Annotated in this window: 83 protein-coding genes and 1 pseudogene (1 of these 84 running past the window's edge); 39 read left to right on the top strand and 45 right to left on the bottom strand. The window is 69.3% G+C overall.

Annotation, left to right across the window (positions count from 1 at the left end):
- The 8 genes from ACFRKB_RS21280 to ACFRKB_RS21245 all read right to left on the bottom strand — a co-directional run.
- Nucleotides 1-714 carry the 5' portion of a glycoside hydrolase 5 family protein gene (locus tag ACFRKB_RS21280; RefSeq protein WP_383107767.1) on the bottom strand. 507 nt of this gene lie to the left of the window's left edge, so the window shows 714 of its 1,221 coding nt (coding positions 1-714); it begins with the start codon at nucleotides 712-714; its stop codon lies beyond the left edge, outside the window.
- A 43-nt stretch (nucleotides 715-757) separates the two neighbouring features.
- Nucleotides 758-2,383, bottom strand: a complete 1,626-nt coding sequence (locus ACFRKB_RS21275) for an FAD-dependent oxidoreductase (protein WP_383107765.1) — start codon at nucleotides 2,381-2,383, stop codon at nucleotides 758-760.
- Complete coding sequence (locus ACFRKB_RS21270) at nucleotides 2,380-4,215, bottom strand: right-handed parallel beta-helix repeat-containing protein (protein WP_383107764.1); 1,836 nt, start codon at nucleotides 4,213-4,215, stop codon at nucleotides 2,380-2,382. Before ACFRKB_RS21270 ends, ACFRKB_RS21275 begins: the two co-directional genes overlap by 4 nt.
- An 85-nt stretch (nucleotides 4,216-4,300) precedes the next feature.
- The gene (locus ACFRKB_RS21265) at nucleotides 4,301-5,194 is read right to left on the bottom strand and encodes an NAD-dependent epimerase/dehydratase family protein (protein ID WP_383107902.1); all 894 of its coding nucleotides are present in this window, start codon (nucleotides 5,192-5,194) and stop codon (nucleotides 4,301-4,303) included.
- 8 nt (nucleotides 5,195-5,202) lie between these two features.
- Entirely contained in the window at nucleotides 5,203-6,498 is a 1,296-nt protein-coding gene (locus ACFRKB_RS21260) for an enolase C-terminal domain-like protein (RefSeq protein ID WP_383107762.1), read from the bottom strand.
- A gap of 135 nt (nucleotides 6,499-6,633) precedes the next feature.
- A complete protein-coding gene (locus ACFRKB_RS21255) occupies nucleotides 6,634-7,581 on the bottom strand; it encodes a carbohydrate ABC transporter permease (protein ID WP_383107760.1) in 948 nt (315 codons plus the stop codon).
- Nucleotides 7,578-8,537 carry a carbohydrate ABC transporter permease gene (locus ACFRKB_RS21250; protein WP_383107759.1) on the bottom strand — a complete coding sequence of 320 codons (960 nt, stop codon included), beginning with the start codon at nucleotides 8,535-8,537 and terminating at the stop codon, nucleotides 7,578-7,580. The genes ACFRKB_RS21255 and ACFRKB_RS21250 overlap by 4 nt, the downstream gene beginning before the upstream one ends.
- Nucleotides 8,534-9,910 (bottom strand): ABC transporter substrate-binding protein, encoded by a 1,377-nt coding sequence (locus ACFRKB_RS21245; protein WP_383107757.1) that lies wholly within the window; start codon nucleotides 9,908-9,910, stop codon nucleotides 8,534-8,536. Before ACFRKB_RS21245 ends, ACFRKB_RS21250 begins: the two co-directional genes overlap by 4 nt.
- A 144-nt stretch (nucleotides 9,911-10,054) precedes the next feature.
- Here ACFRKB_RS21245 and ACFRKB_RS21240 point away from each other — a divergent pair, with 144 nt between their 5' ends.
- Complete coding sequence (locus ACFRKB_RS21240) at nucleotides 10,055-11,071, top strand: LacI family DNA-binding transcriptional regulator (RefSeq protein WP_383107756.1); 1,017 nt, start codon at nucleotides 10,055-10,057, stop codon at nucleotides 11,069-11,071.
- 193 nt (nucleotides 11,072-11,264) lie between these two features.
- On the top strand, nucleotides 11,265-11,771 hold the full coding sequence (locus tag ACFRKB_RS21235) for a hypothetical protein (RefSeq protein WP_383107754.1): 507 nt from the start codon (nucleotides 11,265-11,267) through the stop codon (nucleotides 11,769-11,771).
- Nucleotides 11,772-11,822: 51 nt separating this feature from the next.
- On the opposite strand, the gene ACFRKB_RS21230 is transcribed toward ACFRKB_RS21235, so the two are convergent.
- Nucleotides 11,823-13,151, bottom strand: coding sequence for an aspartate aminotransferase family protein (locus tag ACFRKB_RS21230; protein WP_383107752.1), 1,329 nt, complete (start codon nucleotides 13,149-13,151; stop codon nucleotides 11,823-11,825).
- Nucleotides 13,152-13,238: 87 nt separating this feature from the next.
- Here ACFRKB_RS21230 and ACFRKB_RS21225 point away from each other — a divergent pair, with 87 nt between their 5' ends.
- Complete coding sequence (locus tag ACFRKB_RS21225) at nucleotides 13,239-14,147, top strand: LysR family transcriptional regulator (RefSeq protein ID WP_383107751.1); 909 nt, start codon at nucleotides 13,239-13,241, stop codon at nucleotides 14,145-14,147.
- A 70-nt stretch (nucleotides 14,148-14,217) separates the two neighbouring features.
- Here ACFRKB_RS21225 and ACFRKB_RS21220 read toward each other — a convergent pair whose 3' ends face one another.
- Both ACFRKB_RS21220 and ACFRKB_RS21215 read right to left on the bottom strand, forming a co-directional pair.
- Nucleotides 14,218-14,760: an SMI1/KNR4 family protein gene (locus tag ACFRKB_RS21220; RefSeq protein WP_383107749.1), complete on the bottom strand. Its 543-nt coding sequence runs from the start codon at nucleotides 14,758-14,760 to the stop codon at nucleotides 14,218-14,220.
- Between the two features lie 42 nt (nucleotides 14,761-14,802).
- Nucleotides 14,803-23,475, bottom strand: coding sequence for a golvesin C-terminal-like domain-containing protein (locus ACFRKB_RS21215; protein WP_383107748.1), 8,673 nt, complete (start codon nucleotides 23,473-23,475; stop codon nucleotides 14,803-14,805).
- A gap of 354 nt (nucleotides 23,476-23,829) precedes the next feature.
- Here ACFRKB_RS21215 and ACFRKB_RS21210 point away from each other — a divergent pair, with 354 nt between their 5' ends.
- Both ACFRKB_RS21210 and ACFRKB_RS21205 read left to right on the top strand, forming a co-directional pair.
- Nucleotides 23,830-24,039 carry a hypothetical protein gene (locus ACFRKB_RS21210; RefSeq protein WP_365970774.1) on the top strand — a complete coding sequence of 70 codons (210 nt, stop codon included), beginning with the start codon at nucleotides 23,830-23,832 and terminating at the stop codon, nucleotides 24,037-24,039.
- Entirely contained in the window at nucleotides 24,026-25,414 is a 1,389-nt protein-coding gene (locus tag ACFRKB_RS21205) for an amidase (protein WP_383107746.1), read from the top strand. The genes ACFRKB_RS21210 and ACFRKB_RS21205 overlap by 14 nt, the downstream gene beginning before the upstream one ends.
- Before the next feature lie 114 nt (nucleotides 25,415-25,528).
- On the opposite strand, the gene ACFRKB_RS21200 is transcribed toward ACFRKB_RS21205, so the two are convergent.
- The 6 genes from ACFRKB_RS21200 to lanL form a co-directional block, all read right to left on the bottom strand.
- Nucleotides 25,529-27,313, bottom strand: a complete 1,785-nt coding sequence (locus ACFRKB_RS21200) for an ABC transporter ATP-binding protein (protein WP_383107744.1) — start codon at nucleotides 27,311-27,313, stop codon at nucleotides 25,529-25,531.
- Entirely contained in the window at nucleotides 27,310-29,040 is a 1,731-nt protein-coding gene (locus ACFRKB_RS21195) for an ABC transporter ATP-binding protein (protein WP_383107743.1), read from the bottom strand. Before ACFRKB_RS21195 ends, ACFRKB_RS21200 begins: the two co-directional genes overlap by 4 nt.
- Nucleotides 29,041-29,348: 308 nt before the next feature.
- The gene (locus ACFRKB_RS21190) at nucleotides 29,349-29,504 is read right to left on the bottom strand and encodes a hypothetical protein (protein WP_383107741.1); all 156 of its coding nucleotides are present in this window, start codon (nucleotides 29,502-29,504) and stop codon (nucleotides 29,349-29,351) included.
- A gap of 50 nt (nucleotides 29,505-29,554) precedes the next feature.
- Nucleotides 29,555-29,713: an ALQxL family class IV lanthipeptide gene (locus tag ACFRKB_RS21185; RefSeq protein ID WP_365970779.1), complete on the bottom strand. Its 159-nt coding sequence runs from the start codon at nucleotides 29,711-29,713 to the stop codon at nucleotides 29,555-29,557.
- A gap of 49 nt (nucleotides 29,714-29,762) precedes the next feature.
- On the bottom strand, nucleotides 29,763-31,619 hold the full coding sequence (locus ACFRKB_RS21180; protein WP_383107739.1) for an alpha/beta hydrolase family protein: 1,857 nt from the start codon (nucleotides 31,617-31,619) through the stop codon (nucleotides 29,763-29,765).
- A complete protein-coding gene (lanL, locus tag ACFRKB_RS21175) occupies nucleotides 31,616-34,399 on the bottom strand; it encodes a class IV lanthionine synthetase LanL (RefSeq protein ID WP_383107737.1) in 2,784 nt (927 codons plus the stop codon). Before lanL ends, ACFRKB_RS21180 begins: the two co-directional genes overlap by 4 nt.
- Before the next feature lie 412 nt (nucleotides 34,400-34,811).
- Here lanL and ACFRKB_RS21170 point away from each other — a divergent pair, with 412 nt between their 5' ends.
- Complete coding sequence (locus ACFRKB_RS21170) at nucleotides 34,812-35,765, top strand: hypothetical protein (protein WP_383107736.1); 954 nt, start codon at nucleotides 34,812-34,814, stop codon at nucleotides 35,763-35,765.
- A 286-nt stretch (nucleotides 35,766-36,051) separates the two neighbouring features.
- Nucleotides 36,052-36,600, top strand: coding sequence for a carbonic anhydrase (locus ACFRKB_RS21165; RefSeq protein ID WP_383107734.1), 549 nt, complete (start codon nucleotides 36,052-36,054; stop codon nucleotides 36,598-36,600).
- A 112-nt stretch (nucleotides 36,601-36,712) separates the two neighbouring features.
- Here the strand turns inward: ACFRKB_RS21165 and ACFRKB_RS21160 are convergent, their stop codons facing one another.
- Nucleotides 36,713-39,664, bottom strand: a complete 2,952-nt coding sequence (locus ACFRKB_RS21160; protein ID WP_383107732.1) for an NACHT domain-containing protein — start codon at nucleotides 39,662-39,664, stop codon at nucleotides 36,713-36,715.
- Nucleotides 39,661-40,065: a hypothetical protein gene (locus ACFRKB_RS21155; protein ID WP_383107730.1), complete on the bottom strand. Its 405-nt coding sequence runs from the start codon at nucleotides 40,063-40,065 to the stop codon at nucleotides 39,661-39,663. The genes ACFRKB_RS21160 and ACFRKB_RS21155 overlap by 4 nt, the downstream gene beginning before the upstream one ends.
- Nucleotides 40,066-40,252: 187 nt before the next feature.
- On the opposite strand from ACFRKB_RS21155, the gene ACFRKB_RS21150 reads away from it, so the two are divergent.
- Both ACFRKB_RS21150 and ACFRKB_RS21145 read left to right on the top strand, forming a co-directional pair.
- Nucleotides 40,253-41,233, top strand: a complete 981-nt coding sequence (locus ACFRKB_RS21150; RefSeq protein WP_383107728.1) for a threonine ammonia-lyase — start codon at nucleotides 40,253-40,255, stop codon at nucleotides 41,231-41,233.
- 65 nt (nucleotides 41,234-41,298) lie between these two features.
- A complete protein-coding gene (locus ACFRKB_RS21145) occupies nucleotides 41,299-41,751 on the top strand; it encodes a TIGR03618 family F420-dependent PPOX class oxidoreductase (RefSeq protein WP_383107727.1) in 453 nt (150 codons plus the stop codon).
- A 122-nt stretch (nucleotides 41,752-41,873) separates the two neighbouring features.
- Here the strand turns inward: ACFRKB_RS21145 and ACFRKB_RS21140 are convergent.
- Nucleotides 41,874-43,926: pseudogene (locus tag ACFRKB_RS21140) on the bottom strand (alpha/beta hydrolase).
- A 395-nt stretch (nucleotides 43,927-44,321) separates the two neighbouring features.
- On the opposite strand from ACFRKB_RS21140, the gene ACFRKB_RS21135 reads away from it, so the two are divergent.
- Nucleotides 44,322-45,110 carry a hypothetical protein gene (locus ACFRKB_RS21135; protein ID WP_383107725.1) on the top strand — a complete coding sequence of 263 codons (789 nt, stop codon included), beginning with the start codon at nucleotides 44,322-44,324 and terminating at the stop codon, nucleotides 45,108-45,110.
- A gap of 278 nt (nucleotides 45,111-45,388) precedes the next feature.
- Entirely contained in the window at nucleotides 45,389-45,937 is a 549-nt protein-coding gene (locus tag ACFRKB_RS21130) for a YciI family protein (protein ID WP_383107723.1), read from the top strand.
- A 142-nt stretch (nucleotides 45,938-46,079) separates the two neighbouring features.
- Here ACFRKB_RS21130 and ACFRKB_RS21125 read toward each other — a convergent pair whose 3' ends face one another.
- From ACFRKB_RS21125 to ACFRKB_RS21095, 7 genes are all read right to left on the bottom strand, one after another.
- On the bottom strand, nucleotides 46,080-47,471 hold the full coding sequence (locus ACFRKB_RS21125; protein ID WP_383107722.1) for a Mucin-2: 1,392 nt from the start codon (nucleotides 47,469-47,471) through the stop codon (nucleotides 46,080-46,082).
- Between the two features lie 183 nt (nucleotides 47,472-47,654).
- Nucleotides 47,655-48,230 (bottom strand): hypothetical protein, encoded by a 576-nt coding sequence (locus ACFRKB_RS21120; protein WP_383107721.1) that lies wholly within the window; start codon nucleotides 48,228-48,230, stop codon nucleotides 47,655-47,657.
- Nucleotides 48,227-48,487: a hypothetical protein gene (locus ACFRKB_RS21115; RefSeq protein ID WP_383107720.1), complete on the bottom strand. Its 261-nt coding sequence runs from the start codon at nucleotides 48,485-48,487 to the stop codon at nucleotides 48,227-48,229. The genes ACFRKB_RS21120 and ACFRKB_RS21115 overlap by 4 nt, the downstream gene beginning before the upstream one ends.
- Nucleotides 48,488-48,648: 161 nt before the next feature.
- Nucleotides 48,649-49,332, bottom strand: coding sequence for a hypothetical protein (locus ACFRKB_RS21110; protein ID WP_383107719.1), 684 nt, complete (start codon nucleotides 49,330-49,332; stop codon nucleotides 48,649-48,651).
- Nucleotides 49,333-49,546: 214 nt separating this feature from the next.
- Nucleotides 49,547-50,395: a S1 family peptidase gene (locus tag ACFRKB_RS21105; protein ID WP_383107901.1), complete on the bottom strand. Its 849-nt coding sequence runs from the start codon at nucleotides 50,393-50,395 to the stop codon at nucleotides 49,547-49,549.
- A gap of 35 nt (nucleotides 50,396-50,430) precedes the next feature.
- Nucleotides 50,431-51,270, bottom strand: coding sequence for an endo alpha-1,4 polygalactosaminidase (locus ACFRKB_RS21100; protein WP_383107717.1), 840 nt, complete (start codon nucleotides 51,268-51,270; stop codon nucleotides 50,431-50,433).
- A gap of 331 nt (nucleotides 51,271-51,601) precedes the next feature.
- The gene (locus ACFRKB_RS21095) at nucleotides 51,602-52,279 is read right to left on the bottom strand and encodes an HAD family hydrolase (protein ID WP_383107900.1); all 678 of its coding nucleotides are present in this window, start codon (nucleotides 52,277-52,279) and stop codon (nucleotides 51,602-51,604) included.
- Nucleotides 52,280-52,865: 586 nt separating this feature from the next.
- Between ACFRKB_RS21095 and ACFRKB_RS21090 the strand changes: the two genes are divergently transcribed.
- The 6 genes from ACFRKB_RS21090 (at nucleotide 52,866) to ACFRKB_RS21065 (ending at nucleotide 63,942) form a co-directional block, all read left to right on the top strand.
- Nucleotides 52,866-56,168, top strand: a complete 3,303-nt coding sequence (locus ACFRKB_RS21090; RefSeq protein ID WP_383107716.1) for a family 78 glycoside hydrolase catalytic domain — start codon at nucleotides 52,866-52,868, stop codon at nucleotides 56,166-56,168.
- A 511-nt stretch (nucleotides 56,169-56,679) separates the two neighbouring features.
- The gene (locus tag ACFRKB_RS21085; protein WP_365970794.1) at nucleotides 56,680-56,886 is read left to right on the top strand and encodes a type A2 lantipeptide; all 207 of its coding nucleotides are present in this window, start codon (nucleotides 56,680-56,682) and stop codon (nucleotides 56,884-56,886) included.
- Between the two features lie 262 nt (nucleotides 56,887-57,148).
- Nucleotides 57,149-57,955, top strand: a complete 807-nt coding sequence (locus tag ACFRKB_RS21080) for an HlyD family efflux transporter periplasmic adaptor subunit (RefSeq protein WP_383107715.1) — start codon at nucleotides 57,149-57,151, stop codon at nucleotides 57,953-57,955.
- Between the two features lie 275 nt (nucleotides 57,956-58,230).
- Nucleotides 58,231-60,354, top strand: coding sequence for an NHLP family bacteriocin export ABC transporter peptidase/permease/ATPase subunit (locus tag ACFRKB_RS21075; RefSeq protein ID WP_383107898.1), 2,124 nt, complete (start codon nucleotides 58,231-58,233; stop codon nucleotides 60,352-60,354).
- 1 nt (nucleotide 60,355) lies between these two features.
- Nucleotides 60,356-63,172: an NHLP bacteriocin export ABC transporter permease/ATPase subunit gene (locus ACFRKB_RS21070; protein ID WP_383107713.1), complete on the top strand. Its 2,817-nt coding sequence runs from the start codon at nucleotides 60,356-60,358 to the stop codon at nucleotides 63,170-63,172.
- 317 nt (nucleotides 63,173-63,489) lie between these two features.
- A complete protein-coding gene (locus tag ACFRKB_RS21065; RefSeq protein ID WP_383107712.1) occupies nucleotides 63,490-63,942 on the top strand; it encodes a hypothetical protein in 453 nt (150 codons plus the stop codon).
- 17 nt (nucleotides 63,943-63,959) lie between these two features.
- Here ACFRKB_RS21065 and ACFRKB_RS21060 read toward each other — a convergent pair whose 3' ends face one another.
- Nucleotides 63,960-65,189 carry a saccharopine dehydrogenase family protein gene (locus tag ACFRKB_RS21060; protein ID WP_383107710.1) on the bottom strand — a complete coding sequence of 410 codons (1,230 nt, stop codon included), beginning with the start codon at nucleotides 65,187-65,189 and terminating at the stop codon, nucleotides 63,960-63,962.
- A 177-nt stretch (nucleotides 65,190-65,366) separates the two neighbouring features.
- Between ACFRKB_RS21060 and ACFRKB_RS21055 the strand changes: the two genes are divergently transcribed.
- On the top strand, nucleotides 65,367-66,077 hold the full coding sequence (locus tag ACFRKB_RS21055; RefSeq protein WP_383107708.1) for a TetR/AcrR family transcriptional regulator: 711 nt from the start codon (nucleotides 65,367-65,369) through the stop codon (nucleotides 66,075-66,077).
- Between the two features lie 52 nt (nucleotides 66,078-66,129).
- On the opposite strand, the gene ACFRKB_RS21050 is transcribed toward ACFRKB_RS21055, so the two are convergent.
- From ACFRKB_RS21050 to ACFRKB_RS21040, 3 genes are all read right to left on the bottom strand, one after another.
- Nucleotides 66,130-68,256 (bottom strand): transglycosylase domain-containing protein, encoded by a 2,127-nt coding sequence (locus ACFRKB_RS21050; RefSeq protein WP_383107707.1) that lies wholly within the window; start codon nucleotides 68,254-68,256, stop codon nucleotides 66,130-66,132.
- 280 nt (nucleotides 68,257-68,536) lie between these two features.
- The gene (locus ACFRKB_RS21045; protein ID WP_383107705.1) at nucleotides 68,537-70,678 is read right to left on the bottom strand and encodes an RICIN domain-containing protein; all 2,142 of its coding nucleotides are present in this window, start codon (nucleotides 70,676-70,678) and stop codon (nucleotides 68,537-68,539) included.
- A gap of 322 nt (nucleotides 70,679-71,000) precedes the next feature.
- The gene (locus tag ACFRKB_RS21040; protein WP_383107703.1) at nucleotides 71,001-73,184 is read right to left on the bottom strand and encodes an NHL repeat-containing protein; all 2,184 of its coding nucleotides are present in this window, start codon (nucleotides 73,182-73,184) and stop codon (nucleotides 71,001-71,003) included.
- Nucleotides 73,185-73,376: 192 nt separating this feature from the next.
- Between ACFRKB_RS21040 and ACFRKB_RS21035 the strand changes: the two genes are divergently transcribed.
- The 10 genes from ACFRKB_RS21035 to ACFRKB_RS20990 all read left to right on the top strand — a co-directional run bounded on the left by ACFRKB_RS21035 (nucleotide 73,377) and on the right by ACFRKB_RS20990 (nucleotide 88,747).
- On the top strand, nucleotides 73,377-74,405 hold the full coding sequence (locus ACFRKB_RS21035; protein WP_383107701.1) for a LacI family DNA-binding transcriptional regulator: 1,029 nt from the start codon (nucleotides 73,377-73,379) through the stop codon (nucleotides 74,403-74,405).
- 30 nt (nucleotides 74,406-74,435) lie between these two features.
- A complete protein-coding gene (locus ACFRKB_RS21030) occupies nucleotides 74,436-77,465 on the top strand; it encodes a glycoside hydrolase family 2 TIM barrel-domain containing protein (RefSeq protein WP_383107699.1) in 3,030 nt (1,009 codons plus the stop codon).
- A gap of 89 nt (nucleotides 77,466-77,554) precedes the next feature.
- Nucleotides 77,555-78,595: a LacI family DNA-binding transcriptional regulator gene (locus ACFRKB_RS21025; protein WP_383107697.1), complete on the top strand. Its 1,041-nt coding sequence runs from the start codon at nucleotides 77,555-77,557 to the stop codon at nucleotides 78,593-78,595.
- Between the two features lie 341 nt (nucleotides 78,596-78,936).
- Complete coding sequence (locus ACFRKB_RS21020; protein ID WP_383107695.1) at nucleotides 78,937-80,748, top strand: glycoside hydrolase family 36 protein; 1,812 nt, start codon at nucleotides 78,937-78,939, stop codon at nucleotides 80,746-80,748.
- A gap of 20 nt (nucleotides 80,749-80,768) precedes the next feature.
- A complete protein-coding gene (locus ACFRKB_RS21015) occupies nucleotides 80,769-83,663 on the top strand; it encodes a sugar-binding protein (RefSeq protein WP_383107694.1) in 2,895 nt (964 codons plus the stop codon).
- Nucleotides 83,664-83,696: 33 nt separating this feature from the next.
- Nucleotides 83,697-84,968 carry an enolase C-terminal domain-like protein gene (locus ACFRKB_RS21010; protein WP_383107692.1) on the top strand — a complete coding sequence of 424 codons (1,272 nt, stop codon included), beginning with the start codon at nucleotides 83,697-83,699 and terminating at the stop codon, nucleotides 84,966-84,968.
- Nucleotides 84,969-84,993: 25 nt separating this feature from the next.
- Nucleotides 84,994-86,349 carry an ABC transporter substrate-binding protein gene (locus ACFRKB_RS21005; protein WP_383107690.1) on the top strand — a complete coding sequence of 452 codons (1,356 nt, stop codon included), beginning with the start codon at nucleotides 84,994-84,996 and terminating at the stop codon, nucleotides 86,347-86,349.
- A gap of 29 nt (nucleotides 86,350-86,378) precedes the next feature.
- Nucleotides 86,379-87,278, top strand: a complete 900-nt coding sequence (locus ACFRKB_RS21000) for a carbohydrate ABC transporter permease (protein ID WP_383107688.1) — start codon at nucleotides 86,379-86,381, stop codon at nucleotides 87,276-87,278.
- Nucleotides 87,275-88,234 (top strand): carbohydrate ABC transporter permease, encoded by a 960-nt coding sequence (locus ACFRKB_RS20995; protein WP_383107686.1) that lies wholly within the window; start codon nucleotides 87,275-87,277, stop codon nucleotides 88,232-88,234. Before ACFRKB_RS21000 ends, ACFRKB_RS20995 begins: the two co-directional genes overlap by 4 nt.
- Before the next feature lie 147 nt (nucleotides 88,235-88,381).
- Nucleotides 88,382-88,747, top strand: a complete 366-nt coding sequence (locus ACFRKB_RS20990; protein WP_383107685.1) for a VOC family protein — start codon at nucleotides 88,382-88,384, stop codon at nucleotides 88,745-88,747.
- Here ACFRKB_RS20990 and ACFRKB_RS20985 read toward each other — a convergent pair.
- On the bottom strand, nucleotides 88,744-89,628 hold the full coding sequence (locus ACFRKB_RS20985; protein ID WP_383107683.1) for an SMP-30/gluconolactonase/LRE family protein: 885 nt from the start codon (nucleotides 89,626-89,628) through the stop codon (nucleotides 88,744-88,746). The genes ACFRKB_RS20990 and ACFRKB_RS20985 overlap by 4 nt on opposite strands.
- Entirely contained in the window at nucleotides 89,625-90,410 is a 786-nt protein-coding gene (locus ACFRKB_RS20980) for an SDR family NAD(P)-dependent oxidoreductase (protein ID WP_383107681.1), read from the bottom strand. Before ACFRKB_RS20980 ends, ACFRKB_RS20985 begins: the two co-directional genes overlap by 4 nt.
- Nucleotides 90,411-90,682: 272 nt before the next feature.
- Here ACFRKB_RS20980 and ACFRKB_RS20975 point away from each other — a divergent pair, with 272 nt between their 5' ends.
- Nucleotides 90,683-92,716, top strand: a complete 2,034-nt coding sequence (locus tag ACFRKB_RS20975) for a beta-galactosidase (RefSeq protein WP_383107680.1) — start codon at nucleotides 90,683-90,685, stop codon at nucleotides 92,714-92,716.
- Nucleotides 92,717-92,822: 106 nt separating this feature from the next.
- Here ACFRKB_RS20975 and ACFRKB_RS20970 read toward each other — a convergent pair whose 3' ends face one another.
- The 4 genes from ACFRKB_RS20970 to ACFRKB_RS20955 form a co-directional block, all read right to left on the bottom strand.
- Nucleotides 92,823-93,716: an oxygenase MpaB family protein gene (locus ACFRKB_RS20970; RefSeq protein WP_383107678.1), complete on the bottom strand. Its 894-nt coding sequence runs from the start codon at nucleotides 93,714-93,716 to the stop codon at nucleotides 92,823-92,825.
- 24 nt (nucleotides 93,717-93,740) lie between these two features.
- Complete coding sequence (locus ACFRKB_RS20965; RefSeq protein WP_383107676.1) at nucleotides 93,741-94,685, bottom strand: 4-hydroxybenzoate octaprenyltransferase; 945 nt, start codon at nucleotides 94,683-94,685, stop codon at nucleotides 93,741-93,743.
- Between the two features lie 80 nt (nucleotides 94,686-94,765).
- Complete coding sequence (locus ACFRKB_RS20960; protein ID WP_383107675.1) at nucleotides 94,766-95,803, bottom strand: mannonate dehydratase; 1,038 nt, start codon at nucleotides 95,801-95,803, stop codon at nucleotides 94,766-94,768.
- A 150-nt stretch (nucleotides 95,804-95,953) separates the two neighbouring features.
- Nucleotides 95,954-96,694 carry a GntR family transcriptional regulator gene (locus tag ACFRKB_RS20955; RefSeq protein WP_383107674.1) on the bottom strand — a complete coding sequence of 247 codons (741 nt, stop codon included), beginning with the start codon at nucleotides 96,692-96,694 and terminating at the stop codon, nucleotides 95,954-95,956.
- A 119-nt stretch (nucleotides 96,695-96,813) separates the two neighbouring features.
- On the opposite strand from ACFRKB_RS20955, the gene ACFRKB_RS20950 reads away from it, so the two are divergent.
- The 4 genes from ACFRKB_RS20950 to ACFRKB_RS20935 all read left to right on the top strand — a co-directional run bounded on the left by ACFRKB_RS20950 (nucleotide 96,814) and on the right by ACFRKB_RS20935 (nucleotide 102,862).
- Complete coding sequence (locus ACFRKB_RS20950) at nucleotides 96,814-98,103, top strand: ABC transporter substrate-binding protein (protein ID WP_383107672.1); 1,290 nt, start codon at nucleotides 96,814-96,816, stop codon at nucleotides 98,101-98,103.
- Between the two features lie 80 nt (nucleotides 98,104-98,183).
- Entirely contained in the window at nucleotides 98,184-99,077 is an 894-nt protein-coding gene (locus ACFRKB_RS20945) for a carbohydrate ABC transporter permease (protein ID WP_383107670.1), read from the top strand.
- Complete coding sequence (locus tag ACFRKB_RS20940) at nucleotides 99,077-100,012, top strand: carbohydrate ABC transporter permease (protein WP_383107669.1); 936 nt, start codon at nucleotides 99,077-99,079, stop codon at nucleotides 100,010-100,012. The genes ACFRKB_RS20945 and ACFRKB_RS20940 overlap by 1 nt, the downstream gene beginning before the upstream one ends.
- Nucleotides 100,013-100,039: 27 nt before the next feature.
- Nucleotides 100,040-102,862 carry a fibronectin type III domain-containing protein gene (locus ACFRKB_RS20935; RefSeq protein ID WP_383107668.1) on the top strand — a complete coding sequence of 941 codons (2,823 nt, stop codon included), beginning with the start codon at nucleotides 100,040-100,042 and terminating at the stop codon, nucleotides 102,860-102,862.
- A gap of 92 nt (nucleotides 102,863-102,954) precedes the next feature.
- Here ACFRKB_RS20935 and ACFRKB_RS20930 read toward each other — a convergent pair whose 3' ends face one another.
- A complete protein-coding gene (locus ACFRKB_RS20930) occupies nucleotides 102,955-103,611 on the bottom strand; it encodes a hypothetical protein (RefSeq protein ID WP_383107666.1) in 657 nt (218 codons plus the stop codon).
- A 42-nt stretch (nucleotides 103,612-103,653) separates the two neighbouring features.
- Nucleotides 103,654-104,421 (bottom strand): type I methionyl aminopeptidase, encoded by a 768-nt coding sequence (map, locus tag ACFRKB_RS20925; RefSeq protein WP_383107664.1) that lies wholly within the window; start codon nucleotides 104,419-104,421, stop codon nucleotides 103,654-103,656.
- Nucleotides 104,422-104,799: 378 nt separating this feature from the next.
- On the opposite strand from map, the gene ACFRKB_RS20920 reads away from it, so the two are divergent.
- A complete protein-coding gene (locus ACFRKB_RS20920; protein WP_383107663.1) occupies nucleotides 104,800-105,867 on the top strand; it encodes a PP2C family protein-serine/threonine phosphatase in 1,068 nt (355 codons plus the stop codon).
- 97 nt (nucleotides 105,868-105,964) lie between these two features.
- Entirely contained in the window at nucleotides 105,965-106,378 is a 414-nt protein-coding gene (locus ACFRKB_RS20915; protein WP_383107662.1) for a cytidine deaminase family protein, read from the top strand.
- A gap of 82 nt (nucleotides 106,379-106,460) precedes the next feature.
- On the opposite strand, the gene ACFRKB_RS20910 is transcribed toward ACFRKB_RS20915, so the two are convergent.
- Nucleotides 106,461-106,673, bottom strand: coding sequence for a hypothetical protein (locus tag ACFRKB_RS20910; RefSeq protein WP_383107660.1), 213 nt, complete (start codon nucleotides 106,671-106,673; stop codon nucleotides 106,461-106,463).
- A 250-nt stretch (nucleotides 106,674-106,923) separates the two neighbouring features.
- A complete protein-coding gene (locus tag ACFRKB_RS20905; protein WP_383107659.1) occupies nucleotides 106,924-107,526 on the bottom strand; it encodes a cadmium resistance transporter in 603 nt (200 codons plus the stop codon).
- A gap of 216 nt (nucleotides 107,527-107,742) precedes the next feature.
- On the opposite strand from ACFRKB_RS20905, the gene ACFRKB_RS20900 reads away from it, so the two are divergent.
- Nucleotides 107,743-109,167: an FG-GAP and VCBS repeat-containing protein gene (locus tag ACFRKB_RS20900; RefSeq protein WP_383107658.1), complete on the top strand. Its 1,425-nt coding sequence runs from the start codon at nucleotides 107,743-107,745 to the stop codon at nucleotides 109,165-109,167.
- Nucleotides 109,168-109,402: 235 nt separating this feature from the next.
- On the top strand, nucleotides 109,403-109,783 hold the full coding sequence (locus ACFRKB_RS20895) for a VOC family protein (RefSeq protein ID WP_365977570.1): 381 nt from the start codon (nucleotides 109,403-109,405) through the stop codon (nucleotides 109,781-109,783).
- On the opposite strand, the gene ACFRKB_RS20890 is transcribed toward ACFRKB_RS20895, so the two are convergent.
- Nucleotides 109,770-110,111 (bottom strand): hypothetical protein, encoded by a 342-nt coding sequence (locus ACFRKB_RS20890; RefSeq protein WP_383107656.1) that lies wholly within the window; start codon nucleotides 110,109-110,111, stop codon nucleotides 109,770-109,772. The genes ACFRKB_RS20895 and ACFRKB_RS20890 overlap by 14 nt on opposite strands.
- An 88-nt stretch (nucleotides 110,112-110,199) precedes the next feature.
- On the opposite strand from ACFRKB_RS20890, the gene ACFRKB_RS20885 reads away from it, so the two are divergent.
- Nucleotides 110,200-110,649: a spore-associated protein gene (locus ACFRKB_RS20885; protein ID WP_383107655.1), complete on the top strand. Its 450-nt coding sequence runs from the start codon at nucleotides 110,200-110,202 to the stop codon at nucleotides 110,647-110,649.
- Between the two features lie 196 nt (nucleotides 110,650-110,845).
- Here the strand turns inward: ACFRKB_RS20885 and ACFRKB_RS20880 are convergent, their stop codons facing one another.
- Nucleotides 110,846-111,745 carry an MBL fold metallo-hydrolase gene (locus ACFRKB_RS20880; RefSeq protein ID WP_383107653.1) on the bottom strand — a complete coding sequence of 300 codons (900 nt, stop codon included), beginning with the start codon at nucleotides 111,743-111,745 and terminating at the stop codon, nucleotides 110,846-110,848.
- Between the two features lie 77 nt (nucleotides 111,746-111,822).
- Nucleotides 111,823-112,506 carry a TetR/AcrR family transcriptional regulator gene (locus tag ACFRKB_RS20875; protein ID WP_383107652.1) on the bottom strand — a complete coding sequence of 228 codons (684 nt, stop codon included), beginning with the start codon at nucleotides 112,504-112,506 and terminating at the stop codon, nucleotides 111,823-111,825.
- Between the two features lie 199 nt (nucleotides 112,507-112,705).
- Here ACFRKB_RS20875 and ACFRKB_RS20870 point away from each other — a divergent pair, with 199 nt between their 5' ends.
- Nucleotides 112,706-113,386, top strand: coding sequence for an SDR family NAD(P)-dependent oxidoreductase (locus tag ACFRKB_RS20870; protein ID WP_383107650.1), 681 nt, complete (start codon nucleotides 112,706-112,708; stop codon nucleotides 113,384-113,386).
- Nucleotides 113,387-113,552: 166 nt separating this feature from the next.
- Here ACFRKB_RS20870 and ACFRKB_RS20865 read toward each other — a convergent pair whose 3' ends face one another.
- A complete protein-coding gene (locus ACFRKB_RS20865; protein ID WP_383107649.1) occupies nucleotides 113,553-115,055 on the bottom strand; it encodes a carboxylesterase/lipase family protein in 1,503 nt (500 codons plus the stop codon).
- Nucleotides 115,056-115,343: the final 288 nt, after the last annotated feature.

Raw genomic sequence — 115,343 nt, 5'->3', positions numbered from 1 at the left:
GTGGGTGGCGGTGGCCGGGTGGCCGTAGCGCTTCAGCGCTCCGGTGAATTCGATCCAGGCGTGGACGGGGGTCGCGTTGCCGGTGCGGGCCAGGACGTCGCGGCTGAAGGGTGCGGAATCGGTGAGCCACGGCGCGTGGTCGAACCCGGCGACGTGCATGCGACCCGGTGCGACGGTCGCGCAGTGGTCGAGCAGACGCTGGGTCCAGGCGTCTCCTTGGTCCCTCGTGATGTCGTTGCCCGGGTACTGGCACAGCACATTCGGTTCGTTGGCGATGTCGAACCCAAGGAACCGGGGGTGCGTGGCGATACGTTCGGCGATGGCCGCCAGCAGGTCGAGCTGAGCGGAGACGGCCCGCGGATCGACGAACATGTTGACGCTCTCGTGCTGCCAGGCGGGGCGGAAGTGGAAGCCACTGAGCCAGCCGTTGAGGACGGTGACGCTGACGTCCAGGCGGCATCCGTCCGCGAGGTCCATGAGCTCCTGGAGGCGGTCGAGTGCCGACGTGCTGATGTGCCCCGGATTCGGCTGGAAGACCGGCCAGAGACAGTGGATGCGAATGTGGTCCATGCCCAGCTCGGCGATGGCCCGCAGATCGGCTGCGACGGCGGACGGCTCCCAGTCCAGCCAGCTGTACCACCATCCCTGTGACGGAACGTAGTTGACGCCGAATCTTGGTGTGGGAGCGGCGGTGGCGCGGATTACCTCTTCCATGACGCGTCGTCTCCTCGAAGGTCCGGGATGTGGGGCGCGAGCCTCACTGCCGCGCGGTTCTGACGTGCTCGGGCCAGCCGAGCTGAAAGCCCAGCACTCCGGTCAGTACGTGCTGGAAGGCTTCCAGGCACGCCGGATCGTTGCGGACCTTCCGGGGGACGGTTCCGGTGTTGAGGCAGTGCGCGGCCAGCGCCCCGGCGGCCTCACCGATGTTCCACTCCACCGGATGGAGCCGGTAACAGCCGTTCGTGATGTGTGTGGTTCCGATGTTCTTGTTGGCCGGCAACAGATTCTCCACACGCCGCGGAATCAGCGCGCCCAGGGGGATCTGGAACGGGTAGTCGGCGATGTCGATGTACGAATGGGGGCCGTCCGGGCCTCCGGTGCTCGGGTGCAGGTCGATGCGGTACGAGCCGACGCCGACGGAGTCGGGAAAGATCTCCGACCCGACGGGGAGCCCCGCCTGTGCACGTGCCTCGACCCCCACATGTTGCTCCAGGACCGTGAACTCGGCCTGGATACGGCGTGATTCACGAATGTAGGGGCGCATGGCGAGCCCATCGCCGGTGCCCAGGACGTCGCCGCGCGGCCGCAGACCCGGATAGCCTGTGCCGCCGTCCAGTCGTGGCGCTTCGGTCTGCATCCAGTACAGGAAGGACAGACTGTGCTGTCGGGAGGCGGCCAGGTGGCGCTGCCGGGTCTGCTCGTCCACGCCGGTCAGCGGACCGGCCATGTAGTCGATCTGTGGCCAGTTGACCAGGGAGATGTCGCTCCTGTAGCGGCCGGGTTCGTAGTGCGCGGCGCTGAAGACGCGGCGGTAGTTCCAACGGTCCGGAGCGGGGTGGCCGCGCGGCGAGTCCTCGTGCTCGAAGACCGCCTGATGCCGTGGTGCGAGCGTTCGCGGATGCACGTCCTGCCAGGACAGCAGCGGGCCCGGCCAGCAGGCCGGCCGGTAGTCGCGCCAGAAGGCGTAGTCGATGGGGCGGTCGATGGTGAAATCGCCGTCCGGGTGGTAGTCCATGGCGAAGCACCAGGTGAAGGACTGCTGGTCCAGCGGGTTGGCCGGGCCGTCCGGCGCGTGTAGTTCTCCCGTCTCGTCGCGGCTCTCCGCTCCGGTGACGTGCTCGATGCCCGCGAGTTCCAGCACGTCACCCAGTTCCGTGGCGTCCAGGACGTACGGAGCGCTCACGGTCGATTCGTCGCCGGACACCTTGGACCGCAGGGTGACAGCACTCACCCGGTCGCCGTCGGTGTGTACGGCCACCGGTTCGTGCTGTTCCACCACCCTGAGCTGGGCGTCGGCCCGGTAGGGGGCGAGCAGTTCCTCGATGGCGATGACGCCGACGCGCGGCTCGTGGCAGACGGCGCTGACCGCACCCCCGCCAGGATTCAGCAGCGGTGCGGTGCGGGCGTCCTCGTTGAGGTCGTAGTTGCGCCGGTAGAACTCGCGAATGTTCTGCCGTAGCCGCCGGTAGCTGCGGGTGGCACCTTGCTGCTCGATCCACGGGTGCTCGTCAGGCGGCACGGCCTGGGAGGTGATCTGGCCGCCGAGCCACGGCGATTCCTCCGTCAGCACGACGCGACGGCCGAGCCGGACGGCGGCGAGCGCGGCGGCGACACCGCCGAGGCCGCCGCCGACCACGAGGACATCGGTTTCCTGCACCGTCATGGGCGACCTCCGGTCGGCAGAGCGTGAAGAGCCCGCGCCGCGGACTGCGGGCCGGCGCCCAGGAAGTAGGGCGGGAAGACCGGGGCGGGCCAGGCGCCGCAGTACGGCGTGCCGCTGATCCCGGAGTTGCCGCCGCCGTCGGTGAGGGCGAACGCGCTGCCCTGGCAGTTGTAGACCGGGGAGGGAGCGCCGACGCCGTTCGCCTTGACGTTGGTGACCTTCGCGGAACCCGGTGTTTGTACCTGAAGGGCGAACGTGCCGGTTCCCTCGATGGTGACGTCGGTGAGGTTCACATTGCTGACGGTGCCCTCGACCCACTGCACCGCCTCGTACGGGCTCTGCTGGATCAGTGTGTCGCTGACGTTGATGGGTCCGGCTATCGCGCCTTCGCTGCCGTCGAACCATAGCGAGCCGATGCCGAACTGCCAGGTCGGTGAGAGATTGCCGTTACGGATCAGGGTGTTGCGGGAGATCGTGGTGGTGCCGACCGGTGTGGAGTCGTACCGCTGGCCGACATGGATGCCGCCGCCCCCGGCGAAGCCGGTGTCCCGCACCAGGTTGTCGCTGACGGTGTTGTCGTGGCCGCCGTAGACGGCGATGCCGTTGGCGAGGGTCTGCATTCCCACGGTGTTGCGGGAGATGGTGTTGTAGGCGTCGGCACCCTTGCCCGCGTGGGACCAGGCGGCGATGCCGTCGTCACCGGTATTGCGGATGTCGCTGTCGGTGAAGACTGAATGGGTCACCCCGCCGTGGAAGTTGGCGCCGTCGGCGGTCACGTTCCGAATGCGCAGCCGGCTGAAGGTCAGGTTGTCGAGGGGACCGTCCATCCAGGCCCCGACCTTCATGTGCTCGATCCACACGCGTTCCACCGTGGAGTCGCTCATCGTGCCGCCGATGCCGTTGACCTGATCGGCGTCGTCGCGCTCCTGGACATCGCCGAAGATCGCGAAGTCCCGCAGGTGCACGTCGGTGCTCGCCGAGGGCGCGTAGTTTCCGTAGAAGCCGGGCGCGCTGCCCGTGACCTTCGAGTACCACATTCCGGCGCCCGCGATCGTGACGTCGTCGACGGCGATGTGGCCCGGGATCTTGTACGTGCCGGGCGGTATCCATACGGTGCCGCCGGGTCCGGCCGCGCTGATCGCGGCCTTGAACGAGCTGGTGGAGTCGTTCGCACCGGAGGCGTCAGCCCCCTTGCTGGTGACCGACACCGAGCCGGCGGGCTGTGACCGGGCGGCGTCGACCTTCTCGAAGTCGGCGAAGTCGATGGTGTAGGAGGCGGCGGCGCCGGGCGTGTCGGCGACCTGCAGCGTGAAGGTGGTGCCGGCCGGATAGGTCGTGGAGAACAGCCGGTGCGCCTCGTCGTAGAAGTGGTGCGGCCTGGTGCCCGGCGTGTTGGTGAACGGATAGGCGCCGTAGTACCAGCTGTAGGCGTTGGTCAGCGTGAAGTCGGGCTGCTTGACGCCGTTGATGTACAGCGACAGCGGGGCGGTGTAGACCGAACCGTCCGGGGTGTCGGGGATGCTGTAGCGGAAGACCATCGAGTTGGTGGCCACCGGTGTGGTGAACGTGACGTACCTGCCGCTGCCCCGGAGCGTCACGGCCTTCCGGTACGACGCTTCGGCCGCCAGTTCTGCCGGGGTGTAACTCGGCCCGATCACGGTGCCGTTGGTGGCCGATCGCTCCGCCTGCACCTCGCTGTAGGGCAGATCCGCGCCGCTGCCGCCGACGGCCGTGCCGGAGGCGGCGGTCGCGGACGGAGCGGTCGGGTCGAGCACGCCGCCCAGGACGAGCAGGGCGCTGACACCGGCCGTGGCAACCGCTTTTCTCAGCATTCTCAGAGATCTGATGGGTGAATTCACTTGGTGCTCCTTTCGGTGCGGGGTGCGGGGTGCGGGATGCCGGGCCCGTGTCCGGCCGTCAGCCGGCGGCCGGGCCGAGCGGACGCTCTTCCAGCCCGGTCATCGCCCGCGCGGTGAAGCCGAGCAGCCGGGTCGCCGCCGTGGTATCGATGGGGGTCTGCCGACCGGGAATGGGCCGGCGTAGCGGGGTGTCGGGGTGGTAGGCGGCGATCAACTCCTCGGTGGAGTAGGGGGCGAGGGTGTCCGGTGCCGCGGTGAACACGGTGTGGAAGCCGCGCAGCGGCACCGTGACGGCCCGCCAGGCGGCTTCGGCCGCGTCGTCGACGTCGAGGTAGGCCCAGGAGTCGGCAGCTGTCGCGCCGGGGTCGGCGAGGGTCGCGGCCAGCCGTGCGGACAGTCGTGTCTCGTTGGAGACGAAGGGGTAGCGAATGGCGACGATGTCCATGCCGTGGCGGCGGCTCATCATCTGGGCCGTGGCCTCGTCGGCCTGTTTCGACAGCGCGTACGGGTCGGTGATCTCCAGCGGGATCTCTTCGTCGATCGGGTAGTACGCGGGGTGCAGCCGGGTGGTGGCCCAGGCGATGCCGAGAATCGAGTAACTGCTGGCGATCATCGCCCGGTTGACACCGGCCCGACCGGCCTCTTCCAGTACGACGAAGGTGGCGCGGGTGTTGCCGCCGAACACCTCCAGCGGAGTGCCGTGTCGCGGCGAGGGCAGCGCCGCGAGGTGAATGACGGCGTCCACGCCGGCCAGTGCCTCGCGCACGGTCACCGGGTCACCGGCGTCTCCGGTGACCACCCGGTCCACCGACAGGTCACCGGGGTCGTCGAGCACGAGCGCGGTGGCCCTGACCCCGTGGGAACGAAGCAATCCGGTAGCGGCGCGCCCGATCAGCCCGGCAGCACCGGTGACCAGCACCCGTCTCGGCCGATGGGCCTCGCCGCTCGTCATCCGGCGCGTCACGGCGCCTCGAGTCCGCCGTCGGGGCGACGCACGCGTGCCGCCCATGCCTCGTGCAGAAACCTCGTCGGGGGATACTGCGCCGCCGCCTTCTCGTCCAGTTCCACGCCCCAGCCGGGCTTCTCGGACGGAGTGAGGTGGCCGTCCTTCACCACGGGAGTGCCGGAGAAGATCTCGTGCGTGGCGTCGTTGTACTCGTGCGACTCCTGGAAACCGAACGCGGGAGTGGAGATGTCGACAGCGAGGTTCGCTGCCACTCCCACCGGGGAGATGTCGCCGGGTGAGTGGAACGCGGTCCGTACGCCGCAGAGTTCGGCCAGTGCGACGAGCTTGCGGGTCGGGGTCAGCCCGCCCACCGAGGAGGTGTGCAACCGCAGCAGGTCCACACCGCCGTCCTTGATCAGCCGGGCCGCATCGGTCACCGAGCCGATCTGCTCGCCCACCGCGATGGGCACCGGGGAAGCGGCGCGGACCTCCGGCAGCCGGTCGTAGTGCTCGGGTGCGATGACGTCCTCCAAGAACGACAGCCCGTACGGCTCCAGCGCACGGGCCAGGACCACCGCCTGTTTCGGGGTGAGCCGGCTGTGCACGTCGTGCATGAGATTGATCTCCTGCCCCAGCCGCTGCCGGGCGCCGGCGAAGAGCGCGGGGGTGGTACGCACATAGCGCTCGACGTCCCAGCCGTCGGGGTGCGGTGAGCGCGGGTAGCCTCCGGGAGCGCCCGGAGCGCCGTATGTCCCCACGCCCGGCTGGCCCGTCTGCAGTCGTACGTTCCGGTAGCCGCGGGCGATGAGCTCTTCGGCCCGGTCGAGGGTGGCCTCGATCGTGGGAGCCGCGGCGTGGCTGTAGACCTCGATCGCCGCCCGGGTGCGTCCGCCGAGCAGTTCGTACACCGGCAGTCCGGCGCGCTTGCCGGCGAGGTCCCACAACGCCTGGTCGATGCCGGAGAGCGCGTTGTTGAGCACCGGTCCGTTGCGCCAGTAGGACGAGTAGTGCACCAGTCTGGTGATGTCCTCGATGTCGGCGGGGTGCCGGCCGATCACGAGCGGTGCCATGTGCCGCTCAACGGCGGCGACCACCGCCTCATAGCGCTGGGTGAAGGTGGCGCAGCCGAGTCCGTGGAGCCCGTCGTCCGATGTGTCCACGCGCACGACCACCAGAGGCATGCCCTCCGGTGCTGTGACGATCGCCCGCACTCCGGTGACGCGCAGGCTGTCGCGGTGCGTCCATGGAGGGCTGGCCTGCGGAAGAGAGCCCGTGGCGTCGAGGAGGCGGTCCGGGTGGTGCCCAGTCATGTTTCTCCGCGTTCTGTGAGGTGCGATTCCGGCGCGGGCGGGAGCCCGTCCGGACTGTTCGAGCGCGGGCCGTGACGTCCGTGTCGTCCTCGGTCCGCATGCCGTGCGCGAGACACCTGGGCGGGTCCCTGGTGCTCAGCCCTTCGAGCCGGTCTCGCCGCCGACTCCGGCGACCACCTGTCGCTGGAAGACGACGAACAGCAGGAGTGGTGGCACGCTCGCCAGGAAGAGACCGGCGATGAGCAGTCCTTGGTCGGATGTCTTGGCGATGACGGGCAGAGCGACCGAGATGGGCTGCTTCTGTGGGTCGGTGAGTGCGATCAGCGGCCAGATGAACTCCTTCCACGACGCGACGAGGGTGAAGAGCGACACCACCGCCAGAACAGGCCGGGACATCGGCAGCACTATTCGGCACAGCAGGGTGAGTGGGCCCGCGCCGTCGACCCGTGCCGCCTCGTACAGTTCGGCGGGGATACCGTCGAAGAAGCGCTTCACGAGCAGCACGTTGAAGGCGTTGGCACCGGCGGGCAGCCAGATCGCCCAGAACGAGTCGATGAGGTTGACGCCCAGCAGCGGCATGTTCTGCACGGTGAGGTAGAGCGGAACCAGGCTTACGGTCGCCGGGACCAGCAAGGTGGCCAGCACCAGCGCGTACACGACCTTGCCGTAGCGGGGCTTGAGCACGGACAGTGCGAAGCCGGCGCTGGTCGACACGATCAGCTGCGCGATCAGACAGCCGAGGGCGAGGAGGACGCTGTTGAGCAGGTAACGGCCGATCTCCAGGTCGGTCAGGGCAGCGGCCAGGTTGCCGAATCGAGTCCGGGAGGGCCAGAGCGACAACGGGTACGACACGATGTCACTCGCCGGGGAGACAGCCGCCTTCAGCATCCAGAAGACCGGCCCGGCACAGAAGAGCACCAGAAGTGCCAGGACGGCGGCCTCGGTGGCGCGCAGTCCGATCCGCACCGCGGGCCGTCGCCGGTCGTGCGGAGAGATCAGCCGGCTCACCGGCTCGGCGTCTGTGCGGCGGTGAGCCGTACTCGCGGGCGCCGGGCTCTTGCCGGCTTCGGTGATCAGGCTCATGAGCTGCTCCAGCGGCGGGTGGACCAGAGGTACAGAGCGGACAGCAGTGACAGTGCCACCGCCAGCAGCAGCGACATGGCACTCGCGGCGCCGTAGTCGCCGTCGACGAAGGCGTAGCGGTAGACGAGGAGGAGCACGGTGACGGTGGCGTTCTCCGGGCCGCCGTCCGTCATCAGGTACGGCTCGGCGAACACCTGCAGCGTCCCGATGAGCTGCAGCAGCAACAACAGCAGGACGGTACCCCGGAGTTGGGGCAGAGTGATGTGCCAGACGCGGCGCCAGACGAGGGCCCCATCGGTCTCGGCTGCCTCGTACAGCTCCGGCGGGACGCGGGTGATCGCTGCCAGATAGATCAGCGTGGCCGAGCCCATGCCGGCCCAGGTCGATTCCAGCACCAGGCTGAACATGGCCGAGCGCGTCGACTGCAACCATGGGTAGGGGCCCAGGCCGGCCAGCCCCAGGACCTGGTTGAACAGGCCGTGGTCCGGCTCGTAGAACATCTGCCACAGCAGGACGCCCACCACCGGGGGCAGCATCACCGGCAGGTACACCAGGTACCGGTACAGACCCGCGAGGCGACGCAGCGTCGACATGTGCACGGCGAGCAGCAGGGGCAGCGGGAAACCGATGACCAGGGCGAGCCCGGCGAACAGCAGGGTGTTCCTGACGGCCGTGGTCAGCAGCGGATCTTCGATGATGCGGTGGAAGTTGCGCAGGCCGACCCACTGTGCCGGATCGACGAGATTGGTCTGCTGGAAGGACAGTTCAAGTCCCTTGACCACCGGCCACCAGGCGAAGTAACCGAAGCAGAACAACGCGGGGAGCAGGAACGCCAGTGCCACCAGGTCGTTGCGCAGCCGCCGTCGCGCTGTGCGGGGCGGGTCCTGCTCCATGGCGGCGTCCGCTCCGCGGACCGTCCTGCCGCGCGGGGGCGTCCGCACGTCCAGGGAGCTCACTGCCCACGCTCCAGCTCCGACGACACCTGCCTCGCGGCCTTTTCCAGGAGTGCGGCCGGGTCGGCGTCCTCCTTGGTGAGCACCGCCTGGACGACCGGGTCGAGTGCGGCGTAGATCTTCTGCGCGGCCACCGGCGGCTCGGTCAGCAGCTTCAGCCTGGGGTTGTTGTCGGTGTAGGGCCGGAAGTTGCTCAGCGGTACGTTCACGTACGGTTTGCGCGCCTCGTTGACCTTCTGCCGCACGGTCTCGGAGAAGGCGGCCACGCTGGGCACCCCGATGAGGATCTCGGGGTCGGCGGAGGTCATCCGGTCGCGCTTCACCGCCTCCTTGGGGTCGTAGTGAGCCTTCACGTACTCCGCCAGGATCCACTTGACGGCGGCCGACGTCTGAGCCGTGGTGGCCCTGGCGCTGACCATGACGACCGTGCCGCCCAGCTGTGTGGCATTGCCGCCGTCCTGCGGCATGGCGGCAATGCCGAAGTCCTTCAGCCGGCCACCGTACTGCTGCACCACCGGGCCCACCGCGTTCGGACCGTCGATGAACATGCCCGCCTCGCCGGCGGCGAAGCGGCGCTGGACGTCCATCTGGCTCTGGAGCTGGTTGCCACCCATGGAGTTGTCGACGAAACGCATGTCGTGGAGCAACTGGAGGGCGTTCCTGGTCGGTTCCCCGGTGAAGGCGGCGACGTACTTGTCTCCCCGCTTCTCCTCCATCGTGCCCCCGCGGGAGTAGGTGTACGACGTCAGGTGCCAGCCACCGGTGTTGTTGGTGGTCGTCTCGGCGTAGCCGACCTTTCCCGTCCTGTCATGGATGGCCTTCGCGGCCTGACGCACCTCCTCCCACGTCGTGGGCGGCTGGTCGGGGTCAAGACCGGCCTTGGTGAAGAGCGCCCGGTTGTAGACCAGCCCCATGCTGTAGGCCGCGCCGGGCGCGGTGAGGCCGTACACCTTCCCGGCCGCGTCCTTGGTGGGCGCCAGCAGCTTCTGGTTGTACTCGCTGTACTGCGGCCAGGACGTGAGCTCGGAGGTGATGTCCTTGACCTGACGGCGGGTGATCAGACCCTGCGGTTCGGTGAGTGGCACCGTGATCACGGTCTCCGCGGAACCGCCGGCCAGTTTCGCGGCGAAGGTCCGCGGGTCCCATGTGCTGTCCGTGGCCTGGACCGTGATGGCCGGGTTCGCCTTCTCGAACGCGGCGACCCTGGCCTGGAAGGCCTTCCGGCTCGCCGTGTCACTCTTCGGCGGCAGGCCCTGCACCGTGATGCTCACCTTGCCACTGGCACTGCCTTCGCCGGATGAGCAAGCCGCCAGTGAGCCGGTGAGTGCGGCGGCCACCACAAGGCCGACGGCCCTGGAGACAGATCTGCGGTACATCAGCGCGCTCCTGCCGATAGCATGGATGCAAAAGGTTTTGTACGCGGATGACACACGACGGTGCCACGGTGTTCACGAGGGAGTCAATAACCGTGCGTCAGCTGTTGGGGTACCCTCCGGGGCCGAAGGGGAGACGGAGGCAGAGTGACCGGGTCTGACACTCGCGGGCACGTCAATATCACCGATGTGGCACGCGAGGCCGGCGTCAGTATCACGACGGTCTCCCATGTCTTCTCCGGCCGTCGCCACGTGGCGGAGAAGACACGCGAGCACGTCCTGAACATCGTGCGTGAACTGGGCTACGAGCCGAATCAGGTGGCCCGGAGTTTGCGTACGCGGCGTTCGCACACGCTCGCGCTGATCATTCCGGACATCACCAACCCCTTCTACACGTCACTCGCCCGCGGCCTGCAGGACGTGGGAGCCGCCGCCGGCTACCAGGTGATCGTCTGCAACACGGACGGCGACCCGCGAAGTGAGCAGGCCGCGCTCAAACAGATGATCACGCGTCGCGTCGACGGCATTGGTTTCGCCGGTTACTTCAACCATGTCCGCGATGTCGCCCCGGTGCTGGCCAGCGGCATCCCTGTGGTGCTGGTCGGCGTGGGTACCCCGGGCCCGGGGGTGGATGTGCTCTCCACCGACGACATCGCGGCGGGTGAACTCGCGACCCGCCATTTGCTCGACCGCGGGCACCGCAGGATCGGCTTCATCACCGGACCCGAGCGGGAAGGCCCGCCGGCGGACCGAGTCGCGGGGTACCGCAAAGCGTTGTCAGAAGCGCACGTTCGTTTCCGCACGATCTATGTGGCGCGTACCCGATTCAGCAGGGACGGCGGGGCCGAGGCCATGGGCCGGCTGCTTGAGCTCTCGCACCCGCCGGAAGCCGTCATCTGCACCAACGACATGGTGGCCATCGGCGCACTGGACACGGCCCGGTCCCACGGCTTGCGTGTTCCGGATGACGTGGCGGTGATGGGCTTCGACGACATCGAGGCCGCGGCGCTCATATCGCCCTCCCTCACCACGGTGTCGGTGCGACCACGGGAGCAGGGGCAAGGTATCGGCCGGCTGTTGCTCCAGCGGCTGGAGGATCCAGCGGCTCAACCACCGCAGCGGGTGCTGTACGACCCGGCGGTCATGGCGCGGGAGAGCGCGTAGGGCGGGGCAGCGCGTCGGTTGCGTCGGACAACGACAACGGGCGCTTCGCTATGCTCGGCCGGGCGGAACCGTTCATGGTGAGCGGATCACTCACCCGAGTCGTCACATGGAACGCGGGAACGGGGAGACGTGGGAAGCAGCACGGTGGTGACCAATGGCCCGCGGTGACGTCCGTCGGACACGCGGGGGAGCCATGCTGGTCGCGGCACTGGCACTGGCACTGATCACCGGCTGTGGCGGCGGTGCGGCAGACACGGCGAGTGTCCGGAGCCCCGCGGGGTCCTCGGCCCGCTCGCCGGAGACGGCGGAGCCGGCGGCGACGATCGAGCGGGACAAGGAGCCGGTTCTCGAACGATTCCCGGAGTTCGGGGACATCACCGCCGTCGAATGGGTCACGAAGGTCCTCGGGAGGCCGTCGGAGATGCCCGGACCCACGGACTTCCGTGTCTCCGGCGTGGCCCAACTGGCCGACGCTGATGCCGAGCGGCTCCAGCAGGAGTACGACTGGGTGCCGGCCGAGGAGGCTCCTGCCACCCTGGCGGGGATCTCCTCCAGGGTGCCCGAGGGGGTGGCCTGGGAGGTGAGCAAGGGATTCACCTCCCAGGTGACGGGAGGAACGTTCGAAGCGACGTTCTTCCTCGATCCCGAGGCCGGGGTCATGGTGTTCGACGCCGTGAATCCGTCGGTCGCCCATTCCTGAGCAGTGCCGTTGTACTGCTTGGCCGACAGCCGCACGTCAGTGGAGTCACTGTCAGCGGACGGCGCAGGCGTCGCCGATCGCCTCGTCCAGAATCGACAGGCCGAGCGAGAGCTCGTCCTCGGTGGCGGTCAGCGGCGGTGCGATCCGGAAGACGCCGCCCATGCCGGGGAGTTGGACGATGTTCATGTGCAGGCCGAGTCGCAGACAGCGCCGGGTGACCCGCGCGCCCAGCTCGTCCGAACTCTGCTTCGTCTCCCGGTCGACGACGAGTTCGAGCCCGGCCAGCAGGCCCCGGCCGCGGATGTCGCCGACGACCTCATGGCGCCCGGCGATATCCGCCAGACCCTGGCGCAGGAACGCCCCGAGCGATCGCGCCCGCTCATCGAGCCTGTCGCCGGTCAGGACGTCGAGGACGGTGTTGCCGACCGCCGCCACCAGCGGGTCGGCGACATGCGTGGTGAAGAACAGGAACCCGCGCTCGTACGCCTCCTGCTCGATCTCGGCGCTGGTGACCACGGCCGCGAGGGGCAGCCCCGCACCCAGTGTCTTGGAGAGCGTGAGGATGTCGGGGACGACGCCATCGCGCTCGAACGCGTACCAGGTCCCGGTGCGGCACAGTCCGGTCTGGGCCTCGTCGAGGATCAGCAGCATGCCGCGTTCCCGGCACTTGTCCCGCAGCGCCGCGAAATACCCGGCCGGCGGCTCGATGACGCCGCCCGAGCTGAGGATCGGCTCGACCAGGCACGCGGCCAGACTGCCGGTCGACTGGGCGTCGATCAGGTCGAAGGCGAAGTCCAGCTGGCGGCGCCAGTCCAGTGAGCCGTCGGCCGTGGTGAAGTCGGGCCGGTACACGTTCGGCACGGGGATGGCGAAGTTGCCCGGCGCGCCCGGACCGTACCCCTTGCGCCCCGTGCTGTAGGTGGCGGACGCGGCGGCCTGCGTCATCCCGTGCCAGGACCGCGCGAACGAGACGATCTCGTGCTTGCCGGTGACGAGCTTGGCCATCCGGATCGCGGCTTCGTTGGACTCGGCCCCGGTCGTGAGCAGCAGCGCCTTCTCCAGCGGCGCGGGCAACGTGTCGGCGAGCCGCCGTGCGAGGTCGACCACCGGACGGCTGAGCATGCCGCTGTAGAGATGGTCGAGGGTCGCGACCTGCCGCTGGACGGTGGCGACGATCTCCGGGTGTGAGTGGCCGAGGATCGCGCTCATCTGGCCGGAGGTGAAGTCGAGGATCTTCCGGCCGTCGGCGGTATACAGGAAACTGCCGGCGGCGCGGTCGATGATCTCCCGGGTGAACTCGCCGCCGTAGCGGACGAGGTGCCTCTCGGCATCGGCCCAGAAGGTGTCGGTGGACGACGGGGAGGTCGTGGAAGCAGCCATGTCTGTGACGGTAAGTCGCCCTTGCGTCACCCGTCCATCTCACCATTCCGGCTGTCCTGTTCGGTGAAACCGCACAAGGATGGGGGCATGATGAACCCCTGGAGGCTCCGGCTGCTGAGCCAGCTGGACACACTGGGCACCGTACGGGCGGTCGCCCAGGCCGCCAACCTGAGCCCGTCGAGTGTGTCCCAGCAGCTCGCCGTGCTCGAAGCCGAGACGCGCACACAGCTCCTCGTACGAACGGGCCGCCGGGTGCGGCTGACCTCGGCCGGACTGATCCTCGCGCGCCGGGCACGGGCCATCCTCGATCACATGGACAGCGTCGAGACGGAGCTGCGCGGGTTCGGCGATGAACCGGCCGGGCTGGTACGGCTGGGGGCGTTCCAGAGCGCGATCCACTCCACGGCCGTGCCGGCGGTGACCCGGCTGGTGCGCGAGCATCCGCACCTGGAGATCGAGCTGCTTGAGCTGGAGCCGCACGAGAGCGTGCCCGCGCTGCGGGTCGGCGACGCGGACATCGTCATCACGACCACGGACTTCGACGAACTGCCGTTGGGGCCGGACCTCGACCTCGTACCGCTGGCCGAGGACCCGATCCTGCTGGTGCTTCCGTCCGGGCATCCGGCGGCGGGACGTGGCGCCGCGGAGCTCTCGGCCTACGCGGACGAGCCGTGGGCGTTCGACGTGCCACAGTCGTACATGGCGAATCTCGCCCAACGGCTGTGCCGTCAGTCGGGGTTCGAGCCCCGGGTGGTGTGCCGGTTCAGCAACTACATGATGACCCTGCAGCACGTCGAGGCCGGGCTGTCGATCGCACTGCTGCCGGGCCTGGCGGTCGACCGCCGTTACCACGTCGCCACCAGGGAACTGGCGACCCCCGTGACCCGCACCATCACGGCGGCGATCCGCCGCGGCTCACCACCCCGCGCGTCGGTGCGCGCCGTACTGGACGCGCTGCGCCACCCTCCGGACCTACCGCTTCCAGGACGTGAGTGACGGAGCGAGCGGAAGGCCCGGACCGTGACCGGTCCAGGCCTCCGTACGCGCTGGGCTCACTGCCGGGGCGTCAGCCCCGTGGCTGGAACGTCACCTCGCTCACGTTCCAGAGGAATTCGCCGCCCAGTGGGTTCTCCGGCCATGCGGCACGGAAGTTCCGGACGAGGAATTCCACCATCCCGCAGTCGTAGCGGCTCCACAGCGAGTCGTTGCGCTGGTAGACCACCACCGGCCACTTGGCGGGATCGTCGTCCGACGCGTCCCAGCACAGCATGTCCGCGGTGGCGTCGACCCCCCAGGTGATCAGCACCGGAGAAGTGCCCTCCAGCTCGGGTGTCTTCTCCTCCGTCTCCCAGTCGGCCTCGGCGTTCGCCGACTCGATCACCATGCCGTCCCGCGGTGCCTGTTCCAGCGGCACCTTGGGCTCCGGCCTGCCGATCGACAGGTAGTTCCGCACCGCGCCGGCGCCGTAGACCTCCATGAAGCGCTGGTAGTCGGACGGGAACGGCTTGCCCCACGACGTGGTGAGGGCGGTCCAGTCGACCGTCGTGCCCCCGTCCGCCGGCGGCGGCATGAGCCGTCGCAGGGCATCCAGGTCGGTCGGCTCACTCATCGGTACCTCGCTCTGTGTCCATTCGATCCTCGGCGGTCCGTGTCATGGGGTGTTCCCGGTGGGTGTCGGCGCACCGCCGCTGTCCATCTGTGTGCCGAGATTGTCTCCCGTACTCAGTTCGTTCGGTATGAACACCTGGAAGTTGATCCCGACCGAGCCGTCGGGATTGACGCCGTACGCAGACATGTCGTACCCGGTCGGCACCGTCCGGCTGCCGTCGTAGCGGGGCGACACGGTGTACATGACGTCCTGGCCGGCCATCACGGCGTTGTAGACCAGGCTCTCGTACGCCCTCATGTGCTCCTCGCCCTGCGTGGAGCCGATCTGCTTGGCGTTGGCGCCGCGGGCGCACGGGGAGAGGTTCGCCAGGACGCCCTTGCCCGCGAGCTTGTTGCCGATCAGGTGGCAGGCGTTGACGTTCCGCTGCGCGTCCAGCCCCTTGCCCGTGGCGAAGTCCTGTGCCCACTGGTATCCCGGCGGGTTCGAACCCACGGCGGTGCCCTTGTTGTTCTTCAGGTAGTCCTTCGTCAGACAGGCTTCCGCCGCCGTGGCCCGGTTGCCGTTGGCCGCGTCCCGCTCGCCGTACTTGATCCAGCCGTCGCCGCAACCGGACCGGTTGTCGTCGTCATCGGGCTCCGGCTGGGGCCGTGGGACGCGCCGCGGGTCGGGTGCGGGCTGGTCGTCGGTGTCGTCCCGCGCCCGGGAACGCTCGTCGATCCGTTCCCGGACCTCGTTGACGGCGTACTCGACGGCGGCGGCGACGGCGATGATGGCGACCGTGACCACGACCGCGGCGACGAAGGCCACGGCGATCGCCGGGATGGCGAGGGCGAAGAAGTGGCCGTCGATCTCGACGTTGCTGATCGGGTTGCCGCCGGTGAAGGCGTAGCGGTTGCCGGTGAAGGGGTCACTGCCCAGACCCATGTCGGCCAGGGCCCCGTTGTACATGTCCCGGCTGGTGAAGCGGTTCAGCCCCGGGTCGTAGTCGCGGAAGCCCATGTCGTACGTGCCGGATCCGGCGTCCCACCGCTTGGCGTTGTAGCGGTAGGAGTTGTACTCCTCCTTGGTCGGATCGGCGGCGTCCGGCTTGTCGATGCCGGTGAACTCCGACGAGTCGTCGTTGCCGTACGCCGTGTAGCCGTAGGTGGCCTTGGTGTTGCCGCTGTCGTCGGTCAGGGTCTCGACGTCGGTGTGGCTGTTGTAGCCGTAGTACGCGTCCTCGGTCGTCCCGTTCTCGTTGTGCTTGACCTGCGACAGACGCTGGCCCCACGGGCTGTACTGGTAGGACTTGGTGAGCTTGCCGGCCACCTCCTCGGTCAGCACCTCCTGGGAGAGGCCGAGGTAGCGGTAGTCGGTGGTCTTGCCGTCGGCGGTCTTGGACGAGGTGCGGTCGAGCGGGTCGAAGGTGTACGTCGTCGACTTCATCGCGCCGTCCGCGTCCCGCTGCTGGGACTCGATGACGTGGTCGAAGCCGTCGTAGACGCTGCGCGAGACGACCTGCCCGTCCTGGGACGTCGACTCCTGACGGCCCAGCGGGTCGTAGTTGAAGGAGGTGACGGACCCGGCGCTGGTCGACGTCTGCAGCCGGTTGCGGTCGTAACGGAAGTCCGTGGCGGTGCCGCCGACGGTCTGCTGGACGACGTTGGCGTTGTCGTCGTGGACGTATGTCTCCGTGGCGGCGCCGTTGCCGGTCTTCACCGACTTGGCGATCCGGTCGACCGGGTCGTAGGTGTACTCGGTGGTGGACTCCAGATACGCCGAGTGGTTGTCGGCGTTCATCTTCTTCGCCGTGTCCTTCGCCTTGTTGCCGTTGGCGTCGTAGGCGTAGGTGTGCGAGGCGACCAGTGTGCCGTCGGCCTTCTTCTCCGCGCTGGACCGCACCGTGCCGTCGAGGAAGTAGGCGTTGTCGACGGTGTTGCCGTTGTCCTTGGTCTCCCGCAGCACCTCACCGCGGTCGGTGTAGGCGTACGAGGTGACCTTGGGGTCGGTGTCCGTGGGCGACGTGCCCACCGAGACCGATTTGACCTTCTCCCTCAGGTCGTAGGTGTACGTCGAGTACTGGTCGGGGTGGGTGATCGACTCGGGCTGGTCGTTGGGGTCGTAGGTGTAGGCCGTGCTCGTCTTCTCCTGGCCGGCCAGGGTCTCGGTGATCCGCGACACCCGGTTCAGGCCGGTGTAGGAGATCGTGTACTTGTCGACCTCGGCGCCGGACGACAGGTCGTCGATCAGCGAGAGGTTGTCGTTGAGGTCGTAGGCGTAGCGGAAGTGGTGCTTCTCCGCGTCGATGTCGCCGGTCAGGTCGCGCACCAGCTTGACCCCGTCGGCCACGACCTTGCCGTCGGCGGCCTGGAACAGCTCCAGCTTCGCCGCGTTGCCCTGGCCGAAGTCGTACGTGCCGAGGCTGACCCAGGTGCCGGCCGCGGTGGACTGGTCGACCGTCCTGTCGGTGCTTCCACCGGTGTGGGTGACCTTGTACCTGGCGGCCTTGCTGGCGCCCGCGACCTGCGGGAACTTCACGTAGGCGGTGTACTTGCCGTTCTTCGGGATGTTCAGCGTCCAGGAGTACGCGTCCGTCCCGCTGCCGGCCGCGTGCACACGGTGGTCGAAGCCCTGCTGACCGGCGAGGCTCGCCGTGGTCCAGGTGCCGGTGGAGGCGGTGTGCTGGATGTCGGAGTTGTCGACGAGGGGCACCGCGGTGCCGACCGGCACGCCGTCGTCGGTCTTCTCCTTCAGCTTGCCGTTCGGGTAGTAGCTCCAGCCCATGGTGCGGCTGACGGAGTCACCGGCGGAACTCAGCGTCCGGGAGGTCTGCAGCCCCAGGTCGTTGTACTCGTAGCTGGTCCGGATGTCCCACGGGTCGGTGGAGCTCCTGGTCCACCCGTTGTCGTAGTAGGTGAACTCGGTGTCGTTGCGGACCGTCTGGCCCTCCGAGGGCGGCGGCGAGCTGCGGGTGACACGGCCGGCCGCGTCGTAGAACGTCTGCGTGTAGACATCCGGGTCGTTGTAGCGGGTGTCCGACGGGCTGTACGGCAGGTACTCCTTGACCGGCCGGTTCAGCGCGTCGTACTCGGTGCGCTTGGTGAAGTCGTCGGCGTTCGCGGTCTCCGTGCCGCGCGGGGTGATCACCCGGGTGGCGTTGCCGACCTGGTCGTACTCGTAGCGGGTGGTCCGGTACGTGGTGTCGCCGCCGGTGCCCGAGTGCGGGACCTTGACCTCGGTCTTGCGGCCCCGCTCGTCGTAGCTGGACAGGGTGGTGTTGCCGTCGGGGTCCGTGTCGGAGACGACCAGCGCGTCCTTGTCGTAGCCGCGGTGCGTCACATTGCCCAGCGGGTCGGTGACCGAGGTGACCCGGTGCTCCAGGTCGTAGGTCATCTTCGACGAGAAGTCGTCGGGGTCCGCCGTCCTGTTCTTCTTCGGGTCGACGACCTTGACGTTGTTGCCCACCTCGTCGTACGAGTACGAGATCTTCTCGCCGACGGCGTTGATCACCGAGGTGAGCTGGTAGATCTCGTCGTGGTTCTGGGTGGTGGTGTAGTCGTCCGGGACGTCGGGCGTGGCCACGCCCTTCGGCTCGGTCGTCGTCTTCAGATGACCGGTTTTGTCGTAGGTGTAGGTGGTACGGCGCAGGGGTTCGGCCGGCGAGTCCCGCGGTGAGGTGGCCTCGGTGATCTGGTCGGCCGCGTCGTAGACCGCCGTGGAGACCGCTCCGGTGGGCGCGATCGCCTTGGTGACGTTGTCATTGGCGTCGTAGTCGGGTGCCGGGATGGTGAGCAGGTCGTTCTTGGCCTGGTCCCTCGGCGCCGTCCTGACCAGCGGGCGGCCGTACGTGTCGTACGTCTGTGTGGTGCGGTGGCCCAGCGGGTCGGTGGTCTTGGTGACCTTGCCGCGCTCGTCGTACTCGTAGACCGAGCTGTTGTTCAGCGCGTCCGTGATCTTCGCCGGGTAACCGGCCGGGACGAACTCGCTGTTCACCGTGGAGTTGCCGTTGGCGTCGGTGGCCTTGGTGAGCTGACCGTGGGCGTCGTACTCGTACCGGGTCGTGTAGTCGCCCTCGGCGGGCGTCGAGACGCCCTTCGGGTCGGTGACCGTCTTCAGGTTGCCGAAGGTGTCATAGCCGAACTGCCAGGCGCGGCCCTGCGGCGATGTCTTGCGGAACAGGTCGGAGGAGTAGCCGTCCAGCCGCTTGACGTACTCGAACTTCTGGGCGTTGACCGGGTATGTGCCGGGCGCGCAGTCGCTCTGCGGCGGGACGCCGCCCGTGTTGTGCTCGGCGGTGCGCTTCCACAGCGGGTAGCCGGTAAGCGCGTCGTAGCAGTACGCGGTGACGGCCCCGTTGTTCTCCTCCATGTAGGTGACGTTGTTGTCCGCGTCCCACGCCAGCTGGGTCTGCTGCGACTTGGCGTTGACGGACCGCACCGGGCGCCCGTAGTCGTCGGTGACGTAGGTGGTGTCGTGGCCCTCCGCGTCGGTGACCACCGTGGACGTGAAACGGGTGTTGGCCGTGTCCGGTGCGTAGGCGAACTCGGTGGTGCCGCCGATGCGGTCGGTGATGGTCTGGGTCCACCAGTGGTACTTCGGGTCGTCGCCCTCGCTCGGGTAGTAGTAGTCGAGGCCGGTGGTCTGGCCGCGCGGGTCGGTGATCTCGACCAGCTTGACGTTCTTGTTGCCCTGCTCGGCGTCGTACGTGAAGCCGAAGACCTTCGGCTGGGACGAACCGGCGCCGTCGGTCAGCTTGGTCAACAGTCCCTTGTCGGAGTACTCGAAGGCCAGCTTGCGGCCCGAGATGTCGGTCATCGACTTGAGGTGGTCGATGATCTTCGGGCTGCTGGTGTCCGACTTGGTGTAGTAGGCGGCGGTGAGCGTCTGCCGCCCGGCCGGGTCGGTGATGTACTTGAGGAACTTCGTCGGCTTGTTGTTGGACTTGCGTTCCTCGTACGTGAACGTCTGGGTGTTGCCGTTCTTGTCGACGACGGACGTCTGGTAGCCGTCACAGCCGAACAGGAACCGCGTGCCGTCCGGGCGCGTCAGCGTCCAGGCGTCCGGTACCGGGTCCTTCGCCGGGGTGCAGTCCAGTCCCGGTTTGGCCGACAGCCGGAAGTGGACGCCGGCCGGCGCCTTCCACGTACCGTCGTCCTGCGCCCGGAAGACATGGGTGGTCCCGTCCCCGTCGGGCAGCCGGACCTCGCGCGGGTTCGGGTTCGGGTGGAAGTCCAGCGGGGCGCCGAGCCGGATCGGCCCCGCGGCCTGCACCGACCAGCCGTGACCGGCGACGGTGTCCGAGGTGTCCTGGGTGTTGTAGGCGAAGCGGACGAAGGTGTTCAGGCCGCGGCCCGGGTTGCTGAGGGCGTTGTACTGCCAGACGCTGTTCCCGGCGGCGGTGTTGTTCATCAGCGACGAACCCGCGCCGGTGTTCTTGCCGTTGTACGAGTAGTACTTCTCCAGGCCGAGCTGGTCCGAGGTCGGGTCCTCGACGGTGACGTTCTGCCGGAGACCGGGTATGCCGCCCGTGCCCGACAGCCAGGTGCCCGCCGCAGTGTCCCGGACGTCCCAGGTGAGGACGTACTCGGTGCGCTTGTTGCCGGAGCCTGAGTTGATGGGGGCGCGGATCTTGGCCTGGACGGTGACCGAGTCACCGGGCAGCGGATCGGCGGGCAGGGCGGTCTGGAGCTGGTTGCCGCCGTTGGTGACGTCCGTACCGTCCGGGAGCGCCCACCGGTAGCTCAGGGCGTGGGTGCCGGCCTTCCAGACGGACGTGGTGGTGTTGGTGAGGGTGAACTCGACGGTGTGGTCGCTGTTCGGGGTGATCCGCGCCGGGGTCTGGGGCGCGTAGTACGTCGACTCGGTGGTGGAGTCGATGTACGTGACCGCGATACGGGGCCGCAGCCTCGGCTCGACGCCCTCGGAGGAGACGAAGACGGTGCGTTCCTGGGGACCGGCCTCGTCGGCGAGCTTGATCAGCACACCGTGCTGGGTGGCGGGGTCGCGCACCCAGCCCTGCACCATCGAGGACACGTTCCAGTCGCGGCTGGCCGGGTCGTTGGTGAAGGAGCCGAGGTCGGACACCGGGCTGCCGGTGTCACCGCCCGCGGTGGTCCAGGAGGCGGTGGAGTCGGCCTTCTGCCAGGTGGCGGTCGCCTCGTCGAAGGCACGTGTGAGCGGGCGCAGTTCGTATCTGGCTCCCGCCGTGTCCGTGACGGTGGTGAAGCCCCAGAGCTTGACCTGGGCGTCCAGCACCCGTGCCGTGGCGGGGATGCCCAGCGCGGGGAACTTCACCGCGGCCCGGCTGGTGCCGTAGGTGGCCGAACTGTTGCCCGCCATGAGCCAGTTGTGCGAGGCGCCGCCGTCCGCGATGGTGTCGTGCGGCTGCGTCGGCTGCCCCGCGGTGAGCGTGGTGTCCTGGGACGCCTCGATCAGTTTGATGGTGCGGCCCGCCTTGGGCAGGCGTACCAGCCGGGTCGGGCCCTGGACCGTCTGCCCGTCCCGGGTCTTCACCACGACCATGTAGTAGTAGGCGCGGCCGAGCGGGTCGGCGTCGTCCGCGCGGGTGGGTACGGCGGAGCTGTCGGTGAAGGCCGTCGTGCCGGGTGCCACCGGGGCGACCAGGGTGGAGGCCGAGGGGGCGAAGTTCTGGAAGACGGAGCGGTGCACCTGGTACTCGGCCAGGTCGTCACCGGAGTCCGCCGAAGGGTCCTGGTACGCGGACCAGTTCAGCTCCGCGCCGGTGGCGTGGATGGTGCTCGGCGCCGCCAGGTCCACGCTCGGGCGGCCGTAAGTGAGGACGAGACGCGGGTAGTTGACCGTCTCGCCGTTGTAGGCGAACTCGCTGCCCTCGTAACGGGGGCCGCCCTTGGGCGCGGTCGCGCTCTCGTCGCCCGCCTTGACCACGAATCCGTGGTTGGCGTACGTGCCGTCGATCCACTGCTGGACGGTCTTGGTGACCGGGAAGGAGTGCCAGGTGTTGGCCTCCGCCGGCTTCTTCAGGACGGTGCCGCCCCGGGTGAAGCGCACGGCGTCGGCGATCACCGCGGTCGAGGTGGAGGCGGGACCGTCACCCAGGACGACCTTGCCGAGCGTGCCGGCCTTGAACGGGTAGGTGCCCAGCGCCCGCCACACGCCGCCCGACCCGGCGCGCTGGTCGACGGTGCGCGCCGTGCTGCCGCCGTCGTGCGTCACGGTGTACGGCGCGTTGGTGGCCCGGTCCTCGGCGGGCACGGAGTGCGCCTCGACCAGATAGTCGCCGGTTTCGGGGAGGTTCGGCTGCCAGGTGTAGGTGTCCCCGGCCACCGAGTCCTTGTTGTACAGGTAGTCCTTGTTCACCGCGTACTGCGTGTACGTGGTGTTGCCGGACGCCGGCCAGGATCCCTTGGCGGCCGTGGTGCCGGAGTCGCCGTCATCGACGACCACGGAGGTGCCGGACAGCTCGCCGGTCAGGTCCTTGGCGCTGTTCCAGGTGGCGGTCGACTCGTTCCAGTCAGCCGTGGCGCGGTGCGCCTCCAGCCGTACCTCGTCGGCGCTGGTGGTGTGCGACTGGTCGTAGTAGAGCCGGAGATCGGCGGAGTCGAGCCGGGTGCCCGACGGGATGCCGCTCACCGGGAACCGCAGCAGGGCCCGGGAACTGCCGGTGGTGGTGTTGCCGACGGAGAGCCGCCAGCTGGTGTCGTAGTTGTCGCCCGGCCCGTCCGAGGAGATCATCACGTCCTGGGCCTGCGAGGGCGGCGGCGAGATCGCGATCGTCGGGTCGATGGTGACCGGGAACCGCCGCTCGGGGGCGGCGAGCCAGCCGGCGTCCGGGGTCACCGTCAGTTTCCAGCTCTTGCCCGCGCGGGTGAGCTTCTGTGTGACGTCGGTGCTGTGGGCCGTGCCGTACGGGGACTCGGCGTCCTTCCTGGCGTCCGTCATGAACGCGGGCGGCAGCTCAAGGACGGGGTCCTTGCCCTCGCCGTAGAGCCGGACGGCGCCGTCCTCGCCGGCCTTGGGCGTCAGTCCGCCCGTGTCGAGCGTGAAGGTGAACGACAGCGGACCGGCCGGGCGTTCACGAAGGACGATGTTCTCCTTCACCCGCCCCGGACCGACCTCGTAGACGAGGTCCGCGCCGGACACCGCGTCGCGGTAGGTCACCTGGTTGTCCCGGGCCACCGGCGCGAGGGATCCGGCGTCCGGCAGCCCGAGGGTGACGACATGGCCGTCGGAGGTCTCGAAGCGCACCAGGCCGTCGGCCTTCTTGCCGAACCAGGTGCGGGCGGTGTTGGTGGTGTTGGCGAAGGCGTATCCCGGCCGGTCGACGGCCTTGATGGCGGGGTCGATCGCCTGCCACTTCTTGCCCGTCCGGTAGCCGGTGGGTACGGCCGACACCTCGGCCTGCACCCGGCCGTCGGACATGCGCCAGTACCGTGCGTGGGTCGTGCGCCGGTCGCTCAGTTCGGCGACCCGGTGGGCCTTCGCGGCCGGGGCGCCCTTGGGCAGCTTCTCGCGGCTCGGCAGGGTCGGTTCGCCGCCGCTCTCGGGTGCTTCGGGAACGGCGTCGCCGTCGCCGTCGCTGTCGAACCAGTTCCCGATGGTGGCGAACAGGCCCTCGGACGAGCCCTTGCCCTCCCCCTCACCGTTCTTCGCCGGAAGCGCGTAGGCCGCCTGCGGTAGGACGGAGATGGTGATCGCCGTGACCACGGTCAGGGCGATCGCCCGTATCGGTCTCTCTCGCGTCGCTCTTTTTCTCATGCCGCCCCTCATGTTTTCGGCGCCCTCCCGTGGGCGGGCGCCAATTCGTACACGAAAGAAAGGGAATCCAGAGTGGAGAGCATGGATTCCGGCAGTGCGTGAGCCGCCGGGGACATGGGGCAGCGGCAATTGACACCGCATTACCGCGGCATCACTCTTTCACCGCCCGACGCACCGGCAGGGCGCATCATGTACCAGCGGCCCATGTGCATGTCAAAAGCATGCGCATGAGTCGACAAATGCCCAACAGTAGGCAAATGTTGACCATCAGTCACAGGTCACAGGTCACAGGCCGCAGGCCGCAGGTGGCGGCGGATCGCTCCGTAGCTCCTGCCCGATCAGGGGAGAACGCTCATGTCCGCTGCTGAACTCACACCGCCGGAGGCGGCCCTCTGGGCCGACCGTGCCGGGCTTCCGTTATCGCCCGACCGGCACGCCGCGGTGGCCGTCACCGCCAACCGCATCCACGCCATCGTCGCGGTCCTGCGGGAGCTGGACTTCGGGGACACCCCGCCTGCCGCCGCGTACCGCGCGGGGGAGGAGACGCACGATGCGGCCGTATGAACTGACGCTCGCCGCGGCCGCCGAGGCGATCCGGGCGCGGACGCTGTCCCCCGTCGAACTGATGGACTCCGTCCTCGACCGCGTCGAGAAGACGGAACCGCAACTGGAGGCCTACGTCACCGTCATCGCGGAGGAGGCCCGACGGGCGGCGCGCGAGGCCGAGCGTGACGTCGTGGCCGGCCGCCCGCACGGCCCGCTGCATGGCATCCCCATGGGTCTCAAGGACCTGATCGACGTCGCCGGGGTGGCCACCACAGCCAGCTCCCGGGTCCGAGCGGACCACCGGGCGGAGGCCGACAGCACCGTCGCGGCCCGCCTGACGGCGGCCGGCGCGGTCCTGGTCGGCAAGACCCACACACACGAGTTCGCCTACGGTCTGACCACCCCGCAGACCAGCAACGCCTGGGACCGCGACCGGGTGGCCGGCGGTTCCAGCGGCGGATCCGCCGTTGCCGTCGCCGCGGGTTCCGCGACGTTCACACTGGGCACCGACACCGGCGGTTCGATCCGGGTGCCCTCCGCACTCAACGGCGTCGTCGGACTCAAGCCGACCTACGGCCTCGTCCCCCGCCACGGCGTCACCTCCCTGTCCTGGTCGCTGGACCACGTCGGGCCGATCACCCGTACCGTCGAGGACACGGCCCTGGTCCTCGCCGCCCTGGCCGGCCACGACCCCCGCGACCCCGCCTCCCTGGCCGCGCCCGCCGCCACCTACCGGCCGAGCACCGGTACGGACTTGACGGGGCTGCGCGTCGGTGTGCCGCGCAACTACTACTTCGAGCACGTCGACCCCGAGGTCGAGGCCGCCGTCCGGCGCGCCATCGGGCAGCTCGAAAACCTCGGCGCACGCCTCGTCGAGGTCGAGATCCCCATGACGCGCTACATCCAGGCCACCGCGTGGGGCCTGATCGCCCCCGAGGCCACCGCCTACCACGAGCGCACCCTGCGTGCGGTCCCGGAGCTGTACCAGGCGGACGTCCGCGTCCTCCTGGAGGCCGGCGAACTCATGCCGGCCGGGGACTACCTGCGCGCCCAGCGCTCCCGCACGCTCATGCGGCAGGCCTGGGTCCGCATGCTGAAGGAGGCCGATGTGATCGCCGCCCCGACGGTCCCGGCGACCGCGGTGAAGGCCGGCCAGTCCGCCATCACCTGGTCCGACGGCACCACCGAGAGCGTCTCCGACGCCTACGTACGCCTCTCGGCCCCCGCCAACATCGCGGGGGTGCCCGCACTGTCGGTGCCGGTCGGCCACGACACGAACGGCCTGCCGATCGGCATGCAACTGCTCGGCCGGCCCCTCGGTGAGCCGGTGCTGCTGCGTGTCGGACACGCCTACGAACAGACCCAGCCCGCGCGCCGGCCGGCGGAGGTGTGACGAACCGGCTGAGGGGCCCGGCCGGGCCCCTCAGCCGACCGATGCGTGGCCGCGAAGCGCCCACGGGTCCCCTGGTGGCTGCCCGCACCGGCGCGGTGCGGAGCCTGTACTCGTCTAGCTGCCATGCCCGATCAGGTCCGCGTACAACGGTGACCATTCCCGCAGGGTCTGGTGGTTTCCGTCGGCCACCGTTCCGGACTCAACGACAAGGACGCGTGGGGCTCGAAGCACCGAGCTGATTCGGTGAGCGATGACCACCAGAGTGCCGGGCCGGGCGATGAACGCTTGCTCGGCGCGGGCCTCGGCGACCGGGTCGAGGTGGCAGGTGGCTTCGTCGAGAATGACGACGGGGGCGGTGGACAGGTAGACACGGGCCAGTACGAGGAGCTGTCGCTCCCCCTGCGAGAGGGCATCCGGCCGCTCGATCACGGCGTCCGTGCCGCCGCAGCGGGCGACCAATTCGTCCAAGCCGAAGAGGGTGATGGCGGAAGCCAGTTCGCCGTCCTCGGGCCCGGGGCCCGAGTGCAGATAGGCAAGGTTCTCCCGCACAGTACCCGTGAAGACGTACGACTCCTGCGGCACCAGGGTCACCGTACGGCGCAGCCACGCCCGGTCCAACTCCTCCACCGATCGGTCGCCGATGCGCACCTCACCGGCGTCAGGGCGGTCCAGGCCTGCGAGGAGACCAGCGAGAGTGGATTTTCCGGCCCCGCTCGGCCCCATCACAGCCAGGTGTTCTCCCTCCTCGATTCTCAGGGACAGCTTCTCGATCACGGGTTCCGAGTGGGTGCCGTAGCCGAAGGTGACTTCTTCGAGTTCCAGGTGGGTTCCCGCGGCCCTGGCGGATCCGCCTTTCGGGCCCGAACGCACGGTGACGCGGTCGGCAAGACGGAGCAGCAGCACGCCGAGTTGTAGTCCGACGTTCGCGACGGTCTGCACCACCGACCGCAAAGCGGGTTCGAGGCCGGTGATCAGGTAGGTGGCCGCGCCCAGGATCTCTCCGGGGGTGGCTGCACCGGAACGGACGAGCCAGGGGGCCATGAGCAAGGTGGCGACGAGCGGCAGCCTGGCGCCGACGACGATCACTCCGAGCCGTCCGGCGGCGAGCCGGGCGACCGCCATCGAGGCCGCGGCCTGGGTGTCTATCGCCTGACCTACCTGGCGGTCAGCCGTCGCCGCCGCCCCGCACGCGTACACGTCGCGCAGCCCTCGAAGGACCTCTCCGGCCTCCTTGGAGAGGTGCTCCTCGGCCGCCAGGGAGGCCGCGTACCGTCGGCGCAGCCTGCGGGAGAGTTGGACGAGGAGGACGCCGGAGAGGGCCAACGCCACCACGGTCACCAGCGCGACCTGGGGTACCAGGGTCAGCAGTCCGATCACTACGGCGGCCACGGAGAAGACCACCGTGCGCGCGGTCATGAGAAGTCCGGCGGTCATCTGCCGCACTGATTCGGTCTGTCGCGTGGTGCGCGCCACCGCGCCGGTGTCGGCCTCTGCGTCAGAAAGGACGGCCCGGCGCAGTTCCGCGGACACGACAAGCCGTACCAGTCGGTCACGGACGGACTCGACGACGCTCGCCAGCGGGGTCATCACCTGACGGGTCCCGAAGGCGCCGAACACAAGCGCCGCGCCGTACGCGCTGAGGTAGGTGAGGCCGGTGCCCGAGTCACCGATGAGGAAGCCATGATCCAGCGCGGACGCCATGAGTTGGCCTGACAACACGACAGGGACGGCCTCCAGCAGGGACCAGGCCAGCATCGTCCACACCGCGGATCGCTCGGCGGTCACGGCCGGACGGACCAGACTCCAGCCGCGGCGCCGGGCGCCGGGCGTATCGCCATCGCGTTCACGGTCCGGATCCTGAGTGGAGCGGGGACCGGGCTGCCCGTACAGCGGGTTCACTCTTCCCTCCCTCGTCCGGGTGCGGAGGCCACCGTGACCGGCTCGCCGTCGTCGTACGCCGACGGGAGACCGAACCCCTCGGCGTACCCAGGTCGGTGCAGCAATTCCCGGTGCGGACCGAACGCCGCGACGCGGCCGTCCCTGAGCCACACCACCAGATCGGCGCGGGCCGCGGTGGACATCCGATGCGCGACGATCAGTTTGGTGCCCGGTCGGGCCGCCAGCGCCCGGGTGATCAGCCGCTCCGTGGCCATGTCCACGCTCGACGTGGCGTCGTCGAGGATCAGTACCCGGGGCTCGCGGCAGAAGGCGCGCGCCAGTCCCAGCCGTTGGAGTTCGCCGCCGGAGACGTGGAGTTCCTGCAGTGGGGTGTCCAGCCGCTGGGGCAGTCGGGCGACGAATCCGTCCGCCCTGCTGTCCCGCAGCGCCGAGCGGAACGCCGCGTCGTCGATGTCCCGGTCGGCGTAACCGATGGCTTCCCCGACGGTGCGGCCGAGGAGAACCGGGCGCTCGAAGGCGTAGCCGATCGCCTCGCGCAGGTCCACGGGATCAGCTTTGGCGAGGTCCATTCCGTCGACGTCGACGGTGCCGGTGTCCGGGCGCAGCAGCCCGCCGGCTACGGCGGCCAGGGTCGACTTGCCCACCCCGGAGGCGCCCACGATCGCCACTTCGCTTCCGGCGGGGATCGTCAGGTCGACGGAGTCGAGGACGGTGCGGCCCTCGGTCGCGACACGTATGCCACGCAGTCGCAGGGCTCCGCCTCCGCGTGGCAGCGGTTCGGAGCCGGTGGGCGCCGGGCCGCCGTCCAGCAGCGCGCGCAGGCGGCTCGCGGATCCACGGATCTGGCCGAACTGGGCCAGCAGCCCGGCCTGCCGGAAGATACCGAAGGCGAGGCTGAGGTAGCCGGCGGCGGCGAGCAGTTCCCCCGGGCTGACGCGCCCGGCGGTGACCCCGTGCGCGGCGGTGGCCAGCACCCCGACGTGGAGCAGTGGTGCGAGCAGTGACAGGTGCCAGCTCGCGTCGCGCTGCATCCGCCAGAACCTCTCGCCGCTGGAGCGCAGCGCGGCCAGCGGTCGCAGTACGCGGACTGCTTCGCGCTCGGTGGTACCGCAGGCGCGAATCGTGCGGATGCCCTGCATCGCACCCACGAACCGGTCGGCAAGCTCGCCGTGGACCCGCTGGTAGTCCGCGGTCAGCACGGTGGCCTTTCGAAGAAAGCCCCTGGAGATCAGCCAGACCAGCGGTACTCCCAGAAGGAAGGTGAGGCCGGTCCACGCATCGATGAGCAGCAGGGCGGTGATGCCGCCCAGCGAGGTGATCAGTGACACGATCGCGCCCACGGTGGACGGGACGAGCCTCGCGGTCTCCGCGGCGCTCTGCAGCAGCCGGCTGAGCATATCTCCCTGCGGGAAACGGCTTTGTCCGCGCAGGTCGAAGGAGAGTATGCGGCCGATCAGGCCGTGGCGCAGCCAGGCCGTGCCTTGGGCGGTGGCCCTGGCGTCCAGAAGTTCGGTGGCCGCTTCGGCGAGGACGCCGAGTACGACGACGCCGCACAGGAGCAGAGCGGGTGACATGCCGTCTCCCAGTGCGGCGTCCACTGCCGCCCCGATGGTGACGGGCAGGAGCATCGCGGTGCCCGCCGCGCAGACGGCCGCCGCGAGGCAGGCGGCGTTCCAGCCCGCGGCCGAGCAGAGTAGTCCTGCGAGCAGCCGTTGTTCGATCCGCATGTCGCAACGCTCCCGGGCAAGTGGTCGATGGGACTTATGTGGCTGTCCTGCCGCACTGGGTGCGGCAGGACAGCCGTCGCCACTGGGCGACTGGTGCGTCGGTACGTTCCGCGGTCCGTCAGAACCGGGATCACGTCACCAGTCGAAGGTGCGCCACGGGCAGGTCACGATCGACCCGAGGGCGCAGCACCCCTGTGCCGACATTTCGTTCTCGGTGGGCGGGAGTTCCTGGAGCAGCGAAATATCCATCATTTCTCACCTCCTTCATCGCCTGTGCCGAGCACGGTCGGACGTGAATCCTCTGTGACCTAGCTGCCCGTGTTCGTGCAGCTGTGACAGCTCGAGATGGTGAGGGAAAAGAACTGGCAGCCGTCGAGGACGCTGGACCAGCAGCAGTCCGCGGCAGCCAGGGATGCCTCTTCCACGGAGGGCAGTTCCTGGAGCAGTTCGATGGAGATCGACACAGGTTCACCTCCTTTCACGAAGGGAGTTCGGGCCATCCGCCGGTTCGCCGTCAGCTGTTGGTGCCGAAGGTGCAGCCGAAGCAGGTGACGATGGTCGGAATTCCTCCGAGGCCGCTGCAGCAGCTTCCCAGTCCGGGAAGGCTGCAAATGGCCAGGCCGACGTCTTCGGTGCTCGCCAGCTCCTGGAGGGCTGTGATGTCAAGGGTCACGATGGTTCACCTCCTCGTTGTTTCTCAGTGCCGGATGATTGCCTGCCGCTTATTTGCCGGAGCGTGAAACGGAAGGAAGTGGTGGCACGACCCACTCGCCCTGGGCGAGGAACCGGGCAACCGTGTGATGCAGCTCGGCCGAGCCGTCCAGCGGGGCGTGCCCCGCCGCGGCGATCTCCAGATGGTGGAAATCGATGCCGGGACGACGGCCGAGACGTCTCAGTTCCTGGACCAGTCGTGAGGACTGGCTCGCTGGAACGATCTGGTCCCGCTCGCCGTGCAGGACGACGAGCGGTGCGGTGATGTGCGGGAGTTGGGCGAGTACGTCACGCGGTCCGGCCTCGTCGACCAGAACAGCACGGCCGCCCAGCCTGTCGATCATGGCGCGGACCTGAGGCGAAGCCTCGGGATAGAGCCGATCGCCACTGAGAAGGGGGGCGACAGCGAGCACCCGTGACCACAGATCCGGTGAGATCCCGGCGGCGAGCAGCGCGAGGAAGGCGCCGTAACTCGCCCCGTACAGAGCCAGTGGCTCCCCTCCTCGAGATTCGTGGACATGGCAGGCCAGCGCGAGTATGTCCGCGAGGTCCGGGCCCGCCCAGGAGCCGACGATGTGTCGGTGGAATGCGTCCCCGTAGCCGACACTGCCGCGTGGATTGGGCGCGATGACGGTCACGCCGTGTTCGGCGAGGACCTGGAAGAGCTGGGAGAACTTCAGGACCCACCGGTCGGCGGGACCACCGTGCAGGCCGATCACCACATGCCGCGCCGAGCGCCAGTCCTGGTGTCCGCACACGACCGCTTCGATCTCGCCGTCAGCTCCTGGCAGGCGCTCCGCATGGCTGGGCGCCCATGCGGTGTATCTCCCGGCTGCCGTGCCGTCGTCCACATCGAACCAGCCCTCGGAGTCATGGGCGACCATGCGGGCCGGCAGACCGGCGCCGATCGACATGCTCCAGAACCGCGCCGCGCCGGACGGCACTTCGCTCCAGGCCCCCGCGCCCACGGCGCAGGGGTCCGGGGACTTCATCGGCCGGACCTCGTCGGTGGCTGTATCCAGGATCACGAGCTCTTGGCGTGGGCTGTCGACCACCTGGAGTGCGACCAGCCCCCCGCCCGGATGCATGGCGACCGGTGTCACCGTGCCGGACAGGCGCTGCGTCGCAAATACCTCCCGTGTGGATCCGTTCGGCCCGAACAGGCGCAGGCGATTGCCCTCACCGTCCGTCCCGGTGCTGACGAGCAGCACCTCACCCGTGCCTGGCGCGGTGTGCCACGCGATGTCGCCGGCCACCGGGTCGACGGGCAGTACCGTCCTCGCACCGGTTCGCAGGTCGTAGACGGTGGGTATCGTGCCTCCGCCTTCACGGACGTTGAGTACGTATCGCTCACCGCGGGGGTTCAGCCACCCTCCGCCCCGGGGAAGCAGCGCGGGCAGCGCGCCGAGCCGACGCACCGGCGTCTCGGGGCCGCGCCACAGCCATGCCGAGCACTCGTCGGACTGAGTGCCGCGCACGATGAACAGCACCGCGCGGGACCCGTCCGGGGCCGGCGCGACCATCAAGGGCCGTGCGGGGAGCCTTCCGGCGGGCCGCGACTTCCCGTCCGGTGACAGGAACAGCAGTGCTCCGGTGCTGATCAGGAGGACAGACCCGTCATCGAAGGGCACGGCGTCGTTCGGCAGCCTGTCCGAGGCGTCCTCGGCGCGACACCTTAGGCCCGGTACGGTGCGGCAGCTCGGCCGGACATCACCGAGGTGCCAGAACTCTCCGTAGAGAAAACCGCGCCCGTCGGCCACCAGGGCGGTGGCGCTGCGCCCTGTGCCGGAGAACCGGAACGTCAGCCGCGAGCGCAGGGTGGCGAGTATTGGCCAGAGCTCTGGAGTGCACTGGACCGTCGCGGTCACCACTCCTCCTTGGGGGGCAGAGCGAAGTCGTCGACCATCCACCATCGTTCGCCGCCGTGTCGGAGCCGGTGGAGGAAGCCGACGGCGCCGGCCATACCGATGTTGTAGCTGTAGGTCAGGCCCGTCCCCGTCTCATCCAGCAGTACCAGGCGCCCTTGGTGCAGTCCGCACAGCCGGTAGAGCGCGGCGGCGTGTTCCTCGGCCCATTCCAGATAGCGGCTGTCGCCGGTAGCGGCCGCCATGTCCAACAGGAATTCGCCGTTACCGGCCAGCCCATGACAGTGGCTGGCGCTGAGGAACCACTTCTCTCGGCGGGTGCTTACCGCGGCTCTGTGCGCGGCGTCGAGGTAACGTACGCCGGCGGTGGCTCGCCAGAGTCTGATCAGGAAAGTGCCGATTCCCGGAGCGCCGCTGCACCACCAGCACACGCCGTCGAAGGCATCGGACAGCGCTCCCTCACCGGTCTCGGCCGTCGGCCAGCGCAGGCCGTCCCCATGGTCTTGGGCCAGGGACAGAAGGAAGTCCCCGCCGGCGGCAGCGGACGCGAGCAGATCGGGCCGATCCAGTTCGCGGGCGACGGCCAGGAGGAAGGAGCAGATCCCCGCCACGCCGTGTGCGAATCCGTAATGGGTCAGTCCCTCTCCCTTGCCCATGGACTTGGGAACCGGCCAGACCAGGCCGTTGGGCGCCCGAGCGGCCAGCACCGATTCCACGCAGAGCAGCACCCGCTCGCGGAGTTCGTCGTCCCCGGTGCGGCGCCACAGGTGAAGCTGGGCCAGCCCGCCACCGGCCACGCCGTGGGTGATGTCGGGGTTGCTCCAGACCACCGGCAGGCGCTTGACGCGTTCGATGCTGCGGCGCTGTACGGCTTCGTCGCCCAGTTCGGTGGCGGCCTCGTACATGGCCCAATAGGTCCCGGCCCGACCGAAGTACAGCCCGGGGAGCTGTCGGGGACCGCGGTCGACCCTCTCGTCCAGCCACGCCAGTGCGGTACGCAGTGCCAGCCGTGGCCGAGCGTCCCCGGTGGTCCGGACGGCCCGGCGTATCACCTCCAGAGTGCCGGCTGATCCGGCCTGGAGGGCCAGAGTGTCGAACGTGCGCCCCTCGACAGGAGGCGCGGGCCACAGGGCTTCGGGGCTTTCGGGTGTCATACCGGCGACGAGCTGGGCCTGTCCGTCGGTGAGCAAACGTTGCTGATCCTCCGTCGGAAGGCGCAGCGGCCGTGGGCCGGAACCCTCCGGCCGCAGGTCCTCCAACATCTCCCGCACCCGCAGCAGGGGCAGGCGATGCTCCGGCCGTTCCTTCAGCAGGCCGAGGACGACCGGGGCGAAGGCGCGGAGCGAGGCATGTTCTGCGGCGACCGCCCGCACCAGGAACCGCACACGCGTGTCATAGGGGCGCGGGAGCGTATCGCAGCCGGGAGTGTGGACGGCGGGAGCGTCGCCCGTTGGCGCCGACTCGTCCGCATGGTCCTCCGGGGGGATGTAAGGATGCACCCCCGTGCACAGGTGGAACAGGGTCGCGCCGACGCTGTACAGGTCGGCGACCGGCTGCGGTGCCGGGTAACGGACAGGTCCGGAGGCCTCCTCGGGCGGCGCGTAGGACAAGGTCTGGACGCGGGTCACCTGCTCGTCGGGCGAGGCGAGGAACTCTGTGTCGATGAGCACTAATTCACCGTCCGGCGTGATCATCACGTTGTTCGGCGTGAGATCCCGGAAGACCAGCCCCTTGTCGTGGACCGCTGCCACCATGTCGACGAGGCGTCGTGCGACGTCCAGCACCCGGTTGAAGGGCATCGTCCGGCTGGGCTCCGTCCGCACCATGGTCTCGACCCAGCTGCGTAGCGTGACTCCGGGGACCTCCTCCTCGGCCAGGAACAGGTGTCCCTGGTACTCGAAGAGATCGACCGCGCGTACGGCAATGCCCAGGGGCTCCAGGACGCGCAGCGTCCGGTACTCGTTGCGCAGATAGTCACGGGCGTCCGTGCCGTCGGCTTCCGCCCCTACGAAGGGCCTTGCCTCTTTGATGACCACCTTCTGACCGGTGTGTTCGTCGCGAGCGCGGTAGACGCCGCCGCGGTTGGAATGCCGGATCGCTTGGTGGACGACGAAGCGATCGTTGAGCAGCACCTGCGACTTACCGCGCTCGGAGGACGGGCGTACCGGCTCCGGGTCGGGCAGCGGAACCGGTGCCCAGACGGGAGGGCTGTACCAGGCATTACGCTCGTCCTGCGTCCACCGGCCGTCGGGACCAACCAGCATGTGCGTGTACGAGCCGTCCACGTCGAGTACGTGCTGACTGGCACTGAAGCCGCCGTAGCGGTAGTGGACCAGACTCCCGGGGCGGTACCGGCGGTCGGAGAGGATGGCCGGCCCTTCCATGCCTTCGGTGACCTCGTGCAGTACCTCGAGCAGTTCCTTGAACTGCTCGGGGCCTTCCGGGTAGACGGTGATGAACTTGCCTCCGGAGCCGCGGGCCATCCGAATCGAAAGCAGCATCCGCAACTGTTTGAGTCCCTTGGCGAACTTGAAGGTGACCCGGCGCTCCAGCAGCACCCGCGAGACCGAGGTGAGGACGTCCTCGGCCGAACGAGGTGTCGCGGTCACATGGATTTTCCAGCCTTGTGGCTGCGTCGCGGTGCCAGGAGGAGTCAGGTAGCACCACATTTGGTCGGCCCGGTGCTGCCAGCCGTGCAGTGGCACCACCTCGTCTCGGACCCGCAGGAACGTGTCGATGTAGGAGTGGTCCGATGGTTCCCACTCGGATTCCCGGTCGGTCACGGTCTTCTCCTCAATCTGCGACTGCCGGGTGGGGGGACGCGATGTCCCTGTCCCACCGGTCGCCGTAACGAGCCTCCTGGACGAGATGGCCACCACCGTGGTCGGCCGGCCTTGTGCGCGCCTGCAGAAAAGCTTGAAGTGGCTGGTCGGGCTTCTGCTTGCTGACGCGCGTCAGCTGGGGCCGGGCTCGTGGGGTCGGCCGACCGCTGACCGAACGCCGCGCCGTCCGCGATGGGGATCGCGCGCCCAGGACGCAACCCCCGGGGACTGAGGGGAACTTGAGTACGCTCCGAAGCGCCCCGGTGAACAATCGCCGCCCGCCGTTGAACATTCATTGACCAGGGCTTCGCGCAGGCCCACCGGTCCCGATCATGGGGAGTCGCCCCCCCGACCTCCCTACCGAAGGACCGCCGTGCCCCGTTGGAGATCCGCCCTGGCCACCCTGTCGGCCGCGTTCGTGGGCGCCACCACACTGCTCTTCGCCCCGCCCGCACAGGCCGCCCCCAGCGACGCCGACCTCGCCTACCGCTGGGCGCCGGTGAATTACCAGGACACCTCATCGAAGTACTACACCGCCGACTACCTGGCGCCGGTGAACTACGACGGCGACTGGAACACCCTCAACAACTGGGAGAACCTCGACGCCAACACCGCACGGCTGACCGGCACCGCGTACTACTCGGTGGTCGAGACCGAGACGCACTGGTACATCACCTACGCCTTCTTCCACCCCCGGGACTGGAAGGACTACCCGCTGAACCTCTTCTCGCACGAGAACGACATGGAGGGCCAGCTGGAGGTCGTCCGCAAGGACGGCAGTCAGTACGGCAGCCTGCAGGCCGTCGTGACGCTCGCGCATGACAACTTCTACTCGTACACCCCGCCCGGCAGCCCCTTCACCGACGGTCGCGAGAACATCGACGGCACCGTGATCATGCAGACCTACGACGGCGCGGCCCACCCGACGAGCTTCCAGGAAGCGCGCGGTCACGGTGCCTACGCCTGGAACGGTGCCGACTTCCCCGGCGGCGACGGAATCGTCTACAAGCCGAGCCGCGGTGCGGGCTCGGTCCCGGCCGGCGGCAACGACCGCGACGCGCGGTACGGCCTCACGGACCTCACCGCCTCCGACAGCCTCTGGGGCCGTCGCAACAACACCGAGACGTACGCCAAGTGGGGCACGTTCCGCGGCGACAACGGCAAGGACAACGCCGCGCACACCCCCTGGACCTGGGACGACACGAACGACGGCAGCGACCTTCAGGCGGGCGTGATCGCGACGGATCCCGCGTACCTGGTCTCCCAGTACTTCGGCAACACGGGCGATCTGAGCCTGACGTATCTGCGCAACCCTTACCGCGTCTGAGTGATCTGAGCGTGGACGTTCCGGGCGGCCGGGCCTGACGGCCGCCCGGAACGCGGGCACGTACCGGCTACGGGTCATGGCTCGCACGCGCACGGCAGATCACGCCACGACACCCCGATCCGCTGCCCCCGCGGCTCACGGCCGAACGCGCCGGATCGAGCATCGTCGAAGTCGAATCCTCGCGCGCCGCCCCGATATCCCGGCCCGCGGAAGTCACCGGCCCGATACTGGACGCCGACCGCTCGGTCTCCCCGTTCACCGCTTCGCTCTGATCGGAAACACGACCATGACCTCATCGAACTTCGCCACCTACCTGGAGCGCAACAAGCAGTTCGCCGCCACCGACGCCAGGACCCACGTCCCCGAGTTCCCGTTCATCCCGTTCAAGCAGATGTACCTGATCACCTGCATCGACCCACGAGTCGAGCCCGCGGCCATCGTGGGCGCGCGGCTCGGCGAGGCGATCGTGGCCCGCAACGTCGGAGGCCGCGTCACCCCCTCCGTGGTCCATGACCTGACATGGATCTGCCACCTGCACGAGAACAAGACACCCGACGCGGAGTGGTTCGAGGTGGCGATCATCCATCACACCGACTGCGGCTCCGGACTGTTCGCCGACGCCGAACTGCGCCGCACCTACGCCGAGCGAGGCGGCTATGACGAGGAGACCGCAGCCGCCATGGCGGTGCTCGACCCGTCCGCCACCGTGCGCACCGATGTCGAGTCGCTGCGCAGGGCGCCCGAGCTGGCCGGCAGCATCGAGAAATTCAGGATCGGCGGCTACGCCTACGACCTGAAGACCGGCGTGGTCACCACCGTCGTCGACCCGAGCTGACCTGGTACCGAAACCGGATCCCGCCGCGCCGCCCGTGCGGATGCCGGGATCCGGTGTTCACCGGCGTGGCACCACGGCGCGGGAGGCACGCGGCATCAGGCCGGAACCGGCGTCATCGCGGCCGTGGACCGAGGCTGCTTACGGCGGCACGCGCCAGGTCCTCGGTGGCACGGGCCAGGCGCGCCAACGTCTCGTCGTCATCCCGGGTGTGGGAAACGATGTAGGTGATGACGAGCACGACGTTGTCGACGCGTACGACGGTTTCGGTCATGGCGGTGTCCCTGATGTGGATCACCGTGAAGGCTTCCTCTCCCAGCCCTTCTGGGTGTCCGGTGTATTGAGGTTTGTGAACGTTGTTGGATGTCGGAGGGTCGTATTTTGTCTCCTTACCCCGCACCTCCGACTGGAAGGACTTCTCCGCCCATTGCACCGCGCTGTACCGGAGGAAGGGAGCGGATCCCGTCACGTCCACTTGTACGGATGCTTCCGGCACCGATCGCGCGTTGAGCCAGAGGCACATGTTGCCGCGGTCGACGGAGCCTGGCCCGCCGAGGATCCTGGGTTCGGGGAGAACGGGCGTGAGGGCGTGACGGTTCAGTAGTTCGCAGGCTGGTTTGATCGCGACACGTGGCCCGGGTGGGCCCTCCGACTCACTGATGGAACTCACCGTGAGACTGGCCAGGAACACCAGGGACCACAGGGAGAAACGCGCCCCCCGCGCCCGAGTGCCGACAGCGGCCAGGTGCTGCCGACGGGGTCGCTGTGCTGGTGCTGGCGCGGGACGGGCCGGAGAGGGCTGAGGTGCCTGGGACGCAGCACGGAGCGCGAGCCACTTCTGCAGCCGGGCGTGCCGGAACTGGTAATACGCGCCGGACTGCCGCAGGACACCGCGACGGTGCGCGTCCTCCAGGAAATCCATCAGCGCCCAGGGGATCTGCCCGGAGAGCCATGGCCACACTCTGGCCGCGGTGAAGGTGCCCCAGGCGGAGACGCTCACAGCGAACACCGCAAGGGCGGCGATCGAGGCAGTGACGCTGACGGACCAGTCGACGGGGCCGACGGCGTCGCGGCCCGCGTTGTCCTTCCAGGTCATCAGCGCCACAACGGGGAACAGCAGGGGCACGGCGGCCCTCAGGCAGGGGGCGCCGCCGGCCCACAGGTTCCCCAGTCCGAGGGAGGCGACAGTGGCTCTGCGGTCCTGGCGCAGTACCCATCGTGGGCTGCGCGCGGCAGCCATGGGGACGGCGGGATGCAGGATGGTGCTCAGCGAAGCGGCGTAGACCACCAGCACCAGCGTCAGGATGACGCCGGTGTCGAACAGGCTGAACAGCCAAAGACCGCACGCCAGTATCAGGGCGAGCCCCGCCGCGGCACCCAGCAGGAAGCGGCCGGTCGACGCGGGGGGCCGGAAATGGCGGGGAAGGGACAGCCGTTCCCGCTGCCCCAGCGCCACTTCGGCCACCGACACGAGACCCATGAGCCCCACCGGAACCCACACCGGTAGACCGAAGAACCACGAAACCGGCGTATCAACAAACAACCACCACATGACGGCGACGGACACGGCGAGTGCCGACATCACCCCCAGTGTCCGCAGGGCGCCCGCGGCTCGCCGACTGAGCTGCCACCACGCCAGGTCCTGCGTGTCCTGAGCGTCGAGCCGCTGGGCGAGGAACTCCAGCCAGCGGGTTGCCTGTTCAGGCGGGTCGTAGACCGCCGGGATGAGCCTGTCCAGCAGGTGGTCCTCAAGGGACCTCTCGGTCGGGTAGGCGGCGCGGTTCAGGAGTTCGGACGGGTCACTGGTTGTCTCGCTGTACGCGGTGCGAGCCAGCGAGGCCATGAGGGGAGTGGTCAGGACGTTGCGCAGCCGTTCCACGTGTACGTCGCCGGCGCTCGCGCGCAGCCGGACGAACACCGGGTCCCACTTGGTGGACACCAGATCACCGGTGACCATCTTGCGGGTGGTGCGGCGCAGATGTTCGGCCACGTGGTCCAGGCTCAAGGGCAGCAGGCGGACAGCCGCGGTGGCCGGCAGCAGGAAGCCTGCCGAGGCGACGGCGGCGTCGAACTCGTCGCCCCGGGTGGTGACGACGACGGGGTCCGTGTGTCCGAGTGAAGCGCGCAGCCGCCGCATGGCCTCAGGGCGTGCCTCGGAACGGATCTCGTCGAAGCCGTCGAGAACCGGCAACAGCCTTCCGGTCCGGAGGAGTTCGGCGGCGAGGGTGGTCCCCCGGGCGGTGCGGGCCGCCAGCCAGGAATGGTCGAGCATCAGCCGCGCCGCCGCCCAGGACTCCAGGTCCTGGCCGGCCGGGTCCCAGGACGCCGGCGGAAGGATCACCGGGATGCGGTCGCCGGGCTCGGCCCGATGGAGGTGGTTCAGCGCGAACCGCAGGGCGAGTACGGACTTGCCGGCACCGGGGCCACCGACCACGAGCAGCCTTCCGGAAGGCACCCGGGCGTAGGTGTCGGTGACGGAAGCGAAGTCGCCCGAGAGGTCCAACGGGGTGTCGCACTCAGCGTCCCCGCGCACGCTCGACCAGTGGTCGGAAAGCCGGTCCTCGGTGGTCCAGCGCACCGGCAGCGGACTGGGATGCTGCACCTTGCGCAGCCGCTCCTCGGCCTCCCACTGGGAGCGCAGTGCGCGGGCGAGATGCCGCGCCGTGCGGTCCAACCGCCGGTCATGACGGCGCATGAGCGCGGGGCTGTTCAGCAGCCGGATCTCCTGCCAGAGCCAGTAGCGGCGACGCATCAGACCAAGCGCCATGAGGAGTCCGGTCAGGCCCGCCGCCAGCAGTGCGAGTGTGGCGAGACCGCCACCCGGATCCCCCGGACCGAACAGCACCGCGCCGATGAGCACCGCGCATCCGCAGAACAGGAGCAACGGGCCCGTGAACGCCCGGAGAGCATCGACTGTGCCCCTGTACGGGTCATGCTCGTCGCCGGTCTCCGAGCCGGACTGGGTGACGTAGATGTCCCTGCCCGATACGTAGACCTGGGCGTTGTCACGAGCGTGTGCCTCGATCCGGACACCGGTCGGGTCCGGATCGCGGGCGGATTCGCTCATGCGCCCGTGATGTGCTGGTCCCCGCCCGCCATGTATACACGGGAGTTGTCGCGTGCCTCGACCTTCATGACCACCGACCGGATCCGGGTCTGTTCGTTCTCCGGGAGAGGCGGGGTGAGATGCTCATCGAGCAGTTGGCGCAGCTCGGCGGCGAAACCCGGATTCGCGCGCAGGAGTTCATGCAAACGCAGCCGCCAGGCCCCCGCCAGTGCCTGTTCGGTGTCCGCGTCCCCGGCTTCCCGCGCCGCGAGCACCTGAGCGCGGAGGGTGTCGAGTTGGGCACCGATGCCGTCGGCGCGCGCGGGCTGTATCCGACGCCATAGGTCGACCGTCGCCGTCCTGGCCTGCTGCCAGACATCCGTGGCCATGGCACCTACGAGTGCGGTTCCTGCTGCCAGCACGATCGGATCCACCGTACGCCCCCAGTCAGACTCTGATTCACGGCATGTCTGTGTCACTGATCCCGTCATCACTGTACGTTCCGTCCCCGCGAGGACTCTGAACCTCAATCAGTTCGTGATCCGCCGACGAACACCGGACGATGTGCCCCGCGATGCCGCAGCGCCGGCGGCACTACGCTGCTGTGGCATGCAGGAGACGCGCCTCGACACCGCTCGGATCCGGGCGGCCCGCCGGGTCATCGACCCGGTCTTTCTCGACACTCCGCTGTACCGCTGCGAGGCGCTGGAGCCCGGCCTCGGGTGTGCGGTGAGTATCAAGCTCGAAACGGCGAACCCGGTCCGCAGCTTCAAGGCCCGGGGCACCGAGGTCGTCGCGAGCCTGCTCGCCGACCATGGCACGCGAGCCGTGGTGTGCGCCAGCGCGGGCAATCTTGGCCAAGCCCTGGCTTGGTCCGGTCGCGGCCGGGGACTCGACGTGACCGTCGTGGCATCCCGCTTCGCGACGGTGGCCAAGCTTGACCGCATCCGCGCGCTGGACGCCGGGTTGGTGCTGGTGGACGGCGACCACGAGATGGCTCGCGAACGGGCGGCGGCCATCGCGCGGTACGACGGCATCCGGCTCGTCGAAGACAGCCTGGACATCGAGACCTGCGAGGGCGCGGCGACCATCGGCCTGGAACTGGTGGACACCGTACCGTCGTTCGACACCGTCCTGATCGCTCTCGGCGGCGGGGCGCTGGCCACCGGTGTGGGGCATGTGGTGAAGGCATGCGCGCCCCACGTCGAGGTGATCTGCGTCCAGCCGCTGGGCGCACCGGCGATGACACACTCGTGGCATCAACGGCGTGTCATCACCACCGACTCGGCCAGCACCATCGCTGACGGAGTCGCGGGCCGGCGTCCCATCCCGGCCGTCCTGGACGACCTCCTCCTGGTCGCTGACGACGCCGTCCTGGTCCGGGAGGCGTCGATCATCGCCGGAATGAGGATGCTCCTCGACCACGCCGGCCTCGTCGTCGAACCGTCGGCCGCGCTCGGTATCGCGGCGATCCTCGAAGACCGTGACCGGTTCGCCGGCCGGCATGTGGTCACCATCGTGTGCGGCAGCAACGTCGACGTGGACGCCTATCACCACTGGGTCGGTGCGGCAGCCGGAGGTGCCCCGTGAGTCCGAGGCGGAATCCGCTACTTCCCCCGAAACATCCCACTGGTCACAGTTGGTAGCCTTCCAGGATGAATGCGACCTTCGGCGAAGCCGTCCGTGCCCGGCTGAAAGCCCCCAACATCTGGTATGTCGGCACCGTGTTCGCGGACGGAGCGCCGCAGGTCAGCCCGATGTGGGTGGATCTGGAGGGAGAGGGCGAGCTGACGTTCAACACCTCGGTGGGCCGGGTGAAGGAGGAGAACCTGCGCCGCGACCCCCGCGTCTATCTCTCGCACGCGGACGCCGCCGATCCCTTCGACCGAGTGCAGATCAGTGGCGAGGTGGCCCGCTTCATCGACGGCCAGGAGGCGCACGACCGGATGGACCGGCTGGCCCGGAAGTACCTGGGCGGCGAACGGTTCGAGTGGATCATGCCGGGGGAGCGGCGGGTCGCGGTGATCGTGCGCCCGGTCAAGGTGCGGCACATCGTCGGGGTGGAGCGATTCCGGCCAGGCGGCCCCGTCCCCGCTCCTCTTCCGTAGGTGACCAGAACGGGGCGGGCCCGGTCACCTCGACCGAGGCTCGCCCCGTTTTTGTGCTACGGCGTGTTACGGCCGACTGAGCCCGGCTTCCACTACGACGGGTCGTGTCTGGCCGTCACCGGTCAGGAGGGGTCCCGTACCGTGGCAATGAACTGGGGCCCGCCTCGCGGCCTTCCAGGGTCGTCGAACTCGGGCAACTCGATTCGTATGGACTCCTCTGGCTCGGTCGTCCGGTCCTTGGCCGTCGGGATGGAGATCTCCGTGCTCAGCTCCCCCCGTTCGATATGGGCCCACGCTTGCAGCGGACCCAGCTCGGACAACGGCCGCTCTGGCAGCGCGGACGTCACCAGCCGGGAAGCGGTTTCGCGCGTGACGGGGTCCTCGACGTATACGCGGACCGCACCGTTGCCCTGTCCGGAGACCTTGACGGGCACCTGGTGGGTCCGGGTACCGGAGTCGCCTTCCGGGACACTCAGCCGTCCGATGTCGACGCGCGGCAGTACGGATGCCTGGACCTTCGGTGTTCCCGCGCTCCAGCCCCAGGCGTCGATCAGCCAAGCCTGCCCCGAGCCGCTGCGCGGTGTCAGCTCAAGGGCGTTCACCGAGCCCAGATCAACACCCGTACGGCCGGCGGCGGTCAGCGGCACGCGCACTTCCCGCGCCCAGTACGAAACAGCCTGGTCGGAAAGGGGCAGTCCGTCGGCACTTACCCTGCCGAGGGTTGCTCGCCGGCCCGTGGTGTCGGTGACGGAGACGTCCAGCTCGGTCCCTGTCGTGCCGGGCGGCACCATCACTCGCAGGGCCAGGGACTTGGCGCCGCCGAGTGACAACGGCTGCGCCGGGCTGACTCGCACCGGAGACCCCGGCTGCGACCAATTGAAGGCGACCGCGTGCCGGTCCGCCTCACGGACGTCCTCCCAGGGTGCGAAGTGCGGGGAGGCGCCGGGGGTGTCCTGACTCAGACAGGCAGTCGGCGACTCCCTGTCCGCCGCGGCGCACAGCCTGCCGCCTTGCACGGTGACACCGGCGGCCGGCAGCAGCCCGCCGGTGCGGTTCGCGCCCACCGCGTGCGTGAATACCCGTGCCGGGTCCGCCGACGGAGCCCGCTTGCCCGATCCGTCCAGCAGCGGCCTCACCCGGTCGTCGCCGCCGACGAACAGTCGCGCGGCCGCCGCGATGTACGGGGCGCCGGCCCCGTGCTGCTGGTCGGCGGTCAGACGGGTTGTGGTCCCCACCGAGCAGTCGGGGTGACGGTTCTCCTCGTCCTCGTAGAAATGGTCCCAGGCAGGAGCCTGGGCCCGGCCCGGCGTCCACTCGCTGTTGAAGAAGTTGTGGTTGGCGCCGGCCATGTATACGGCGCTGTGCAGCGCGGTGCCGCGGCCGAATCCGCGGGTGCCGTCCACATAGATCTGCCCTGAAGGTCGGACACGTCGCCGTCGCAGCCGGGAAGAATCGTCACGGACGGCACGTCGGCGACGGGATTCTGCCCGAAGATGGTCGGGGCGATGAGGACCGTGCCGCGAATGCGCCACCGCACCTGGCCGTCGTACCCGTCCTGGTCCGCGGGCGGGCGGTAGAGGCTGTCCATCGCGGCCCGGTTGACGCCCTCGCCACCCCGGGAATGACCGACCAGCAGCACCCGGTCGAGATCGTCGCGCGGCGACCGCTGGACGACAGCGGGAGCCGTGTTCTTCTGCTTCGCCCAGTCCGCCGAGGTGGCGAGGTGCCGGCGCACGAGGGATGAGCGGGCCTGCGCGCCGCCGTCGTCGGGGTCCCAGTCCTGCGCGTTGATGCCATTGGCGGAGATCGACACCGTCACATAGCCCTGCGAGGCCAGGAGCTTCTGGTCGCGCAGGTAGCCCCGGTAACTGGGGATCGGCTGCTCGTTGTCCGCGCAGGTTCCGCGCTGGCGCGTCGGTCCGGCGGTGGTGTCGTGACATCGCCGGCCGCGTCCAACCGCCTTCCCGACGCCCGTACTTGAAGACCCTCAAGGTCTTCCGAGCGACGAGCTTGAGCCGGAATGTGCGCCCGTCCCGCGCGGCCTCGGGCCGGCCGAGCAACCGGTCGCCCGCGTAGAACTCGACGCGTGCGTCTCCGGTGGGAATACGTCTGTCGGAGCGCCAGACGAGCTTAGCTCTCCGCGCCCTTACCGCTGATCCGCCAGACGTCCGGCAGCGGGGTGTCAGTGTCGCGCTGTCCTGCGGACGGTCCGGACCGATGAGATCAAAGAAGTCCAAGCGCTCCCGAGACGGACCAGCGCGCGTGCTGGAACACACAACACCGGCGAAGCCTTCTTCGGCGAACGTCATTGGTCAGTGTTGAGGACCGGGGCGGCTCCGGCTGATGGCGCCGCTCGGCACGCGCGCCGGGCCGTTCCACCGGTTGAGCGGGACGCGGCTCCACGGGATCCAACAGATCAACTGTGCGCTCCACCATTGAGATTAATCGTCGCGTACCGAGGGTGCGTCGTGGGTGGTTTCGCTACCGAGAGTCACTACCGTCGCCTGCGCTACGCAGGGCCCGCCTCCCATGCGTGTCCTGCCCTCGTATCGACCACGAAAGGAGTGAGCGTGAACGCTCGCTTCGGTGTGAAGCGGAAGGTGGCGCTCGGGGTCACCGCTCTGGTCGCGATCGCCGTCTCGGCTGCTTCGGGATCGGCATCCGCCTTCACCAGCGGAAACCCGGGAAGCTCGGACCATTGGGGCGTCATCACCCGCAACACGATCGGCTCGCCCGTCGCCGCCTTGAGGAACGGCCCGTTCGGCTCGTTCGGTGTAAAGGGCCCCTCCGCGAGGCCGCCCTACGGACGGGGCAGTCTCGGAATCGAGGTGGCGGACAAGTCCACCTCCCTCACCCCGCCCAGTGAGCAGGTCGAGTTCGGCAACGAGGTCGACTTCTACGGTGACCGGGTGTTGGCACTGAGGCAGGTCGGCTTCCACGTCTTCCAAACCGGCGAGAACGTCTCCTACGGTGGCCCGGGAAACATGCCGAACATCAAGTTCGAGATCAATCCGAACCTCACCGCGGCCCCCGCCACCACCTACTCCTCGATGGTGTGGAACCCGGCCCCCTCTCCGGTGACGGACAGATGGAGTGGCTACCTGGACGCCACCCGGACCGGCACGTGGTACCTCACGGGCAACGCGGGGAACGTGACCGGCTGCAAGCTGACCGCCCAGTGCACCTTCCAGCAGTTGAAGACGACGCTCACCGACGGCGGCGCGCAGCCGACTGTCTACACCGCCGGGGTGGGCAAGGGGCGCGACTACATGTGGATCGGGGCTGTCGACGGCCTGCGGATCAACCAGACCGTCTACGACTTCGAGGCCGACGGAGTCAGAACCCGTCGCGCCGGCTGAGCTAGGCACACGGCGGGGGATGTCGTCCGCGGCTGTGGTGGCGGTGGATGCGATTTGGTGTCCACCGCCATTTCCAGCGCGGTGACAGCGCGGTGACAGCGAGGTTGCCGGCGAGTCCTTGGCCGGGCGGAAGCCGAAGTGTCCCGCAACGCTCTCAACCCGGCGACGCACAGACGGCACCGGCCGCCGGCCTCCGCGGAGGCACCGTGGCAGCCGCCGAGTGGTCATCGCGGTGAAACTCGCTCGACCTGGTTAGCTTCGCGAGGAGATCCTTGGGCATGGAGTTCCTCTGTTACCACCGTGACCGGCCCGGCTCCCTGCCTCTGCGCCACGAACTGGTGGAAGAGCATTGGTCATATATGGACCGGTACGCGCAGGAGATGATCGCCCGGGGCCCGACACTCGCCGACGACGGCGAGACCCCCACCGGGAGCGTGCACATCGTCGACCTGGCCGATCCCGTCGCCGCCCGCGCGTTCGCCTTCGACGAGCCGAACTACCAGGCCGGTGTCTACCGGGACGTACTGCTGCGCCGGTGGCGCAAAACCCTCGGGCGCACCATGTGGGACTTCCCCGGCGGCCGGACCGGCGGCAACCGGTACCTGGTGCTCGGCTTCGGCGCGGGGCAGTCCGCCGACCTCGCGGTGCCCCCCGACCGGGACGAGCTGATCGCCTACGGGCCGCTGCTGTCCGACGACGGCGCCACCTGGCTGGGTACGGCGGCGCTGGTCCGGGCGCCGGATCCGGGGACGGCACGCGCCATTCTGCCCCCGGGCCGGTACGCCGACATCGAAGTGCACAACTGGCAGTTCGGCGGACGGGCGTGATGCCCGGGGACGTTCACGCCCTGGAGACTTTCCTCAACGTCCAGTTGGGGCGGGTGTACAAAAAGGTCGGCGAGACTGGTGAGACGTCCTTCCTGGGAAGCCGTAGGGGAGCGGCGCAGGGCCGGGCGGTTCTGCTCGGAGGTCAGGCGGGAACGCCGGCCCGTTCCAGGACGGCGGCCATCTCGTCCTCGGGGAGCGCCGGGTTGGCACCCGCGCCGGCGGCCAGTTCAGGGATATGAAGCGCCTCGCGGAGCCGACGGAGCGGGAGACGCGGGTCGCCGACCGCCGCCTGGCGTGTCCAGACCGTGGGGTCATGGCTGAGCCGTTCGATCAGCGTGGGTGTGGCGGCCGGGTCCCGGACGGCCAGTCGGCGGTAGTTGCCGTCCGGGTGGTCCGCGTAGCGTGCGGCGAGACCCTCGCGGGGGAAGCGGGGGTGCGTCTCCGCCATCCAGGCGGAGAACGTGCCACCGAGCCGCGCGTACACACGCATCAGGACCTCCTCCGGTGCGTCGGGGTGGTGTATGGCCAAGAGGTCCTCCACCAGCGGGTCCTCGGTCCGCGCGAGCAGGCGCAGGAGGTCGGGCAGCAGGTGGGGGCTCCGGGCGACGGTGCGCCGGAGCAGTGGGTGGGCGGAGGTCGCGGCCCGTCGCAGCACCGCGGGGTCGGCGAGCCCGTCCCGTACCCACTCCACGTCCCCCCTGGCGAAGTCCTCCACCGTGAAGTCGATCAACATGCGCCGTGTCTCGTGCAGTTCCGGCCTGAGGGAGACCGCGAGCCGTATGTCCTCGTCGGGGTCGACGGCGAGCCGCTCCACGAGGTCGGTGGGCAGCGACGGGTTCTCGGCGAGGGCGGCCAGGTGCGTCCGCTCGGCGACGCACCGCTCGGCGTCAGCGCGGTGGAGGAGCCCACGTCGCAGCGCCTCGGCGGCGGACTTCGGATCGCGCAGGAGTGCGGCGGTGACGCGTGCGTCGCGTCGGCACTCCTCCAGCGCGGCGGCCTGCCGCACCTCGGGGTCGGGGTCGGAAAGGAGCGCCGCTCGCTCGCCCGGCGACAGCATCTTCCATACGCGCGCCGCCCTCTGGCGCGCTGCCGGATCGCGGTGCGTGGCCAGCGAGGCCACGAACGACGGCACCAGATGGGGCGAGTCCAGCAGGGCCGCCCGTACGGAAGGGGCGGAGTCGTCGAGCAGGCGGGCGCACACGTCGTCCGGCAGCGGCGCGACCGCCGTACGTGGGTCGCGCCACTCGGGTCCGTACGCGAGAGCGGCCCGCACCTTGGGGGACGGGTCGTCCGCGAGCCGGGCCCGCTGCGGGGGCTCGGCCCTGGTGCTCATCGCGAGATCGATGCGAGCGCGGGGGTTCGGGTGAGCCAGGATCACCGCTACAGCCGACTCGGGAAGTCCAGCCCTCTGGAGGGCGTGACGGGGCGGACCGTCACCGCCGCCGTCAAAGGCGAGCAAACGCAGCAGCAGCGGTGTCGGCAGCGCCGGGTTGCGGGCGACTCCGTCCAGCGCGGACGCGTGGAACGCGACCATGATTCCCCCTCCGTCCGGCCTTGACTGCCAGGCGGCTCGTCCGACTCTGGGGACAGTCCGTCGCTGTCCTGATCGGTGACGCGTGCGATGACATGCTCGACTGTACGACCAGCGAGGCCGCGTGGCGGGTGCTCGATCCGATGCGTGCGCATGCCGCACGCGACCGTGCTGCGGTCGTCAGCGTCACCGTCTCGGTCCCGCGACGGCGTAGGCCGCGGTGCCGACGACCGCGAGGACCAGGGCCGTCCAGGTGCTCGCCGTCGTGCCGGGCGGCAGCAGCATCCAGCTCGCCACCCGCATCGGCGTACTCGTCGGGGGCGGGGCGAAGAGCGAGAACGTGAGCCAGGCGAACGGCAGCGTCCAGGCGTACTGGCCGCCCGAGAGCGCCGCGCCCAGGGCGACCAGCCCCATCAGGCCCGCGCTGTTCCGGACGACGAACGCGGTGGTGGCCATGGGCTCGCCCATCGCCTGCACTGTCAGCAGCACCGTGCCGACGACCGCGCCGCAGAGCAGCACGTGTGCCGCTCTGCGGGGCACCCAGCGGATCGCGGCCGTCCGGTCCAGCGCGAGGTCCTGACCGCTGAGCCCGATCGAGGCTGCCATGGCGCCCGTAGCGAGGACGAGTACGGCCAGCCGCGGATCGCCGGGCTCCCCGCCGCCGTTCCGGGCGAGTGCCCACACCGCCACCGCGCTGACCACCACCGCGGCGAGCGACGCGGGTACCTGACGCGAGCGCGCGTACAGCATCAGCCATCTCACCCGGACACACCGCCCTTCAGTGCGTCGAACGCGTCGCCCTCGCAGGACAGCGCGGCGGCGCGCATCGCGTTGATTGGCGAGAGCTGCTCGGCCCGCGGCAGCACCTTGAGTTTCTTCCACACCGGGCGGGTCTCGGCGAGCACGGTCTTACGGGACCACTCCGGCGTGGAGCCTTCCGGCAGTACGGTGGCGTTCTCCCGGACCGAGACCGGCGCCTGGCTGTCTACCGCGCGCGGTGCCTTCCTTATTGATCTCACACGGGCCAGACGCCCGAGCCGGGCCGCAGGTTCTCCCTCCGACGTGATCCCCGCCACATGCGGCAAGCCCGTGGGCTCCACTCATGCGCGGACGAGGTGGCTCGACCGCTGCTGGATCGGCAAAGCGGATGCGGCCACGTGGTGACCTGCCCCTGGGCCCCCTACAGGCGTTCGCGCCAACGTGCGTACAGCGGCTCGTAGTCGTGGTCGGGGAACAGGACCGGAAAAGTGTCGAACATCGCGGCGAGGTTTTCGGCGGGGTCATGGAATCGGCTGTCGGTCAAGTCGACGTCGGCGAAGAGATACTGCCAGCCCCACGCACCCTTGGTGATCAGCAGGGTCTCCAGGTAGGTACCGTAGTCGAGGTGCAGGTGATGGAGCTCAGTACGGGTCGAGACGTAGTGCCAGATCTCGGCTCCGTCGGCCGCTGGTGACGCCCGGAGGCCAGTCACCTGTCCCGCGCCGCAGAAGGGCGCCTGATCAAAGATCTTCAACTCGGGGAGCACCCGCCGTTCAGCGGTAGCGAGAAGCTCATCCGTCAGGGGCAAGTGCCTTTGTGTCAGACAACGGTAGAGGTTCCGCAGACAGAACTCACCGCGGACGCGGTCGTCCGCGGTGACCCAGTTGGCGTGGTACTCGTTGGCCGCGAAAAGGTAGGGCCCCACGCTCTCGCCGAGCTGGGTGCGGCAGAGCGCGTTGACTCTCTCGGGCGCGAGGTCGGCGTCCGTGGGCAGTGTGGACCGCTCCGGTGTCAGGTCCTGACTCGCGGGCCGTCGTTCCACCTCGATGTCACCGCGACTCTCCAGCTCCGATACGGCGCGTTCCAGACGCGTCCCATAATCCATTCCAGGGCCTCGCTCCTGCCGGGTTGCACTTTCGCGGTCAATGACGCCGACGCCGAGCGTCGGGTTCCATCTCGGAACGCGACGGACTCTGCCCATGCGCCGTTGTGACCGTGGATGTGGAGGTACGGGCGCGGCGTAGCTCCGCTGTACTGGACCGCCCCCGTGCTGATGCTTTCCGAGGCCGAGGGCCGAAGCTCTGCCTAAGGGGAGTGTGTTACGGCGCTTTTTGTGTCTTCGTGGATGCGTTGCCGCTGGTCTGGCGTATCCACTCCTTGGACAGCGTGGGATCGGTGTAGTAGCTGTTCCACACACCGTCCTCGGAGCCGGCCGAGTTCGTGATGCCGGCCAGCTTCCATCCGTGACGTGTGGGAACGACGGCCGGTCCGCCGGAGTCTCCCCGGTTTGCGCCCCGTTCTTGGTCATTGGAAAGGACCAGGCGCTTACTCTCGTCGAAGCTGGTCACCGGGAGAGTGACTTCCCTCAGTGACTCGGGACGGATCGGGTCGCCGTTCGCGTCTTCTCCCGTGGCTCCCCAGCCCAGAAGCCGCATTGGGTCGCCGATGTCGGGGGTGCTCTTGGCCAGGCCGATGGGCTCGTTGGGCACGGGCTTGTCCAGCTTCAGCAGTGCCAGGTCGGTGCCGCTGAAAGTGATCACCCCGGACTCCTCGGAGGTGAACTGCGCGGTGGGGTGCGGGTAGACGCTGTCCACACCGGACACGGTGCCGCCCGAGGACTCTTTGAGACTGCCGATCCTGACCTGGTCGGGTGTCCTGACCTTGGGGGGCGCTCCGGGGGTGTCGCCGGGCTGGAGCACGCAGTGGGCCGCGGTGAGGACCCACTGGGATGCTATGAGCGCGCCACCGCAGTGGTGATCGGACTGCGCAGTCTGAAGCGAGACCATCCAGGAGGACGGCCGTTGTGTCTCACTGCCGCCGTGAGCGGCAGGTGAGTTGGGTCCGGCGGGGGGGCAACTCCTGCGGGGACGGCCGCACGGGTGGCGGGTCGGATCCGTCGGGAGGGTGGCGCGCTCACGCTCACCACAGGGAAGGCGCCGCCTGCGTATGTGGGGTGGGCGTGAGCGCGCGTCGGAGGCGGGGGTCAGCAGGTCTCGCGGAGGTAACCGGACGCGCCCTTGGGTGCGACGTTGACGTCACGCCGGACGACGCTCACCCGGTCGGCGTACGTGCAGGCGTTCTTCATGCCGGCGCTCGTGTACTCGATGAAGATGGCGTTGTCCCCGAACGCGTCGACGTACTGGGAGCATTCGTTCCACCTCGGGTCGCCGCATTCCTCGGCGATGGCGAAGTCGAGCCCGTTCGCCGCCCGGTTGGGCGCCAGTTCCACGGTGTTCTTCTGGCCGACAGCGAGGCCCTTGGTGTGGGCATAGGCGGAGAGGATCTTGATGTATGTCTGCGCGTGCGAGGCTGTGATCCTGCCGTTGACGACATCGCGTGTGTAGGTGTCGTAGTTGTCGAGTTCCAGCGCGTCGAAGCCCTTGGCCGCGCATTCGTCGATCTGGACCTTGATCCTGTCCGCGATGCTCTGTCGCTTCGCGTCGGTGGTGATGTCCAGGATCGCCTCGTCCCAGTCCGGATCGATGACGACTGAACCGTCGCTGTTCCTGAGCAGCAGGTTGGGGTCCCAGTCGTCCGGACCGTCGGTCTCGCCGGTCCGCTGTGTCTGGAAGGCGTTGACGTAACAGATGTTGTACAGGCCGGACGCCGGGGAGTCACCGCGGTCGCGGCTGACGACCTCCACCCCGGACGGCGGTGTGTACGCCCCGCCGATCTGGTAGTCGAATCCGGCATTGACCGGTGGAAGAGTGAACGGCGCGGTGGAGTTGGCCGTGCCGACAGCCAACGCACTGGTCGTGACGGCCGCGGCCAGCGCCAGGCCGGCGCCGAGAACAGTACGGGTGCGAAGACGATGCGATGTCATTGCTGGGAGCTCCATGATCCGCGGGTACGACCCCGCCTCGGTCTCCGGGGGACGACCTGGCGACTTGGGCCGGACTCACGGCAATGACCGCATACCGGCTGGGCGTACCTCTGTCGCCGACTTCTCCGCGTCGGCACTTCACGGAGTAAAGTGAGCACTTTAAAAGGTGTCAATAGCTGATAGCAACTCATATGCCATTTGTCCACGTGTGGATACTCGGAAGTGCAAGCCGCCGCGTGGGTAGTGGCAACACCGCATCGCTTGTCGGCGAGCACGGTAACCGTCGCCGGCGCTGCGGCCGCAGTCCCGTACGGCCCGTGCCGGATGTGTGTCAGAAGAAGTCCAGGAGTTCCGTCAGGGAGGTGATGGACGGCACGTTCGTGACGGCCGAGTCCCGGCTCATCACACGGCCCGCATAGCCGAGTCGGATCGCTGCGGCAACCAGCTCCGGATCGTCGTCGACGAACAGACACTCCGCGGGGGCGAGGTCGAGCGCGGAACTGGCGTGGTGGTACATGCGCGGGTCCGGCTTGTTGCAGCCCAGGACGGCGGAGATCGCATACGCCTCGAAGTACCGTTCGATCCCGAGTCCGGCGTGGAGGCTGGGCAGATCGGGCCAGGCATCCGACACCACGGCCATCCGCACTCCCCGACGGCTCAGCTCCTCCAGGGTCTCTTCGACGTCCGGGTACGTCTCCAGGAGCACGGCCGGGGGGACTTCGCGGCGCAAGTCGGCGAGGAGGGCCGGGGTCGGGTCCACGCCGAGGCTGTGGAGTATCACGCGGTGGTACTCGTTGTAGTCGGGCGTGGATGACGAGGTGGCGAAGAAGTGGTCGCCCGCGGCGATGGCCGTCGCGAACTGCTCCGCTGTGAGGGAAGGGGCATGGGTGAGAACGGTCTGCTCGAAGTCCGCTCGCGGGTTCCAGCGGCCGCCGATCGGCCGCATCAGCACGCCACCTGAGTCGAAGAGAACGGCACGGAGGTTCTCAGGAGAGGCTGGTTGAGGCATCACCCTCCCAGTTTGTGGGCAGACGCCCCGTTGGTCGACCCCTCCGGGCCGGGAACCGGCAACGGCACCCACCCCCAGCCGGACCGCATGAGGTGGTGCCTGTGCGGGGGCCGGTCCGCTGTCCGTCGCCGCTTCACGGCGTGCGGCCTCGGGCCCTCTTGAAGCGCGCGAAGTGTTCATCTCTCGTGAGCGTTCCGCGCTTTCCGGGCCGTTTCGCATCCGTGGACCGGCGCGTCCCGGCAGGAGTGGTGCCCCACCCTACCGGCCGTCTGTCGGCCCGTCGGGCCAGTGGACGCACGGGCGTTGGCCGCCTTCCCTCCCGGACGGTGACTTCAGGGCGCGTGTCCCTGCGGTCCGGAAAGGCGGAGGGAGCCGGCCGTCGGTAAGTCGGAGGAAAGCGCACGGCTGTTGATGCGTGCGTGGGGGCGGCCTACGATCGCCGTCACGTGCCCGAGTGAAACGATTCAAGCACTCCTCTGGCCCTGCCCCCCATGCTCACTCCCTGCCCCCATGCTCACTCCCTGCCCCCATGCTCACTCCCTGCCCCCATGCTCACTCCCTGCTCTCCGCGGCCCGAAGGAAGACGATGACCGAAGACTGGAACCGAAGAAAACTCCTCCGCACCACCGCGATCGCTGTCGCGGCAACCGCGGTGGGCCAGGCGACGCTCGGCGCCACACCGGCGGGAGCCCTGGGCCGCGACCGGGACTACGACGACGACGGTCGCCAAGGGCCCCTGCGTGTTCAACGCACCAGCGTTGAGTACGCCGAGACACTGCTGGGAACCGACGTCGAAAAGCCCCGGCTCTCCTGGGAGTTGTCGGCCGAGGGACGACGTGGCGCGGCGCAGACCGCCTACCAGATCCGCACGGCCCGCTCCGCCTCCGATCTGCACCGTGGCCGTCGGCTGGTGTGGGACTCCGGCCGGGTCGCCTCGGACCGCAGTATCCAGGTCGCCTACGACGGCCCGGGGCTTCAGCCGCGTACCCGGTACTACTGGCAGGTCCGGGTCTGGGACGAGCGGGGGCGCCCTTCGTCGTGGAGTCCGGTGCGCTGGTGGGAGACGGCTCTGCCGGACGACGGCTGGAAAGGGCACTGGATCGGCTTCACCGTTCCCACGGCGAAGTTCGACGGCGCGTCCTGGATCTGGTCCGCCGATGTCACGGCGAACGCCGCGCCGCTGGGCTCGCGGTGGTTCCGTAACACGTTCACACTGCCCGAGGGGGCCCGGGTCGCCAAGGCCACGCTGATGGCAACCGCTGATGACGACTTCACCCTGTACGTGAACGGAGAAAGGGTTCTTCACGCGCCCGAGCGTGCGGATGGCTGGCGCGAGGGCAAGGTCGTCGACATCGCTCAGCGGTTGCAGGCGGGAGGGAGTGTCACGTTCGCGGTCGTCGCCACCAACCGGGGGAACAATCCGGCCGGTCTGCTGGTCCGCCTGCTCGTGGAGGACGGAGCGGGCTCCCAGGTGGCCGAGTTCGTCACAGACGGCACATGGCGGGTCTCCTCGCGAGAGGAACAGGGCTGGATCCAGGCGGAGTTCGACGACAGCGCCTGGGCCCAGGCCAAGGTTCTCGCCCCGTATGGGGATGGCCCGTGGGGGCGCGGGGCAGGTTTTCCCGCGACGGAGGAGGGACCCGCGCCGTTGTTGCGGCGTGACTTCACGGTTTCCAAGCGCGTGGCTCAGGCCCGCCTCTACATCAGCGGTGTCGCGTATTACGAGGCGGAGATCAACGGCAGACGTGTGGGCCGGCAGGTCCTCGATCCAGCGCTCACCGACTACGAGGAGACGGTGCTGTACGCCGTCCACGACGTCACGGACGCCGTCGAACGTGGTCAGAACGCGATCGGTGTGACCCTGGGCCGTGGTTTCTACGGGATCACAACGCCCAACGCATGGGGCTGGGGCAACGCGGCCTGGCACGGTGAGCCCCGGCTGCTCGCCCAGCTGGAGATCCGTCATACCGACGGCACGACCACGACCGTGGCCACCGACGAGTCCTGGCGCTTGACGGCTGGGCCCACTCGGTCCAACTCCCTCTACGCGGGGGAGACGTACGACGCTCGACTGGCATTCACCGGATGGTCCAGCCCCGGATTCGACGACCGGGACTGGTGGCCCGCCCCGAAGCAGGAGTCGCCCAAGGGGACGCTGCGCACGCAGGCACTGGAGCCGATCGAGATCGTGGAGACGGTGCACCCGACCGAGGTGAAGGACCTTGGTGGTGGCGTCCACCTGGTGGACATGGGCCGCACCCTGGCCGGCTGGTGCCGGCTCACGGTCACCGCCGCGGCGGGCACCAAGGTGGCGCTCGTCCACAGCGAGAAGCTGGACGGCCGGGGCAGGGTCATCGACGAGAGCGGTTTCACCCCGGGGCGCTTCCAGAGGGACGAGTACGTGTGTGCCGGCACCGGACAGGCTGAGGTGTGGGAGCCCAAGTTCAGCTACAAGGGCTTCCGGTACGTGGAGGTCTCCGGACTTCCCGAAGCGCCGAAGCCCGGACAGGTGCTGGGACGCCTGGTCCACAGCGCTGTCGACGAAGCCAGTGACTTCGCCTGCTCGGAGAAGTTCTACGAGCAGCTGGACAAGGCGATGCGGCGCACGCTCGCCAACAACCTGCACGGCATTCCGACGGACACCCCGAAGTACGAGAAGAACGGCTGGACAGGGGACGCGAACGTCGCCGTACCCTCGATGCTGTACGCCTTCGGTCTGCAACGGTTCTTCACCAAGTGGCTGAATGACATGAAGGACAGCCAGGAAGCCTCCGGGCGGATCCCCAGCATCGTGCCGAGCCCGGGGTGGGGCTACAACGAGTACAACCCGGCCCCGGAGTGGACCACGGTGTACCCGCTGCTGCTGCACCAGATGCACCAGACCTACGGTGACGAGCGCCTGGTGGGCGAGCACTGGGCCGCCGTCGTCCGGTACCTGGACTGGGAGCTGGGGCGCAGGACGAACGGACTGGTCAGCTCCGTGATCGGTGACTACCTTTCGCCCGGCCATGTCGAGCCCCCCGAGGACGCGACGCTGACGGCCAGTGCCTACCTCCACCGATCCCTGCTGGCCGTCGCCGACATGTCCGGCGTGGTCGGTGAGCAGGCCGAGGGAGAGCGCCTGCGCGCGGCCGCCGACGAGATCAAGACGGCACTGAACCGGACCTTCCTGACATCGGCCGGCTACTACCAGACCAGTCGTGACAGGAACTACCGGCAGACGAGCAACGTCATCCCGCTGGCGTTCGGCCTCGTGCCGAACGCGGCGGTCCCCGGAGTCGTCGCCTCACTCGTCCAGAACATCACTTCCCCGCCCCCGCAGGGGGATCCGACGAAGCGCTCGCCGAACACCCTGAACACCGGTGTCCTGGGGACCAGCGTCCTGCTGCCCCAGCTCACCGCCCACGGCCATGCCGACCTCGCCCACAAGGTCGCGACCCAGCGTGCCTACCCCAGCTGGGGCAACTGGTTCGAGAACGGTGCCGACACCATGTGGGAATACTGGCGGGTGCCGGAGAACCGCTCACAGAACCACTACTTCAAGGGCACGGTCGTCCAGTGGCTCTACGAGAACGTGGCGGGGCTGCGTCCGGGAAGCGACGGCTACCGGACCTTCACCGTGAAGCCCGATGCCCGGGTCGGAGTCAGCTGGGCCCGTACGTCGCTGCGCACCGTTCGCGGTGAAGTGTCGGTGGCCTGGGCCACTGGAGAAGGCACGTTCCGTCTGCGGGTGAAGGTCCCGGTCGGCTCCACGGCCGAGGTCCATGTGCCGGCTCCCGACAAGGCCGAGGTGACCGCCCACGACGAGGCCAAGAGGATACGGCTGGACAACGGATTCGTGGTGTACAGGGTGCCCCAGGGGCGCTGGGAATTCGCCTCACGGGCCTGACGACACCATCCGTGCACGGTCTGTTCGCTCGGTCTGTTCGCCTGGTCTGTTCGGTCGGTCTGATCGCGGGGGCGTGGTCACTCACTGTGTGCGCGTCGCTGCGGTGTGGTGTGGGTGGGTATTGGTGTGTGGTCTGTCGTGGATCTGCACAGTGGTCACGCGGGCGGCACATTCCCTCAGAGTGGGTTCCGCGGATGGGCTGGTGGTGTGTCTGTTGGTGCGGAATGTCGTGTTCCGCCGTGCGGGGGGAGCCCCGTGCGGGGGAGTTCACGCCTGTGAAGTGGTGAAGATGCTGCCACCACTTGATGAACGTGCCTGCACACCAGGTGGCTTCGGTGCCGTGTCAGGTCGCGGTTGGGGAGCGAGGTGATTGGCCGGGCGGCGTGAGCGCGTGGTTTCATCCTTCGCACCGCGGCAAACGCACGGACGGCAGGGCCCGTTCCGGGTCTCTGACGATGCGTGTGACCGCCGTGGAAGTTCCGAGTTATCAGCGCGAAGGGAAGCAAAGATCATGTCCTTCACCCCGCAGGTCGAGACCCAGGAAATCTCCGACAGCGACCTGGACAACGTGTCCGGTGGCCTCGTAGGCGGTCTGGTCGGCACCGCTGTGTCCACCGCTGACTCCGTCGCCCCCGTCTCGGAGATCGTCGGTACGGCCACCGGTGTGGTCGGCGGTGTCACGTCCGGTCTCCCGGTCGGCGTCGGCGTCAACCTCTGAGCCGACCGGTCGAGTGCCGCTGAGCGGCACGGCCTCGCGTGGCAGTGATCGCTGCCACGTGCGGTGACCACGGCGCGCCGGCGGTTTCCCCGGCCGACGGACCGCGCCATGTGCCCCGGTGCCGCTCCAGGTTCCGGGGCATACGGCCGCCCGCGGCCGGGACCCTTCCGCCAGGTCCTGTCCGGCCGGTCCGCGAGGACCGGCCGGACAGCATGTGGCGGCCCCGGGCGGGATATGGCGGTCTGTAAGTGAAGGGTGTGTTGTGGAGTTCCGTCAGCAGGCGCTCGCCAGGCTGCGGTCGCCGGAGGAGATCGATCTTCCGGTGCGTTTCGCGCGGCCTCAGGGCTGTCTCGTTTTCGCGGTCACGCTTGTGGCGATGGCCGCTGCCACGGTGTGGGCGGTGACCGGTTCCGTGTCGTCGTCCGTCGGTGCCGCTGGGATCCTTACCCACGGGCAGGGCAGTTACGTTCTGCAGAGTCCGGTGGCGGGCCAGGTCACCGAGGTCCTCGTCGCGGAGGGCAAGCGTGTTTCCGCGAACACGCCGCTGCTGAAGATCCGTACGGCGAGCGGGACCAGTGTCGTCCCTGTGATCGCCGCGGGCCGGGTGACCACGCTCGTCGTGACGATCGGCTCCGTGGTGGACGCCGGGACGGATGTCGCGGCCGTGGAACGGATCGAGGGTCCGGACGACCCGCTGATGGCGGTGTTGTATCTGCCGACCGGCAACGGCGCGGAGATTCCTGTGGGAGCCCGGGTCGATCTCAGCGTCCAGTCGGTGCCGGTGAAGCGGTACGGGGTGCTGCGCGGTGAGGTGAAGTCGGTGGGGCGCAGCGGGCTGACGGCGCAGCGCATCGCCGGTGCCCTCGGCAGCAACGAGCTGGGTGAGCATTTCTCGAAGGACGGGCAGCCCGTGCCCGTCCTCGTACGGCTGGACCGCTCTTCGTCCACCACGTCCGGTTTCACCTGGTCGACGACGGACGGTCCGCCGTACGCCGTCGACTCCATGACGCTCGCCGACGGCACCATCCACCTGGCCGAGCAGCGTCCGATCGATTGGCTGCTGCCGTGACCGTACCGAACGCCTCGTCGACGCCGGACGAGCGGCCCGTATTGGACGAGCGGCCCGTAACGCGGGAACGGCCCGCACCGGCCGGGCACGGCCGGCGCCGCCCGCGGCCCGGACCGCGCCCCAAGCCGGCCAAGTCCGCCGAGCCCGCCAAGTCCGCCGAGGCCGCCAAGTCCGGTGACTCCTCAAGGTCTTCCCGGCGTGCCACGCGTGGCAGGCGTGCCGGTCGTGCCGTGGCGAGGCAGCCGAAGGCGGTACGGACGCCCACGATCCTTCAGATGGAGGCGGTGGAGTGTGGTGCCGCGTCGCTTGCCATGGTGCTCGCCTATTACGGGCGTCATGTCCCCCTTGAGGAGCTGCGGGTCGCGTGCGGTGTGTCCCGTGACGGCTCGCGCGCCAGCAACCTGCTGAAGGCGGCGCGGAGTTACGGTCTACAGGCCAAGGGCATGCAGATGGAACCGGCGGCTCTGGCCGGGGTGCGGCCGCCGGCCATCCTCTTCTGGGAGTTCAACCACTACGTCGTCTACGACGGCATGGCACGCACACCGGGCCGCCGGGGTGTGTACGTCAACGATCCGGGCAAGGGCCGCCGGTTCGTCTCCACGCAGGATTTCGACGCCAGTTTCACCGGGGTGGCGCTCGTCTTCGAGCCGTCGGCCGCTTTCCGTACGGGCGGCCGCAAGCAGGGTGTGCTGGGTGCGGTGCCGGCGCGGCTGCGCGGCACGACGGGCACGCTGCTGGCCGCTCTGCTCGCCAGCCTCCTCCTGGTCGGTGCCGGCGCGGTGGTGCCCGCGCTGAGCCGTACCTACATCGACATGTTCCTGATCGGCGGCCAGACTTCGCTACTGGGGCCCCTGTTCGCGGCGATGGCGGCGATGGTGGTGCTCACGGCCACGCTGACCGGACTCCAGCAGGCCAATCTGCTGCGCGGACGGATCATCTCCTCGACGCTGAGCAGCGCCCGGTTCCTGCGCCATCTGCTGCGGCTGCCGGTCACGTTCTTCGCCCAGCGAGGCCCCGCGGATCTCATCCAGCGTCTGCAGTCGAACGATACGGTCGCCGAAACCCTGTCACGCGACCTCGCGGCCGCCGGTGTGGACGGTGTGGTGGTGATCCTCTACGCCTTCCTGCTGTGGACGTACGATCCGCAGCTGACCGTTGTCGGTGTGCTGATCGCGCTGCTCAACGTCGTGGCGATGCGGATCGTCATCCGGCTGCGCGCGACCCATACCCAGAAACTTCGCGCGGACACCGCCCGCCTGACCAACACCTCCTATACCGGGCTGCAGTTGATCGAGACCCTGAAGGCCACCGGCGGCGAGAACGGCTACTTCCGCCGCTGGGCGGGCCAGCACGCCGGCACACTGGAGGTACAGCAGCGCCTGGGCGTACCGACCGCTGCCCTCGCCGTGGTCGCACCGGCCCTCGCGACACTCAACAGCGCGCTGATCCTGTGGATCGGCGGACTGCGCGCGGTCGAGGGCCATCTCTCCATCGGTCTGCTCGTCGCTTTCCAGGCGCTCGTCACGCGTTTCACCGCACCGATCACCCGGCTGAACGCGGTGGCCGGCCGGGTCCAGGACTTCGCCGCCGACGTGGCCAGGCTGAAGGACGTCGAGAGTTTCCCGGCCGACGAGCTGTACACGCGCCCCTCCCCGGATGACGCGGACACCCGCAGGCTGCGGGGCCATGTGCACCTGGAGAACATCACCTTCGGGTACAGCCCGCTGGACGCGCCGCTGCTCAAGGACTTCTCCCTGACGGTCGGCCCCGGACAGCAGGTGGCGCTCGTCGGTGGCTCCGGCAGCGGCAAGTCCACCGTTTCCCGGCTGATTTCGGGCCTCTACCGGCCCTGGGAGGGGACGATCCGTATCGACGGGCAGCGTCTGGAGGACATCTCCCGTGGCGCGTTGGCCGCCTCGGTCTCCTTCGTCGACCAGGACGTCTTCCTCTTCGAAGGCACGGTCCGCGACAACGTGGCCCTGTGGGACCCGTCCATACCCGACGACGCCGTCATCGCGGCGCTCCAGGACGCCGCCCTGTACGACGACGTGATCGTACGGCGCCCCGGAGGCATCCACAGCCGGGTCGAGCAGGACGGACGCAACTTCTCCGGCGGACAGCGCCAGCGCCTGGAGATCGCCAGGGCACTGGTCAGACGGCCGAGCATCCTCGTCCTCGACGAGGTCACGAGCGCGCTGGACGCGCGGACCGAGCAGCTGGTCATCGACAACCTGCGACGGCGGGGCTGTGCGTGCGTGGTGATCGCGCACCGGCTGAGCACGGTCCGCGACAGCGACGAGATCGTGGTGCTCGACCACGGGGCGATCGTCGAGCGGGGCCGGCACGACGACCTGGTCACGGCCGACGGACCCTACGCCCGGCTCGTCAAGGAGCACTGAGATGACGCCCCTTTCCCCGCCGACGGACGGTACCGGCGCGGTCATCCACGCTCTCGGCGCCCTCGGCACCCCCCTCGACCACACCGCTCTGTCCAGCGTGCCACTGGAAGGGCCACACGTGCTGTGGCTCGTGACGGACGGAACGCTGGACCTCTTCGCCGTAGACGCAGCCGGGCAGGGCCACTGGCACTGCCTGGGCCGCCTCGAAGCGGGCGCCCTGCTGCTCGGGCCGGTCGAAGGAACGCAGCACACCCTGGCGGGCAAACCTTCGCCCGGATGCCGGCTGCGCCGGATTCCGCTGCGCGAACTGCACCCGTCGCCACCGGTCTCGACTCCGCTGGAATACGCGTTCGCGCTCGGTATCGGACGTGGGCTGGGCGTCCTGCTGGAAGCGCCGCTGGACGGCCGTCCCGGTGGCGACGACGCCCTGGGCGACGACGACGATCTGCTGTGGATGCAGGTCCCCCCGGGCAGTGTGGTCTACGGCGCCGCCTACAGTGCCGAGGCGGCCGGTGACCTGCTGGTCGACGGCGCGCTGTGGCAGCGGATGGTCAACCAGCAGTACCGGCTGCTGTCCGCGGTCGACCGGTGGATCGAGCGGCTGGAGAACGCCCACGCCGACCGGACCGCGGCCGGTATCAAGGCCGGTGAAGCGGTACGCGCACAGGCGGACCAGGCACTGATCGCCTCCATCGACGGGCCCGCCACCACCGGACGGAGCACGGCGGGGAAGCCCGGGAGGGGCGGTGACGAGGCCGCCTTCGCCATCTGCCAGGTCGTCGCCGAAGCCGCCGGGATCACCCTGACGGGAGCACCGGGGACGGCGGGGAGCGGACCGGTCGACGACCACGTCAGCCCCGTCGAACGCATCGCCGTCGCCGCCCGGATCCGTACCCGTTCGGTCCGCCTCGACGGCAACTGGTGGCGCGGGGACGCCGGCCCGCTGGTGGGCCACTGGGCCAAGTCGGGCGCGCCGGTGGCGCTGCTGTGGCGGCGCGGCCGCTATGAGGCGGTGAACCCGGCCTCGGGGCTGCGCATGCGGATCGGCCCGCGCAACGCCGGGGAACTGGAGCCGCGTGCGGTCATGTTCTACCGGCCGCTGCCCGACCGGCCCCTGAGCCTGGGGCGGCTGATGCGTTTCAGCCTGCGCGGCAGCGGCACCGATGCCCGGAATCTCGTGCTGAGCGGGCTGGTCACGGTCGGTCTGGGCGCACTGGTACCGGTCGCGACCGGGCAGGTGCTCGGGGTGTTCGTGCCGAACGCCCAGACGAGCCTGATCGCCCAGGTCTCGCTGGCCGTCATGATCACCAGCGTGGTCACCGCCGTGTTCGCGCTGTCGCAGAACCTGACTCTGCTGCGTCTTGAGGGCCGGATCGAGAGCGTGCTGCAGCCCGCCGTCTGGGACCGGCTGCTCAGGCTGCCGACGCGGTTCTTCACCGGCCGTTCCACCGGCGAACTGGCCAGTGCGGCCATGGGGATCAGCTCCATCCGCCGGGTGCTCTCCGGTGCCGGCCCGGTGGCCGTGCAGGCGGGCACGGTCGGCGCGATGAACCTCGCCCTGCTGCTCTGGTACAGCGTGCCGCTGGCGCTGGCGGCGATCGGCATGCTGACCGTCATGGCGGCCGTGTACCTCGGGATGGGGCTGTGGCAGGTGCGCTGGCAGCGACGGCTGGTGGAGCTGGGCAACAAGCTCAACAACCAGGCGTTCCAGACCCTGCGCGGGCTGCCCAAGCTGAGGGTCGCGGCGGCGGAGAGCTTCGCGTACGCGGCGTGGGCCGGGGAGTTCGCCCGCTCCCGCGAACTGCACCAGCGTACGGGCCGGATCAGAAACCTGACCATGGTCCTCGACGCGGTCTGTCTGCCGCTGTGCTCCCTCGTCATGTTCATGCTCCTGGCGGGCCCCGCGCGCGACAGCATGACGGCGGGCGAATTCCTCACCTTCCACACCTCCGTGACGATGCTGCTCACCTCCGTCACCCAGCTGACGGGCGCGTTCGTCTCGACGGCAGCCGTACTGCCGATGTTCGAACAGATCAAGCCGGTGCTGGACGAGCCGCCCGAGGTCCGCTCCGCGGGCACCCAGCCCGGCGTCCTGTCCGGCGGGATCGAGACCCGCACCCTTTCGTTCCGCTACTCCGCCGACGGTCCGCTGGTCCTGGACGACGTGTCGCTGGAGATCAGGCCGGGTGAGTTCGTGGCGGTCGTCGGCCCGAGCGGCTGCGGAAAGTCCACCCTGCTGCGGCTGCTCATCGGCTTCGACCAGCCGCTGTCCGGCAGTGTCCTCTACGACGGCCAGGACCTGGCAGCTCTCGACCAGGCGGCCGTGCGCCGGCAGTGCGGGGTCGTCCTGCAGAACGCGCAGCCGTTCACCGGGTCGATCCTGGACTGCATCAGCGGCGCCGGGACGTACACCCAGGAGGAGGTGTGGGAAGCCGCCCGGATGGCCGGTCTCGCCGAGGACATCGCCCGTATGCCCATGGGCCTGCACACCCTGATCTCCGGCGGTGGCGCGGTCTCCGGCGGGCAGCGCCAGCGCCTGATGATCGCCCAGGCCCTCATCCGCCGCCCGCGCATCCTGTTCTTCGACGAGGCCACCAGCGCCCTGGACAACGCGACGCAGCGCATCGTGACCGAGAGCACCCGCGAACTCCGCGCCACCCGCCTCGTGATCGCCCACCGGCTGTCCACCGTCATGGACGCCGACCGCGTCCTCGTCATGGCGGACGGCCGCATCGTGGAACAGGGCCCGCCGGCCGACCTGCTCGCCGACCCGAACGGCCGGCTCCACGAACTGGTACGCCGCCAGCTCACCCACTGACCACCACTGACCACCACACGGCAGCGGTCGGACAGGCCCTGGAGCTGGGTGGGACCGCGATCGGCGAAGCGGTCCTCTACGCCATCACTCAACCCGCCGAGGTGGACGTCGACGAACTCGTCGTCCGGTCCACGGCCCAAGGACGAAGAGCAGCACGACGCGTCTGGACGGCGAGCCCCTGCCTCCATTACCTCGCACGTAATCGACGTCCTCCGCCTCACTCGGCACCCTTGCGGTACCGGAACCCGGGCGGCGCACTCCGTCCGGGTACCGGTTCCCCGACCAGCCCGTACGACCTCGATGGAGGCTGCCTCGCCATGTCCGCAACTCTGCTCGCCGGCATCGCCCGCACCACTGAACCGCAGACGATGCTGCGCCGGTTCCTCGCCCTCGACGCCGTCACCACCGGCGTCAACGGACTGGCGTACGTCGCGGCGTCCGGGCCGCTCGGGCGGCTGCTCGGGGTCGACGCCACCCTCTTGCTCGGCCTGGGCGCGTTTCTCGCTCTGTTCGGGGCCGGAGTCGGCTTTCTCGCCGGCCGCCGCCAGCCGCCGCCGCTCCCCGTGAAGGCCGTTGTCGACGCGAATCTGCTGTGGGCCGTCGTCAGCATCGCCGCGCTCGCGCTCTGGCTCGATCCGACCACAGTCGGCGCCGTCTGGATCCCGGTGCAGGCGCTGACCGTCGCCGGCTTCGCCGTTCTGCAGTGGTCCGCGCTGCGCGCCGCCGCCGGCATCGACCTCGGGAGGAATCCGCTGCCGCAGACGCGCTAGACCGGCTGACGTCGAACCTAGGCCCCGTGCTCGCGAGTTCCCCACGGGGAGCCGTACGCGGTCAGCAGGTCCAGGAACGGGCGCGGCGGGAGTGCTTCCGGGCCCAGGACGCCGGTCCCGGCCCACAACCCGCCCGCCATGAGTTCAAGCGCGATGACCGGGTTGACCGCGGTCTGCCAGACCACGGCCTGGGAGCCGTACGTCCGCATCGACCACTGGTTGTCGACCACGTGGTACAGGTACACCTCGCGCGGCCGGCCGTTCTTGACACCCTTCACCCAGGTGCCCGCGCAGGTCTTGCCCGTCATCCGCTCGCCGAGCGTGGCCGGGTCGGGCAGGCAGGCGGCGACCACGTCACGCGGGGAGACCCGTACCGTGGCGCCGTCCGCGTCGCGGACCGTGACGGGCTCGGTCGCGTCCAGGCCCAGGGCGTGCAGGGTCTTCAGCTTGTCGATGAAGTCGTCGCCCAGCCCGTACTTGAAGGTGACGCGCCGGGCGTCCACCCAGCGGGGCACCAGCAGCACCTCCTCGTGTTCGACGTTGACGCACTCGACCGGGCCGATGCCTTCGGGGAAGTCGAAGACCTCCGGTTCGCTGAACGGCTCGGTGGTGAACCAGCCCCGCTCGCGCTCGTACACCACCGGCGGGTTCAGGCATTCCTCGATGGTGGTCCAGATGTTGAACGACGGGGCGAAGTCGTATCCCTCGACCGTCAGATTGGCCCCGTCGCGGATGCCGATCTCCTCGATCTCGTCGAACAGTTCGTCGGCCGCGAACCGGGCGAAGACGTCCGACAGCCCGGGTTCCACCCCCATGCCGACCAGTGCCAGCCGGCCCGACTTCTGCCACGCGTCGGCCCGTGCGAACTGCTCGTCGCCCAGCTTGACCCCGCACTGCGCGTACGGGTGTGCGGGGTGCGGCCGGGACAGTGACATCGCCATGTCCACGTAGTGGCTGCCCGCCGCGAGAGCGGCCTCGAACAGCGGCATCACGAAGCGCGGGTCGGTGGCGTTCATCAGCACGTCGCACCTCTCCTCGGTGAGGAGGGCGGTGACCGCGGCCTGGTCGGAGGCGTCGATCCGGCGCGCGGTGAACCGGCCCGCGCTGTCGTCCAGCGCCGCCACGGCCGCTTCGGCGCGCGTGAGGTCGTAGTCGGCGACCACGAAGTGGCCGAAGAAGTCCCGGCGGGCCGCGATCCGGGTGATTGCCGTACCGACGCCACCGGCGCCGACAAGCAGAACACGCATGACGAAACTTCCTCTCGGTTCCCGATGGGGTACGCGCGGATCCGCGCCCCATGGGAGGGGATCAAAGCCGGGCGTTCGAGTTAAGGTCAATGGTGTTGGCATAAGGGTCCACAAGAGCCGCAGGCGGCGGCCCGGTGGGGGGCGGGCCCGTCCGTCCCGGCACGAGAGGCACACACCATGGCCAAACAGGTGGTACCCGAAGAGGCACGCAGGCGGCGGCGCCCCACCCGGCAGGGCACCGTCCTGTCCGAACGGCTGATCATCGAGACCGCCCTGCGCATGCTGCGCGAACACGGCAGCGCCGGGCTCTCCGTCCGCCGCCTCGGCACCGCCCTCGGCGCCGACCCCAGCACCCTCTACCGGTACTTCGACGGCATGGACGCCCTCACCCTCGCCATCGGCGAGGAACTGATCGGCCGAGCCCTCGACGGCTGGACCGCCACCGGAGACTGGCGCACCGACCTGCGCGAACTCGGCCGGCGCATCCACGGCGCCTACCTCGCCCACCCGCAGGCCGCCGTGCTCACCGCCGGCCGTGTGACCGGCCGCCCCCGCGAGATCGCCGCCGACGAGACAGTCCTCGGCATCCTGCGCACCGCCGGCTTCCCCGACCCCGACGCGGTCCTGGTCTTCCATGCCTTCATCGACCAGAGCCTGGCCTTCGCGGCCCTCGACGCCGGCGCTCTCGCCCTGGCCGAGACCTCCCGCGCCTCCGACGAACGGCAATGGGAGTCCACCTACGCCCGGCTGCCCGCCGAGAAGTACCCGCATATCGCCGCGACCGCCCAGCTGCTGGCCGCACGGATGAACCAGAGCGCCTACCCGGTCGCTCTGGACATGCTGCTCGCGAGCGCGGCCGGCCGGCTCCAGGCGCTCCAGGCCGGCTGACCGAGCGGGCGGCCTGCCTGCGCGGCCGTCGCCCGGTCGGCGGTCACCCTCGTCAGGGGTCCGTCTCGGTCTCCGGCTCCGGCCCTGTCTCCGACTCCGACTCCTTCTTCTTGCCCCGGGGGACGGAGACGGGATTGAACGAGGGCGCCTCGGAGGCGTCCAGCGCGCCGGTCATGGCGATCCGCCAGATCGGACCGGGGAGACAGCCGCCGCAGACCTTGTCGTAGTACTGGCCGCCGATGGTGACGTCGAACATCGAGCTCTTCTCGCCGACGTCGTCACCCACCCACACCGCGGTGGAGAGGTTCGGGGTGTACCCCACGAACCAGGCGTCCTTGCGGTCGTTCGTCGTGCCGGTCTTGCCCGCGTTGTCCCGGTCCTTGAGTCCGGCCTGTGTACCGGTGCCGTCCTCGACCACGCCTTTGAGCATCTGGTTGATGGTGTCCGCGGTCCGCTCGCTCATCGCCTTCGAGCAGGTCGACTTCGGCACGGGGATGTTCTTGCCCCGCGCGTCCTTGACGGACTCGATGGCGATCGGGGTGCAGTACGTACCACGGTTGGCGAAGGTGGCGTACGCGGACGCCATCGAGAGCGGGGTGCTGTCGACGCTGCCGAGGGTGACCGCGGGGCGTGCCGCGATCTCTTTGCCGTCACCGCGCTCGTAACCCACCTTCTTCGCCATCTCGATGGTCTCGCACAGGCCGGCCTTCTGCTCCAGCAGCGCGAAGTAGGTATTGATGGACTTGCCGAGCGCGCTCGTCATGTCCCAGGTGCCCTTCTCGGACTCCAACTCGTTCTGCAGGGCCCAGGGCTGGTTGCCGCTGGGCGAGCCGTCACAGGTGCGGAAGGAGCTCTCCGGCAGGGTGAGCTTCCAGTCCGTGGTGAACGACGTCGCCGGGCCTATGCCCTTCTCCAGTGCCGCCGCGGCCGTGAACGGCTTGAAGGTGGAGCCGACTTGGAAGCCGTACGTGCTGCCGCCCATCCTGTTGCTGACGGCGAGGTTCAGGACCGTCTCGTTCTGCTTCTGATTCAGGCCGTACGGGCGGGACTGGCCCATCGAGAGGATCTTGCCGCTTCCCGGCTGGACCTGGACGACGGACGCCGCGAACTTGTCGCTCTTGTCGACCTTGGCGGTGGCGGCCTTGTTGGCGGCCCGCTGGGCGCGCGGGTCCAGGGTGGTCTTGATCGTGAGACCGCCGAGGTTCCAGAGCTGCGAGCGTTCCTTCTCGGTCCTGCCGAACGCCGGGTCGTTGAGGACCGTCTTGCGTACGTAGTCACAGAAGAACCCGGCGCCGCTGACGGCTGTGATGCAGCCGTTCTTCGGCCAGCTGACGTTGAGCCTGATCGGAGTGGCCATCGCCTTCTCCGCCTCCGCACGCGTGATGTCACGGGCGGCCACCATCCGCGTGAGCACGGTGTTGCGGCGCTCGGTCGCTTCCTCCACGTTGTTGACGGGGTCATAGCGGCTCGGCGACTGGACCATGCCCGCGAGCAGCGCGGCCTCCTCAAGCGTGAGGTCCTTCGCGCGCTTGGAGAAGTAGCGCTGGGCCGCGGCCTCGACGCCGTACGCCTGGTTCCCGAAGAACGTGATGTTGAGGTAGTTCTCCAGGATCTTCTTCTTGCCGAGTTCTTCCTCGACCTGGATCGCGTACTTCAGTTCGCGGACCTTGCGGCCGAGGGTCTGCTGGGTGGCCTGTGCGACCTTCTCCGGATCGTCCCCCGCCTCCTCGACGAAGACGTTCTTCACGTACTGCTGGGTGAGGGTCGACGCGCCCTGCGTGGCCTCGCCCGCCTGTACGTTGCGATTCAGCGCGCGCAGGATGCCCTTGAGGTCGACCGCCCCGTGCTCGTAGAAGCGGGAGTCCTCGATCGCGACGATCGCGTCACGCATGTACGGGGAGATGTCGTTGAGCGGGACGACGGTACGGTCGCGTGAGTAGACCGTCGCGATCGTATTGCCGTCACGGTCCAGGATCTTGGTGCGCTGACTGAGCGGCGGAGTCCTGAGGTTGGACGGGATCTCGTCGAATTCCTCGACCGCCCCCTTGGCGGCGAGACCTATCCCTCCGGCGGCGGGCAGCGCGATGCCCGCCAGCATGACTCCGGAGAGGGCGGCGACACCGAGGAACGCGGCGGCCTGTTGGGTCGTGGTGAGCCTCCGGCCCGGGCGCTTCTGCATGATCGGCAGCCTACGTTCACGCGACGGCCGCTCGCGGCCACGGGTACGGCCCCGGCCGTCTGCCAGGTCCTGTCCGGCGCACACGTCACGTCGTGTGATGCCCCCTGATCTGCGTGCGAGGGCCCGGAGACGGCAGCACAGTGGGCCCGCGGACGACAGCACACGTGCGGGCCGAAGTACTCAAACGCTCTGAGCACTTCGGCCCTGGGGGAGCGGAACCCGCAGCGACCTGCGAGCAGCGGCCACCAGCCGTGCGCTTCCCCGCGGAGCCGGCCTGGAACTACGGTGACACGTCCGTGAACTTCCAGGTCTGGTCCAGTGCCCCGGACACCGGCCACTGCCCGGCGGGCGAACCCGGGCCGGGGTCCGTGGCGCCCAGCATGCCGCCGGTCGCGACGTTCGAGATCTTCGCCGTGCCGTTCCCGGTGTCGAGCAGCCGCCACAGCTGGCCCCGGCCGTCGGAGTGTGACCGCTGCGTCACGTCCGAGCCGGATCCACCGGTCAGGAACAGCCCCGACATCACGTTCTGGATCCGTACGGTGTCGTCTCCGGCGGGCGAAAGGCGCCACCGCTGCGCGCCGCCGCCCGCGGCGGACTGCTGCTCCACACCGGCTCCGGCGTCCGTCGAACCGCCTGCCGGGGCCAGCAGCAGACCGCTGTCGCGGTTCGAGATCGTGTAGGTGCTCGCGGCCTTGACGGGCAGGTACGGACTGAGGACCTTCACTCCGCCGGGCAGACCGCTGATACCGGAGGGCTTCCTGTCGTCGACCGTCACCTGCTGAACCGAGTAGGGGCCGATGCGGTCGATCGTGTTGCCCTCGAACGTCACGCCGGTGGAGTCGCTCACGTACACGACGGACGACTTCGGAATACCGCAGCGGTTCTTCGTCGCCGGGTACGTGGTCTGCTGGGACCGCTGGAAGAAGTTGTTCCGTACGGTCACGTTCTTCGCCCAGCTGACGTTGAGCCCGGTGCCCCTGATGTCCTGGAAGACATTGTCCTCGATGGTGATGTCGGGGTAGAGGGGCCTGCTGGCGCTGCCGGGGTCGAAGGAGACGGCACCGACCTGGCAGGAGTCCCAGACTCCGCCGGCCGACACCAGCGCGCTGGTGAAGGTGTTTCCCCTGATGACGAGGTTTCCGCCGCTGTTGGCGTTGGCGTCCGAGCTGTTCTCGGGTGTCACCGAGATCGCGTTGACGCCGCGCATCCAGTTGTTCTCGATGACTCCGTCTCGTGCCTTGACCAGGAACCCGCGACCGGAGCTGTCGACGCGGTTGTCACGGAAGACGAAGCCGCTGCCGATGCGGTCGAGGTTGGTGATGTCGGTGCCCGCGTCCCATGGCGAGGGGCGGTCGAGTGTCAGCTTGTAGGTGAAGTCGGCCTTCGCTCCGGCCAGGGCCTTGATGGCGGGGTCCTTCTCCGGAGCGATGGACCGGATGGAGGCGGTGGGCCCGTCGGTCCACTGCTGCAGGCGGTCACCCGGAAGGGCGTTGCGGAATCCGTCCGGGAAGGCGGCCCAGAGGGTGTCTCCGTCGGTCTTGAGGACCTTGGCGGTCCCGAAGCCCTGGACGCTCATCGAATCGTCTCCGGCACCGACGACCGTGGAGTTCTCGACCGTGGGCCCCTTCTTGACCCACCCGAATCCCATGGCGTCCCACGTCGTGGTCATGATGGGCTTCTCGGTTCCTCCCGGAGGCGGCGGGCCCGGAACGACCCGGAAGTTGTCCAGGTGTGTACCGCCCTCACCGGCCATGTTCTGGAAGCCGAAGCCCGGTGCGGTGTGGAGCGTCACGTCCTTGAACGTGGTGTTCGCCCCGACCACCCCGATGCCGATGTCGGGACCTGATACGGCCTCGCCCGCGAACGCGACGATGTCGCCGATGCCGGCCGCCCACGCACCGCCCATGGACCGGACCACGCCTGCGGTCCTGTCCTGCCAGGTGACGGGGATCTTGTACGCCTGGCTGCGCCAGAGCCGCTGGTCGGGGTCGAAGACCGACACGCGACTGGGAACCTTGTCCGGGCGGGGATAACCGGCGTCGATCCGCACATCCATCCACGGTGTGCCGTCCGCGGCCTTGCCGAGGGCGATGACGCGCCCCTGGGTGAACGGCAGGGGGTCATAGTTGATCGTGAGACCTGTGACGGTGAGGTTGTTCGACGTGCCCGTCCGCAGGGCCTGGACGAGCCGGGTCTGAACGATCGTCACGCCCTTGGCGTTGATCGTGAACCCGTCGAGCCCGCTGAGGTCGAGAACGGAACCGCGGCGGTACTCGCCGGGCTCGATGTCGACCTGCTTCTTCCCCGAGGCGGCGGCACGGGCGATCTGGGCCTCGATGCTCTCCAGTCCGGTGGCGGCGGCTCGGGCGCCCTGGAGCAACGGGGTGATCCCCAGTCCGATGCCGACGAGGAGGAGCGCCATCAGGGTCGCGCCGGCGAGACGAACTCGCCTTCGCGGTAAGGCGATAGGGCGTGCGGTGGTGAAGAGTCGCTTCATGAAGCCGCAAACCTAGCCGCAACGGAACGAGACGAGAACCTGTCACCCGGCTTCTCCGAGGCGGCGAGGCCGACTGCTCAGACGGGGTGAGCATTGGAGAACCGCACGAGGGGGAAGCAGGCTTCAACGGGTCGCCCTTCCAGGGCCGTTCACCGCCCGCTCCAGCCGGCGTGTGGTGACGGCGACGGCCGCTTCCTCGTCCATCATCCGGACCTCTCCGCACGGGCCCTCGCCGCCGGGATCACGCTCAGGGCGCCCAGCGGTAGAGCAGCACCTTGTTGAAGAGGTCCTCCTCGACGTTGACCAGGTACTCCCCGGTGGAGCGGCGGACCGCGGAGATGCCGTACGGGAGGTCGACCCACCCGGTCCGGTCGACGCCGCCGACATTGCTGCCCGGGAGCCAGTTGCCCACGGCGCTTCCGTCACTCGCCCTGAAGGCCCAGACCTGGCCGCGGGTCTGCACACCGACCGTGAAGATGTAGTCGCCCGCGAAGGCGAGGCTCACCGTCGTCACCGCCGGGGTCGCCGTGGTGTCCCAGGGGAGGAGCATGGTCCAGGTCGCCGTACGGTTTCCGGTGCTCCAACGGTCGTAGCGCGCCAGGACCTTGCCGGCCTCCTTCCAGTAGGCGTTGTCGAACAGCGCGGTGGGTGTGTACCCGGACATATACATGACGTCGTCGGCCACGTCGTAGTGCAGGCGGCGGACCGTGGTGAACGGCGCGGGAAGCGCGATCGTCTCCATGCCGGCGTAGTCGTAGACCGGGTTGCCCTGCGGGTCGAAGCCCTGCAGGGGATAGCGGCGCAGGTTGCGGTCCCCGCCCTCCCAGATGTCGCCGTCGGTGTCGACGAACCAGACCCAGCAGTTGCCGGGGGAGTTGGTCCCGTTGCCGGGCTGAAGGTATTCACCGGCCTCGAACGCGCCGTTCCCGCTCATGTCCCGCCAGATCCACTGGCCCTGGGCGGGCTGGTAGGGCGGCCATGTGGGATCGTCCCCGGTCCAGTGCTGTTTGAAGATCGCGCCGGAGGGTTTGGCGATCTCGCCCTCGAACCGGTAGATGAGCAGGTGCGAGCAGTACATGCCGGTGACGTACATGTACAGGGAGCCGTTCAAGCGCCGCAGGAACGGGGAGGCGGCGTGATGCTGGTGGCCCGTCAGGAACAGCCGGGCGTCCTGGGGGTACTTGACGGAGTCGAGCGAGTAGCCGCGCCAGGCCACATCACGCCCTGGTGGCTTGGTGACGTCGATGCGGTAATGGCACTGCTTGGTGTAGACGTCCAGCCCGTCGGACTGCGGGTCGAAGTCCGCGCCGTCGACGAAGGCACTGCCCTGGAGCTGCCAGACCAGGTTGCCCTGCGGGTCGAACTTGCGTATCCACGAACCGAACTCGCACATCGCGACGTAGACGTTGCCCGCCGCGTCGCCGCCGACGCCGACGATGCCGAAGAACTTGTCGGCGATGTTCCGGCCCGGCGTCCCCGCCCCGATGCCGCCGGCGAGGCCCAGGCTCCGTGTCCGGGTCGGCGTTCCTGCCAGGTTGCCGTACGTGTGCACCTGGCGCAGCGGGCCGTTGTCGCCGACCAGCAGGTCCCCGTGGACATCGATCGCCAGTGAGGTGGGAATCCAGTCGCTCGCCGGCCCGCTGATGGTTCCGGGCAGCGCGCTGCCGGTGTTGGAGAAGTGCAGGACGCGCGCCGGACGCGCGGAGTCCACGTGCCAGAAGTGTCCGTCGTTGGTGTCACGGGTGATGTTCTCGACGACCCAGATGCCGCCTGCCGGGTCGATCGCCACCGCGCCCGGCTTGTTGACGCTCCAACTCCGCAGGAGCGATCCGGTGGCCGCGTCGAAGACCTTCACCTGGTTGGCCACCCGGTCGGTGGCCACCACCTGGGTCGCCGAAGCCGCCGCCGCGGCCGGCGGGCTGCCCACGTTGAACGTCAAGGACGTGGCGGTGCCGTTCAGGGCGAAGCGCGTCAGACCGTTGCCGACGCTGAGGTAGGCATAGGCCCCGTTGACCGCGACCGCGTCGCCGTTGGCGCCCTTGCAATTCCCTGCGAGGTGGCCGTCCTTGTAGATGCCCGCGTAGTTGCCGGCCTCGTCCCAGAAGCTGACGGTGTAGACCGTGCCGTCGCCGGCGACGGCGATGTTGAAGATGAAGTCCTGCACCCACTCGGTGGCCCCGGAGAAGGAGTTCCCGGTCCAGGAGGTGACGACGTTCAGGGCGCTGACCGCCGACGAGACGGCGGGCGCCGCCCCGGCGAGGCGTCCCGGCGTATGGCCCTTCGCCACCGCTCCGGCGGCGCTCTCGATGGAGAAGGCGCCGGCCAGTGCCGTGGCGATCGCGGCGTTCCTGCCGAAGACCAGCGCCTGGCGGCGGGTGACTCCGTCCGTACGGGGTGAGGGGAGGTTCCGTTCCGAGTTCCTGTCGCTCATGGTCAGGAGATCCTTCGTTCGGCGAGCCTCTGCCGGTCGGCCAGACATGAAGTGACCGTTCACTTGACTGCCTTGAAGCTAGAGCGGGTTGGGTGGTGCGTCAATCCATGTGACGCTTCTTTCGCCGGGCGACCGAGGACCGTATGATCCGGTCTGCTTCATATGAACGGTCACTGAATGAAGGGTTGTTGAGTGTCCGATCGGCCCACTCTGCGCACCGTCGCGGCCAAGGCGGGTGTCTCGCACCAGACGGTCTCCCGGGTGGTGAACGGCGACCCCACGGTCACCGGCGGCATCCGGGACAAGGTGCTCTCCGCCATGCGCCTGCTCGACTACCGTCCGAGCGCGGGCGCGCGCGCCCTCGCGAGCGGGCGCACCGAGATCGTCGGCGTGGTCCTTCCGCACAATCCCGGCTTCGCGTTCTCGAACGACCACCTGATCCGCCTGGTCGGGGGAGCGGACCAGGAACTGGCCGCCCGGGGCTACGGCCTGCTGCTGTCCACCCGGGAGGTGCCCGACGACGCGGCCTCGGCCCATCGCCGGTTCACCCGGCGCCGCCAGGTCGACGGACTGCTCGTGGAGGCAGGCGTCGGTGGCGAGGCGCTGCCCGCCCTGCGGTCGGCGGGCTATCCCACGGTCGTGATCGGCTACACCGGCGAAGACCTGCACTGCGTTCACCCCGACGACGAGGGCGGCGCCTACGCGGTCACCCAGCATCTGCTCGCCCTGGGGCACCGCAGGATCGGTGTCGTCAACGGCCCGCCGGAGAACCAGCTCGCCATGGCCGCCCGGCTCCGGGGGCTGCGCCGCGCCTTCGCCGACGTACGCCGCCCGTTTCCCGACGACCTGATGGAGCACGGTGACTTCACCGCGCCCTCCGGCTACGCGGCGGCCGGACGGCTGATGGCGCGGACCGACCCGCCCACCGCGATCTTCGCCTTCAACGACGGCATGGCGTTCGGCGCGATGCGCCGGCTGCGGGAGGACGGACGAGCGCTGCCGGCCGATGTCTCGGTCGCGGGCTTCGACGACACCGCCGCCGCGGAACTCATCGATCCACCACTGACCAGCGTCAGCCTGCACAGCGTCGACGTGGGCCGGCGGGCCGCGCGGATCCTGCTCGATCTGCTGGACGGACGGCCGCCGGCGGAGCATGAGAGCGTCGTACCCAGCACCCTGAGAGTCCGCGCGTCGACGGCGCCGCCCCACGCGGCCACATGACAGAGCCTCTGGAAAGGACCGGTCGAACCGATGGACCACGCCCACCGGAACCGCACCCCGCACTCCTACGTCGAGGACGTCTCACCCGGCCACGGCCGGGCACGGCCCCGCGCCTCCTTCAGCTCCGACGCACCGGCCGTGGAACTGGACGGCTCGTGGAGTTTCCGACTGGCCGCCGGGCTCCACGACCTGACCCCGGGATTCGAGGATCCGGCGTTCGACGCGGATGCCTGGCCCCGCGTCACGGTGCCCTCGTGCTGGCAGCTGGACGGCGCCCCGGAGCCCGCCCGGTTCGGCGCTCCCGCCTACACGAACATCACCTATCCAATCCCCGTCGACCCGCCCCGGGTGCCCGACGAGAACCCGACGGGGGAGTACCGCCGGGAGTTCGACGCCGAAGCGGGTTTCGCCGACGGGGGAACGGCGGTTCTCAGGTTCGAGGGCGTGGACTCCTGTTTCGCGGTCTGGCTCAATGGCGTGCTCCTGGGTGACGGCAAGGGCAGCCGGCTGCCGACCGAGTTCGACGTCACAGGCGTGCTGCGCCCCGGACGCAACGTGCTGGCGGTCCGGGTGCACCAGTGGTCCGCCGGAACCTATCTGGAGGACCAGGACATGTGGTGGCTGTCCGGCATCTTCCGATCGGTACGGTTGCTGGCCCGGCCCGCCGGGGGAATCGCGGACTTCTTCGTCCACGCCGACTACGACCACCGGTCGGGCCTGGGCACACTGCGCGTCGACGTCGACGGCGATGTCCGCCTCACCGTCCCGGAGCTCGGCCTCGTCGACGCCGACCCGGCCGGACCCCATACCGTGCCCGTCACTCCCTGGAGCGATGAACAACCGCGGCTCTACCAGGGGGAGCTGGCGACGGCCACGGAACGGGCGCCGATCCGGATCGGCTTCCGCCGGGTCGCGGTCGAGGGCGGGGTACTCACCGGCAACGGCAGACGCCTGCTGTTCCGCGGCGTCAACCGGCACGAATGGCATCCCCTCACCGGACGCACACTGTCCCGGGAAACCATGCTGGACGATGTGCTCCTGATGAAGCGTCACCACATCAACGCCGTCAGAACCAGCCACTATCCGCCGGACCCGGCGTTCCTCGACCTCTGCGACGAGTACGGGCTCTGGGTGATCGACGAATGCGATCTGGAGACGCACGGCTTCTCGAAGAACGCCTGGCGCGGCAACCCGAGCGACGACCCGGCGTGGCGCGCGGCGCTGCTCGACCGGGCCGAGCGGATGGTCGAGCGGGACAAGAACCACCCCAGCGTCGTGATGTGGTCGCTGGGCAACGAGGCGGGCACCGGGGCGAACCTGGAGGCGATGGCCGGGTGGATCCGCGACCGGGACCCGGACCGGCTCATCCACTACGAGGGTGACTGGGACAACTGCGCCTACACGGACGTCTATTCGGTGATGTACGCAGACTATCCGATGGTGGCGGCGGTCGCCTTCGGACAGGAACCGCTGACCGGCGACCCGGCGAACGACGCACGGCGGCGCGCCATGCCGTTCCTGCTGTGCGAGTACGGGCACGCGATGGGCAACGGGCCCGGCGGGCTGCGCGAGTACCAGGAGATGTTCGAGGCGCATCCGCGGCTGGCCGGTGGCTTCGTCTGGGAGTGGATCGACCACGGCATCGCGCGGCGAGATGCCCGGGGCTCCCTGTACTACGCCTATGGCGGGGACTTCGGGGAGCCCGTCCACGACGGCAACTTCATCGCCGACGGACTGCTGTTCCCGGACCGTACGCCGTCACCCGGACTGCTGGAGTACGCGAAGGTCATCGAGCCGGTCCGGATCGAGGCCGGGCAGGCGGAGGGCGGCATGGTCGTCCGCAACCTGCACCACACCCGCGATACCGGCTATCTGCGCTGGATGTGGCTCCTGGAGGTGGACGGCGACCCGGTGGCCGAGGGCGAGTGGGCCGTGCCGCCGACCGGGCCCGGCGCACAGCGGCGCGTCGACTGGCCGGACGCACTGGCCAAGGCCGCCGACACGGCGGGGCCGGGGGAGCGCTGGCTGTCCGTGCGCGCCGAACTCGCCCTGGACGAGCCCTGGGCCGACGCGGGACACACCGTCTCCTGGGCTCAGATCCGTCTCGACACCGACAGCGCGGCACGGACTTCCCCGTCAGGCACCCGGTCAGGCACCCGGTCAGGCCCCCCGTCGGCCAAGGGCGCCCGCGCGGTCATGTCTTCACGCGGGAACGGCGACACGATCACCCTGGGCGCCGCGCGGTTCGACGCGGTCACCGGCACCCTGACCCGCCTCGGCGATCTGCCCGTCGACGGCCCCAGGGTCGATCTGTGGCGGGCCCCGATCGACAACGACCGTTTCTCGCCGCTGCTCGCCGCATGGCGCCAGGCCGGTGTGGACCGCCTCCGGCACACGGTCCTGGACCTGGAGACCGACGGCGACGGGCTCACCGTACGCACCAGGATCTCCCCGGCGGGCTCGGACCTCGCGCTGCTCGCCGACTACCGTTGGAGCGTCGGCACCGGGAACCGCGTCTCGTTGACCGTCGACACCGCTCCGACCCGACCGTGGCCCGTCCCCTTGCCCAGGCTCGGGGTGGCGATGAGCATCCCGGCCGAGTTCGACCGGGTCACCTGGTTCGGCCTCGGGCCCGGCGAGGCCTACCGGGACAGCGAGGCCGCGGTACGCGTGGGGCGGTACGAACGTGCCGTCGACGCGATGCAGACCCCGTACGTACGCCCGCAGGAGAACGGCAACCGCAGGCATGTCCGATGGGCCCGCCTCACCCGTCCCGGCCCCTCCGGTGACGACGCGGGCGGCTTGGAGATCACGGGCAGTCCCTGGTTCGACCTCACCGTGAAACCGTGGCCCACCGGGGTGTTGGAGGCCGCGGCCCACACCGTCGACCTCACGCCCGACGGCCGCCTCCACCTCAATATCGACCTCGGACACCACGGTCTCGGCAGCGGTTCGTGCGGGCATCCCGTCCAGCCACGGCACCACCTGGCCGCGGTCCCGGCGCGCTTCACCCTCGGATTCGGGCCCCTCGGGGAGGAGGCCGGCGATGGCGTAGGGTGACCTGCGCGGCTCCGGTGGCTGTGTGGTTGCACAGCGGGACAACGTGGGCAGCCTCTCAGCGCCGTGCCGCCGAGAGGAGCGTTCCGTACATGACCACACCGAGGCCGAGCGCGGCCAGGCCACGGCGCCCGACGATGATCGACGTCGCCCGCGAGGCCGACGTCAGCCTCAAAACGGTCTCGCGTGTGGTGAACGGTGTGACGACCGTTGATCCGGAACTGGCAGAACGGGTAATGGCGGCGGTGGCCCGCCTGGGCTTCCGGCGCAACAACATGGCCCGGGACCTGCGCTCGCGCAGCACGTCGGCGACGGTCGGACTGCTCATCGAGGACCTGGCCAACCCGTTCTACGCGGGCATCGCCGCGGCGGCGGCGCAGTGCGCCCTGGAGCACGACACCCTGCTGATCACGGCCAGTTCGGAAGAGGACGCGGACCGGGAGCGCGGTCTGCTGCTGCGGATGTGCGAGCACCGGGTCGACGGCCTGCTGGTCGTTCCGGCCGGCAGTGGCGCCGACCACGCCTATCTGCGGGCCGAGATAGAGCTGGGCACGCCGGCCGTGTTCCTCGACCGCCCGCCCACCAACCTGCGCGCCGACACCGTGCTCATCGACAACAGGGCGGGCGCGCGGGCCGCCATCGAGCACCTGGTCGCCCGCGGACACGAGCGGATCGGTGTCCTGTCGGACTGGCTCAGCATCCATCCCATGGCCGAGCGGCTCTCGGCCGCCGAGGACGCGCTCGAACGGGCCGGGGTCGCCTACCGGCCCGATCTGATCCGGTACGGACTGCACACCCTGCGGGACACCGAGGCGGCGGTCGAGAAGATGCTGGCGGCGCCGGGGCCGCCCACCGCGCTGTTCGCCCTCAACAACCGGATCACGCTCGGTGCCCTCGGGGTGCTGAACCGCCTGCGGCAGGACGTGGCGGTGATCGGCTTCGACGACTTCGAGACCGCGGGGCTGATGGCGCGCCCGCTGACCGTCGTGTCGTACGACGCACGTGTCATGGGCAGGATCGGCGCGGAGTTGCTGTTCAAGCGGATAGCGGGAGACAGGTCGCGGCCCAGGACGGTCGTGGTGCCGACGACGCTCGTCGAGCGCGGCACGTCCGGCGGCCCGTCAGAAAGCTGATCCGCACCGGCGAACGCGAACGGTCGCGGTCATCGACGTGTGCCACGACTCTAGGCAACGTTGTCTCGACTGGCTATGGTTCAGAACCGACCTTCACAACGGGGGCGCGTCCGCGCGAGCCGTGCGCCAACGCGGTTCACCGCACGAGAAGTTGACGACGTTCCCTGGGCGTAGACGCCCTGACCAGCGACAAGAGCCGTCCACCTCGACAGGAGAGCGGCTGCTGTCAAGGCCACTCTCCAAGTGCGGTGCCCGGAAACCGAGTTGGAGTGTGCCGCAGCTCTAGGCAACGTTGTCTCGGCTGGCTATGTTTCAGGCCCGAACCTCGGAGAGGAACGGCAATGGCGGACATCATGGATCTGGCGCGGTTGTGGGCCGACCATGACGCGCTTCATGTGCACGGTGTGGCGGTCAGCCTGCTGACGGAGGGGCCGCGCCCCGAAGTGGAGCACGACGAGGACGGCGCGGTGATCCGCCTGCGGGGCGGCGCAGCCGGGGCGACACTGCTGCGCCTGGATGTCCCGCTGGGCGACGCCGTCGGCTACTGGCATCCGGCGGCGGGCTGGGACCGCCACCTTGTCGCGGACTGGGCGAGCCGCTGGCGCGCAGTCGGCCTCGTCGACTCGGCGCCACTGGGCTGCCTGTACGACGCGGCGGGCGCGGCGCTGCTGGCGTTCTCGTCCGACCGGGTCGCGGCGACGACCCGGATGCGGTTCGGCGTGGCGGAGCCCTCGGCCCGGTTCGGGGTCTGGCTGGCCATGGACCTGCTTCCGGAAGAGCACTGCCGTATCCGAGTTCAGGCCCCGGGCAGGCCCTTCGCCGACGCGGTGCGGACCCTGACCCGCCGCCTCTCGGCGGGCGACGGACTTCCGCTGCCCGACGCGGCCCGCACCCCGGCCTATTCGTCGTGGTACTCGCTGCACCGGGACGTGGACGCGGCGCGCGTCGAGGCCGAAGCCGCGCTCGCGGCCGAGGCCGGGTGCGGGGTGCTGCTGCTGGACGACGGCTGGCAGCGGCACGCCGACGGCGCAGGCTACTCCGGCAGCGGCGACTGGCGTCCGGACCCGGCCAAGTTCCCCGACTTCGCCGAACACGTCAGGACGGTACAGGGCCTGGGACTTCGCTATCTGGCCTGGATCGCCCCGCTGCTCCTCGGCGAGCGCACCGAGGCGTACCAGACGATGAAGGACTTCGCCCCGCACGCCGTACCGCGCCTGTCCTGCCGAGTCCTGGACCCGCGTCACGCGGAGGCCCGGCGGTTCGTCGTGGAGTCCTGCGTCGATCTCGTACGCCGTTACGGCCTGGACGGACTGAAGATCGACTTCCTGGACTTCGCGATGGTCTACGCCGACGAGACGGTCCGCACGGACGAGATGGCGCATGCCGACGGGGAGGGCGGCCGGCCCGGAACCGACATCGGCCTCGCCATGCGGGGACTCCTGACGGAATTGCGCGACCGGCTGCGCGAACTCCGCGGCGACGAACTGCTCATCGAGTTCCGGCAGCCGTACACGGGACCGGGCATGCTCGGCTTCGGCAACCTGCTGCGCGCCGGCGACTGTCCGGCCGACGCGACGGGCAACCGTGTGCGAACGCTCGACATCCGTGCCGCCGCGACGGCCGGGTCCGTCCACTCGGACATGCTCATGTGGGACCCCGGGGCCTCGGTGCGGGCGGCGGCCAGACAGCTCCACTCGGCCCTGTACGCGACGCCGCAGATCTCCGTCCGGCTCGCGGAGCAGTCAGCCGAGCACCGCGCGATGACGGCCTTCTGGCTCGGATTCTGGCGCGACCACCGTGACGTCCTCACCAGGGGCGAGATCCTGGCGGGACGCCCCGACCAGCTCTACGGGACGGTGGTCGCGAGCTTCGCTCAGCGGGCCGTGATCACCTTCTACGCCGAACACCGCCTCGCCGCACTCGATCTCGCAGGCTTCACCGAAGTCGCCCTGGTCAACTCCACCGCCGTCGACCACGTGACCCTGGACATCGGCGGGCGTGCCGTCGAGGTCGGTCTCGACTCGTCCGACGCCTGCGGCCGGTCCGCCGGTTCGTCCGTACGGACCCTGGCTCCCGGCCCGCACACCATCCCCGTACCTCCCTCCGGCCTGTGCGTGCTCAGGCCGGTGCCACCCACGCATTCCTCGCGCTGACGTTCTGGAGAGGTTCGCTCGTGTCAGACAGCCAAGATCGACGTCCTCGCACCGCCGCGGCATCGCCGGTTCCCGGCGAGATCTCCCGTCGCAACCTCGTGGGCCTGGGGGCGGCCACCGTCCTGGGTGTCACGGCGGCCGGCGCCCTGGCGCCGCGCGCCCAAGCCGCCGCCCTGGCCGGCACAGAGACCTCCGGCGCCGCGGCGCCCGTGGTCGCCCTCGGTTTCTCCGACCCGACCGGGCTCTACCCGGTGACCGGCGACGCCCCGGTCTCCCCCGATCTGCTGGTCACCTTCACCAGCCCGACCGTGCTCAGCGGGACCGTGGCCTGGTCCGTCTCGGCCCGGGGCGAGGAGCCCCTCGGCAGCGGAGCCGAGCCGTTCACGGCGGCGGCGGGCATCCCCAGCACCCTCACCATCCCGCTCGGCTCGCTCGGCCCGGACCACTACGAGGTCACCGCGACCGTGACGGACGCGACGGGAACGGACCTGCTCACCGAGACCGTCGGGCTCGGCGTGATCCGTCCCGCGGTCGAGGGACGGCGCCCGGAGTCGGTGTTCGGCCTGGGTATCCGGCCTGAGTCCGCCCCGGCGATCACCAAGCGAATCGCGCAGCGCATGGGGGTGAAGTGGACCCGCGGCATCGACGCCGTCCAGCCGAACACCGTGTCCCCGCGGCCGGGCGTCTTCTGGCAGCAGCCGCAGATCGACGCGGCCCGGGCCGAGATCGCCGAATGGCACCGTCACGGCATCGAGACCCTCGGCGGCATCAACTACAACATGTCGTGGAACGTCCAGCCGGGGCCCAACGGCGAGCAGCTCAGACCGCACCAGAACCGGCCCAAGGACATGGCCGCGCACGTGGAGATGGTGTACCACGCGATCGCGCCGTTGCAGGACCTGGTCCCGAACTGGGAGCTGTGGAACGAGCCGTGGGTCCACGGCTGGACCTGGAAGACCGGTGACGCCCAGGACTACCGGGACATGTGCAGACTGATCTGGGACCGGGTGAGGCCGGAGTACCCGGACGTCAACCTGATCGGCGGCGGCTCGGTCTCGTACAACCGTGACATCGTCTACGCCCAGGGCTCGAAGGACACCGGGTACATCGACGGTTCGGTGAACCACGCCTACGGCTATCCCGACGCGACCCAGTACGCGATGGCCAAGACGCAGATCAAGATGGACCGGCTCTGGTCGCGGACCAACGGGCGCGCCGGTCAGTGGCAGACCGAGCTGGGCACCGCGACCCAGTACAACTTCGCGGACCTGCCGCCCGACGAGGCCAACTACGGTGTGGCCAGGACGCTGGCGCCGACCTACCTGCTGCACATGCTCGCCGGCGCCGAGGAGGACTCGGCCATCCGGATCTTCTGGTTCTCCCTGTCCTACGACAAGGGGTACTCCGGCCAGGAGTTCAACATCTACGACTCCAGGACCAGGACTCCGCTGCCCGCGGTCGTCGCCTACGCCACCATGACGAGCCTGCTCGAAGACTCCGAGATGCGGGGCGAGCTGTATCCGGACGCGAAGTCGACCTGGGGCTTCCTGTTCCGCGGTGCGGACGGCAAAGGCAGGGCCGCCGTCTACGCGGACCAGCTCTACGACGGGACCGACGAACACCAGGACGCGGGTTACACCGGCACCATCAACCTCGACGACGCCCTCGGTATCCGTGCCTACGACTACCTCGGACGCCGGCTCACGGACGGTACGAAGCGCCGGGTCACCCTGGCCCTCAAGCCGTGGGAGGTCGTCTACTTCGACAGCGACCTGACACCGGAGGCGCTCCAGAAGGCCCTGACCCACGGCGCGCACATCGACTACAGCACCCCGCTGCACATCAGCCCCCTGTCCTTCGTGAAGCCGCTGGACCCGGCGAGCACCATCGACATACGCGTGGAGAACGTGTCGCCGAAGGCGATGGACACGCTGATCAGGATCACCCCGCCGGAAGGCTGGCAGGTGGCGTCGCGGGCACTCCCGATCACCGGGCTGCGGCCGGGGGAGTCCCGCGTTGCCTCCTTCCCCGTGACGAGGTACCAGGTCAGCGCCGACAACACCTACACCGTCGGATACGACGTCACCGTGGAGCGCCGTCCGGGCCTGCACCAGACCGGGTCGCGGACCATCCAGGTCGCCTACGTCCCGTTCCGGCAGATCACCGTCGGCGCGAGCGCGAGCCAGTGGAGCGACGTCATCCCCGTGACGATGACGAGTGTGTCCGCGGCCGGTGACACCAAGACCTACACGTTCCAAGCCGCCTGGGACGACCGCTTCCTGTACGTCAGGGCCCTGATCGAGGACGACCTCCAGGTGTCGAATCCGGCGTTCCCGACCGACGAGTACCAGTTCGCCTTCAAGGCGGACAGCATCCAACTGGCCTTCGACGCGGTCGCCGACAAGACGGAGGACCTGCTGGCCGGCGATCCGCACTACGAGAAGTGTCTGCGGTCCGCCTCGCACCTGTATGTCGCGACCCTGGCCACCGGCGGGCAGTCCGAGCTGCACCGGCAGTTGGCGCCGGGCACCAACTACCAGACCTACTATCCGACCAACGCAGTGCTTCCGACGCCGCTCGGTCTGCTGGACGCGACACCGACCGACGGCTCCGAGGGCCGGGTGCTCGTGTCCCGGGACGACGGCGGCAGGCTGACCAGGTATGAGATCGCGCTCGCCTGGACCCAACTCCCGGAGCTGGCCACGGCGGTGCGGGACGCCCGGCCGGGCAGTGTCACCCCGATGACCTTCGCCGTCCAGGTGCAGGATTCCGGAACGACCGGGCACGGAGCGACCTACTGGACGACGGAGTCGGCGCCCCCGACGTCGGGCTGCTACAACTTCGCGCCGTTCTGGGGTACCGGTGCGCAGTTCACCGGCGGACGTGTCGACACCCGCTGGGGCATCGGGGCCTGAATTCCGCCCGTCCCGACGACCAGGAGTCACACCGTGAGCCACACCACCGGCACGCCCACCGAACCGCCCTGGGCGCAGCCGTCAGCGGTCCGTATCACCGGAGTCCGGGCCATCCTCACCGCCCCGGCCGGGACGACGCTCGTCGTCGTCCGGGTCGACACGAACGAGCCCGGACTGTACGGATTCGGCTGCGCCACCTTCACCCAGCGGGCGGCGGCGGTCGCCACCGTCGTCGACGACTACTTGGCGCCGCAGCTGATCGGACGCGATCCGGCGGACATCACCGACATCGCGGCGACGCTGCACGTGAGCGGCTACTGGCGCTCGGGTCCGGTGCTCAACAACGCGCTGTCCGGGGTGGACATGGCGCTGTGGGACATCAAGGGGAAGCAGGCCGGACTCCCGGTGTGGCAGCTCCTCGGCGGCCGGTGCCGCACCGCGGTGCCGCTGTACGCACACGCCGCGGGGCGGGACGCCGAGGAGGTCGCCGACGAGGTGAGGGACCTGATGTCCCAGGGCTACCGGCATGTGCGCTGCCAGGTCGCCGTCCCCGGCGCCGGCACCTACGGAGCACCCGCCGCCGCGGCGCCCGGCGGTGCCCGCCCGCCCCTGACCCCGAACGCCTGGGACCCCGCGGCGTACCGGCGCACCCTGCGGGGGCTCTTCGAGCATCTGCGCCGCGAGGTGGGTGAGGAGGTCGAGTTGATCCACGACGTCCACGAGCGTGTCCACCCCACCGACGCCGTCCGTATCGCGAAGGACCTGGAGCCGTACGACCTGTTCTATCTGGAGGATCCGGTCGCGCCGGAGGACATCGAGTGGCTCAGGACCCTGCGCGGCCACTCCGTGACGCCGATCGCGATCGGCGAGCTGTTCACCAACCCCGCGGAGTACCGTCCGGTCGTCCAGGAGCGCCTGTGCGACTTCATCCGCGTCCACCTCTCCGCCATCGGCGGAATCACCCCGGGCCGGCGGCTCGCGGGTGCCTGTGAACTGTTCGGCGTCCGGACCGCCTGGCACGGGCCCGGTGATGTCTCGCCGGTCGGCCACGCCGCCAACCTCGCCCTGGACCTGGCCAGTCCGAACTTCGGTATCCAGGAGCAGCACCGGTTCGGGCCCGCCGTACGCGAGGTGTTCCCCGGCTGTCCCGAGATCCGGGACGGCCATCTGTGGCCGAGCACCGAGCCCGGGCTCGGTGTCGGCTTCGACGAGCGCCTGGCCCTGACCTACCCGCCCGCGCGCACCGCCCCCGGTCGCGCGTGGAGGCCGCCGCGACGAGCGGACGGCGCGCTCCAGCGCCCATGACCGAACACCTGAAGGAGTCACACACATGAGAACCCGCACCCCCGTCGCGATACTCGTCGCGACGGCCGCCCTGGCCACTGTCCTGGGCGGTTGTTCCCCCTCTTCCTCCGACGCCGGCGCCGGATCGGGGCAGCAGGTCACGCTGACCGTCGCGGAGTGGACGAACCCCGGCGCCGTCGAGTTCACCAAGGAGCTCAACGCCGAGTTCGAGAAGGCGCACCCCGGGGTCACCGTCAAACTGCAGACGGCGCCGACCGCCAACGCCGCCTGGCAGCAGCTGTGGAACAGCATGCTGCAGTCCAAGTCGGTCGATGTCCTCGCCCAGTTCGCCCCGACCCAGCAGGGCTTCGCCCCCGACTACACCAACCTCAAGCCCGGCGGTTCGAGCGCGCTGGTCTCCTCCGGACAGCTGACCGACCTCAAGGACCAGCCGTTCATGAAGAGGTACGACCCGGAGGTCCAGGCCGCCGCGGTCGGCTACCGGGGCGGGGTCTACGGCGTCATGGCGGCCCAGTACGTCGGGGCGGGTGGGCTCTGGTACAAGAAGGACCTGCTCGCGAAGCACGGTCTGTCCGTTCCCACCACCTACCAGGAGTTCCTGGACGCCTGCGAGAAGCTCAAGAAGGCCGGGATCACACCGATCTTCGTGTCCGCGAAGGACGGTATGCACGGGGGCGTGTGGCAGGGCATCGCCAACCAGATGATCATGAAGGGGCATCAGCCCTCGGAGTCCGTCAAGGTGTCCGAGGACCGGGCCACGGCCTTCTGGAAGGGCACCCAGTCCTGGACCGATCCGGTCTACCAGGAGATCTCGAAGCGGCACACGAAGATCATGGAGTACATCGAGCCCAACGCCTCGGGCGTGTCCCAGCAGACCGCCCCGGGTGTCTGGGCCACGCGGGCGGACGACTACCCGTTCCTGCTCGACGGCTCCTGGGACGGGCTGACCATCCAGCAGGCCAACCCGAAGCTCGACCTGGGGTTCTTCACGCTGCCGGGTACCGATGATCCGGCGGCCAACCGCGTCGCGTTCAAGCCGGACCTCACCTGGGTGGTGCCGGCCAGCTCGCGCCACAAGGACCTGGCGATGGAGTGGCTCGCGATGTTCTCCGAGCCCGACAACTACAAGAAGTGGCTGGAGAAGACCGGCTCCCTCTCCACTCAGACGGCGGTGCGGAACACCGAACTGCCGTGGATGGACTGGCTGAACACTCACATGGATGACGCCTTCCCGCAGCTGTCCGACCCGTGGACCCCGGCCGGGGCACCCATGGACGCGAAGGTTCCCGACCTCTACAAGATGACGCCGATCGGCGGCGACAGCATCGACACCATCCTGTCCCGTTCGGCCGCGGCCTACCGCGAGTCGGTCGGCGGGTAACGAGCGCGCTCTCGGAAAGGAGGCTCGGCGTGGCACGCTGTCCCTTCGGAACCCAACGGACGCGGCGGTTCATCCCCTGGGCCAGCATCGCGATCCCCGGAGCCGGGTGGCTGCTGTTCGGGCTCTACCCGTCGCTCGCCACCATCGGATACTCGTTCACCAGGTACTCCGGGCTGCCGGGCACGCCGCTGAACTTCTGCGGGCTGTGCAACTACTCGGCTGCCTTCACCTCCCTGTCGTCGGTGGTCGGCGACGCGGTGCGGGTCACCCTCGTCTATGTGGTCGGCGCGACCGTGCTGCAGACCGCGGCCGGCCTGGGGCTCGCTCTGCTGCTGAACCGGCCCGGACGGTCGTACGCCGTCTACCGAGCGGTGATCTTCATGCCGCAGATCTTCTCGGTCGCGGTCGTCGGCGCGATCTTCGCGCTCATGTTCGATCCCTATTCGGGCCCGGTGCAGAAGGTCGTGGACGGTCTGTTCGGCGCCACGTCCGCGTTCCTCGGATCGAGTTCGCTGGCGCTGCCCCTGGTGATCCTGGTGAACGTCTGGATGTTCTCCGGGTACACGATGCTCATCTATATCGCCGGACTGCGGAACATCCCGCCGTCGGTCTACGAGGCGGCGGCCATGGACGGCGCGGGACGCCTGCGGGTGTTCCGGCACGTGACCTGGCCCCTGCTGGCCCCGGCCACCACGGTGACCGTGTTCCTGACGGCGATGGGGACGCTCGGCGAGTACGCGCTGATCATGGTCCTCACCGGCGGCAACTTCGGCACCAAGACCCTGGGTCTCTACATGTACCAGTCGGCGTTCGGCGGCGACAGCCAACTCGGATACGGGTCCATGCTCGCGATGCTGCAGTTCTTCCTGACCGTCGTGGTCGGCGGCGGCCTCCTGTTCACCCTGCGCCGACGGGAGATCTCGCTGTGAAGGCACCTTCCCCCGTCCTGGAGCGGACCCATCGGGGCATCGCCCGCGGCAGCCGGCCGTGGGCGAAGGCACCCACGCCGTCCACGAAGCCGGCCAAGGCCGTCACGACGAACCTGCTCTGCTTCGCCATCGCCGCCGTACTCTTCGCCCTGCCGCTGGTGTACATGCTGCTGCAGGCGTTCAAGACGTACACCGGTTTTCTCCAGAACCCCACCGGGATGCCCGACCCCTGGACCGTGGAGAGCTTCTCGACGGCCTGGCGCCAGGGCGACTTCGGCCGTCAGATGATCAACAGCCTGGTGTACGCGGTCATCCCCGACACGATCACCCTGATCCTCGGGGTCTTCCTGGCATTCCCCATCTCACGCGGCTACTTCAAGCGCTCCAACGCGCTCTACACGTTCTTCATCTTCTCCGGGTTCCTGCCGGGCGGCCTCATCCCGCTCTTCATCGAGGCCCGCACACTCCACCTGTACAACAGCATGGCCGGATACCTGATCCTGACCAGCCTGTCCGGCGCGGGGTTCTTCTTCTTCGTCGGCTACATCAAGGGCATCCCGCGCGAGATCGACGAGGCCGCCGCGCTGGACGGCTGTGGCTATGTCCGGTTCATCTTCACGATCATCATGCCGCAGATGAAGCCGGCCCTGGCCACCTTCGCCGTCTTCGGATTCGTCCATGCCTGGAACAACCTCATCCTCCCGCTCGTCATGCTGTCCGACGCGGCGCTGTGGCCGGTCACCCGCGGGCTGTACTCGTTCTTCGGCGAGTACACACAGAACTGGCCGCTCATCGCCGCCGGCACGTTCATCGTGGCCGCGCCCATCCTGCTGCTGTTCGTCCTGCTCCAGCGCCACCTGGTCGAAGGCGTCGCCGGAGGCGCGGCGTTCGGCGCGCAGGGCGTCACCGCCGCTCCGGCCGGAATCGCCCGGTCCGAGCAGAGGGACGGCTCGTGACGGCCGCCGTCACCCGGTGGCCGGCGGACGGCGACCGGGGGCAGGCAACGTTGTCTCCCTGCGGCTCGGGAAACAGGGGGCGTGCGTACCAGACGTTCCCGGGCAGACGGGACTCCGGACGTGCCGAAAGGTCCTAGGCTCGGGCCCATGGGACTCGCATGGGAGCAGCTCGTCATCGACGCCACCGACCCGGTCGCTCTGGGGCGCTGGTGGTGTGAGGCGCTCGGCTGGACCGTGGTGAACGACTCGCCGGAGGACTACGAGATCAGGCCGGAGCCCGACCGGCTGCCCGGCCTGCTCTTCGGGCCCGTACCGGAGGGAAAGACCGTCAAGAACCGCCTCCACCTGGACTTCCGCCCCGACGACCGGGACGCGGAGGTCGACCGCCTCCTGGCACTCGGCGCCCGCCGCGTGGACGTCGGGCAGCGGGGGGACGAGCCGTGGGTGGTGCTCGCGGACCCCGAGGGCAACGAGTTCTGCGTGCTGGGGGAGCGTTCCGGAGACGGGTCCTAGCCGGCGAAGGCCGTTGACGGCAGGCCCACGGCGCCCACCCCGTCGACGGCGAAAACCGATCCCGCGGGGTCGTCGTCGGCGAGTTCGAGCCCTTCGCGGGCCGACGTGACGTACAGAACGTCCAGTCCGGGCCCGCCGAACGCACAGGACGACGGCTGGTGCACGGGCAGCGCGAGTTCACCGAGCAGGTCCCCGTCGGGAGAGATCCGTACCACCCGGCCGCCGCCCCAGATCGCGACCCACAGGCACCCCGCCGCGTCGACGGTGAGTCCGTCCGGCAGACCCGCGTGCGCGGGCATCCGGAACAACGTGCGCCGCCGGCTGATCCCGATGCCCTCGGGTTCGGCATCGAAGGCATAGATCTCGCCGGCGACGGAGTCGGCGAGATAGAAGACCTGCCCGTCGGGACTCCAGCCGAGCCCGTTGGGCAGGGCCAGTCCGTCAAGCACCACACGGCTCGTCCAGTCGGGCAGGAGAACGTGCAGCGCGCCCTTGCCGCGTTGGAAGTCCATCGTGGTGCTGCCGGCCCAGAACCGCCCGTGCCGGTCGCACTTCGCGTCGTTCATCCGCGCGCCGTCGGGCAGGATCGCGCGCCGGACGGTCATCGTTCCGTCGGCGCCGACGGAGGCGAATCCCTCGGCCGTCGCGGCGACGAAGCCTCCGCCGCGTCGTGGTACGGCGGCGCCGATGTGCGTCGGCAGCGCGAAGCCGCTGGTCCGGCCGGTGGCCGGGTCGCCGGTATGGAGGTGTCCGGCGGGGATGTCCACCCAGTGCAGGCGGCCGGTCTCCGCGTCCCACACCGGTCCTTCACCGACCCGGGTCCTGCCGGGGAACACGACCTCGGTCGTCGTCGGAGCTCCTCCGGAGCCGGCATCACTCATTCGGGAAGCACCACCGCGGCGTTGGCGAGCAGCCCGCCGTCGACCGGCAGGGAGACGCCGGTGATGAAGCTGGCGCGGTCGCTCGCCAGGAAGGCGATCGCCTCGGCGACCTCATCGGGCCGCGCCACCCGTCCCAGCGGATGCATCCGCCCCCAGGACTCGACGAGTGACCGCGCGGCCTGGTCGCTGCCGTCCGAGAAGGCGCGGGCCGAGGTGCGCAGCATCGGGGTGTCCACCGACGCGGGGCAGACCGTGTTGGCTCTGATCCCGTTCTTCGCCTCGTCGATCGCGATCGATCGCGCGAGCGCGTTGAGCGCCCCCTTGCTGGTGGTGTACGCGGCGACGGCGGTCTGGGTGACGAAGGCCTGGACGGACGAGACGATCACGATCGAGCCCGCCGCCCGCGAACGCAGGTGGGGGAGGGCGTGTTTGACGGCGTGGAAGGTGCCCGTCACATTGACCGCGAGCACGTCGTTCCACTCATCGGCGCTTGTCTCCGCCGCCGTGCCGTACCGCTGGATTCCGGCGGCGGCGACGAGGATGTCGAGTCCGCCGTGCCGGGTGGCGACGTCCGCGACGAGCCGGGCGACGGCGGTCTCGTCGGTGACGTCGACATCGACGTCTTCGACTCCGGAAAGCGGAGCGGTGTCGGTGCCCTGTGCCCGTGGGATCCCGGCGGCCACGACCGTCGCACCACGCGTCGACAGCAGCTGGGCTGTCGCACGTCCGATACCGCTGAGTCCGCCGGTGACGAGGGCGACCTTGCCATCGAACTCCGCCACGATCCACTCCCCTTGATGTGTTCACGGACCTCTTGCCCCGCGGGCACGGCGGCGGTCGCGACAGGCGATCCCGTCGGACGGCGGCCCACGCTGACGGGCAGGACGGGTTGCGATCCGATGGCGCCGGCCTCACTCTAAACAACGTTGTCTCACGTCGCTAGGGTGAGGGCGTTGGGGGCTGCGCCGAGTTCTCCCGTGGGCCGACTCCGCACAGTCCCTTGGCCGCTCGGGCTGTTCCGGGCGGACGTGTCGGCCAGTGAGGAGCAGAGCTCATGACCGCGGAATGGATTCGGTGGCCCGGCAACGTCCTGGCTCGGTACGGCGGGCGACCCGTGGCCTTCGGGGGCGATTACAACCCGGAACAGTGGGACGAGAGCGTGTGGCCCGAGGACATGCGCCTGATGCGCGAGGCCGGGGTCAATCTCGTCACGGTCGGTGTCTTCTCCTGGTCGACACTGCAACCGGCGCCCGGTCGATGGAACTTCGGATGGCTCGACCGGGTGCTCGACCTGCTGCACGCGAACGACATCGCGGTCGATCTCGCCACGGCCACCGCGTCACCGCCGCCGTGGCTCACCACCCGGTTTCCGGAGGTCCTGCCCGTCGACCGGGACGGGCGGACGATGTCGCAGGGCGGACGCCAGGCATGGTCACCCTCGTCGGCGGTGTACCGCGAGCACGCTCTCGCGCTGGTGGAGAAGATGGCGGAACGTTATGGCGAGCACCCCGCTCTCGCGCTGTGGCACGTCTCCAACGAACTCGGCGGCCACAACGCGCGGTGTTACGGCGACGCCAGTGCCGTGGCCTTCAGGAGCTGGCTCAAGGAGCGGTACCGGGGCTCACTCGACGAGCTGAACGCCGCGTGGACGACGAGCGCGTGGAGCCAGACGTACTCGGCGTGGGAGCAGATACAGCCCCCGCGGCTGACGTTCACCGACTCGAACCCCACCCAGGTGCTGGACTTCGACCGGTTCAGCTCCGATCAGCTTCGCGAACAGCTGAGGGCGGAGGCCGCCGTGTTGCGACGGGTCACGCCGGCTGTGCCGGTCACCACCAATCTGGTGCTCTTCGACGCGGGGAAGAACATGAACTACAGCTCGTGGACCGACGACATGGATCTCATCGCGAGCGACCACTATCCGAGGCCGGCCTCCGGCGCCCAGGCCGAGCTGTCGTTCTCGGCCGACCGGGCACGCGGTCTGTCGCGGGGAAAGCCGTGGCTGCTCCTGGAGACCGCCACCGGCGCCACCAGCTGGCGCCCCGTCAACCCCGCGAAGCGGCCGGGTCAGCTTCGGCGGGATGTGCTCTCCCACCTCGCCCACGGAGCCGACGGCATCTGCTTCTTCCAGTGGCGGGCCGCGCGGGCGGGCGCCGAACGGTTCCATTCCGCGATGCTTCCGCACGCCGGGCCCGGCACCCGGAAGTTCCGGGAGGTGACGGCGCTCGGCAGGGAGCTGGCCTCCTGCGCCGACGCGCTCGGAAGCAGGGTGGTCGCGGAGTGCGCGGTGCTGTTCTCCGAGGAGTCGTGGTGGGCGGCCGAGCGGGAGTCGCATCCGCACAACGGCCTCTCGTACATGGAAACCGCCCTCAGCTGGTACCGGAGTCTGCGGGACGCGGGCCTCACCGCCGACGTCGTACCGCCGTCGGCGGACCTGTCGGGCTACCGGCTGATCATCGTGCCCATGCTCTATCTGGTGTCCGACCAGGACGCGGCCGCCCTCGCCGTGGCCGCCGAGGCGGGGGCGAGCGTGATCGTCACGTACTTCTCCGGCATTGTCGATCCGCTCGACCGGGTGCGGCTCGGCGGATACCCCGGCGCGTTCCGCGAGCTGCTGGGTGTACGGGTGGAGGAGTTCGCCCCGATGGTGGCGCCGGACCTCGTGGCGATCGACGGGGTGACGGGTCCCGCCCAGGTCTCCACCTGGCACGAGGAGATCGGTCTCACGGACGCGGAGGCCGCCGCCCGGTATGCCGGCGGCGACTTCCCCGGCGCGCCGGCGATCACCCGCGCGAGCCGGGGCGAGGGGGAAGCCTGGTACGTGGGCGTGGAGTTGGACGCCGACGCCCGTACCCGTCTGGTGGGAGTGATCGCGGAACGGTCCGGGCTGACGGCTGTGCCGCCCGACGGCGGGATGGAGGTCGTGACGCGTCGCTCGGCCGATCACGACTATGTCTTCCTCATCAACCACGGCGACACCGCGGCGACCGTGCCCGGCTCCGGAGCCGACCTGCTGGACGGCTCCGTTCACGCGGGAGAGGTCACGGTACCGGCCGGCGGGGTACGGGTCGTCAAAAGGGTTCGCTGAGACACGGCGGAGTACGGCCGGCCGGTGGCGGCCATGAAACCCGGTGTGGCCGCCGGTTCCCCTCCACCGAGGCGTGCTGCTGCCGGACTCCTCGCAGATCTCGATGTCATCCCTGCCGCGCCCCCGCCAGCCGCTCCCGTGCGGCGGCCTGGATCCGGGAGGGCCCGAGCCCCCACTGGAGGGTGCGTCCGACGGCTGTGGCCAGGGGCCGGTCCCAGCCGGTGCGGACGGGGGCCGGGCGGTGGATGCCGAGTTCGGTGCGGGCCCAGCCGGGGAGGAGCCCGATCGAGGCGTTCGTGAGCAGACCGACGGCCAGCCGCTCCCGTCGTGTGCGTCCGAAACGGCGGAGGAACAGTACCGAGTCCAACGCGGCCGCAGTGGCGTGGAGTTGGGGGCGGAGTCGGGCCAGGTAGCGCTCGACTTCGAGGGACGTGCGCGGTACGTTCCGTGCGCCCAACGCCTCGGCCACGGGGGCGGCCTGGCGGTAGTAGGCGTCGCACTCGGCGGGGGTCAGTCGGTGCGGCCGGGGCGCGTAGGTCTGGTGGCCCGCGAGGAAGCTGCGTACTTCGGCGGTGTGTACCCAGGTGAGCAGGTCGGGGTCGTCCGCGCGGTACGGCCGGCCGTCGGGGGCGGTGCCGTGCACCCGGACGTGGATCCGCCGGACGAGGTCGATCACTTCGCCGGCGGCGGCCGAGGAGCCGAAGGTGGTCGTGGTGATGAACCGTACGGTTCCGTTCAGCCGCCCGACCGGATCGGCGCGGAAGTCGGAGTGCTGGTCGACCCCCGCCATGGCCAGCGGATGCAGCGACTGGAGCATGAGCGCGGCGAACCCGCCGGTGAGCATCCCGGTGGCATGCCCGTGCACCCGCCACACCGGGTCCCCCGGCGCGATCCCGAACAGCCCGGGATCACCGGGCGGCCCCGCGTACCGCTCCAGCTTGAGATCCCCGCCGTGCATGGTCGCCGTGAGTTCCGCCGCGATCCGTTCCCGCAGTCCCACCAGCACCTCCAGGGTCCGTGTACCTCAGCCGAGGGTACCGACCCGCCCGGCGAGCACGGCCACGAGGATGAGCAGCCCGCACAAGGGGTTGGTGGCGAACGCCCGCCCGCAGGCTCCGACGTCCGAGGGGTCGGCCCGCCATACCTGCCATCCCAACTGCCCGGCGACCACGCACAATCCGGGCCAGTACAGCGGCCCGAGCCCGGCCACGACCCCGAACCAGGCGAGCAGCACCACACACCCCGCGTACACGCCGCCCACCAGCACCCGGCTACGGCGCCCCAGCAGCACTGCGGCCGACCGCACCCCGGCCCGCACATCGGCCTCCCGGTCCTGGCAGGCGTAGATCACGTCCGTCCCCACGGCCCAGCAGATCAGCGCCCCGTACAGCACCCCGCCCCCGAGCCCGAGCCCTCCGGTGAGCAGGCCGTACACCAGCGGCACCGTCCAGTTGATGGTGATCCCGAGCCACACATGCGGCCAGTGGGTGACCCGCTTCATATACGGATACACCGCCGCGAGGGGCGCCCCGGCCGCGGCCCACACCACGGCCTCCACACTCCAGAACCCCATCACCAGCGGAGCGACGGCCCCCACCACGACACACAGCACCAGGGCCCGCCCGGACGCCAGCCGCCCCGAGGCGACGGGCCGCCCCGCCGTACGCGGCACCTGTGCGTCGAACCGCGCGTCCAGCACATCGTTGAGCCCGCAGGCGGCCCCTCTCGACAGCACCCCGTACACCAGGAGCAGCAGCCCGAGCAGGACCCCGTCCCGGGGCCCGGCGATCGCTGCCAGGGCGATCCATCCGGGGACCACCAGCAGCCAGGCCCCCACCGGCCGGTCCAGCCGCAGTAACTCCAGATACGGCCGCACTCCGGCGGGCGCGCGCCCCACCAGCCGGGCGGCACGGCCTTGGACCGGGACGTGAGTCGGGACGTGGGCCGGGGCTTGTGAGGCGACGGTCATGCCGATTCATGTCCCTTTCCAGGGGTATTGCATGATGATCGGTCCAACCTAGCCCCGGCTGGGCGGTGTTATCAAATGATCTAGAGTGGTGGATCCAGCGCCAGGCCGTTCAGGACGCCTTGCAGATAGCCGATCGCATGGGCGCGGCCCCGGCTGCAGTACGCCTCGGACGATACGTCGCCCCAGGTGTCCAGATCCCCGATCATGGCAGGGACATGGTCGTCGATGAGGAATCCGTCGAATCCGGAGTCGTGGAGCCGGCGGATCACACGGGCCGGATTGAAGTTGCCCTCCCCGAGGAAACACTCGCTGAAGCGCGGCACGGTGCCGCGGACGTCCCGGAAGTGGACGTAGAAGATGGCCGGTCCCAGGCGGTCGATCACCTCGTTGACACTCTCCTCCCCGGCCATCTCCGACACCGTTCCCAGGCAGAGGTTCAGCCCCCATGACGGACTGCCGCCCGCCTGCTCGCGGGCCCGCCCGATGGCGTCCGGGGACGTGAAGATCCGTGCTATGCCCCCCAGGGGCTCGGAGGTGGGCGGATCGTCGGGGTGCAGCGCGAGCCGCACACCCACCTCCTCGGCGACGGGCAGGACCGCGTCGAGGAAGTACTGATGGTTCGCCCACATCCGCTCGGCCGTGATCGGCGCGTCCACGGGATGGTCCGGGGTCAGCCGGTACCCGGCGAGCGCGTTGCCGCGGTGGACGTCGGCCAGGTCGAAGGCGGTGACCTTGGCGCCGCCGCGTCCCGTCGCGGCCATGTCGGTACGCCAGACATAGGTGGCGAGGAAGTTGTAGCCGAGCAGGTCGATTCCCACGGCGGCGAGGTTGCGGATGGTCTTCCGGTAGTTCTCGATCTGCTCGTCGCGGCCGGGCAGACCGCGCTGGATCTTCCAGAAGTGTGCGAGCGGAACGTTCTCCAGGCCGTCGATCGCCAGTCCGTCCGCGTCGCAGCGGTCCCGGAGGGCCCGCAACTCGGGCAGGCTCCAGAAGCCGTCGGCTCCCGGCAGCAGGTCCGGAGTGTGGAGTTGCACGCCGGACAGCCCGAGTTGGTGGGCGAAGGTCGCGATCCGGGAGTCGTACGTGTCGATGTGGCCGAGGGAGAGTCGTACGCTCATGCCTGGCCGGCCCGCTGCCGCTGCCGGCCGAGCCCGTCGATCTCGAACTCCATGTCGTCGCCTCTCTCTGCGGATGGGGGAAGTGGCCGGACACGCCACGTCTTCGGACGGGCCGGTGACGAACGCGTCGTCCTCCCGCTGTCATCGTGGTCAGTCGGTGAAGTAGCCCGGGTACTCGGAGCGCAGCGCCGGGCCGCGTTCCAGGGCGCGCCGGGCGTGCCTGCTGATCAGGGCGCGACCGGCCGGCAGATCAGTCTGCTCCAGCGCGTCCACGATCAGCCGGTGCTCGTCGATCAGTTCGCGCATCGCGGCGGAGTCGGGCAGGGAGAGTCGGCGGAGCCGGTCCAGCTGGAGCTTCATCCGCTGTACGGCCTGCCACGCTTTCGGATAGCCGCTGAGCGTGAAGATCTCGCAGTGCAACGCCTCATCGGCGGTGAAGAAGGCGTCGAAGTCCTCGGTGCGATAGCTGTGCTCCTGCCGTTCCAGCAGTTCCCGGAGCACGGTGACGTCCGGCTGCGGGACGGAGCACGCCATTTCGAAGGCCGCGACCTCCAGGCTCTCGCGGACGAAGCGCGCCTCTTCCACGTCGCGCAGGCGGATCAACCCCACACGCGTGCCCACCTGCGGTACGACATGGACGAGTTCCGCGTCGACGAGCCGCGCGAGGGCCTCACGCACGGGCGTGCGACTGACGTGCAGTCGCCTGGCGAGGTCCGTCTCGGACAGGGAGGCTCCGGGGGCGATCCGCAGTTCGCGGATCGCGGAGACCAACTCGTCGTAGACGCGGTCGGACGTCCGCGCCCGCGCATGGTCACGGGTGATCGGCGTCAGGGCCGGGCCGTCCGGAACCGGTGCCGGCTCGGGGCCGCGTGATGGCTTTGGGGGATTCACGAAATGATCGTTGCATGTCATGAACTTGTATGCAAGTATCCCGCCGTTCACAACCCACCGGGAGACCCGGCGGCGGCAACGGCACCCGTACAACCAGGAATTGAGAGGCAGTCATGGTCATGCGCAGGGCGAGACTCGCCGCAACGGCCCTCCTGGCCTCCGCCGGCATCCTGCTGGCGGGGTGCGGTGGTGGCGACACCGGGACGAGCGCCAACGGCCCGGCGGAGATCACCTTCTGGGGCTGGGCATCGGGCTACGAGAAGTCCGTCGAGCTCTGGAACGCGTCACACCCCGACATCCAGGTGAAGTACGAGGCCATCACCGACGGCGGCGCGGGCGGGTACGACAAGATGTTCACGGCCGCCAAGGCGGGCAAGGCGCCGTGCCTGGCGCAGATCGGCTACGAGACCTTCACGAGCTTCCTGGCCGCCGGCACCCTGCGGGACATCAGCGGCGACGTGCGGTCGCGACGGGGCGAGTTCGCCGACTGGGTGTGGGGCAACGTCGGCGTCAACGGCAAGGCCTACGGTGTGCCGGTCGACACCGCGCCGATGGCCATGTTCTACCGCGCCGATCTCTTCGAGGCCGCCCACATCGCCCCTCCGAAGACCTGGGAGGAGTTCGCCGCGGCCGCCGCCGAGGTGAAGGCCGCCGATCCGTCGGCCCGAATCATGAACCTCCCCACCGACCCCTATCTCTACGCCGGGTTCGCCTGGCAGGGCGGTGCCCCCTGGTTCGGTGTCAAGGACGACGCGTGGTCCGTGTCGCTCGACAGCCCCGCCAACACCAAGGTCGCCCGCTACTGGCAGGGCCTCTTCGACCGGCAACTCGTCACCTCCTACCCGGCCTTCGACGCGGCGCTGTACTCCGCGTGGAGCAAGGGCGAGGTCTGGGCCGAAGTCGGTCCGGTCTGGTCCGCCTCCCTCATCCGTGACAACGCCGCGGGCTCCGCGGGCAAGTGGGCCGTCGCGCCCATGCCGAGGTGGGGCACCACGGACTCGGTCGGCAACTCGGGCGGATCGGCGACGGCCGTCATGAAGGACTGCGCGAGGCCGAAGGAAGCCGCCGAGTTCGCCCTGTGGATGTCGACCGACACCGAATCGGTGTCCAACCTGATCGCGTCCGCGGCCATCCTCCCGGCCTCCAAGTCCGGGCTCGCCAACACCGCGCTGGACGCTCCGCAGAGCTACTTCGGCGACCGGCCCATCTACCGGACGTTCCGTCAGGAGGCGGCCAAGGTGAACTCCGGCTGGCGGTGGGGTCCGGTCATGTCCACCACGGCCAGCGCGCTCGGTGACGGCCTCGGCAAGGTGCACACCAGGAAGGCGACCTTCGAGGACGCCCTCGGCGAGGCCCAGAAGGGCACGGACTCCGCGCTGCGCTCCCAGGGATTCTCCGTGAGCGAGTAGTCCTCGCGGGGGCCGTGGTCCACGCCGCCCCCGCGCCTCCGCACCCCCGCCCCGCCACAGAAGAGGTGACCGTGTCTCCCGTGACGATTCGGCGGCGCCGGATCCGCGAACTTCGGCGAGCCGCGCCGTTCGTACTGCCCTTCCTCCTGCTCTTCGTCATCGTCTACCTGGTACCCACCGGGTACTCCGTGGGCCAGAGCTTCTTCGCCGTGCGACGCTCCGGCCTCGGCCTCGGCGGGGCCGAGACCGCCTTCGCGGGCTTCGACAACTACGTTCGGGTGTTCCAGGACGGGGACTTCCTCGCGTCCCTGGGCCGGGTGGCCTTCGTCGGCGTCATCCAGGTGCCCGTGATGCTCGCCATCGCGCTCGTGCTGGCCCTGCTCATCGACTCGACGGCTTCGAAGGGACGAGGCTTCTTCCGGATCGCCTACTTCGTGCCGTACGGGCTGCCCGGGGTGATCGCCGGCCTGGTGTGGTCGTTCCTGTACGCGCCCACGCTCAGCCCCCTCACCAGAGGACTCGCGGCGATCGGCATCGACGCCAGTTTCGTCACCGACAGCGCCCTTCCGTTCTCCATCGCCAACATCCTGACGTGGGCATGGACCGGCTACAACACGATCCTGATCTACGCGGCCCTGCAGGCCGTCCCCGAGGAGACGATGGAGGCCGCCGCCCTCGACGGCTGCTCCGGCTGGAAGGCCGCGCTGCTCATCAAGGTCCCGCAGATCCGCCCGGCGCTGCTGCTCACCCTGGTCTTCTCGATCATCGGCACGTTCCAGCTCTACAACGAGCCGGTCACCATGAAATCCGTGGCACCGAATCTGTCGTCCGCCTACACACCGATCATGGCCGCCCTCCGTTCGCTCTCGGCCAACGACTTCAACTACGCGGCCGCGCAGTCCGTGGTGCTCGGCGCGCTGATCTGCGTGCTGTCCGTCTTTGTCTTCCGCGCATCGGCCAGGAGCGTCGACTGATGACCGCCACCACACCATCCGCCACCACACCAACGCCCACACGCACCGGATCCGCGGCCGGGGAGCCGAGGCCGCGGCGCCCCAGGGCGCATCCGTTCACGACGGTCAACCCCGCCTCGCGCCTGTTCGTGCTGGCCGTCATGTCCCTCTTCGCGCTCTACTTCCTGCTCCCGGTGTGGTGGCTGGTCGTTTCCGCCACCAAGGGAAGCGGGGAGATCTTCTCGGGCAACGGTTTCTGGTTCGGCGAGGACTTCGCCCTCGTACGGAACATCCGGACCCTCTTCGAAGCCCAGGGCGGCATCTACTCCCGCTGGCTGCTCAACTCGCTGCTGTACGCGGTCGGCGGCGGGATCGTGTCCACGCTCCTGGCGTCCATGTGCGGATACGCGCTCGCCAAGTTCCCCTTCCCGGGACGCGAGGCGGTCTTCGGAACGGTCCTGGCCGCCGTGCTGCTTCCCGCCCCCGTCCTGGCCATCCCGCTCTACCTGGTCTTCAGTTACACCGGGACCATCAACACCTTCTGGGCCGTGTTCATCCCGAGCATCGTCAGCCCCTTCGGCGTGTACCTCAGCCGGATCTATGCCGCGTCGTCGATACCGGACGCGCTGATCGAGTCCGGCCGTCTCGACGGGGCGGGCGAACTGCGCATCTTCGCGATGTGCGCACGGCTGATGGCACCCGCGATGGTCACGGTCTTCCTGTTCCAGTTCGTCGCGATCTGGACGAACTTCCTCCTGCCCTCGCTCATGCTCGCGGACACCTCGCTCCAACCGGTGACCGTGGGCCTCGTCGGCTGGCGCGAACTCCAGGGCTATCCCATCAGCTACACCACCGTCGTCACGGGCGCGCTCGTCTCGGTCGTGCCGGTCGTCGCCATGTTCGTCTCGCTGCAGTCGTTCTGGAGCAAGGGCCTCGTCACGGGAGCCGTCAAGTAGCACACCGCATCAACGAATGGATGACTCATGAACATCCTGACGCGAGCATGGGCGTGCCTGTGCGTCACGGTGCTCCTCGCCGCACCGTCCACCGTCGCCCAGGCAGCCGACCCCCCGCCCACCAACCTCCTCGCCGCCGACATGGACACCGGATTCGACAGCGGCGCCAGCTCGCTGACCCAGTCGAACCCGGCGTCGGGAGGCACCCAGCGGATCGTGAGCGTCGGCGGCGACAACGCGCTCGAACTGCGCGACGCGTCCCAGGGAACCAACCTCTCCAGCTACTTCTACCAGCGGTGGTCCGCCGGCGCGTTGAAGGACCGCATCAACGCGGTCTACCGCCAACCGGTCGGCAGCCCGGCCCAGCAGTTCGCCCTGCGCTACGACCTCAAGCGCAGCGCCGCCAGCGACAAGCCGGTCGCCAAGGACATCTACGCGCAACTCCAGTTCGGCAACTTCGACAACGATCTCGTGCCGAGGTTTCCCGTTCCGGCGGTGAGCGTCACGACCGCCTCCGCCTATACCGACACCTCCGGCGGCCTGACGCCGGTCGACGACACCGACCTCCCGCAGTACCGCTTCCTGATCGTGCCCAACGGCGGGCAGCGGCTGATCTCCACGGTCGAACTCGGATTCTCGGTCCGGGCCGACACCGGCGGCACCGACGAGGCGATCACCGTGGACAACCTGGGCATCTACGAGGCGGGCGACCCCATCACCGACACGGAGCCGCCGACCGCGCCGGCCTCGCTCAGCCGCACGGCCGCCTCCGCCGGGAGCGTTTCGCTCGGCTGGACCGCGTCGGCCGACCATGTCGGTGTGACCGGATACGACGTCTTCCGCGACGGCTACCGGACCGCGTCCGTCACCGGGACCACCACCTCTGCGCTCGTCGGCGGTCTGATGCCCGACACGCAGTACACCTTCACGGTGCGGGCGAGGGACGCGAGCGGCAATGTCAGCGCGTCGAGCGCGCCCCTCACCACCTCGACCGGACCCTACGTGCCCGAGTCACCCGCCCCGTACCCCGGCACCCAGAAGACCCGGGCGCAGTGGCTGTGGGACAAGACCAAGGCCATGAAGGAGGAGAGCGGCGCCCTCAACGTGGCCCAGTACACCGCTCAGTTGGCGGACGGCGAGAACGTGGCGACGAACCTCGCCAAGCTCGACACGCTCTTCCAGAGCTACGACTACGAGCAGTACAAGACCATGGCGAAGATGTACGCGTACCTCATGGCCGGCGAGAAGTTCGACGCGGCCATACTCGCCCATGTGCGCGGCTACTTCGGCTCGTACGCCTACCAGAAACTCGCGCAGACCGAGAACCTGCGGATGAGCAACTACGCCACGGGATACCTCGTCGGCCAGTACTTCCCCGACCTCGCCGACCTGAACGGCAATTCCGGGGCGGAGCTGAAGGCCGCCAACAAGGCCAACATCCTTGAGATGGTGGAAGCGGGAGTGCGGCGTGGATGGGCGGAGTACCAGAGCCCCGAGTACACCATCATGACGTACTTCTGCCTCAACGCCCTCTACCAGTGGGCCGACGACGCCCAACTCCGCGGCCGGGTGAAGATGGCCATGGACGTGATGTGGTTCGAGTGGGCGAACGACTGGATCGACGGCTACATGATCTCGTCGGAGAGCCGGGCCAAGGGCGACGTGGCCTCGGTCAACGATCCGACGTGGCGGCCCGCGGACCACTCGACGCTCGCCTGGACGTACTTCGGCGCCCATCGCGCGCAGCAGGGAGTCGGCGAGTCGGACAACCCGGCGTCCGCGGCGTACCGTCCCTACCTGGAGTACGCCGGTCTCACCGCCTGGCCCGGCATGAGGTACGCGCCGCCCGGACTCGCTGTGAAGATCGGCCAGAAGACCGACAAGTCCTACTCCTCGCGCAAGGCGAACCTGCAGAACTCCAGCGGGCGCGCGATGGACATCTACCGCACGACCTACGCGCGCCCCACCTGGGGCCTCGGCACCGAGGTGCAGTACCGCCGGGTCGACAACTGGATCGAGGATCTGCCGGTCGTGCTCCGCTGGCGGTCCGACGCGGCCAATCCGCTGTTCCGGCTGTCGGTCGACCAGGGGAACGCCTCGATCGGTGCCTACAACCAGCCCGCCAACCACCGGGTGATGCAGAACGGTCCCACGGCCGTGGGTGTGTACAAGTCGTCCGGCGACCAGACGTCGAACTACATCAACGCGCTGTTCCCCACGAACGGTTCGATCCGGGAACGGCGTGACGTCGACGGGTGGACGATCGCCAACACGGGGTCGATGTACTTCGCCTACAAGCTGGCGAAGCCCGCGACCTGGTACCACCAGACACCGAACGACCCGGCGAACAAGGTGAAGACGACGGCCCAGAACCACCCGACCGCGAGCCTCAGTTACAGCTACGACATTCTGCGCAGCCAGGCCGACAACAACGGCTGGGTGCTGGAGTCGGCGGACGCCTCCGCGTACGCCGACTTCGACGCGTTCGTGAAAGCCGTCACCGGCACCACCCGCGTGGACGTGAGCCACCTGGAGGACGCGAATCCGCGGCTCGTCTATCACAGCCTGAGCGGGGACGACCTCGACATCACCTTCGACTCGGCGTCGGACGCGCCCGCCGCCACCCACCTCGTGAACGGCACGCCCGTCGACTACGACTCGTACAAGCTGTTCGACACCCCGTGGCTGCAACAGGACAAACTGGGCTCCAGGTTCGAAGCCTCGGTCGACGGCGAATCCGTCGTCTACGACTTCGACCGGTGGACCGTGACCGCCACGGACCAGAAGCCGGGGGCGGGGCACCGCCCGGACCACCGGGAGGATCACCGGTCCGTCCGGCGCGGGCGGTAGACGAAGGTCCTCATGGGCCGGTGCGGCTCTCCGCGAGCCGCTCGCCGAGAGCCGCACCGGATTCCGTCCCGGGGGACGTAGACACTTGAAGCCTATGCCCGGGGTGTACCGTCCCAGCGCCATGAGGTCGGACGAGGGCGCCCGGGCAGCTCGCCGCGCCCGGTGGCCCACAACAGTGTGGACCAGGGATCCGTGTCTCCCGGGGCGTCCGGGAACAGCCGGGCGAGCACCCGCGAGCACAGGCCGGCAGGCGGGTTCCACGAGAGCCCGAGCCCTTGCGCCAGGTCGTTCGTGTGCACCAGGGTCTCCACGATCCCCATCGCGGCGAAGCCCTCGGGGTCCGAGATGCCGAACACGTGGTGGGCGCGGGTCGCCGGAGACGTTGTACGCACCATGGCGACCAGCAGCGCGCCGCTGGCCTCCAGGACCCGCAACAACCCGGAGGGCCCCGCCTCACGGTCCGCATGCACCACGTTCGCCGGGCCGCCGGGCCGTCGGCTCGTCCACACAAAGGGCACCTCGCCATCCAAGGGCGGCGTCCGGGGACCCAGTTGCGCGGCGTAGGCGAAGAGGTCGTCGCTGAGGTGCTCGACGGTCTCCCAGCAATCCCATTCCAGGGAACCGGCGTTACCGTTCCACGCGCCTGGGGGCGCCTCGCGAAGGCGTGTCACAGCGAGCTGCACGGCACGGTCGAGGTCATCGGCGGTGACGCGGGGCCGGGCGGGGCCGCTATCGGCTGATCGGAACATGGCAGGACCGTACCGCGACCGTAAGCAGGTCCTGGACCGAGGTCAGAGCAGGGTGAGGATGCGGGGGCCGTCCTCGGTGATGGCGATGGTGTGCTCGATGTGGGCGGCGCGGCTGCCGTCGATCGTGCGCAGGGTCCATCCGTCGGGGTCGGTGCGGTACTCGTTGCGTCCTCCGGCCATGAGCATGGGTTCGAGGGCGAGGGTCAGGCCATGGCGCAGGGGGAAGCCGCGGCCGGGTCGTCCGTGGTTGGGGACGTGAGGGTCTTCGTGCATCTGGCGGCCGATGCCGTGGCCGCCGAAGTCGGTCGGCATGCCGCAGGCGGCGGTGCGGGCGACGGTGTTGATGGCGTGGGAGATGTCTCCGATGCGGTGGCCGACGGTGGCGGCGGCGATGCCGGCGTCCAGTGCCTGCTGGGTGGCGGCGATGAGTTCCAGGTCGGCGGGACGGGGGGTGCCGACGGTGAAGCTGATCGCGGCGTCGCCGGTCCAGCCGTCGAGTTCGGCTCCGCAGTCGATGCTGACCAGGTCGCCGTCGCGCAGGCGGTAGTCGTCGGGGATGCCGTGCGAGACGGCGTCGTTGACGGAGGCGCAGATGACCGCTGGGAAGGGGGAGGGGGCGAAGGAGGGCTGGTAGCCCAGGAACGGAGAGCGTGCCCCGGCCTTGGTCAGGACGGTGCGGGCGGCTTCGTCGAGCTCGCGCAGGCGGACCCCCACGGCTGCCGATTGGCGGGCGGCCTCAAGGGCCTGGGCCACGACGCGTCCGGCTTCACGCATCGTCTCCAGTGCCGTGTCGGTCTTGATCTCCACCATGTGTCGTGACTCCTTGCAAGCCGAGCTACCCAATACTTATACCGGTATTAGTATCACAGTCATGGGCCCCGCCCCCGGCCTTCTTCACCGTGGTGGCCCTGGCCCGCGCGCTGGACCTGTCGCTGGACGACCTGGCCACAGCCTGCGCGGAGGATGCCGACGGCGGTGGCCGGGCGATGTCAGCGTGACACGCGCGGTGATCGTGGCGACACGCTCCCCGTTCAAGGGATCAGGCCGCCGGTGACGGCACGGACGGGCACCGCGGAGAAGGGAACGCGGTGGGAGGCGGCGCGGCCTGCCGCGACGTAGTTTGGGGTCATGGGCACGACTGGGTCAGCCATGTCGCGTCGCTTGCGCCGGCCGTCCGTGAAGTTGGCGGTGGCGCTCGTGTGCCTGGCCGGGTTGCTCGGCTTCGACCTGCTGACGAGTCCGGATATCCGGATCGGCGGACTGATGGTGGCGGTGCCCGCACTCTCGGCGACCTTCCTGCCCCCGCGGCAGGTCCTCTTCGTCGTGCTGCTGACGCTGCCCAGTGTGGCCGTCGCGGCGCTGGCCAACGACACCCTGGGCACCGAGGCTTTCCCCGTCTCGTTCGCCACCGTGGCGCTGATCAGCGTCGCGTCCGTCGCGACGGCCTCGGTACGGCAACGACGCGAACGCGAACTCGCCCAGTCGCGCTGGGTCGCCACGGTCATGCAGAACCTGCTGCTGCGACCGCTTCCCCGCCGGCTCGGCCCCTTGTCGATCTCCTCCGTGTACATCGCGGCGGAGGAGGAGGCCAATATCGGCGGCGATGTGTACGCGGCCGCCGTCACGCCGGGCTCTGTCCGGGTCATGGTCGGTGACGTGCAGGGAAAAGGGCTCGGCGCGGTCGAAGTGGTCGGATACCTGCTGAGTGCCTTCCGGCAGGCGGCCAGGAACGGCACCACGCTGGAGCAGCTGCCCGACTTCCTCGACCGCAGCCTGCGCGACGAGCTCGACGAGGCGCAGGCCACCTCCAGCGACGTACCGGATTCCGTCACCCGCCGCCGGGCGCTGGAGGGGTTCGTCACCGCGGTGATCGTGGAATTCAGCGAGGGGGAGGACGTGATCCGGATAGCCAACAGGGGCCATCCGCCGCCGCTGCTCATCCGCCAGGACAAGGTCCTCCCGCTCGACCCGATGGAAACCGCACTTCCGCTGGGGCTCGGCGATCTCCGCGCGGGACGGCAACACGTGGACACCTACGAGCTGGCCGTCGGCGACCGGCTGCTGCTCTACACCGACGGTGTCATCGAGGCACGCGACGCGGCCGGGTGCTTCTACCCGCTGGCCGACCGGGTGGCCCGGTGGACCGACCGTGACTCGGACGAGGTGCTCGACACCATACGGTCCGACCTGCTGCGGCACGTCGGCGCGCGGCCCAACGACGACGTGGCGATGGTCGCCGTACAGCGCATGGCCTGACCACCGGGCTCGCGCGTTGGACGGCACCGACGATATTCGCTTGCGCACCCTCGTCACTTGGGTCACCGTCGCCTGACACCTGACGAAGGCAGAGAAGATGACCACGCGGATCCACCACGTCGACCACGAACTCATCGAGGCCGCGGCGCACGTCGCTCGCACTCGCTGCCGGGGCGACAACCACACCATGGCGGCCGCGGCCCGCACCCAGGACGGCCGGATCGTCACGGCGGTCAACGCCTACCACTTCACGGGCGGGCCCTGCGCCGAGCTGGTCCTCGTTGGCACGGCAGCTGCCCAGGGCGCCTACGAGCTGGACACGATCGTCGCCGTGGGCGACCGCGACCGGGGAGTTGTCCCCCCGTGCGGCCGGTGCCGTCAGGTCCTTCTCGACTACTTCCCCGCCCTCAAGGTCATCGTCGGCGAAGACGACCACGTCCGAACCGTCCCTGTCACCGCCCTGCTTCCGGAAAGCTACGTCTGGGCCGACCACCAGCTCGACGCCGGGTAAACCGCGCCACAGTCCTCGCGACTCTCCCGGCTACGCGCGCGGGAGCGCCCCGCGGCGCGTGGCCGCGGGGCGCCTTGTGGGGTTAGTCGACCTCCTGGCCGTCGTACTTACCGCCCACGCAGGGGTTGCCCGGCAAGTCGATCCGGGGCTCGCCGCCGCCCTGCCTGCACTCAGAAGGGCTGACGACGGACGGGGCACCCTTTGCGGTGGCGGCGGCGGTGGCGGCGCCTGTGAGGCCGAGTCCGGCGAGGGCTGCCGTGGCGATGACGGCGGCAAGGATTCGTCGAATGTGCATGTGGCTCCCCTTTCACGGATTGCCTCGGTGGGGCACTAGCCAGCTTGAACTCCGCCCATGTGGATGGCACATCATGTTGCGCCGTTCAGGTGGCATGGCTGCCGGGAGCGGGGCCGAGCGCGTCCTGCGGGGCCAGGCCGGCAACTGGGCGCCGCCGAGTTCGTGATCCACATGTCTGAGTGGCGACGTGTCGCCGGAAGTGACGGGTGCGCGGTCGTCACGTTGGACCACCATCCGGGCCCGCGTCGGCTCAGAGCCCGAACGCTCCGCCTTCAATGAGGATGAGCAGGCCGATGGCGATCAGGACCACCGGCAGCAGGATGTGGCCCCAGCGGGCGAGGACCTTGGCGATGGCCGGGCGGGTGGCGAAGAACTTGCCCGCGAAGCACCAGACAGCGACCAGGACGAGGAAGACCACGGCGTAGACGCTCATCCCGCCGACACCCGCGGTGGCGAACACGGGGACGTAGACACCGATGTTGTCACCGCCGTTGGCGAAGGTCACCGCGGCGACCTCCAGAAGGCCCGGCCCGCCCTGCCTGGCCTCGGCTTCGTCGGTCTCCCCGCCGTCGCGGTGGCTCTTCCACACCTGCCAGGCGGCGTTGAGGCCGAGGGCGAGCGGCAGCAGACCGAGGTAGGGAATGGCCGACTCGGGCAGGAACGTGGCACCGAACGCGGCGGCCACGGCCACAGCCAGGATCGCGGCGAAACCGAGGTACTGGCCGAGCACGATCCTGCGGGTCGAGTGGCGGTGTCCGGCGCCCTGCGCGAAGAACAACGCCAAGATCAGGATGTCGTCGATGTTGGTGACGGCGAACAGCCCAGCCGCCTGCCCGATAACGTCCAGGGTCACAAACCGGCCCGCTCCACTCGTAGGACAAGACCGGATGACCCTACTCGGGCCCTGACGAGGAACCGCGTCCGCCCTGCCCCTTCCAGGAACGGCCGACGCCAGGACGACCGCGCCCCGTACCGGCGTGGGCACCGCCGTACCGGCGTGGGCACCGCCGTACGGTCCGCCTGACGACGCGCGCACAACCATTCGGGGGCGGCCCCGGTCCAACTCCGCATGAGGAAACGACTTGTCACAGCCCTGGCGCTGACCGCGGCAGCCGGCTGCGGGGCCCCCGGGGCCGTACCCGACTCCACCGTCTCACCGGGCGTGACGCAGACCGCCACGGCCACGAAGCGCCCCCCGGCCGACCCCGATACCGCCGGGGCCCACGCCGACTTCGACGGCGACGGCAATGAGGATCTCGTCATCACCGACACCTCGGCCACGGTCAACGGCACGTACGCCGCCGGCTACGCGGCCGTGGTGTACGGCTCGACGGCCGGCCCCGACGCCCGGCGCCACCAGGTGATCACCCAGGACGGCCTCGGCCTCGGCAAGGCGGGCACCGGTGGCCGCTTCGGCAGCGGTGCACTCTCGGCCGACCTCGACGGCGACGGCCGCAGCGACCTCATCACGCAGGCCGGCAGCGATACGGTCTTCGTGGTCTGGGGCGGAAAGAGGAAGCTCTCCGGAGCGGCCAGGCTGAGCGGCGCCACGCCGGTCGCCGGCGACTTCGACGGCGACGGCCACGCCGACCTCGTAACGAGCGGAAGCACGGACTCCGAGGCGACGGTACGGTTCGGCCCGTTCACCCGGGCGGGCAAGCCCGCTCGTACGAAGACGCTCGACCTCACGCCCGACAAGTCGTCGTACTACACCCCCCGGCCCACCGGCGTAGGCGATGTGAACGGCGACGGCAAGGACGATCTGGTGGTCACCTGGTCGCACGTGTTCGCGGACGAGATGCCGGTCCCCCGCGCCACCGTCGTGTACCGCGGAGCGGCCAACGGCGTACTGACGAAGGGCCCGCGCCTCAAGGACGCGCGCGGCAAGGACATGTACGGCTCGGTCACCCTCACCTCCGACGTGAACAAGGACGGCTTCGACGATGTGATCGTCAGCCTCACCTGCGAGAGCATCGGCGACGTGGCCGTGCCCGAGGGCGGCAGCCGGGTGATGGTCGCGTACGGCGGAAAGAGCGGGCAGAGCACCAGCCTGAAGCCCACGACGATCAACGAGAAGACAGCGGGACTGCCCGGCAAGCCGGTCTCCTCCCACTGCGGCTTCGGGTACGCGCCGACGACGGGCGATGTGAACGGCGACGGTTACGCCGACGTCGCGTTCAGCGCTCCGGCCGAGGCCGGCAAGGACACCACGACGGTGATCCTGGTGCTGCGCGGCGGACCGAAGGGCCTGACCGGCAAGGACGCGACCAGCACGGGCCTCCCGATGGGGCCCATGCTGGCGATCCAGGACCTGAACGGCGACGGCGCGGCCGAACTGGCGGGCGGCACGTGGTACGAGACCGGGGCCGACGACACGGTGCGGATCCTGCGCGGCGGCCCGTCCGGCATCAGCACCTCCGGGCCGACGCTCATCGGGCTCGCGGATCTGGGACTGAAGCCAACGCCGGGGCGCGGCTTCGACTTCGGCCACTGACCCGTGCCCGGTAGCGGCTGCTGGGAGCTCGTGATGACGGAGGCGTTGCGCTGCGCGGACGGGCCGGTGAGAACGCCGGTAGATCTGACGCTGTCATCCGAAGTGGCTTCGGCCGGAAATCACTTCGCCCGTGCTCGCCTCGTCCGGTACGGTCGCGGGGTTGTTTTCACCGCGGGGAGCCCATGGGGTTCGCGTGTGGCCCCCGGCGGTTCCCAGGCTGAGAGCAGGTTTCGTTATGGCATGTCGTATCAGTGAACTCGTGCTCGGTTGCCGCGACCCTGAGGCGCTGGCGCGGTTCTGGTGCGAGGTCCTGGACTTCGTCGTGCTCGGTCGCGAGGACGACGGCTCGTTGGAGATCGGGCCGCGCGAAGGGTTCGGTGGCGCGCAGCCGACGCTCTTCCTCAGCCGCAGGGATGAGCCGGAGAAGGGGAAATCCCGGCTGCACATCGACGTCAACGCCACCGACCGCGATCAGGACGCCGAGCTCGAACGCCTGCTGAAGCTCGGTGCGCGCCCGGCGGACATCGGCCAGACGGGGGAGGAGCAGTGGCATGTTCTGAGCGACCCCGAAGGCAATGAGTTCTGCCTGCTCAAGGCCCGCCTCAACCCACTCTGACGCCCAGGCCGGCTCCGTGCTCGACGACTTGGTTCCTGAAGCCGCGCCGGTACCAGGTCATGAGCGGAGCGCCGGTCTCCTCGTGGAAGCGACGGATCAGTGTCCGCCGAGACATACGGACGCGTTCTGCGAGGTGGCCGACGGTCAGGGGCTTCGCAAGGTTGTCAAGCATGCACTCGGGCCTCTTCTCGTAATTGCTCCGCGCTGCATACGGTCGGAGCATGAACGACATTTTCGCCCTGCCCACGGGGCCGCTGGCCGACGCGAGCTCCGGGTGGGCGATTCGTGGCTGGTCCTCGCATCCGCCCACCACAGCGTCAACGTCCATGTGAATCCGAATCCGGCACAACCATCCGTGCCGCTCGCGGGTCACATCAAGTGGGAGCAAACCGCTCTCCGAGACGCAAGGGGGAAAAATGAGAATTGCGCGCAATATCCTGGCTGTCGGGGCGTTAACCGCACTGGCGGCGGGCGCTACGACCGCGTTCAGCACAACCGCCTCCGCCGCACCCAACGTCACACCGCAGGGCGTCTGCGGCAGCGCCTACAAGACCGTGAACTCGATGCCCATCGGCTCGCTGGGCACCGTGTACCTGACGTACAACTCCGCGAACGGCAAGAACTGCGTCGCGACCATCCGCGCCAACCCGGGCACGGCCAAGAACATGTCCGCGTACATCTACGTTCCCGACACCGACGAGTGGGCCGGGGACTCCGGTAAATACACGTCGTACGCGGGGCCGTCCTACGTCTACGGCAAGGGCTACTGCGTGAGCTGGGGCGGCAACATCGACAACGTGTACGTGTCGGTGGAGAACTCCAACTGCGGCGCCCTGAAGGAGCACCGGGTCACCGAAATCCGCTGATCCGGCTCATCACCCGGCCGTGAATCCCGCGCCGCCCGCCTCCCGTAGTTCGACCTTGTGGACCCTGCCGCTGACGGTCATGGGGAAGGCGTCCACGAGCAGCCGCAGGCGGCGCGGGATCCAGGAGTGCCCCGGCCGGCCACCCGGCGTGCTCCCTCATGCCGGTGCCCCGGTGCCCCGGTGCCCCGGAGCGCCGTCACCGCCATGTCGCCCACTCCTTCACCGCGAACCGGTCGCCGACGCGTCGCACTTCGGCTGCGCCCGGCCCGGGGAAATGCGCGGGGAACAGCAGGGCGCCCCGGTCCGCGGCCTCTCCCAGCACCCGGCGCCGGCTGTCCCGCGCGCGGGGCTCGTCCTCGTCGAAGCTGGGGCAGTCGTCCGGCTCCGGGATCTGCAGTGGGCTGTGCACCAGGTCCCCGGCGAACACGGCGCGGTCCGTACCCGACCGCAGCCATACCGCGGAGGAGCCGGGCGTGTGTCCGGGGGCGGCCTCGATACGGAGTCGGGCGTCGATGTCGTAGTGGTCGCCCTCCCACAGCACGGTCTGTCCGGCCCGGTGTACGGGGGCGACGCTGTCCTCGAAGACGTTGGCCATCCGGGGGCCGGAGCGGGTCCGGTGTCCGTTGGCCGGGTTCCAGTAGTCGAAGTCGGCGCGCGGGATGACGTATTGGGCGTTGGGGAAGGTCGGCCGCCACTCTCCGTCGTCCGTCAGGCGGGTGTTCCAGCCGACGTGGTCGCCGTGGATATGGGTGCAGACCACCGTGTCCACGTCCTGCGGGCGAACCCCTGCCGCCGCCAGCTCCCCGAGGTAGGGGGTGTTCAGGTGGTGGAAGGACGGCATGGCCGGGCGCTCCCGGTCGTTACCGATGCCGGTGTCGATCAGGATCGTCCGGCCCTCGCCGCGGATCAGCCAGCTCTGGATCATGATGCGGACCTCGTCGGCGGCCGGGTCCAGGAAGGTGGGGGCGAGCCAGTTCTCGTGCGCCTGCCAGTGCTCGACGGGCACATCGGGGAAGACGTAGTCGCGGGGGCGGCCTTTGGCGGGCACCTCTACCACACGGGTGATCTCCACCGTTCCCAGCACGATGGTGTCCATGCCCCCAGCCTGCGCGCCGGGTGACGCCACCGCGAGCGCTGTCAGGTGCCACGCGGCCGTCAGGTGCCACGCGGTCGTCAGGTGCCGCGTGGCGGCGTCGTCAGTCCGGCGGCGCTGGTACGGAGCATCGCCTCGTACAGGGCGTCGTCCTTGGGCGGATCCGGCAGGGGACCGTGAGCGGGTGCCTGGAAGGCCTGGATCATCAGGGCGACGAAACGGCGCCATGTGTCGGGGGCGGCGTCAGCGGCGAAGTTGACGACACCGGCGTTGGCGACGAGCAGCACGACCAGGTCCTGGCTGGTGAAGTCCGCACGCAGACGGCCGTCGTCCTTGGCACGGGCGATGAGCCGCAGAAACCCCTGATACGCCTCCGAGCGGCGCTCCTCCATGGCCTGCGCGGTGGGGAAGGTCATGGTCAGGACGTCGGCGAAACCCCGGTCGGCGGCCTGCATGGCACAGATGGCCTCGATGAACCCGCTGAACCCTTCCCAGGGGTCAGCGGCGTCGAGTGCCTCGTTGACGGCGTCCACGTAGGCGTCCATACGGTCGGCGAACACGGCCGCGACCAGGTCCTCCTTGATGCGGAAGTGCCGGAAGACCGTGGCGATCCCCACGCCTGCCTCGCGGGCCACAGAGGCCATTGAGGCACCCAGGCCCTCACGCTCGAACACCGTGCGCGCGGCGGCGATGATCCGCCCCCGGTTGCGTTCGGCGTCACTGCGCAACGGCGCGCTCTCCGGAGGGGGCGTGGCAGGGGTCATGAGCGCCACCCTACCAACCGGAACGGCTTATCCGTTTTCGGTGTTACGCTGGCCGAGCGAAACGGATAGCCCTTTCCGTAACGTAAACGGATGGGGCTATCCGATTACGGGTCCGCCAGGGCGGCCGGAGTGCCGATCGGCCGCCGCGGCGCCCGCGTCACCCATGCACGCACCATTCACGCAGTACGGAAGGATCATCGTGACCAGCATCGCCATCGTCGGAGCCGGCCCTCAGCTCGGCTCGGCCATCGCCCGCACCTTCGGCGCCCAGGGCTTCGACATCGCCCTCATCTCGCGCAACCGTGCCAAGCTCGACACGCTTGTCGGGCAACTCGCCGCAGACGGCGTCACCGCTGCGGCGTTCCCCGCGGACGTCCTCGACCGCGATGGCCTCACCCGGGCTCTCAAGGACGCCGCCGCACACTTCGGGGGGATCGATGTCCTGGAGTACTCCCCGGTGGGCACGTTCGGGTCCACCGCCCTGACCACTCCCAGCCGGACCGATCCGTCACACATGCAGCACGAGATCGAATTCCAGCTGTACGGGGCGATCGCCGCCACCAGGGCAGTGCTGCCCGCCATGCGCGAGGCCGGCTCGGGCACGCTGCTCTACACCACCGGTGCCGGCTCCATCGACCCCGTTCCCGAGGTCGGCAACGTCAACGCCGCCGCGGCGGCCCTGCGGAACTGGGCGGTCAACCTCCACAAGGAACTGGCCGGTACCGGAGTCCAGGCCGCCCATGTCGGCATCGACGTATCCATCGGCGCCGCCGTCATCGAAAGCGCTGCCCCCGTCGCCCCGCCCGAGGCGATCTCCCCCGTCTACTGGGAACTCCACACCACCCACCGCGACCAAGCCGAACGCGTCTTCAGCCTCTGACAGCGCCAGCCGGCGCGAAGGATCGTTCAGCGGAGCCGCGTCAGTCTCGCGCCGATCGACGCAAGACTGACGCGGCCGACGCATGGCGGTCTTGGGCGGGGCTTGTTCGGTGGGCGGGGAGCCGCACGTCTCCGGCCCATTCCTGGTGCCGGGGTGGTTCCCCCGCTCACGGACACAGGAGTGGAAACTCGGCCTTGCCCCAAAGAGCGCGGACAGCAGCGGACCGGCCGTCGGTGGGGAAGTCCTCGGTGCTCCAAATCTTGGCCGGGGTGGTGGAGTTGCTGACGGATGGCCAGCCCGGGTTTCCGGTGGTGGCGAAATCGGCCCACGCGCGCACCATGCGGCGTGCCAGCCCGTGGTCCGCGGAGGTGGGTGTGCCGCCGATGAGAAATGCCAGGCAGTCGCTGTCGAGGTTGCCGAAGGCGAAGGGCATGTCCGCACAGTGCCACGCCCGCACGACCCCGTTCGGCCCACTGCGCCGACGATCGAAACGCGACAGGAACGCCCGGCCGCCGGCTTGGGCGTGAAGCTCGACGAGTCGGTTGCTGTACTCGCCGAACAGCAGATCCCCGAAGACGGCGAGGTAGACGTCGAGCACCGGGGCGTGGGGCATCGCAGCGCGATAGCCGGCGACCAGGCCGTCAGGGAGGCTGAAGTCGTTGGCGAAGAGGGCCAGTTGTGCATCGGTGGTGATCTTCGCGCTGCTGCCGACGGCGTCGAGCAGCCAGTACTCCTCCGTGGTGTGGCAGACCAGCAGGTCCACTTCCCGGGTCGCACCGGCGGCCATCCCCGTGAGGGGGTCGGTGGGCAGGACGTCACCGTCAAGGACGGGCGCGTAGAGCGAGGGGTCGTAGTGGCGGGATCCGGAGGCGGGGTCACGCCGGTAGTCGTCGACCACTCGGTCGGAGGCGAGGACCAGGGCCTGCGGAGTCGCTGATGTGAGGCCCTCGGCTGTGGCGGGGCAGCCCGCTGCCGCAGCGATCTCGCGGGTGGTGGCCGCAGCGATGTCGAGCGTGTAGCAGGGGCTGGCGGCGCTGTGGGCGATGGCACGGCGGAACAGGCCGCGGGCGCGATCCATCACCATCAGGCAGGCAACCGAAGCGGCCCCTGAAGACTGGCCGGCGACCGTGACGTTGCCGGGATCGCCACCGAAAGCGGCGATGTTCTCACGAACCCAGCGCAGGGCCGCGACCTGGTCGAGCAGGCCCCGGTTGTCCGGGTAGCCGGTTGCCTCGGCGGAGAGGACATGGCCGAAGCCTTCGAAGCCGAGCCGGTAGTTGAGTGTGACTACGACCAGACCCGCGCGGGCCAGTTCGGTGCCGTCGTAGTCGGGTTGGGCCGATGAACCGAAGGTGTAGGCACCTCCGTGGATCCAGACCAGGACGGGCAGGCGGCCACCCTCCGGGACCGGGGTCCATACGTTGACGGTGAGGATGTCCTCGTCGTCGGGCGACCACGCGGGGGCGCCGGGCAGTTGTGCCGACTGCGGGGCGACTGGGCCGAAGTCCGTGCAGTCCCGCACTCCGGTCCACGCCGGTGCCGGGAGAGGTTCCCGGAACCGGTTGGCGCCGAACGGCGGGGCGGCATAGGGGATGCCAAGGACGGCGACGATGTCGGCAGCGGCTCGAAAGCCTTGGGCCGAACCGTTCTTCGTTCTGAAGATGTCCATGGAGACTGCCTCTCGCTACACACCAGATCGCCGGGGAGGCGGGGTTTCAGCTTTGCATCGTGCGCCGCGGTACTGCCAACACCCAGATCGTGATGATTGACGCGCCAGTGATGTCAATCCCTCGCCCTGTCCAAGATGTGCCCCTGCCGGTCAGGTCGGGATCGGCTTGGTCCGTGTGCAGTTCTTCCATTCGACCCAGGGGCGGGCGCCGCCGCTTTTGGGGCCGGTGGCGTAGGTCGGGTCGCCGGTGATGGTCTGGTTCTTCTCTTCGTGGGTGATGTCGATGCC

It is taken from the genome of Streptomyces scopuliridis, from assembly GCF_042790125.1.
GTDB classification, from domain to species: domain Bacteria; phylum Actinomycetota; class Actinomycetes; order Streptomycetales; family Streptomycetaceae; genus Streptomyces; species Streptomyces scopuliridis_A.
The sequence above is the reverse complement of the archived record's forward strand: the minus strand, read 5'-3'. Positions and strand labels throughout refer to the sequence as shown.

Excerpts from the sequence above, each read along its gene's own strand:
- ACFRKB_RS21085 (WP_365970794.1), top strand. The coding sequence starts at position 56,680 with ATGTCCTTCACCCCGCAGGTCGAGACCCAGGAAATCTCCGACAGCGAC.
- ACFRKB_RS21275 (WP_383107765.1), bottom strand. The coding sequence starts at position 2,383 with ATGACGGTGCAGGAAACCGATGTCCTCGTGGTCGGCGGCGGCCTCGGC.
- ACFRKB_RS20960 (WP_383107675.1), bottom strand. The coding sequence starts at position 95,803 with ATGAGCGTACGACTCTCCCTCGGCCACATCGACACGTACGACTCCCGG.
- ACFRKB_RS21100 (WP_383107717.1), bottom strand. The coding sequence starts at position 51,270 with ATGACATCGCATCGTCTTCGCACCCGTACTGTTCTCGGCGCCGGCCTG.
- ACFRKB_RS21025 (WP_383107697.1), top strand. The coding sequence starts at position 77,555 with ATGACCACACCGAGGCCGAGCGCGGCCAGGCCACGGCGCCCGACGATG.
- ACFRKB_RS21045 (WP_383107705.1), bottom strand. The coding sequence starts at position 70,678 with ATGGCGCTCCTCCTCGTCGGCATCGGACTGGGGATCACCCCGTTGCTC.
- ACFRKB_RS21030 (WP_383107699.1), top strand. The coding sequence starts at position 74,436 with ATGGACCACGCCCACCGGAACCGCACCCCGCACTCCTACGTCGAGGAC.
- map (WP_383107664.1), bottom strand. The coding sequence starts at position 104,421 with ATGGTGGAGATCAAGACCGACACGGCACTGGAGACGATGCGTGAAGCC.
- ACFRKB_RS21050 (WP_383107707.1), bottom strand. The coding sequence starts at position 68,256 with ATGCAGAAGCGCCCGGGCCGGAGGCTCACCACGACCCAACAGGCCGCC.
- ACFRKB_RS20990 (WP_383107685.1), top strand. The coding sequence starts at position 88,382 with ATGGGACTCGCATGGGAGCAGCTCGTCATCGACGCCACCGACCCGGTC.
- ACFRKB_RS21160 (WP_383107732.1), bottom strand. The coding sequence starts at position 39,664 with ATGAGCGAATCCGCCCGCGATCCGGACCCGACCGGTGTCCGGATCGAG.
- ACFRKB_RS20875 (WP_383107652.1), bottom strand. The coding sequence starts at position 112,506 with ATGACCCCTGCCACGCCCCCTCCGGAGAGCGCGCCGTTGCGCAGTGAC.
- ACFRKB_RS21165 (WP_383107734.1), top strand. The coding sequence starts at position 36,052 with ATGACCTCATCGAACTTCGCCACCTACCTGGAGCGCAACAAGCAGTTC.
- ACFRKB_RS20975 (WP_383107680.1), top strand. The coding sequence starts at position 90,683 with ATGACCGCGGAATGGATTCGGTGGCCCGGCAACGTCCTGGCTCGGTAC.
- ACFRKB_RS20885 (WP_383107655.1), top strand. The coding sequence starts at position 110,200 with ATGAGAATTGCGCGCAATATCCTGGCTGTCGGGGCGTTAACCGCACTG.
- ACFRKB_RS21040 (WP_383107703.1), bottom strand. The coding sequence starts at position 73,184 with ATGAGCGACAGGAACTCGGAACGGAACCTCCCCTCACCCCGTACGGAC.
- ACFRKB_RS21090 (WP_383107716.1), top strand. The coding sequence starts at position 52,866 with ATGACCGAAGACTGGAACCGAAGAAAACTCCTCCGCACCACCGCGATC.
- ACFRKB_RS21125 (WP_383107722.1), bottom strand. The coding sequence starts at position 47,471 with ATGGTCGCGTTCCACGCGTCCGCGCTGGACGGAGTCGCCCGCAACCCG.
- ACFRKB_RS20935 (WP_383107668.1), top strand. The coding sequence starts at position 100,040 with ATGAACATCCTGACGCGAGCATGGGCGTGCCTGTGCGTCACGGTGCTC.
- ACFRKB_RS21220 (WP_383107749.1), bottom strand. The coding sequence starts at position 14,760 with ATGAGTGAGCCGACCGACCTGGATGCCCTGCGACGGCTCATGCCGCCG.
- ACFRKB_RS20900 (WP_383107658.1), top strand. The coding sequence starts at position 107,743 with ATGAGGAAACGACTTGTCACAGCCCTGGCGCTGACCGCGGCAGCCGGC.
- ACFRKB_RS20880 (WP_383107653.1), bottom strand. The coding sequence starts at position 111,745 with ATGGACACCATCGTGCTGGGAACGGTGGAGATCACCCGTGTGGTAGAG.
- ACFRKB_RS21260 (WP_383107762.1), bottom strand. The coding sequence starts at position 6,498 with ATGACTGGGCACCACCCGGACCGCCTCCTCGACGCCACGGGCTCTCTT.
- ACFRKB_RS20930 (WP_383107666.1), bottom strand. The coding sequence starts at position 103,611 with ATGTTCCGATCAGCCGATAGCGGCCCCGCCCGGCCCCGCGTCACCGCC.
- ACFRKB_RS21195 (WP_383107743.1), bottom strand. The coding sequence starts at position 29,040 with ATGCGGATCGAACAACGGCTGCTCGCAGGACTACTCTGCTCGGCCGCG.
- ACFRKB_RS21255 (WP_383107760.1), bottom strand. The coding sequence starts at position 7,581 with ATGAGCCTGATCACCGAAGCCGGCAAGAGCCCGGCGCCCGCGAGTACG.
- ACFRKB_RS21265 (WP_383107902.1), bottom strand. The coding sequence starts at position 5,194 with ATGACGAGCGGCGAGGCCCATCGGCCGAGACGGGTGCTGGTCACCGGT.
- ACFRKB_RS21245 (WP_383107757.1), bottom strand. The coding sequence starts at position 9,910 with ATGTACCGCAGATCTGTCTCCAGGGCCGTCGGCCTTGTGGTGGCCGCC.
- ACFRKB_RS21070 (WP_383107713.1), top strand. The coding sequence starts at position 60,356 with ATGACGCCCCTTTCCCCGCCGACGGACGGTACCGGCGCGGTCATCCAC.
- ACFRKB_RS21130 (WP_383107723.1), top strand. The coding sequence starts at position 45,389 with ATGGAGTTCCTCTGTTACCACCGTGACCGGCCCGGCTCCCTGCCTCTG.
- ACFRKB_RS21145 (WP_383107727.1), top strand. The coding sequence starts at position 41,299 with ATGAATGCGACCTTCGGCGAAGCCGTCCGTGCCCGGCTGAAAGCCCCC.
- ACFRKB_RS20910 (WP_383107660.1), bottom strand. The coding sequence starts at position 106,673 with ATGCACATTCGACGAATCCTTGCCGCCGTCATCGCCACGGCAGCCCTC.
- ACFRKB_RS20890 (WP_383107656.1), bottom strand. The coding sequence starts at position 110,111 with ATGGACGTTGACGCTGTGGTGGGCGGATGCGAGGACCAGCCACGAATC.
- ACFRKB_RS21225 (WP_383107751.1), top strand. The coding sequence starts at position 13,239 with ATGATGAACCCCTGGAGGCTCCGGCTGCTGAGCCAGCTGGACACACTG.
- ACFRKB_RS20965 (WP_383107676.1), bottom strand. The coding sequence starts at position 94,685 with ATGACCGTCGCCTCACAAGCCCCGGCCCACGTCCCGACTCACGTCCCG.
- ACFRKB_RS21020 (WP_383107695.1), top strand. The coding sequence starts at position 78,937 with ATGGCGGACATCATGGATCTGGCGCGGTTGTGGGCCGACCATGACGCG.
- ACFRKB_RS20940 (WP_383107669.1), top strand. The coding sequence starts at position 99,077 with ATGACCGCCACCACACCATCCGCCACCACACCAACGCCCACACGCACC.
- ACFRKB_RS21215 (WP_383107748.1), bottom strand. The coding sequence starts at position 23,475 with ATGAGAAAAAGAGCGACGCGAGAGAGACCGATACGGGCGATCGCCCTG.
- ACFRKB_RS21210 (WP_365970774.1), top strand. The coding sequence starts at position 23,830 with ATGTCCGCTGCTGAACTCACACCGCCGGAGGCGGCCCTCTGGGCCGAC.
- ACFRKB_RS21005 (WP_383107690.1), top strand. The coding sequence starts at position 84,994 with ATGAGAACCCGCACCCCCGTCGCGATACTCGTCGCGACGGCCGCCCTG.
- ACFRKB_RS21235 (WP_383107754.1), top strand. The coding sequence starts at position 11,265 with ATGCTGGTCGCGGCACTGGCACTGGCACTGATCACCGGCTGTGGCGGC.
- ACFRKB_RS21110 (WP_383107719.1), bottom strand. The coding sequence starts at position 49,332 with ATGGATTATGGGACGCGTCTGGAACGCGCCGTATCGGAGCTGGAGAGT.
- ACFRKB_RS20895 (WP_365977570.1), top strand. The coding sequence starts at position 109,403 with ATGGCATGTCGTATCAGTGAACTCGTGCTCGGTTGCCGCGACCCTGAG.
- ACFRKB_RS21075 (WP_383107898.1), top strand. The coding sequence starts at position 58,231 with ATGGAGGCGGTGGAGTGTGGTGCCGCGTCGCTTGCCATGGTGCTCGCC.
- ACFRKB_RS21095 (WP_383107900.1), bottom strand. The coding sequence starts at position 52,279 with ATGCCTCAACCAGCCTCTCCTGAGAACCTCCGTGCCGTTCTCTTCGAC.
- ACFRKB_RS21065 (WP_383107712.1), top strand. The coding sequence starts at position 63,490 with ATGTCCGCAACTCTGCTCGCCGGCATCGCCCGCACCACTGAACCGCAG.
- ACFRKB_RS20865 (WP_383107649.1), bottom strand. The coding sequence starts at position 115,055 with ATGGACATCTTCAGAACGAAGAACGGTTCGGCCCAAGGCTTTCGAGCC.
- ACFRKB_RS21205 (WP_383107746.1), top strand. The coding sequence starts at position 24,026 with ATGCGGCCGTATGAACTGACGCTCGCCGCGGCCGCCGAGGCGATCCGG.
- ACFRKB_RS20985 (WP_383107683.1), bottom strand. The coding sequence starts at position 89,628 with ATGAGTGATGCCGGCTCCGGAGGAGCTCCGACGACGACCGAGGTCGTG.
- ACFRKB_RS21060 (WP_383107710.1), bottom strand. The coding sequence starts at position 65,189 with ATGCGTGTTCTGCTTGTCGGCGCCGGTGGCGTCGGTACGGCAATCACC.
- ACFRKB_RS21150 (WP_383107728.1), top strand. The coding sequence starts at position 40,253 with ATGCAGGAGACGCGCCTCGACACCGCTCGGATCCGGGCGGCCCGCCGG.
- ACFRKB_RS21270 (WP_383107764.1), bottom strand. The coding sequence starts at position 4,215 with ATGCTGAGAAAAGCGGTTGCCACGGCCGGTGTCAGCGCCCTGCTCGTC.
- ACFRKB_RS21230 (WP_383107752.1), bottom strand. The coding sequence starts at position 13,151 with ATGGCTGCTTCCACGACCTCCCCGTCGTCCACCGACACCTTCTGGGCC.
- ACFRKB_RS21055 (WP_383107708.1), top strand. The coding sequence starts at position 65,367 with ATGGCCAAACAGGTGGTACCCGAAGAGGCACGCAGGCGGCGGCGCCCC.
- ACFRKB_RS20950 (WP_383107672.1), top strand. The coding sequence starts at position 96,814 with ATGCGCAGGGCGAGACTCGCCGCAACGGCCCTCCTGGCCTCCGCCGGC.
- ACFRKB_RS20915 (WP_383107662.1), top strand. The coding sequence starts at position 105,965 with ATGACCACGCGGATCCACCACGTCGACCACGAACTCATCGAGGCCGCG.